Raw genomic sequence first — 89,170 nt, 5'->3', positions numbered from 1 at the left:
GGTTCGAAGGTTGCATTCAACGGATCTGTGGACCGGTTTGTGGTGACGATGGGTAACCGCATCATCGTCATCACTCAGAATGGCGGTGTGTTCGGTCACGACATCAACGGCAATACTGTTGGGCCTGCGTTCGCGTTCGGCGGTTCGAAGGTTGCATTCAACGGATCTGTGGACCGGTTTGTGGTGACGATGGGTAACCGCATCATCGTCATCACTCAGAATGGCGGTGTGTTCGGCCACGACATCAACGGCAATACTGTCGGGCTTGCGTTCGCGTTCGGCGGTTCCAAGGTCGCAGTCAACGGAACGTTCGACCGCTTCGTCGTCACCACGGGCAACCGCATCATCGTCACCACCCAGGACGGTGGTGTGTGGGCCCATGACGTCAACGGCAACACCGTGGGGCCGGCGTTCCCGATGAACTTCGTCCTCTCTCACTTCACCTTCGCGAGCGGCATCTCCGCAGGGAACCGGCACCGGACGCTCGACCGGCACAGGTTCGCGTTGACGCGCATCGCGGCGTGCGGCAATTTGTCGGCGGAGGAGAAGACGAAGCTCCACCAGGTCTACGACCGAGCCATTCACCACACGACCCTCACCACGCCCGGCGTGAACGCGAGCGCGACGGTCGGCGGCTCGCGCCTGAATGTCAATTTCGGGGTTCTCTTCCCGCAAGGCGATGAAGAGATCTCTCAAACGATCATCCATGAGATGATGCACTGTGCAGGTTTTACCCACCCCACTCGCCGTGATCCTCCCGCCGGGAGCAGCTGCGCCGCGCCCAACCCCGCCGTGTTCGACTGCCCCGGTGACAACGGCGTGTACTACGGCACCGCCCCGTTGCGGGCGGAGTTCTGCATTGCGGGTGACCAGAGTGATGTGAGCTCCCGGCTCATGGAAAAGGCGGCCGCCGAGAGCTGCGTCATCGATGAGAACGGAGTGGCCGCCCTTCACACCGAGGCCTCGCGTCAGCCGCTCAGGGCGTCTTAGCGTTCGGTGTCGCGCGGTCGCGGTGCTCGCCACAACCATGGGCCGCTGACCTGGTTCGGCATCAGAGGCCCGTACGGGCTCTGCAGGGCCTGTCAGCCGGTCTCACGTCGGAGAGCCTGACAACGGGACCGAGGTCGAGCTCGGCGTCTTCCTGTTGAACGCGAAGTCGAGGCGCCGGTGCTCGATCTCGAGGCGGATCAACGTGCTTGGTCGGCTCCTCCCGCAGGAAACTTCCTGGTCGGCTGGTGACAGACCAAAGCGAGACAATGAAATTGAGTTCACTCCGGAGCTGAGAGCTGTGTCTCTATATGTGCTGGGTTTGAACCCGTCGAGTGGCGTGTGCCGGCACGAGTTGTTCCCGGGACTCATGGCCGCGCTGCTCGATGCGGCTGCCCGGCAGGCCGCCCCTCCGGCTGACCGCGCCTTCAGTGAACCTCGGCCCGAGCGGCTTCCAGGAGCGACCGCCAGTCGGGGAGTTTCACCACGCCCCTGCCCAGTGACGCGCCCAGTGCCGCCTCCGCCCGTTCGATCGACTGCCAACCCGTCCATTCCACCGGATCGATACCTTCCCTGCGCAGAGCGGGCAGGGGGTCGTCGGGGACCGTCTTCGCTGCGAGGGCGGGGGCGTCCTCCAGCAGGGACGTCGCCGTCTCCTTCGCGCAAGGGCGGTTCGTGCCGATGACGCCCGTGGGGCCGCGTTTGATCCAGCCCGCCACGTACTCGCCGGGGATGACGACGCCCTCGCGCAGGACGCGGCCGGACAGGTTGGGCACGGTTCCGACGGCCGGGTCGAACGGCAGGCCCTCCAGGGGGACTCCGCGGTAGCCCACCGAGCGCAGGACCAGCTGTCCCTCGATGACCTCGTGCCGGCCCGTACCCGTCACACCGCCGTGGCCGTCCGGCGCTGTGCGTTCGAACCGCGCGGCGCCCACGTGGCCCTGCTCGGCGAGGAGTGCGGCCGGGCGGAGGAAGAACCGGAGGTGGATGCGGCGTGGCGCGCCCGTCGGAGGTGTCTCCGCCCAGCCGCGCAGCACCTCCACGTTGCGGCGCTGGGGCGCGGGCAGCGCGGACGGCTCGGTGTACGCCGGGTCCAGGGCCAGCTCCCCCGGGTCCACCACGACGTCGGTCTCCGGCAGCGTGCCCAGTTCGCGCAGCTCTTTGGTGGTGAAGCGGGCCTGAGAGGGGCCGCGCCGGCCCACCATGTGGATCTCGGTCACCCGGCTGTCCGCGAGGGTGGTCAGGGCCGCCTGGGGCATGTCGGTCGGGGTGAGCTCGGCCAGGCCCCGGGCCAGCATCCGCGTGACGTCCACGGCCACGTTGCCCACGCCGACGACCACGGCCGACCGGGCGTTCCGCAGAAAGCCGGCGTCCACGGCGTCCGGGTGGGCGCTGTACCAGGACACGAACTGCGTCGCCGACCAGCTCCCCGGCAGGTCCTCCCCGGGGATGCCCAGACGCCGGTCGGTCGCGGCGCCCACGCAGTACACCACCGCGTGGTAGAGCTCCCGCAACCGCGCGACGGTCACGCCGCCGGGGCCGACCTGCACGCCGCCGAGGAACCGGACCCGGTCGTGCTCGAGAACCGCGCGCAGGTTGTTCTGCAGCAACTTGATCTTCTCGTGGTCGGGTGCCACGCCGTAGCGGACGAGGCCGTACGGGCACGGCAGCCGGTCCAGGACGTCGACGCGCACGTCTGAGTCCAGCTGGACGAGGCTCTGGGCGGTGTAGCACCCGCTCGGCCCGGAGCCTACGACGGCGACTCGCAGCACGGCGGAACTCCTTACCCGGGGGAACCGACGGATCTCAGGAGAGCGCTGACACCTCCAGCATCGCACCGGCCGGGCTCCGCTGACAGGGTGCAGTGCTCCACCCGCGGCGCGTGTCCGATCTGTAGGGAATGTGATCATGCGGTTACGTTCGACGTGTGCTGAAAGCATCCTTTCTGAATCTTTCTGATCGCTCTCCGGTGGACGGTGCGGTGTCCGTGCGCCCCGCGTGGGAAGTGCGGGAGAACGAGGGCACGACGCGGTGGTTCGAGTTCCGGCTGGTGTTCGCGGACGGTGCCCGGATCGATGCGCTGGTCGTCGTGGGTGACGGATGCGTCTGCGTCGAGGAGGTGCGGGCTCAGCCCGCGCTGTCCCTCGACGACCTGACCGTGCTCGCCGACTGGATCGAGGAGTCGGTGGCCGAGGCATGTGAACCCGGGGCCGGGCCCGACGGCTGCGGGGGCCAGGGGCGCCGTGCCAGGCCGGCCTGGCCCCGCGGGCCGGAAGGGCGTCGGCTGGTGGCGCGGGAGTACCGCGCGGCCCAGCGGGACGGCGCCGACCCGATCCTCGCCGTGATGGGTGCGACCGGGCACAGCCGTCGCGCGTCCCTCCGGCTGATCGGCCAGGCCCGGGACGCGGGCCTGCTGTCGCCGCGCCGCGCCCGGCGCTGAACGGACTCGGCCACCTCGGACGTCGGCGGTACCCGCTCGCCGATCAGCGCCGATTCCGAGCCCTGTGTGCGCAATTCAGCGGTCGTGCGGTCTGCCGGCTCGAGAGCGGGGGACCCTCGGGGTACTCGGCTCGGCCACGACTCGGTCTCGGCCCGGTGAACCGTGATGCAGTGGACGGCGTCACGTACGAGCGTGTGCCCATGCGCTTCGAGCGGAGTACGCCTTCACCGCGCTTGCCGGAGATCGATTCCAGACCTGGGCAGCCTTCGAACCCCCGGGGCGACGGGTTCGCAGGGGGCTGCATCAGCCTGATCGTGCTGCTCATGGAGATCCCGGTCGCTCTCCTGCTGGGGTTCACGTCGGTGATCCGTGGGTGGGGTCGTGCGGACGAGCACACCGCGGCACCCCCGGTGGACTGGGACCGGTCCTCTGGTTCGGCGGGTTCACCTTGGGCGTACTCGTGATCGCCGTGATTTTCCTGTGGTCGGCCCATCCGTTCGCGGGTGCGGTCCAACTGCTCCTGGCCGCCGTTGCACTGTTCTTCACGATCGCCGCTTGGCACGACCAGAACGAGCAACCGGGGCAGTCACGCCCAGTCACCCCGCGAACCGTCGCAGTCGGTCACCGGCGACCATGAAGAAGCGAGCTCACAGCATGTTCCGCATCCGGGTGATCTCGCTCGTCTGCTGTGCGATCACCTCGTCGGCCATCTCCTCGACGCGGATGTTGTTGCCCTGCCCCTTCACGTCCGTCGCCATGGTGATCGCACCCTGGTGATGCGTCGTCATCAGGGTCAGGAAAAGGTGGTCGAAGGCCTGCCCGTCGGCCGCGCGGAGCTTCTTCAGCTGGGCCTCCGTCGCCATGCCCGGCATCGTGGCATGCTCGTGCCGGTCGGCCTTCAGCGGCTTGCCGTACGACTTCAGCCAGCCCTTCATCGCCTCGATCTCGGGCTTCTGGCCGGCGGCGACGCGCTCGGCGATCCGCTTCACGTCCTTCGACTCGGCGCGTGACGGGACGAGTTCGGTCATCACCAGCGCCTGGGCGTGATGCTCGATCATCATGCGGACGTAGGAGACGTCGGCCGAGTTGGGGGAGTCGTTCTCCGAGCGCCGGTCGGTGGCCTCCTCGGCGGACAAGGTGCGGTTGGCCTCGCCGGGCTCACCCGGCGCGATCACGGCGGGCCCGTCCGCGGCGGCCGGCTTCCGGTCCGGAGCGGAGTCACATCCTCCGGTCGCGAGCACGGCCAGGGCGACCAGCCCCGTCGTGACGGCGGACACCCGGGACGCGCGGCGGAACAGCACAACGGCCTCCTGTGACAGGCGGGTTGGAAAGACCCTCGAGGTGCGGACGACGTACTGGCACGCTTCCGCGCGTCATTGATCGGAAAACTTCATTGCGATTCTGTTGCCCCCTGTTGGTATGAGCATGGCGAAGACGATACTGCGTGGTGCGTGAACCGTTCCGCAGCGAACGGAACCAGGGAGGAAAACAGTGATCCTGTTGAACGACCGCAGAACACGCCGCAGACGCCTGGGAGTCGTGGCAGCCGCCGGTGGACTGCTCGCCGCGCTCCTCACCGCCTCACCGGCAGGGGCCATCCCCGACCCGGGGGACGCGCCGCCCGCGCCGAAGAAGGTCTCCAAGAGCGCCCAGGCCGAGGTCCGAGAGGCCATCGAGAGCGGCGAGATACCCGGCCAGGACGAGATCGTCCACTCCGACAACATCAAGCACCTGGCCAACGTCCCCAAGGACGTGCTGCCGGGCACGAATTCGGACCTCGCCTTCCAGGGCAGGTACGCGTTCGCGGGCAACTACGACGGCTTCCGCATCTTCGACATCAGCAACCCCAAGGCGCCGAAGACCGTCGCCCAGGTGCTGTGTCCCGGCTCGCAGAACGACATCTCCGTCTCCGGCGACCTGCTGTTCCTGTCCACCGACTCCTCGCGCAGCGACAGCAGTTGCTCCAGCACCACCCAGCCGGCGACCGAGAAGTCCTCGTGGGAGGGCATGAAGGTCTTCGACATCAGCGACAAGCGCAACCCGAGGTACGTCGCGGCCGTCGAGACCGCCTGCGGCTCGCACACCCACACGCTGGTGCCCGAGCGGCGCAACGTCTATGTGTACGTCTCCTCGTACTCGCCGAGCGCCGCCTACCCCGACTGCCAGCCGCCGCACGACGGCATCTCCGTCATCAAGGTGCCGCGCAAGGCGCCCGAGAACGCGAAGGTCGTGGGCTTCCCCGTGCTGTTCCCGGGTGAGGGGCCGGACGGCGGCGGCAACCCGGGCGGACCCACGAACCCGGGCGTGTCCAAGACCACCGGCTGCCACGACATCACCGTGCTGCCCTCGAAGGACCTGGCCGCGGGCGCCTGCATGGGCGACGGCATCCTGTTCTCCATCAGGGACCCGGAACGCCCGAAGGTCATCGACCGCGTGCAGGACAACGTGAACTTCGCGTTCTGGCACTCGGCGACCTTCAACCAGAAGGCGAACAAGGTCGTCTTCACCGACGAGTTGGGCGGCGGTGGCGCGGCCACCTGCAACGCGGAGATCGGCCCGGACCGTGGTGCCGACGGCATCTACGACATCGTCGGCAAGGGCGACAAGCGCAAACTCGTCTTCCGCAGCTACTTCAAGATCCCCCGCCACCAGGCGGACACCGAGAACTGCGTCGCCCACAACGGCTCGCTCATCCCGGTCAAGGGCAAGGACATCATGGTCCAGGCCTGGTACCAGGGAGGCGTCTCCGTCTGGGACTTCACCGACTCGGCCGAACCGAAGGAGATCGCCTACTTCGACCGCGGCCCGCTGACCACCGACGTGATCAAGTCGGGCGGCTCGTGGTCGGCGTACTACTACAACGGCTACATCTACTCGAACGAGATGGCCCGGGGCTTCGACGTCCTGAAGATCGACGACCGGCGCACCGACCCGGCCCGCCGGGTCCACCAGCGCGAGCTCAACGTGCAGACACAGCCGGACTACTTCGACTGATCCCGAGGGTCGCACTCCCATGCGGCCCCGGTCGCGAAGAACCGCGACAGATCCGTGTCGCCCCTCCCGCCGGCGGCTCCGCCCTCCGGCGGGAGGCCCAGCTCCCAGTCGAGCCGGTAGCGCTTGAACAGCTCGGCGCGCAGCACCGGCACCGGCATCGGCACCCCCGGCACCAGGGCCGCGTACACGGCGCCCATCAGCAGCGCGCGCATCATCGGGTAGTCGCTCTCGACGTCCGGCGACCCGTGCCGGGCCATGGTGTCCCGCAGCAGCTCGGCCAGCCGCCGCTGCTCCGGGCACTGCATGAAGCCCTCGGCCTGCAGGATCCCCGCCATGTGCTGGCGCATCAGCACGGGCCGGTCCCTGGCCAGGCCCAGGATCGCGTCGATGGCCCGGGCCATCCGCTCCCGGCCGTCCTCGGTGTGCGGCTCGCGCTCCAGCGCCTCCTCCAGCGTGCGGTGCATCAGCCGGTGCACCGCGGACTGCACCAACTGCCGCTTGCCGGGAAAGTAGTACGACACCAGGCCGCGGGCCGACCCCGCCCGGTCGGCGATGTCGCCGAGCGTTGTCGCGTCGTAGCCGCGCTCGCTCACCAGCTCGACCGCCGCCTGCAGGAGTCGCTCACGCGAACGCCGCCGCAACTCTTCGTTCACCGAGGCGCTACGCGGAGACATGCTGCAACTCCTGTGTTGACTGGCTGCCAGCCAACTATACTCGGAAGGGTCCGGCCACGACCTGTCAGGTCCGGCCGGTGATGCCGTCTGCCTCGGGCGACGCGGGGGATCGTCCGAGGCGGGCGAGCAGTCGGCCCCGGTAGTGGCCTTGGGCTACCTTCCGGCGGCGGGACGCCCGGACACCTTCCTGCGGGCTGCGGGCCGGTTCAGCCCACCGGATCCAGGACCAGGCGCAGCCCGCCCGGCCGGTCGGCACAGCGCGGCGGCGCCCCGACAAGTCGGTGGACTCGACGCGGAAGAGGGTTCTTCGAAAAGTCGAAGAGCCCGGCGGTCATGCGGCGACCCTACGAGGCCGCGCCGTGCGGCGGGGGAAGATCCCGGGTCGAGGGCTGCCAGCGCCGGTGCACCCACACCGCGAGGGCCACCACCGTCGTGCCCAGCAGCCAGCCGCCCACCACGTCCGACGGCCAGTGGACACCGAGCCAGATCCGCGTCAGTCCGACCCCGGCCACGGAGACCACGGCCACCGCCACGGCGGTACGCCACACGGCCCGGCCGACGCCGTGCCGGTGCAGCAGCCACAGCAACAGACCGCAGACCACCGTGGCGGTCATGGCGTGGCCCGACGGGAACGCCGAGTAATGGGCGGAGTCGACGGGGTCGGGCCAGACCGGGCGGGGACGGTCCACCGCGGCCTTGATCCCCTGTTGCAGCAGGGTGCCCAGCGCGACGGCCAGCGCCAGCCACACCGCCGTCCAGCGGGCCGCCCATCGCACCACCAGCCACACCACGACGGCCGCGCACAGCAGGCGCATCGTCCAGGGGTCCCACACCCAGTCCGTGAGGATGCGGCACGCTTGGGTGAGGACCGGTTCGTCGACCGCCCAGCGGTGGGTGGTACCGGAGATGTCCCCGTCCAGGCCGATCAACGGGCTCCATCTGGCCGCGACGAGGACCAGCAGCAGCGCCGAGCACAGGGCCAGAGCGCCGGCGAGCCCGGCGGTGGTGCGGTGCTCCGGACGGGGCGGGGAGTCGACGGTCGTGGTGTGCATACAGCGATCCTCGCCGAACCGGGGGGTCCGGATCCAGTACGGGGACGATCTTCCGTCACCGGGGCGACGCGCTTCGGCCATGCAGTGTCCTCCGCGGGGTGTTCGGGAGCCCTCCGTTACCCCAGTGCCCGCAATCCCGGCACGAACGCCAGCAGCACCGGCACCACGGGGACCAGCGCGGCGGCCGCCGTCAGCCGCAGGCGCCGGGCCGCGGTCAGCCGGTCCGGGGGAGTGAGCAACCGGTCCACCCGGGCGGGGACATGGGCCTGCGGTGTCGGGCAGGGCCCGAACACACCGCGGTGCTCGTTCAGTTCGACGAGTGCCAGAGCCGTGGTCAGCCGGCCGAAGCGACGCGATGCCGTGTCGTCGGCGGCGAGTTCGACCAGGCGGTGCATCTCGTCGCGGAACGCGGCGAACACCGGCACCTGCGGAAAGCCGCCGGCCAGCGCCGAGGAGCAGTTCAGCAGCCAGTCGTGCCGGGCCCGGGCGTGGCCCTGCTCGTGGGCGAGCACGGCGTCCAGCTGCCGGCCCTTCAGCCGGTGCAAAGCGGCCGTGGTGACGACCAGTTGCGGGGGAGTGCCGGGCTGCCACCAGGCGTCGGGCTGCTCGCTCTCCAGGACGACCAGTCGTCCCGAGACGGCCACCTCGCCCGGCAGCAGCGGAGCCCGGACCAGCAGATCGGCCCGGCGACGGCGGCGCCGGGCGCGGGCCCTGCCGATCTCGCGCAGCAGCATCGCCGCGCTCCACAGCCCGCCGCCGGCCAGTGCGACCGCCGTGGTCGCCGCCCAGGGGCCCGCGGTGCCGAGGGCGTAGGCCTCGACGACCGCGCGCGGGGCCGTGGCGAAGAGGTGCCCGCCGACGGCGTGCCAGGCCGCGGCCGCGCTGAGCGTCATCGACAGGGCGCAGCACACGAGAACGGCCGCCACCACGCACTGCCACACCCACAGCGCCACCACCGGCTCACGGTCCGGCCAGTCCGCCCGGGCGAGCAGCCGGGGGGCGGCCACGGCGGTCAGGGCGCCGAGCAGCAACAGCGCGGCGGTGAGCATCATGGGGGCAGCCTATGAGCGCCGCCCCGCTCAGAGGTACGACTTCTGACACCGAAGTGACGCAGACAACGGCTCCGTCGGGGTGCCGGGGCCTCACGGAGGTGAATGCCGGGCCGGCGCATCGCCCGGGGGTGGGGGCCGGCGCATCGCCCGGGGGGTGGGGGCCGGCGCATCGCCCTAGGGGGGCCGGCGGATCCTCCGGCGGTGGAGGCCGACGGGTCTTCGGGGGCGCTGGGCGGCGGGTCTTCCGGGGCGCTGGGCGGCGGGTCTTCCGGGGCGCCAGGCCGACGGACTCCCGCGGTGCCGTGGGGCCCCGCTCACAGCGGCAGCAGCATCGCCACCATCGCGATCGCCATGGACAGCCGGCAGGCCCGAGCCAGTTCCGGCCGGTCGCCCCACCCGGCGGGGCCGGCACCCCCGGCCACGGCGGCGACCGGCACCAGACGGACGCCGGTCAGCAGCGCGTACCCGGCGAAGTAGAGCAGCAGCGCCCCGGTCAGCAGCGGAACCCCCGAACCGCCCTGACCGTGCGCGTGCGCGGGAGAACCGGCCATGACGACGGACATGTAGACCATCGCGGCGGCCCCCACCAGGTGATGGAGATGGTGCGCGCCGGCCCGCGCCGCCCACAGCGCGTGGACGCCCGCAGCCCCGAACACCGCGGCGTAGAGGGGCCATGCCCACGCGGGTGGCGTGTACACCGCCGTCGGCACGGCCATCGCGGCCATCCCGAACCCCATGAGTGCCTCGCCGCCCGCGGCGCTGCGCTGCCCCTCGGCGCCGCTGCGCATCCGCGCCAGGCAGTAGGCGCCGGTCACCGCGCAGAGCGCCACCAGCAGCCAGCCGGACGAAGCCGGTCCGTGCACGCGCACCTCCCCGTTCGACGGTCGGTCATTCGATGCCCGGGCCATGCGGCGCGCACGCGAGCGCAAGGGTGTACACGGGGAGCATTCGACGGAGCACGCCAGGTGAGGAGATATGCTTTACAGGTAAAACACGTGTTAATGTTCGGTCATGAGCAGTGCGCCCGCCACCCCGGTCACCCCGCCCGTCCGGCGTCTCCCCCTGGCGGGGGTGCTGCGCCCCGGCAGGCCCTCGGAGATCTGGTTCAAGCCCGCGCTGAGCGTGGTCGCGGCCATCGCCCCGCCCGCCCTCACCCTGCTCGCGCTCGGTCGGCTCGACCTGGTGATGTACGCGATGGCCGGGTCCCTGTGCGCGCTGTACGCCCACAACCGCCCGTACGCCGCCCGGGCCGGGGTCCTGGTGTGGGTGGTGCTGGGCATGCTCGGCGGGCTCGCCGTGGCCCTGGTCGCGGCCTCGCTCACCGGCAGCGCCGTCGTCCTGGTCACCGTCGGTGCGCTGCTGGCCGCCGCGCAGAAGGCGCTGTGCGACGCCACCCGGGTCGGTCCGCCCGGCAACGTCGTCCTCACGTTCGTCAGCTCCGCCTCCCTGTTCGCGCCGCAGGCCCTCGGCCAGGTGCCCGGACACCTGGCCCTGGCCGCCGGAACGGGAACCTGGGCCTGGCTGGTCTGCATGGCGCCCGCACTCCTCAGGCCGCACGGACCGGAGCGCCGCGCCACCGCGGCCGCCCTGAAGGCCGCCGCCGGGTACGCCGGCACCGGCGGCACGGGTGAGGGCCACGCCCGGGCCCGCGCCGCGGGCTATGCCGCCGTGCAGGCCGCTTGGCAGTCGCTGCTGTCCACCCATGCCCCCTCCCGGATCCGGCGAGCTCTCGAACGGCTCGTCGTCCGTGCCGAGGTCGCCCTCGCGGCGCCGACGGAGACGGACGAGGCCCGGCTGCGCACGTGGGCTGATTCACTGCGCGGCACCGGGCCCGTCCCGGAGGCCGGACTGCCGGACCCGGGCGCCGACGAACTGCTCGGCGTGGCCGCGGCCCGGCCCCTCCGGGCACGGCTGGGCCCGCTGACCCCGCTCGCGGTGCGTACCGCACTCGGCTGCGCACTCGCCGGCTACGCCTCCCTCGCCCTCGGGATCGGCCGCCCCTACTGGGCACTGGTCACCGCCGCCTCGCTCTACCAGGCCAACATCGCCCTCACCTGGAGCCGGGCCGTCCAGCGGGTCGTGGGCAACGTCGTCGGAGTGCTCGTCTTCCTGGCCGTCGTGCCGCTCGCGCACCTGGGTCCCGTGGCGCTCTTGCTGTGCTGCATGGCGTTCAGCTTCGGCGCTGAGGTGCTGATCAGCCGGAACTACTGGCTCGGCAGTGTCTGTGTGACGCCCATGGCCCTGCTCATCACGGAATTCGCCGGATACCAGGAGCCCAGGACACTGATGACGGAGCGGGTCGTGGACACCGTCGTCGGTGCGCTGGTGGGGTTCGTCGCCGCCGTGGCCGTCACCAACCGGCGCGCGGGCGACCGTGTCGAACACGCGCTGACCGCCGCCGACCGGGCCCGCGAGCACGCCGCCCGCCTCCTGGCCGAGCCGGACCCCGGCACGACGGCCCTGGAATCGGCCCGCCGCGGCCTCGCCGTCGCCCTGGCCGACCTGCGTGCCACCGCCGACGCCGCCGCCGGTGAATGGTGGCAGCGGGCCCTGCCCCAGGAGCGGGTCGTGCTCGCCGAGCAGTCCGGACACCGTACGCTCGCCGCGACGGCCCGACGCCAGGGCCTGCTCCCGGACCGGGACCCGGCCACAGAAACGGAGGACGCACGGCCATGACGCCGACCGAAGGACCATCGCCCGAGCGGAGCGACACGGGGCACGGCCCGCAGCCGGCGGCGGAGGGGCAGCCGGCCGACGAAGCCGGGGCGACGGGGGCGGCGACCGAGGGGAGCGACCCGGGCGGCGGCACGTCCGCCGAAGCCGACACGGGCGGTGGCCATCGGGACGACACCGTCCGCAGCGGCCCCCTTGCCGAAGCCGACGCGGGCGGTGGCCGTCGGGGCGACACGGTCGCAGCCGTCGTGCGGCAGTGGCGGGCCGTGCACCCCGGGCTCGACACCGGGCCGATGGAGATCATCGGGCGGATCAATCGATGTGCCGCTCTGCTGCAGCAGGCGGAGGACGCTCCCCTGCGCCGGGCGGGGCTCAGCCGGCCCGAGTTCGACCTGCTGGGGGCCCTGCGTCGTACCGGGCACGAGCTGACGCCCGGGGAGCTGGCCAGGGAGACCTTCTCCTCGGGGGCCGCCGTCACCAAACGCCTGAAGCAGCTGACCGAGCGCGGGCTGGTCGAACGGCGCGGGGACACCCGTGACCGGCGGGTCGTCCACCTCCGCCTCACCGACGCCGGACGCGACCTCGTCGACGCAATCCTGCCCGTCCAGCTCGCCTACGAGACCACTGTGCTGTCCGGCCTCGGCGGTCCTGATCAGGGTGAACTGGCTTCCCTGCTCGGGGAGTTGCTCAGTCAGCTGGAAGGGCGGCTCGGCGTGCTGCGGGCTTGATGCGGCCGCCGGCCGGGGTGCGTCGGCGCACCGGTCACAGCACCTCGTGCACCGTGCGGCGATGCGTGGAGCGGCGGTCGTCGACGGCCTCCCAGCGGTCGCCGTAGACGTTCCGGGTGATGACCGGCTCACGGAGGAAGTCGTGCGGGAAACCGAGCGGCACCGCGCTCACCTCGTCGAGCCGGGCGAGGGCGTCTGCGTCGAGGCGGACGTCGACACTGCCCAGATTGTCGGCGAGCTGGCTCTCCCTGGTCGCCGCGATGATCGGCACCACGTTTCCGGGCCGGGCCAGCAGCCAGGCCAGCGCCACCTGCGCCGCACTCCAGCCACCCTGCTCGGCGACCTCCAGCACGGCGTCGATCACCGCCTCCTCGCGCGGGTCGGCGTCCTCGCCGGTGGTGTCGAGGCGCCCCGCCTCGCCCCTGCGGTACTTGCCGGTGAGCTTCCCGGCCGCGAGCGGGGCCCACGCCAGCACGGCCAGGTCGAACGCCCGGGCCTGTGGAAGCAGTTCGCGCTCCGGCGTCCGTTCCAGCAGGCTGTAGCGCAGCTGCGAACCGGCGAACGCGGTCCAGCCCCGCAGCTCCGCCAGGGTGCCCGCCTGGGCGATCTCCCAGGCCGGCCAGTCCGAGACACCGATGTACAGCACCTTGCCCGTGCGGACGAGGTCGTCCAGGGCCCGCATGACCTCCTGGACCGGGGTGAAGTTGTCCCGGGCGTGCACCCACAGCACGTCCAGCCGGTCGGTCCGCAGCCGCCGCAGGCTCGCCTCCACCGACTGGACCAGGTTCTTGCGGTGATTGCCGGCGGCGTTGATGTCACCGTCACGGATTGCGCAGGTGTACTTGCCGGCCAGCACGAACCTGTCGCGCCGACCTTCGAGCAGCTCGCCGAGGATCCGTTCCGAGCTGCCGTCGGTGTAGTTGTTGGCGGTGTCGACGAAGTTGCCGCCCGCCTCCGCATAGGCGTCGACGATCCGGGCGCTGGTCTCCTTCCCTGCGCCCCAGCCCCAGTCGTCGCCGATGGTCATCGCGCCGAGGCTCAGCTCGCTGACGCGCAGACCGGTCTTGCCGAACAGTGTGTAACGCACGGTCGTCCCCCTCCGGGCAGGTCGTGCGCAGGACGCTAGGAGCTGGAGCGCACTTCAGCGCAAGCTCCGGCCCCCCTCGCCGTCACACACCGCCCCGTCTCAGCCCTCGTGGCCCGCCCGGTACACGCCGAACATCGCACCCTGCGGGTCGCGGAGCACCGCGATGCGCGGGCCGTCGGGCACGGAGGTGGGCACCATGAGGACCGTGCCGTGCCGCTGCACGACGGCGGTCGTCTCGTCCACGTCGGCCACGGCGAAGTACGGCAGCCAATGGGCCGGCACCTCGGGCGGGAACTTGTCGTCCATCGTCACCATCCCGCCGAAGTCGGCGCCGCCGACGCCGCACTGGGTGTAACGGTCCGACGGGGCGACCGTCCAGCCGAACACCCGCGTGTAGAAGGACACGGCCCCCTCCGGGTCCCGCGTCATCAGCTCCACCCAGCCCAGCGAACCGGGCACGTTGAACAGCCCGGCGCCCGGGAAGGCGCCCGCCTGCCACAGCTGGAACACGGCACCGCCGGGATCGGCCGCCACCGCGAACCGGCCCACGTCGAACACGTCCGTCGGGCCGAACAGCACCGACCCGCCCGCCTCCGTCACCGCGCGGACGGTGGCGTCCGCGTCGGTCACCGCGAACGACACGTTCCACGCGACCGGCTGCGACGGCTGGTACAGCGGGGCGAGCGCCGCCACGGCCGCGTCCCCGAGGTGCGCGACGGTGTAGCCGCCGGCCTCCTGACGCGCGTCCGTCTCGGGCCGCCAGCCGAACAGCCGCGTGTAGAACCGCCGGGCCGCGTCCAGGTCGCTGGTCCCCAGCTCCGTCCAGCACGGACCGCCGGTCACCGGTGCGTCGAGCTTCATGGCGTTCCTTCCGCGAGCGGCGGGGACAGGCACTGGGCCCCTGGGCCCCCTCCAGCACGCTAAGCCGCCTCCCGCGGTCCCTGCCATCCGGGGAAACCCAGTGGTGTATCGCGCGGCCCCGGCGCCCTCGCCCGGTACCGCACCGCGTGGCGGCCGTCGGCTCCTTCACCCCGCCCCGCTCGTCCACGGCCCGCCCCGCGACGGGCCCCACGGCCCGGGCCGAGGGGAAGGGCCTCGGCTTCATCGAGATCGACACGGCCCTGGCGCGCCCGGAACACCACGCCCGCGCGGCGGGTATCGCCGCCATCGGCAACCTGCACCACCCGCGCCGACCGGGGCTGGGAGCACCGCCCCGGCCGAACTCAGATGCCGGGCCGGTAGCGCATCGGGTGGTCCGCCGGAACCTCCACCAGCACGATCGGCGTCCCGTCCGGATCCGCGATCCACATCTCGATCAGCCCCCAGGGTTCCTTCACCGGCGGCCGCACGATGTCCACGCCCTTCGCCCGCAGCTCCTCCTGTGCCGCGGCCACGTCGTCGACCTGCAGCCACAGCCGTACGGCGGGCGTCGGGGACGTCTCGGCCCGGCCCGAGACCTCGAGGAAACCGCCGCCCATGAAAAAGACGGTGCCGCGCTCCGCACCCGTGCCGAACTCGCGGTACACGGCGAGGCCCAACTGCTCGCCGTAGAAGGCCCGGGAGCGCTCGGGGTCGGTCGGGCGGAGCAGGATCCGGCTGCTGAGTACCTGCACCATGCAGCGGAGCTTAGTGGTGGCGTTACGCTCATCCCTGCCCGAGCCGCGCCAGCAAGACGGAGACGTACGCCATGGAGACCGCCGCCACCGCACTGACCTTCCGCGACGCCACCGACGCCGACGTGGAGGAGCTGGTCGCGCTGATCGAGTCGGCGTACCGGGGTGACGACAGCCGGGCCGGATGGACCACCGAGGCGGACATCCTCGAAGGGCAGCGGACCGATCCGGAGGGGGTGCTGGAGGTCGTCAAGTCGCCCGACAGCCGGCTCCTGACCGTGGAGCGGGACGGCAGGATCGTCGCCTGCTGTCAGCTGGAGCACCGGGGCGAGAACGCCTACTTCGGGATGTTCGCCGTCAGCCCCGTGCTGCAGGGCGCGGGCCTCGGCAAGCTGATCATCGCGGAGGCGGAGCGCCAGGCCCGCGAGGACTGGGGCGTGAAGGAGATGCAGATGACGGTGATCTCCGTGCGCGACGACCTCATCGCCTGGTACGAGCGGCGCGGCTACCGCCGTACGGGACGGACGACCCCGTTCCCGTACGGCGACGAGCGCTTCGGCATTCCGCAGCGCGACGACCTGACGTTCGAGCTGCTGGTCAAGGAGCTCGCCTGACGGCTGCCGCCGCGGCAGGCGACGCGTGCGACGGGGCGGACGTCGCCCGGTGCGGGACTAGGCCGTGAAACGGCCCGTGCGCTTGATGTCCGGGTGGTCGGTGGTCGCGCCGTCCAGGCCGAACGCCCGGACCAGCCGCAGCTGGTCCTGGGTGTTCACCACCCAGCCGATGATCCTCAGGTCGGCCTTGCGGGCCCGCTCCACGATCTCCAGGGTCAGCCGGCGGATGTTCAGGCAGACGGTCTCCGCGCCGGCCTCGACGGCGCGCTCCACGATGTCCGTGCCGTAGCGGCTGGCGATCAGCGCGGTGCGCACGCCCGGCACCAGCGGCTTGATCTCGGCGATCGCCTCGTCGTGGAACGAGGACACCTCCACCCGGCCGGCCAGCCCGTGCCGGTTCATCACCTCGGCCAGCGCCCGCGCCGCCTGTTTGTCCTTGATCTCCGCCTGGAGCGGCGTGTGGACGGCCTCCAGGACCTCCTCGAACACCGGGACCCGTTCGCCCCGGCCCGCGTCCAGGGCCCGGAGCTCGGCGAGGGTCTTCTCGGCGATCGGGCCGGTGCCGTCGGTCGTGCGGTCCACATCCGTGTCGTGCATGACGACGAGCGCGCCGTCCTTGCTGAGATGCAGATCGAGTTCGATGGCGTCGAGGCCCGCCTCCTGGGCGGCGACGAAGGACCGGAGGGTGTTCTCGGGTTCCACACCCATGACTCCGCGGTGACCGATGGTGAGGAAGTTCAAGACGCGACTCTCTTCCGTCGACAGGCGGCACTGGGGGCCTGACGGCCCCCCTGACCGTATCGCCTGGACCCGCCCTGTGCAGAGAGTGAGGGCATGGTCGCTGCGCATTCGGGCAGAAGCGTGACCGACAGGAAAAAGTGCGGTGAAGCACAGGGTCGGGCAGGATATTTTCCCGGGTTCACCCTTGCTGGGAGGAACCTCGTGTGTATACGGTCTGCATACGTGAGATTCTCCCGTGGAAGGTGGGACATGACGGAAATTCTTGTGCAGGTGGGTTCGGAGGAAGGCCTTCCTCCCGTGGCCAGGGTGGTGGACCACCCGGCATGGCCCGTGCTCAAGGATGCCGTGGAGCGGATCCGGCCATGGCAGTCCAAGGACGGGTCGATCGACTTCGACGCCGAGGGCGCCCCCGACCCGGCCGACGCCGAGCTCGCGGTCCGCCAGGTCGCCGACGCCGTCCAGGAGCTGTCCCCGCTGCTGCCGCACGACGGCGCCTACCACGAGGCCCTGGTCAAGGATCTGACCCGGTGGGCCGACGGCGGCTTCCAGGTGCCCGACTTCCTCGACTCGCTGCTGGCCTTCCAGCCCGCCGCGAACCGCGCGGACGGCCTCCAGCACCTCGTCGTCTTCCCGATGTACACGCAGAACGGCAACCCGGACCGCAACCTCGAGGCGGTCGTGCTGCGCATGGTCTGGCCGGACTGGCTGGCCGAGCTGGAGCGCACCCGCTACGACAACCCGCTGTTCTGCGGCATCACGTTCGAGGACTTCACGGCCGGCTACGACACCAACTCGGCCGTCCTGTTCCCCGAGACCATCGCCGTGCGCGAGGCGCCGGAACGATTCACCTGGGGCGGCATCTTCTGCGACCGCGAGGCCGCCCGCTTCCGCCGGGTGACCGACGCCGCCGTCGACATCCTCGGCCTGGAGCTGCCCGAGGACGTCGCCGCGATGGTCCACGACCAGAAGCGCTGCGAAGAGGCGTTCGTCCTGTGGGACATGGTCCACGACCGCACCCACAGCCACGGCGACCTGCCCTTCGACCCGTTCATGATCAAGCAGCGCCAGCCGTTCTGGATGTACGGCCTGGAGGAGCTGCGCTGCGACCTCACCGCCTTCAAGGAGGCCGTGAAGCTGGAGGCGGACGGCGTCCCGCAGGCCCGTGACGTGCAGGTCGCGGTCCTCTTCGACCGCATGTTCCGCTTCCCTGTCACCGGTGAGCGCGTGCGCAACTACGACGGTCTCGGCGGCCAGCTCCTCTTCGCCTACCTGCACAAGCACGACGTCGTCCGCTGGACCGACAACAGGCTCACCATCGACTGGGAGCGCGCCCCGAAGGTCACCAACCAGCTGTGCGCCGAGATCGAGGACCTGTACCGCGACGGCATCGACCGTCCGAAGCTCGTCCACTGGTTCGCCGGCTACGAGCTGGTCTCGACGTACCTCTCCCCGCACCCGGGCTCCAAGTGGGCCAAGGGCCCCGACGCCCTGGACACGACGCAGCCGCCGCGCAAACTCGTCGATGACGTGCTTCCGGACGAGTTTCCGCTGAGCATGTTCTATGAGGCACTGTCCAAGAAGCTGAAGAACGTGATCGCCTCCACCAAGGGCATCACGGCGGACAGCGCCGAGCGGATCGCCGCGTGAGCGATCGGCGTACCGGGAACACTGCTCAGGAGGCGAGGATCATGGGGAACGGGGCGCTCAGCGGTGCGGTGATCGCGGTGGCCGGAGCGGGCGGGCCCGCCGGCCGGGCCGCGCTGCTCAGGCTGGCCGAGGCGGGAGCCACCGTCATCGGGTCGGACAACGATCCGGAGCGGCTGGCGGAGGCGGTCGACGCGGCGAGCTTCGCGTCCGGCGGCGCCACCGTCACCGGTGACACGGTCGATCTGCTGGACCTGGGGGCCACCCGCGACTGGGCCACCCGCATCGAGAAGGACTTCGGCCGCGTCGACGGTCTGGTCCACCTCGTGGGCGGCTGGCGCGGCAGCGAGACCTTCACCAGGACGAGCCTCGACGACTGGGAGTTCCTGGAGATGCTCCTGGTCCGCACGGTGCAGCACACCTCCCTCGCCTTCCACGAGGGGCTCCAGCGCAGCGACCGCGGCCGGTACGTGCTGATCAGTGCCGCGGGCGCCAGCAAGCCCACCGCGGGCAACGCCGCCTACGCGGCCGGCAAGGCGGCGGCCGAGGCCTGGACGCTGGCCATGGCGGACTACTTCCGCAAGGCCGGGGGCGCCGAGGGGCCGACGTCGGCCGCTGCGATCCTGGTGGTGAAGGCGCTGGTCCACGATGCGATGCGCGCCGACCGACCCAACGCGAAGTTCGCGGGCTTCACCGACGTCAAGGACTTGGCCGAGGCCATCACCGAGGTCTGGGAGAAGCCCGCCGCCGAAGTGAACGGAAACCGTCTGTGGCTCACCGAGAAGCCGTGAACCCGCCGAAGACCGACGCCCGTCGTCATCACGACCCCGAGGTCCGCGGTTTCGCCAGCGACAACTACGCCGGGGCCCACCCGGAGGTGCTCGCCGCCCTGGCCCTGGCCAACGGCGGGCACCAGGTCGCCTACGGCGAGGACGCCTACACCGAGAACCTCCAGCAGGTGGTCCGCAGCCACTTCGGGCCCACGGCCGAGGCGTTTCCGGTCTTCAACGGCACCGGCGCGAACGTCGTCGCGCTCCAGGCGGTCACCGACCGCTGGGGCGCGGTGATCTGCGCGGAGAGCGCGCACATCAACGTCGACGAGTGCGGTGCACCGGAGCGGGTCGGCGGCCTGAAGCTGCTGACCGTTCCGGCGCCCGACGGCAAGCTCACGCCCGAGCTGATCGACCGGCAGGCGTACGGCTGGGACGACGAGCACCGCGCGATGCCGCAGGTCGTCTCCATCGCCCAGGCCACCGAACTGGGCACGGTCTACACGCCGGACGAGATACGGGCCATCTGCGAGCACGCCCACGCGCACGGCATGAAGGTGCACCTGGACGGCTCCCGGCTGGCCAACGCCGCCGCCGGCCTGAACGTCCCGATGCGGACGCTCACCAACGCCGCCGGCGTCGACATCCTCTCCCTGGGCGGCACCAAGAACGGCGCCCTGTTCGGTGAGGCCGTCGTGGTCCTCAACCAGGACGCCGTCAGCCACATGAAGCACCTGCGCAAGCTGTCCATGCAGCTCGCCTCCAAGATGCGCTTCGTGTCCGTGCAGCTGGAAGCCCTGCTCGCCCGGGACCTGTGGCTGCGCAACGCCGGGCACGCCAACGAGATGGCCCAGCGCCTCGCCGAGGGCGTGCGGGCCGTGCACGGGGTGGAGATCCTCTACCCGGTGCAGGCCAACGCGGTCTTCGCCCGCCTGCCCCACGATGTGAGCGAGCGCCTCCAGAAGCGGTTCCGCTTCTACTTCTGGGACGAGGCCGCGGGCGACGTCCGCTGGATGTGCGCGTTCGACACGACCGAGGACGACGTGGACGCGTTCGTGGCGGCACTCAAGGAGGAGATGGCCCGATAGGGCCGGACGGTGGCCGTGCAGCGATGCATAGGTATGCGGCAGAGCGTAAATGGATTGACTGAGGGGCAGGTCCCTCCCTACGCTCTGCCTGCATGCAGCTCATCCAGCAAACGCCCGACCTGTCCGCCTACTTGGCCGCCGACGAGGCGATCGACCATCATCACCCGCTCGTCCGCGAGACTGCGGCACGGCTCGCCGCTGGGGTGGATGACTCGTATGACTATGCGCGGGCGGCCTTCGAGTTCGTACGCGACGCCATTGCGCACTCGCAGGACTCCGGCGATCTCCACGTCACCTGGCGCGCCTCCGACGTCCTGGAACAGCGCACCGGCATCTGCTACGCCAAGGCCCATGCGCTGGCCGCGCTGCTGCGGGCCGAGGACATCCCCACCGCGCTCTGCTACCAGAAGTTCGACGAGGTGCACGGACTGGTCGCCGTGCGGTTCAACGGTGCGTGGCATCGGCAGGACCCTCGGGGCAACAAGCCCGGCGTCGACGCGCAGTTCTCCCTCGATGGGGAGCGGCTCGCCTTCACGCCCGACCATGAGTCCAATGAAATGGACTATCCGGTGTTGTATGCTGCACCGCATCCGGTCGTGCTCAACGCTCTCACAGCGGCTCGCGACCGGCCGCACCTGTGGCAGACGCTCCCCACCGCACTCTGAGGCAAGGCGACCATGACGCTCACGCTGACCGTGTCCGACGACGTACGCGCTCTCGCGCCCGGCTTCACGCACGTCGCGATCGAGGCACACGGCCTGGTCAACGGGCCCAGCAGTGAAGCCAGTTCGGAGCTCCTCGACGACGCGGCGCGGCGGCTCGTCCTACGACTGGACGGCCGCGCACCGCACGAGGACCCGCACATGGCCGCCTGGCGCGCGACCTACACGGCCTTCGGCTCGAAGCCGTCCAGGACCCGCAACTCCGCGGAGGCGCTGGCCAAGCGGGCCCTCTCGGACGCCGGGCTGCCCCGAGTCAACCTGCTCGTCGACCTCTACAACGCCGTCTCCGTCGCCCATCTGATCCCGGTCGGTGGCGAAGACCTGGACCGTATCGAAGGCGGCATGCGCCTGATCCGCGCCACGGGGGAGGAGGACTTCGTGACCGTCGCCGGCGGCGAGGAGACCGTCGAGCACCCCGACGCGGGCGAAGTGGTGTGGCGCGACGACGCGGGCGTGACCTGCCGTCGCTGGAACTGGCGTCAGGGCCCGCGCACCCGGCTCACCGAGGGGACGGCATCGGGCATCTTCCTGCTGGAGAGTCTGGCGCCGATGCCGGTCGCCGAGGTGGCGGCGGCCGCCGCGGAACTCGCCGAGCTGCTGGCGAGGTTCAGTCCGGGAGCGGACATCGCCGTACGCGCTCCGGAGTCCTCCGCCTGAGAACCGGGCGGGCGGGGCTCAGTGCGCCTCGGCCGCCCGCACCTGCTCCGGCGTCGGGGCCGTGCCGCCGAGGTGGGCCGGCATCCACCAGGTGTCGTCCGGGCCCTTGGGGCGGACGGGGTAGGCGCGCTGGGCGGCTTCGAGGAGCTCCTGGACGCGCTCGCGCAGCTGGCGTGTGATGGCGCCCGCGTACTTGTCGCGGGACGCCTCGATCGCCTCGCCCACCCGGATCGTGATGGGGATGTGGCTGCGCTTGAAGTTGCGCGGGTGTCCCTTGGTCCACAGCCGCTGCGTGCCCCACACCGCCATCGGGATCAGCGGGACGCCCGCCTCCTGCGCCAGGCGTGCCGCGCCCGACTTGAAGCTCTTCAGCGTGAACGACTGCGAGATCGTCGCCTCCGGGAACACCCCGACGATCTCGCCCGACCGCAGCGAGTCCAGGGCGTGCGCGTAGGCCGCCTCGCCCTGCTTGCGGTCCACCGGGATGTGCTTCATCCCGCGCATCAGCGGGCCCGAGATCTTGTGCCGGAAGACCGACTCCTTCGCCATGAAACGCACGAGACGCTTCTGGGGCAGGGCCGCCAGGCCGTCGAAGACGAAGTCCAGGTAGCTGATGTGATTGCTCACCAGCACGGCGCCGCCCGAGCGCGGGATGTTCTCCGAACCCTGGAGGTCGATCTTGAGGTCCCACACCTTGAACAGCGTGCGGGCGAAACCGACGACGGGACGGTAGACGAGCTCTGCCATGGGCGGTTCGGACCCTTCCTGCTCTGCCTGGGAAGGGATTCCCAGTGGAAGTTACGCAGCCGTAGGTTTACGGCTTGTCGCAGATCGTGCCCGAAGAACGGCCGGGTAGCCAGTCCTCGTGCCCGTCGGCGGCGAGATTCTCGTCACGTCGTCCGCAGGTTCCCACCTCGTGCTTTTGCGTCCCCATTACTCCGCGCGGACCGCCACCCGCCGCACGAGCAGGTACAACTCGCAACCCAGGCAGTACCCGAACGCCGCATTCAAGAAGGCGGCGGCGAGCGCGGCGCCGGTCGCCGCGAGTCCCAGCCAGTCGGGTCCCAGGGCGTAGCCGACGAGCCCGAGTCCGGCGAAAAGCAGTCCCACCGCCTGGGCGAAACGCGGCGGTTCGGGCGCCTCGAACTCCGTCGGCGGCCCGAGCCGCGGCCGGACCGCCTTGGCGAACAGCAGGCCGTAGGGGGCGCGGCCGACCCCGCCCGCCGCGCCCAGCAGGAACGCCAGCGTCTGCCAGGCCAGCAGCCAGGCGCTTCCCGTGACCAGCACGACCGCCAGGACGGCGGTCGTGACGGCCGCGCCGAAACGCGGCCCTCTCGCGTCGATGTCCATGGAACCAAGCATTCCGCAGCGCGGCCGCCTTGAGGGGACGGGAATCTTTGCGGTTTCGTGAACGCTTGCAGGATGTGATGACCGGACTGGTGGTGTGCGTGGTGGCCCTCGCGGCGGCGAGCGCCTACGGAGTGCTGCAACGGCGGCGGAGCGGGAGAGTGCGGGTGCGCGGGCGTGACGACGGCAAGCGGCTCGATGCGGCGGAACTCGGCGCGGAACTCGGCGAGCGGGCCACGCTCGTGCAGTTCTCCAGCGCGTTCTGCGCGCCCTGCCGGGCGACCCGCAGGGTCCTCGGCGAGGTGGCCGGCGTCGTGCCGGGCGTGACCCACGTCGAGATCGACGCCGAGGCCCACCTCGACCTCGTACGGCGGCTGGACATCCTCAAGACCCCGACCGTGCTCGTCCTGGACGCCGACGGCCGGGTGGTGCGGCGCGCCACGGGGCAGCCGCGCAAGGCCGACGTGATCGCGGCACTGGGGGAGGCGGTGTGACGGGCGTGACGCCGCCAGTGAGTCATCTCCCACATCACGGAACGAACTTGACTGCGCGCACCATTTATCGTCAGCCTGACCCCATGCCTGCGGACCTTCTCGCCACGCCCGACCTCCTGCGCTCGGTCTTCCGGCGGCACGCGGCGGGAGTCGCCGTCATCACCGCTCGTGGCGAGGCGGGCCCGGTGGGCTTCACCGCCACCTCCCTGGCGTCCGTGTCCGCCGAGCCGCCGCTGCTGTCCTTCGGCGTCGGCACCGGCGCCTCCAGCTGGCCCGCCATCGCGACGGCGGACCACGTCGGTGTCCACATCCTCGGTGAGCACCAGCAGGAGCTGGCCGCCACCTTCTCCCGCAGCGGCGCCGACCGCTTCGGCCCGCCCACCGACTGGCGGGAGGGGCCCGAGGGGGTCCCCGTCCTCGACGGCGTGCTCGCCTGGCTGGTGGGCCGGGTCGTCGCGCGGGTACCCGCCGGGGACCACCGGCTCGTGATCGCCGAGGTCGTGGACGGCGACCCCTCGGGCACCGGCCGTCCGCTCCTCTACCACCAGGGGCGTTTCCAGCGTCTGGGCGACTGAACCGGGCGGCTCCCCGGGCTGCGTGACCGTCGAGTTCCGGTTACGCTGCGTTGCGAAGGTCACAGTTCAAAGCGCTTGCTTAGCGGGAACGAACTGGGTGTACTGACGAGTAATATTTCGCTCGGGGCGTGGGTTCGCCCCGACCGGGATCGGACGCTAGAGGCGCCTATGCTGCCTGCAAGTAGGCAGCATGGAAATGACGATGCAGTAGGAGAGCCGGCGTGAGCTTGAGGATCGTTGTCACTGTGAAGTACGTGCCCGACGCCACTGGCGACCGGCACTTCGCCGATGACCTGACCGTCGACCGGGACGACGTGGACGGTCTGCTCTCCGAGCTCGACGAGTACGCGGTCGAGCAGGCGCTGCAGATCTCCGAGAACTCCGACGACGACGTGGAGATCACCGTCCTGACGGTGGGCCCCGAGGACGCCAAGGACGCCCTGCGCAAGGCGCTGTCCATGGGCGCGGACAAGGCGATCCACGTCGAGGACGACGACATCCACGGCACCGACGCCATCGGCACCTCCCTGATCCTGGCCAAGGCGATCGAGAAGGCCGGCTACGACCTGGTCGTCTCCGGCATGGCCTCCACCGACGGCACCATGGGCGTCGTGCCCGCGCTGCTCGCCGAGCGTCTGGGCGTCCCGCAGGTCACCCTGCTCTCCGAGGTCTCCGTCGAGGACGGCACCGTCAAGGGCCGCCGCGACGGCGACGCCGCCTCCGAGAACCTGGAGGCCTCCCTCCCGGCGGTCGTCTCGGTGACCGACCAGTCGGGCGAGGCGCGTTACCCGTCCTTCAAGGGCATCATGGCCGCCAAGAAGAAGCCGGTGGAGTCCTGGGACCTGTCCGACCTGGACCTGGAGGCCGAGGAGGTCGGTCTGGAGGGTGCCTACACCACGGTCGACGGCGCGGCCGAGCGTCCCGCCCGTACCGCGGGCACGATCGTCAAGGACGAGGGCGAGGGCGGCAAGCAGCTCGCTGAGTTCCTCGCGGGCCAGAAGTTCATCTGAGCCCCTTCGCTGACCGCCCCTCATCTTTCGCAAGCAGGAGAGAAGAAGTCCCATGGCTGAAGTTCTCGTCTACGTCGACCACGTGGACGGCGCCGTCCGCAAGCCCACCCTGGAGCTGCTGACCCTCGCCCGCCGCATCGGCGAGCCGGTCGCCGTCGCGCTGGGCAACGGCGCCGGTGACACGGCCGCCGTTCTCGCCGAGCACGGCGCGGTCAAGGTCCTCACGCACGAGGCCGCCGAGTACGCCGACTACCTGGTCGTACCGAAGGTCGACGCCCTCCAGGCCGCCCACGAGGCCGTGTCCCCGGCCGCCGTGCTGGTCCCCTCCTCCGCCGAGGGCAAGGAGATCGCCGCCCGTCTGGCGCTGCGTCTGGGCTCCGGCATCATCACCGACGCCGTCGACCTGGAGGCCGGCGACGAGGGCCCGGTGGCCACGCAGTCGGTGTTCGCCGCGTCCTTCACCACCAAGTCCCGTGTCTCCAAGGGCACCCCGGTCATCACGGTCAAGCCCAACAGCGCGGCCGTCGAGGCCGCCCCGGCCGCCGGTGCGGTCGAGGCCCTGAGCGTCTCCTTCTCCGCGCAGGCCACCGGCACCAAGGTCACCGGCCGTACGCCGCGTGAGTCGACGGGCCGTCCGGAGCTGACCGAGGCCGCGATCGTGGTGTCCGGCGGCCGTGGCGTCAACGGCGCGGAGAACTTCGCGATCATCGAGGCGCTCGCCGACTCCCTCGGTGCGGCCGTCGGCGCCTCGCGTGCCGCGGTGGACGCCGGCTGGTACCCGCACACCAACCAGGTCGGCCAGACCGGCAAGTCGGTCTCGCCGCAGCTGTACATCGCCAACGGCATCTCGGGCGCGATCCAGCACCGCGCCGGTATGCAGACCTCGAAGACCATCGTCGCGATCAACAAGGACGCCGAGGCCCCGATCTTCGACCTCGTCGACTACGGCGTCGTCGGCGACCTCTTCGACGTCGTCCCGGCCCTGACCGAGGAGATCAAGACCCGCAAGGGCTGATCGGCCGGCTGTGAAAGGCCCCCGTGACCGTCGCGCGGTCACGGGGGCCTCTTCTCATCCCAGGGTCATCGAAGCCTGCACCGGCAGGTGGTCGCTCGGGTACGTCCCGTCCACGCTGAAGGTGTTCATCCCGGCCCAGTGCGTGGTCACCCCGGGCGTGGTGAGGATCCAGTCGATGCGCCGCCCGCCGGGCCTCAGCTTCCGGTAGCCGTGGTGCGTCCCGTACGCCGGACCCCGCGAGGCCGCCGCGTCCCAGGCGTCCACCAGTCCGATGTCCAGCATGAGGTCGTACACCCGGTTGTCGTGGGCGGCCGCGTTGAAGTCGCCGGTGACGATGACGGGTGACGACCGGTCCCACCCGGCGATCGTCTCGCCGATGAGCGCCGCCGAGCGTTCCCGGGCGTACTGGCTGACGCTGTCCAGGTGGGTGTTGAGGACGTAGAACTCCCGTCCCCCGTCGGCGCGATCGGCGAAACGGACCCAGGTCACCATGCGCAGCCAGTCCGCGCCCCAGGTGTTCGAGGCGATCGTGTACGGGGTGTCGGACAGCCAGAAGTGATCGAACTCGATCGGCTCGAGTCTGCGCGTGTCGTAGAAGACCGCCATGAACTCGTCCTTGCTGCCGCCGGCGCGTCCCGTGCCGATCCAGTCGTGGTGCCCGCCGAGATCCTTCTCGATCGCGCGCACCTGCCGGTAGAGCCCTTCCTGGGTGCCGATGAGGTGCGGCAGATCGCGGCGCAGCAGTTCTCGCATCACCGGGCGGCGCACGTCCCAGCGCGGTGTCCTGTCGACGACGGTCCCGAAGCGGACGTTGAACGTCATGACGTTCAGAGCACCCGGGTGCTCGCCCGCGGAAGCGTGGTGTGTGGGGCCCGCGGTGGTGAGCAGCGGTCCTGCGACGGCGGCGGCCGCCGCTGCCTTGAGTCCGTGGCGGCGCGTCACGCCGGCCTCGTTCGGCACGTGGTCTCCCTCCCCTTGCACGTCAGGATGAAGCTTGCCTTCTCAGTACGGAAGAAGAGGGCCGATCGGCAGTGATCAAGAGGGAAGCACGGGGAATTCCACTCACGATGGTGTTGACCAGGCCGAAGGTCGGCCGATAGCTTCGTTCTACGGATTGTTGATTCCGCTGTGCGGAAAATGGAGGGTCTCGCGATGGGTCAGGGCCGGCAGGAGAAGGTGGCGACGAGCCTCGCGGGAGCCGTCAGCGAGGAGATCAGCGCCTCCCTCGCGCCGGTCGACGCCGAGCTGGAGCGCCGCTACCCCGGAGACCCCGGCACCCGCCAGCCCGTCCACACCGTCTACGTACCCGGCGACGTCTTCGCCGCCGACACCGTCCGCTCCTGGGGCGACCGGGCCCTCGCCGCACTCGACGAACACGCCCCGGACGCCGCGTCCTTCGCCGCGGTCCTCGGCCTCTCCGAGGAACTGGCCGGGCCCGTCCACGCGCGCGTGCGCGCCAAGCTGGAGCGCGAGCCGATCGAGGACCTGCGCGTCGACTTCGAGGACGGCTACGGCAACCGCCCCGACGCCGAGGAGGACGAGGCCGCCGCCCGCGCCGCCCGGATCATCGCTGAGGCCTACGCGGAGCGCACCGCCGCCCCGTACATGGGCATCCGCATGAAGTGCATGGAAGCGCCCGTACGCGCCCGGGGCATCCGCACCCTCGACATCTTCCTCACCGGCCTGATGGAGGCCGGCGGCCTGCCCGACGGCCTGGTCCTCACCCTGCCGAAGGTGACGTACGCGGAGCAGGTCACCGCCATGGCGCGGCTGCTGGACGCCTTCGAGAAGACCCACGGGCTCGAGCCCGGCCGGATCGGCTTCGAGATCCAGATCGAGACCAGCCAGTCCATCCTCGCCGCCGACGGCACCGCCACCGTCGCCCGCATGATCCAGGCCGCCGAGGGCCGCGCGACCGGACTGCACTACGGCACCTTCGACTACAGCGCCTGCCTCGGCGTCTCCGCCGCCCACCAGGCCAGTGACCACCCCGCGGCGGATCACGCCAAGGCCGTCATGCAGGTCGCGGCGGCCGGCACGGGCGTCCGCGTCTCGGACGGCTCGACGAACGTCCTCCCGGTCGGCCCGACCGCCAAGGTCCACGACGCCTGGCGTCTGCACTACGGCCTCACCCGCCGCGCCCTGGCCCGCGCCTACTACCAGGGCTGGGACATGCACCCCGGGCACATCCCCACCCGCTACGCGGCCGTCTTCGCCTTCTACCGCGAGGGCTTCGAGCAGGCCGCCGCCCGCCTGTCCCGCTACGCCAACCGCACCGGCGGCGACGTCATGGACGAGCCGGCCACCGCCAAGGCCCTCAGCGGCTACCTGCTGCGCGGCCTGGACTGCGGCGCCCTGGACAACGGCGAGGTCGCCCGCCTGGCCGGCCTGACCCGGGCGGACCTGGAGAGCTTCGCGGCGCCCCGTCGCGGAAATCTGACGGCCTCCGCCTGACCGTGTCGGTCCGGCGGACCGGTCGGCACGTACCGGCCCTGTCACAGCCGTCACCGACGCCTGTCGTCGTCAACCGCGCCCCGTAGTCTGTACGCCACGCACTGACGGTGTCGGTCGTCGGCGCATCCGGTGGGGTCACAGGAACGGGGCAGCGGTGTCGACGGGGGAGCACGGGCAGACGGACGGCGCCGGACGGCTGCTGGCAGGCCGCTATCGCGTCCTGGCGGCGCTGGGGCGCGGCGGCATGGGCGTCGTATGGAGGGCCGTCGACGAGGTCCTCGGCCGTGAGGTCGCGGTCAAGGAACTGCGCACGTACACCGACGCGGCCGGCCCCGAACTGGCAGCTCTGCAACTGCGGATGCAACGCGAGGCGCGTGCGGCGGCCCGGGTGCGCCACCCCGGTGTCATCGCCGTGCACGACATCGCCCAGGTCGACGGCCGCCCGATCATCGTCATGGAACTGGTCGACGGGCCGTCCCTGGACGACGTCCTGCGCGAGCGCGGCACGCTGGACCCGGGTGAGGCGGCCGGGATCGGCGCCGAGGTCATGGACGCGCTGGCGGCCGCCCACCGTGCGGGCGTCCTGCACCGGGACGTCAAGCCGGGCAACATCCTGCTCGACCGCACGGGCCGGGTCGTCCTCACCGACTTCGGCATCGCCACGATGGACGATCCGGGAGACGGTTCGGCCACGCACCTCACACGCAGTGGCGAGCTCGTGGGCTCCCTCGACTACCTGGCACCCGAGCGCGCCCAGGGCGCGGACCCGGGCCCCGCCTCCGACATCTGGGCGCTCGGCGCCACGCTGTACGCGGCCGTCGAGGGTTCCTCGCCCTTCCGCCGCACGTCGACGTTCTCCACGCTCACTGCGATCGTCTCCGAGCCGCTGCCGGAGCCCCGCCGCGCCGGCCCCCTCGCGCCCGTCCTGCGACGGCTGCTGGACAAACGCCCCGAGTCCCGCCCGGAGGCCGACCAGGCCCGCGCACTGCTCCGGGCCGTCGCGGACACCGGCGGCTCGGACACGCCGACGTCCACCCTGCGGGGCCCTGCGGTCGCGCCCCCGCGCGCGGAGACGGAGCGCAGTGTCCCGTCGGTGCCGCCGGGGTTCGGACCCCCGCAGCAGGGCGCGGCCGGACCTCACGAGGGCGGCGAGACACCGGGGTCATCGGTATCCGGGCACCCCGCGCGCGCAGGCACCGACACGCAGGCCTCCGGTGAAGGTCACCCCACGCCGTCGGGCCCCGGCGCCGGCCCCCAGGGTGCCGGCCCCCTCGCCCCCGGCGGCACCGCACCCACCGGCCCGATGAACCCCGGCCGCGCCGCGCCCCGCCGTAAGGCACGCGTCCTGCTGGCCGCCGCGGCCGTCACCGTCGTCCTGGCCGCCGCCGGTACCACGATCGCCCTGCTCGGCGACGACTCCGGCGGCAAGAAGACCGGCACGCGGACCGACGCCGTCGGTGCGGATGGCCGGTCCTCCGCGCCCAGCGGACCGGACGACGGCTCGAAGGCCCCGAGGTCCACGGAACAGGGCGACGCCGAGGACAGGGCACGCTCCGAGAAGACCGCCGACCAGAAGGACCCCGAGCCCACCGGCCGGGAGACCACACCGGCCCCCGGGAAATCGACCGGTGGCGCCACCGCCGGAGGCGGCACCACCCCCGGCGGCGGTCCGGGAGGCGGTGCCACGACCGGCGGCGGCCCGACCACCCCGGCCCCGGCCTGTCACGCCATCGGCGGCGGCAAGTACAACTGCCAGGTCTGGAAGACCGCCGACTCCTACACCGCCTCCGGCACCAAGGTCGGCATCCTCAAGGCGGGCACCAACTACTTCTACTGCCAGCGGAACCTGGGCCGCCGCGAGACGTCCGGGGAGTGGACCAACGTCTGGTGGGCGAAGACCGACGACGACAGCGGCAACACGGACGTCTGGGTCAGCGACGTCTACATCAAGGGCGGCGACAACGACGGGCCGGTCCCCGGGCTCCCGGTCTGCTGACCCCGCGCGGATGCGGCCACGTACCGCTCGAGACCGGAGGCCGTCACCAGCTTCTCCTCGACGAACAGCCGCGTGCCCCGCTCGCACAGCCGCCGGTCTCCACGGGCCCGCGCGCAGAACTCCTCCGGCACGACACCGAACAGCTCCCGCAGTCGCGGCAGCCCGACGAGGAGCTCGGTCAGCAGCTCCCGCTCGCCCGGGTGGGTGCGCGGCGTGCCCGTGCCGTCGTGGAGCACACCGTGCCGGTTGACGTAGGCGTACGCCCCGGGCAGCCGGGTACCGTCCGCGAGGTCGATCCGGACGTCGGGCGACGGCAGCCAGGCCCGGTCGAAGTTGCCGCCGGGGACCGGCACGCCCTCGCTCGCGTCGATCACCGCGAGCTGCTCGGCGTCGAGCCACAGGACGAACAACTCCCGCACGGTGCCCGGGGCGCCGACCGGCGAGGCGGAGACGTACCCCATCCGGCTCACATGCGCGGAGACGCCGGCGTCGAGGCCCGTCACCCGCGCCTTCACCATGGGCAGCGGTGCTCCGATCCCGAACTCCACCATCTTGTGCCGCAACTGCCCGGGGCAGCCGTTGGAGCCGATGGCGATGACCGGAGTGCGGTCCTCGTGCACCAGCCGTTCCAGCGGCAGGAAACGGTCCCCGTCGAGCAGCCCGGATTCGGCGGGCCACGCTCCCGGGTACCGCAGAGGGTGCTCGCGCGGCGCCTCCGCCAGGCCGAGTGCCCGCAGCGTGCGATCGGTGGCGTCGTCCATCGGCCGCTCAGTCCGCCGGGGGGATCTCGCCCGAGCCGCGGGTGATCAGCCGGGTCGGCAGCTCGATGCGCTCGGGGGTGACCAGGGTGCCGTCCAACTGCCGGAAGAGACGTTCCGCCGCGGTGCGGCCGATGTCCGCCGCGTCCTGGGCCACGACCGTGACGCCCGGCTGGAGCAGGTCGGCGAGCTCGATGTCGTCGAAACCGACCAGGGCGACACGGCGGGCCTGCTCGGCGAGCACCCGGATCACGGTCACCGTCACACGGTTGTTGCCCGCGAAGATCGCCGTGACCGGGTCCGGGCCGGTCAGCATGTCCTCGGCCGCCCTGCGCACCCGCTCCGGGCCGGTGACACCGAGGGACATCCAGGAGTCCGCCACCGGTATGCCCGCGTCCTCCATGGCGGCCCGGTAGCCGCGCAACCGCTCGGCGGCGGTGTGGATCCGGGGCATGTCGCCGATGAAGCCGATCCGGCGATGACCGTGCGCGATGAGGTGGGCGACGCCGCCGCGGGCGCCGCCGAAGTTGTCCGAGAGGACCACGTCGGCGTCGATGTGCCCGGCCGGCCGGTCCACGAACACGGTGGCGACCCCCGCCTTGAGCTCCGGCTCCAGATACCGGTGGTCGTCCCCGGCCGGGATCACCACCAGCCCGTCCACCCGCCGCGCGCACAGGGCCAGCACCAGCTCCTGTTCCCGCTCGGGGTCCTCCGCGCTGGAGCCGTTGATCAGCAGGGCACCGTGCGCGCGGGCCACCTCCTCGACCGACCGGCTCAGCGGCCCGTAGAACGGGTCCGCGAGGTCCTCCAGGACCAGGCCGATGCTCGCCGTGCGGCCCTTGCGCAGCACCCGCGCGCTGTCGTTGCGGCGGAAGCCGAGGGCGTCGATCGCCTCCTGGACCCGTTGCTCCGTCTCCGGAGTGACCCCCGGTTCCCCGTTCACGACGCGGGAGACCGTCTTGAGGCCGACTCCGGCGCGGGCCGCTACGTCCTTCATGGTCGGCCGGGTGCCGTAGCGCGCTGCGGATCGGAGGGGGGTCTGGGGCACGATGCGGTGTCCTGTCCTGTCGTCCACGGGGGTGCGTCGATTCTCGGTTTGTATGAGGATGTGGCGTCGAGCATAGAGCCTGGACAACGTTGTCAGGCTCGGGGGAGACTGTCCACCGCACGCGCACCGCCGCGGGACGGGCCTGCTGCTTGCCCTGCTTGACGGCCTTTACCGGCGTTTTCTCATGCCCGACGGGGAGATCCGACTCTGATGCACACCGACCTCGTGGCCGCGCTCGACATCGGCGGCACCAAGATCGCCGGCGCTCTGGTGGACGGCGGTGGCCGGATCCTGGTCCGCGCCCAGCGGCCGACGCCCGCCCGGGAGGACGGCGACACCGTGATGCGGGCGGTGGCGGAGGTGCTCGGCGAGCTCAGCGCGTCGCCGCTGTGGGAGCGTGCCTCGGCCGTGGGGATCGGCAGCGCGGGGCCCGTTGACGCCTCCGCGGGCACGGTGAGCCCGGTGAACGTGCCGGGCTGGCGCGACTACCCGCTTGTCGCCCGGGTGCGGGCCGCCGCCGGCGATCTGCCCGTCGAGCTGATCGGCGACGGTGTGGCGATCACCGCGGCGGAACACTGGCAGGGCGCCGCCCGGGGCCACGACAACGCGCTGTGCATGGTCGTCTCCACGGGCGTCGGGGGAGGCCTGGTGCTCGGCGGTCGGCTGCACCCGGGGCCCACCGGCAACGCGGGCCACATCGGCCACATCAGCGTGGACCTCGACGGCGATCTGTGCCCGTGCGGCTCGCACGGCTGTGTGGAGCGCATCGCGAGCGGCCCCAACATCGCCCGGCGCGCCCTGGAGAACGGCTGGCGGCCCGGCCCGGACGGGGACACGTCCGCCGCCGCGGTGGCCGCCGCCGCCCGCTCCGGCGACCCGGTCGCCGTCGCCTCCTTCGAGCGGGCCGCCCAGGCCCTGGCCGCCGGGATCGCCGCCACCGCGACCCTCGTGGAGATCGACATCGCCGTGATCGGCGGGGGAGTGGGCAAGGCGGGCGACGTCCTGTTCGATCCGCTGCGCACGGCCCTGAGTTCTTACGCGACGCTGTCCTTCGTCCGGCACCTGGCCGTGGCGCCGGCGCAGATGGGCACCGACGCGGGGCTGGTGGGCGCGGCGGCGGCAGCACTGGCGAAGCGGACGGACGCGGCGACGGCCGGGGTGTGAGACCGGGCCGGTCGATCGAGCAGGAACGTTCAGCCTGGGATGGCCTGATGTGGTGGCTCGATGCGGTGACCTGATGCGGTGACCTGATGTGGTGGCCCGTGCGGTGACCTGATGCGGGGCGGCGCGGGGACCGACGTGACGGCCGCCCCGGGGCGATACGGACGGTTCCGGTCCGTTTAGCCGGAAATCAGCCGCACGTGCGTGCGATGTGGCACGATCGCGCTTGTGAGCAGCAGACCCGCCTCGGCGCAGCATCTGCGCGACCTCGCCCGGCTGCGGCGCGTCAAGGACCGCATCGACAGGGAGTACGCGAAGCCCCTGGACGTCGAGGCGCTCGCGCGGGGCGTGCACATGTCGGCCGGGCACCTCAGCCGCGAGTTCCGGCAGGCGTACGGCGAATCGCCGTACAGCTACCTCATGACGCGGCGCATCGAGCGCGCGATGGCGCTGCTGCGCCGAGGCGACCTCAGTGTCACCGAGGTGTGCTTCGAGGTCGGCTGCGCGTCCCTGGGCACTTTCAGCACCCGTTTCACCGAGCTGGTGGGCATGCCGCCCAGTGCCTACCGGCGCGAGGCGGCGCGCGCGACGGCGGGGATTCCGTCGTGCGTGGCGAAGCAGGTGACCAGACCGATCAGGAATCGAGAAGCGCCCGCCCCTGGCCGAAACTAGCGTGAGGGCCATGGACCTTCGCATTCACGCCAGTTTCCTTCCGCACGACGACCCGGATGCCGCCCTGGCGTTCTACCGCGACACCCTCGGCTTCGAAGTCAGGAACGACGTCGGGTACCAGGGCATGCGCTGGATCACGGTCGGCCCCGTCGGCCAGCCCGGCACGAACATCGTGCTGCACCCGCCCGCCGCCGACCCCGGCGTCACCGAGGACGAGCGCCGCACCATCGCCGAGATGATGGCCAAGGGCACCTACGCCAGCATCGTCCTGGCCACCACCGACGTCGACGCCACCTTCGAGCGGGTGCAGGCGGGCGACGCCGAGGTGGTCCAGGAGCCGGTGGACCAGCCCTACGGCGTTCGCGACTGCGCCTTCCGCGACCCCGCGGGCAACATGGTCCGCATCCAGCAGCTGAAGGCGCCGTAACAGCCCCCGCACCGCACTCCCCGCGCCGCTCCCGGGAGCGGCGCGGGGGAACGAGATCGCCCGAGCGCGGCAGTGCCGCACGACAGATGGAGACACCATGAGCAAGGCCACGGACAGACAGTCGCCCGGGCCGCACGTTGCCGACAGCCATGACGTGATCCGCGTGCACGGCGCGCGCGAGAACAACCTCAGGGACGTCAGCATCGAGATTCCGAAGCGCCGGCTCACGGTGTTCACCGGCGTCTCCGGCTCGGGCAAGAGCTCCCTGGTCTTCGACACGATCGCCGCTGAGTCGCAGCGGCTGATCAACGAGACCTACAGCGCCTTCCTCCAGGGCTTCATGCCGAACCTGGCCCGGCCCGAGGTCGACGTCCTGGACGGGCTGACGACCGCGATCGCCGTCGACCAGCAGCGCATGGGTTCCGATCCCCGCTCCACCGTCGGCACCGCCACCGACGCCAACGCGATGCTGCGGATCCTCTTCAGCCGGCTCGGCACACCGCACATCGGCCCGCCCGGCGCGTTCTCGTTCAACACCGCCTCGGTCTCGGCGAGCGGCGGGTTCACAGTGGACCGCGGTGCCGACAAGACCAGGACCGAGAAGGTGTCCTTCAGCCGCACCGGCGGTATGTGCACGCACTGCGAGGGCCGGGGCACGGTCTCCGACATCGACCTCACCCAGCTCTACGACGACTCCAAGTCGCTGTCCGAGGACCCGTTCACCATCCCCACCTACACCGGGGGCGGCTGGGTGGTGCGGGTCATCGCCGAGTCGGGCTTCTTCGACAAGGAGAAGCCGATCCGGAAGTACACCAAGAAGGAGCGGCACGACTTCCTGTACCGCGAGCCCACCAAGGTGAAGATCAACGGGGTCAACCTCACCTACGAGGGCCTGATCCCGAAGCTCCAGAAGACCTTCCTCTCCAAGGACCGCGAGTCGATGCAGCCGCACATCCGGGCCTTCGTGGACCGGGCGGTCACCTTCACCCGGTGCCCCGAGTGCGACGGCACCCGGCTGAGCGAGCTCGCCCGCTCCTCGAAGATCGGCAAGGTCAACATCGCCGACGCCTGCGCGATGGAGATCCGCGACCTGGCGGAGTGGGTGCGGGGGCTGGAGGAGCCGTCGGTGGCCCCGTTGCTCACCAAGCTGCAGCACACCCTCGACTCGTTCGTGGAGATCGGCCTCGGCTACCTCTCGCTCGACCGGGCCTCGGGCACGCTCTCCGGCGGCGAGGCCCAGCGCACCAAGATGATCCGCCACCTCGGCTCCTCGCTCACCGACGTCACCTACGTCTTCGACGAGCCGTCCATCGGCCTGCACCCGCATGACATCCAGCGGATGAACAACCTGCTTCTGCGCCTGCGCGACAAGGGCAACACCGTGCTGGTCGTGGAGCACAAGCCGGAGACGATCGCCATCGCCGACCATGTCGTGGACCTCGGCCCCGGGGCCGGCACGGCGGGCGGCACCGTCTGCTTCGAGGGAACCCTGGAGGGGTTGCGCGGCAGCGGCACCGTCACCGGCCGCCACCTCGACGACCGGGCCAAGATCAAGGCGACGGTCCGCAAGCCCACCGGCGCGCTGGAGGTCCGGGGCGCCTCGGCGAACAACCTGCGCGACGTCGACGTCGACATCCCGCTCGGCGTCCTCACCGTCGTGACCGGCGTGGCCGGCTCCGGCAAGAGCTCGCTCGTGCACGGCTCGATGGCCCGGCAGGCCGGGGCCGAGGGCGTGGTGGCGATCGACCAGACCCCGATCCGCGGCTCCCGGCGCAGCAACCCGGCGACGTACACCGGACTGGCCGACCCGATCCGCAAGGCCTTCGCCAAGGCCAACGGTGTGAAGCCGGCCCTGTTCAGCGCCAACTCCGAGGGTGCCTGCCCCACCTGCAACGGTGCCGGTGTCATCTACACCGACCTGGCGATCATGCAGAGCGTGGCCACGCCCTGCGAGGAGTGCGAGGGCAGGCGGTTCGAGGCGTCGGTGCTGGAGTACCGCCTCGGCGGCCGGGACATCAGCGAGGTGCTGGCGATGCCCGTCACCGAGGCCGAGGAGTTCTTCGGCAGCGGTGAGGCCCGTACGCCCGCCGCGCACAGGATCCTTCAGCGGCTCGCGGACGTCGGTCTCGGCTACCTCACCCTCGGCCAGCCGCTCACCACGCTGTCCGGCGGCGAGCGGCAGCGGCTCAAGCTGGCCACGCACATGGGTGAGAAGGGCGGCGTGTACGTCCTCGACGAGCCGACCACCGGGCTCCACCTCGCGGACGTGGAGCAGCTGCTCGGCCTCCTCGACCGGCTCGTCGACTCCGGCAAGTCGGTCATCGTGATCGAGCACCACCAGGCGGTCATGGCGCACGCCGACTGGATCATCGACCTCGGCCCCGGGGCGGGCCACGACGGCGGCCGGATCGTCTTCGAGGGCACCCCGGCCGACCTCGTCGAGGCCCGCTCCACGCTGACCGGCGAGCACCTGGCGGCCTACGTGGGCGCCTGACGGGGTCTTCGGAGGCCGTGAGGCGAGCCCCGCGGCGGTCGCCTCACGGCCTCCATGTCGGACACGGCGAGTTCCGGCCGACGCGGAGGGCGGGCTGAACGGCCCTCCCGGCGCGCGGCCGAAGCCGTCCCCGCGCACTCTGGTGCCATGGCGTCCGAGAAGCCCGTCGTGGTCTACCCGCCCGCCGCCGACGGCGGCCGCCGGGTCCGTGTGGACGACCAGTTCCTCGGCATCGCCTACGGGCCGCTCGACGTAGCCGAGTTCCTGCGGCGGGCGGGGATCGAGGACGCGGACGAGGCGTACGTGGCGGCCACGGGGCTGATCGAGTGGCGCGGCGGCGGCTCCGGCACCTGGGGCACCGACCCCGTGTGAAGCCGCCGCTTCGCCCGAACGGCCCAGTGGCGTGACCCCCGGGCCCGTCCGGCAGTTGAGTGGGGCATGAAGAAGCGCAGCATGCTCGCCATCGCCTCCCTGGCCACCGGCTTCGCCGTCGCGGCGATCACCCCGTCGCACGCCATCGGAGAGAAGCTCCCCGCCATCAACGTGGACGAGACCCTCAAGACGCTCGACCAGACCGTTGCCGGCGAGGGCCTGTCCGTGGACGGGAAGAACGGCGTACAGAAGAAGAAGAGCGCCCAGAAGAAGGGCGCCCAGAAGAAGGGCTGACGAGCCGCCCCGGCCCACGGCGTCGGCGCTCCCCGCGTGTAAGGGGGGCGCCGACGCCGTCGTCATGCGCCCTCAACTGCGGCTGGTTTCCGTGGCAGGGTGGAGCGGGCAAGCCTCAGGGGGCCAACAGAAGAGGGGGACCTGTGACCGTCGTCTGGATCAACGGCGCGTTCGGTGCGGGGAAGACCACCACCGCACGGGAACTGATCGAACTGATCCCGAACAGCACGCTCTTCGACCCGGAAGTCATCGGCGGCGCGCTAGCCCACCTGCTGCCACCCAAACACCTCGCCGAGGTCGGCGACTTCCAGGACCTGCCGATCTGGCGGCGGCTCGTGATCGACACGGCGGCCGCGATGCTCGCCGAGCTCGGCGGGACCCTCGTCGTGCCCATGACCCTGCTGCGCCAGGAGTACCGTGACGAGATCTTCGGCGGCCTCGCCGCCCGCAGGATTCCGGTCAGCCACATCCTGCTCGCTCCGGCCGAAACGATACTGCGGGAACGTATAGCGGGTCGTGAGGTGCCGCGGGACCTTCCCGACGGCGACATGCGAATACGCCAGTGGTCCTTCGACCACATCGGGCCGTACCGGACCGCCCTCGCCTCCTGGCTCACCGCCGACGCCCACCCGGTCGACACCAGCGACCTCACTCCGTACGAGACGGCCGTACGCATCGCCGGGGCCGTCACCGACGGGTCGGTGCCCGTCTGCGACATCGTGCAGACGCCCGAGCCGACCGCCGAGACCGTCGCCGCCGGAGTGCTGCTCTTCGACGAGCATGACCGGGTGCTGCTCGTCGACCCCACGTACAAGGCCGGCTGGGAGTTCCCGGGCGGTGTCGTCGAACCCGGTGAGGCACCCGCGCGCGCCGGGGTCCGGGAGGTCGCCGAGGAGACCGGCATCCACCTCGACGAGGTGCCGAGCCTGCTCGTCGTCGACTGGGAGCGTCCCGCGCCCCCCGCGTTCGGTGGTCTGCGTCTCCTCTTCGACGGCGGCCTGCTGCACTCCGCCGAGGCCGGCCGGCTGCTGCTTCCCGGCCCTGAGCTACGCGCCTGGCGGTTCGTCACCGAGGCGGAGGCCGCCGACCTGCTGCCCCCCGTGCGCTACGAGCGGCTGCGCTGGGCCCTGCGCGCACGGGAACGCGGAGCCGCGCTCTATCTGGAGGCCGGAGTGCCGGTCGGCTGACGCGGGGCCCGCCGCCCGCCCTCTTTACCCGGCACGGGGGATTCCGAGGGAAAAGCAAAAGGAAACGACGGCGTGGCCACGGCCAATCGCTGCCCAAGGAATCTCCCGGGAATACTCACGCCGCGGGTAATCACATTCCCTGCTCTCGTCAACACTTTTCCATCTCAGCAAACAATCCCTTTTCTCGCCCCTGCGCGGCTTGACCGGACTCGCACACGGTTGCGAAAGTCCGCAGAGTCTCACGGCGGAAGCAACGACCGCCACCCAATTTCCTTGCCTCAGGGGCAGATCCGGGATGTCCGTACGATGACCACGCAACACCAGCCGGTCGACACCGGCGGCGGCACCGCGTTGCTGCCCGAGCCGTCGACCCAAGGCTCCAGACCCGACGGCACGGCAGTCGCCGGCCGCTCACCGGCCCGGATGGCCTGGCGACGGATCAGGCGGGACAAGGTCACCACGGCCGCCCTGGCGGCCACCCTCCTCTTCATCGCGATCGCGCTGCTCGCCCCGGTGCTCACCGCACTGACCGGCTGGGGGCCGATCACTCCCGACAACAAGGCGATCAATCCGGACACGGGCAATTTCCCCTACGGATCGCTGGGCGGCATCAGCGCCAAGCACCTGCTCGGCGTCGAACCCGGCACGGGATACGACCTGTTCGCCCGCATCGTCTACGGCCTGCGCACCTCGCTCTACGTGGGATTCGCCTCAGCCCTGCTGTCCACCGCGGTCGGTGTGGTGGCCGGACTCGCCGCCGGATACTTCGGTGGCTGGGTCGACTCCCTGCTGTCCCGGATCATGGACGTGATGCTGGCGTTCCCCCAGCTGCTGTTCATCATCGCGCTCACCCCGGTGATCCAGAACGCCCTGCAGACCAACAGCCACGGCGGCACCGACGAGAACCTCCGGCTCCTCGTCCTGGTCCTCAACATCGCGGTCTTCGCCTGGGCTTACACCGCCCGCCTGGTGCGCGGGCAGGTGCTGTCCCTGCGCGAGCGGGAGTTCGTCGACGCCGCGCGGCTGATGAGCGCCGGCCGTCGGCACATCCTCTTCCGGCAACTGCTGCCCAACCTGTGGGCACCGATCCTGATCTCCTTCGCGCTGGCCGTCCCGCAGAACATCACCACCGAGGCCGCGCTGTCGTACCTCGGCGTGGGCGTCATTCCGCCCAACCCCGACTGGGGAGCCGTGCTGTCGGACGCCTCCCAGTTCTTCCTCCAGGACCCGATGTACCTCTTCGTGCCCGGCGTCCTGCTCTTCCTCCTCGTGCTGGCACTCAACCTGCTCGGGGACGGCGTCCGGGACGCCCTGGATCCCCGCGCCCGGCGCGGCTGACAAGCCACCCCCCCCGAGTGTCGCCCCGGCGGTCCCACGAACGGCCGCCGAGCCCGTAGCAAGAAACGGAGTTTCCCCCATGACGCGCACCACGCGCACCACGCGCAGATCGCGTACGGTCGCTCTCACGGCAACCGCCGTGGTGATCGCCCTCGGAGCCACCGCATGCGGAGGGTCCTCCGGCAACAGCGCCGGCGGCTCCCCGTCGAAGGGGGGCACGCTGACGATCCTCGACGACGCCGACTTCAACCACATCGATCCTCAGCGGACGTACACCACCGAGGGTTCGAGCATGGACTACGAACTCGTGCGCACCCTCACCGGATGGGACGAGACGGGCTCCCAGCCCAAGCTGGTCGGCGACCTGGCGACCGACACCGGAACGCCCAGCAAGGGCGCCACGGTGTGGACGTTCCACCTGCGCCACGGGGTCAAGTGGCAGGACGGCAGCGAGGTCACCGCGCAGGACGTCAAGTACGGCGTCGAGCGGGCCTTCTCCCCGGACATCAACGGCGGCCCGCCGTACGCCAGTCAGTGGCTGGTCGGCGGCGATTCCTACAAGGGCCCGTACCAGGGCAAGCAGCTGGCCTCTATCCAGACGCCGGACAAGTACACCATCGTCTTCCACCTCAACCAGCCGGTCGCCGACTTCAACGAGACGACCGCGATGACCGGATGGTCGGGCGTGCCCAAGGCCCACGACACGGGCGCCACGTACGACACGCATGTCTGGTCCGACGGTCCCTACATGATCAAGTCGTACACCAAGAACAAGGAAATGGTCCTCGTCCGGAACAAGAACTGGACCCAGTCGAACGACCCGATCCGGCAGCAGAACCTCGACGAGATCGACGCGAAGTTCGGGCAGGACCAGGCCGCCATCGACCAGCAGATCAAGTCCGACGGCGGCTCCGCACAGACCGCGATCACCCAGACGCCGATCGCCGGTTCCGACCTGACGACGATGGCCGGCGACCCGTCGCTCAAGTCGCGCTACTACAAGATCCCGGCCCCGGGCATCAACTACCTGGCCATCAACATGAACCGGGTCAAGGACCTCAAGGTCCGCGAGGCGATCGAGTACGCCATCGACAAGACCACCGTGCGCGGCGCCTTCGGCGGTTCCGCCTACGGCAACTACGCCACCACGATGCTCGCCCCCGGCATCGACGGCCACAAGGACTTCAACCTCTACAGCAGCAACCCCGCCGGTGACCTCACCAAGGCCAAGGCCCTGATGAAGCAGGCCGGCAACCCCAAGCCGACGATGTCCCTCGCGGTGGAGAACATTCCCACGCACGAGCACTTCGCGGACGCCGTGAAGACCGCGCTCGCAAAGATCGGCATCACGGTGAACATCACCCCGATCGACAAGAACAACTACTTCAGCACTGTCGACAACGTGAAGAACCAGTACGACCTGACCTGGGGCGACTGGATCGCGGACTGGCCGAACGCCTCCACCGTGCTGCCCACCCTCTTCGACGGACGCCAGATCAAGAAGCTGCCGCAGTCCAACAACGACCTCGCCTACCTGAACGACCCGAAGGTCAACGCGCAGATCGACAAGATCGGCAAGATGACCGACATCAAGCAGCGCAACGTCGCCTACGGGGAACTGGACGAGCAGATCCTCAAGGACGCCGCCGTGGTCCCGCTGATGTACATGAACTTCAGCGAGGTGAGCGGCTCGAAGGTCGGCGGTGTCATCGATGACTCGATCATGGCCGAACCCAGCCTGGTGCACGCCTACATCAAGCAGTGACGCAACCCCTCTGAACCCCGCCGGCGGCCTGGGCCGCCGGCGGGCACCCCACTCACGTCAGGTTCCGGCACCCCATGTTTCGTTACCTCATCAGACGCCTGCTGGCAGCGGCCGTGATCATGTTGGTGATCACCACGATCACCTTCTTCATCTTCTTCGCGCTGCCGTCCAACCCCGCGCTCCTGGCCTGCGGAAAGACCTGCTCGCCCTCCCGCCTCGCGGAGATCAAGCACTCGCTGGGCCTGGACCAGAGCTATCTGACGCAGTACTGGGAGTTCGTCAAGGGGCTGGTCGTGGGCCGTGACTACGGCGACCAGAGCGTCCGCATCCACTGCGGCGCCCCGTGCCTCGGCATCTCCTTCCAGACCGACACCCCCGTCCTGACCACGCTGCTCCAGGACTTCCCGGCGGACCTCTCCCTCGGGCTCGGCGCAGCGGTGGCGTTCCTGATCCTGGGCGTCGGCCTCGGCACCGTGGCGGCGGTGCGCAGGGGCCGGGCAGCCGACAAGGCGGCGGTGGGACTCGCCCTGTTCGGTGTGTCGGTGCAGATCTACTTCATCGGTCTGCTCCTGCTCTACCTCTTCGTGGACAAGTTCCAGATTCTGCCGACCTCCGGCTACACGCCCTTCACCGAGGACCCGGCCGGCTGGTTCCAGGGGCTGATCCTGCCCTGGTCCACGCTCGTCATCGTCTACCTCGCGATGTACACCCGGCTCACCCGCTCCTCGATGCTGGAGGTCTTCTCCGAGGACTACATGCGCACCGCCCGCGCCAAGGGCCTGCCGGCCGCCACCGTCGTCCTCAAGCACGGGCTGCGGGCCGCGATCACCCCGATCATCACCATCTTCGGTATGGACGTCGGCTCCCTGATCGGCGGCTCCGCGGTCATCACCGAGTCGGTGTTCGGCATCAACGGCATCGGCAAGCTCGCCGTCGACTCCGTCCAGAACTCCGACCTGCCGGTCATCCTCGGCACCACGCTCTTCGCCGCGACGTTCGTCGTCCTCGCCAACGTCGTCGTCGACCTGGTGTACGGCCTCGTCGACCCACGCGTGCGCCTCGCCTGAGCCCTTCTTCGTCCTTAGGAACACCCGTGTCCGTATCGACCTCACCGCAGCCCGCGGACGTCACCCCCGCGCCCGCACCCTTCCTCGACGTACGCGACCTGAGGGTGCACTTCCCGACCGAGGACGGCCTCGTCAAGTCCGTCGACGGTGTCTCCTTCACCCTGGAGAAGGGCAGGACCCTCGGTATCGTCGGCGAGTCCGGCTCCGGCAAGTCGGTGACCTCACTGGCCCTGCTCGGGCTCCACAAGGGCACCCGCGCCCAGGTCTCCGGCGAGATCTGGCTGGAGGGCAGGGAACTCGTCGCCCTGCCCGAGGCCGGGATGCGCGCCCTGCGCGGCCGCACCGTCTCCATGATCTTCCAGGACCCGCTGTCCGCGCTGCACCCCTTCTTCACCGTCGGCTCCCAGATCGCCGAGGCCTACCGGGTGCACCACAAGGTCTCCAGGAAGGAGGCGAAGGACCGCGCGGTCGAGATGCTCAAGCGGGTCGGCATCCCGCAGCCCGAGCGCCGGGTCAGGGACTACCCGCACCAGTTCTCCGGCGGTATGCGCCAGCGCGCCATGATCGCGATGTCGCTGGTGTGCGACCCGGAGCTGCTCATCGCCGACGAGCCCACCACCGCCCTGGACGTCACCGTCCAGGCGCAGATCCTGGACCTGATCCGTGACCTCCAGGAGGAGTTCGGCTCCGCCGTCGTCATCATCACGCACGACCTCGGCGTGGTCTCCGACATCGCCGACGACATCCTGGTGATGTACGGCGGCCGCCGCATCGAGTACGGCACCACCCGCGAGGTCCTCAAGCAGCCCCAGCACCCCTACACCTGGGGCCTGTTGCAGTCGATGCCGCATCTCGGCGGCGACGTCGGCGAACGGCTCGACCCGATCCCCGGTACCCCGCCGAGCCTGATCAACCTGCCGGACGGCTGCTCCTTCCACCCCCGCTGCGCCTACAAGGGCTGGGTGACGGACGGCCGTTGCACGGCGGAACGGCCCGAACTGCGCCTCCTCTCCGGCAGCGAACGGCACCTCGCCGCCTGCCATCTGAGCGATGACGCCAAGAGGGAGATCCGCGGCGGGGCCGCTCCGGCCGACCGGGACGCCGCGGCCGCACGGGCCGCGCAATGACGGCGGCCGACGAAAGGGACCATTCCGTGAGCACCACCGAGCCCCGCACCGGGCGCAGCACCGACCGCCCCGCCGGCGAGAGCCCCGGCGAGAACCTGCTGGAGGTACGCGGTCTGCACAAGCACTTCCCGATCCGGCAGGGCATCATCTTCCAGCGGCAGATCGGAGCCGTCCGCGCCGTCGACGGCATCGACTTCTCGGTCGGCCCCGGCGAGTCGCTGGGCCTGGTCGGCGAGTCCGGCTGCGGCAAGTCGACCACCGGCCGGCTGGTCACCCGGCTGCTCGAACCCACCGGCGGTTCCGTCGTGTTCGACGGCGAGGACATCACGCACCAGCCGGCCGCGCGGATGCGGGAGGCCCGCCGCAACCTCCAGATGATCTTCCAGGACCCCTACTCGTCGCTGAACCCCCGCCACACCGTCGGCACCATCATCGAGACGCCGATGCGGCTCAACGGCATCAACCCGCCCCAGGGCCACAAGAAGCGCGCCCAGGAACTCCTGGAGACGGTCGGGCTCAACCCCGAGCACTACAACCGCTACCCGAACGAGTTCTCCGGCGGCCAGCGCCAGCGCATCGGCATCGCCCGCGCCCTCGCCCTCAGGCCGAAGCTGATCGTGGCCGACGAGCCCGTCTCCGCGCTGGACGTCTCCATCCAGGCGCAGGTCGTCAACCTGCTCCAGGACCTCCAGCGGGAGTTCGGCATCGCCTTCGTCTTCATCGCCCACGACCTGGCCGTCGTGCGGCACTTCTCCGAGCGGGTCGCCGTCATGTACCTCGGAAAGATCGTCGAGGTCGCCGATCGGGAGTCGCTCTACACGCGGCCCCGGCACCCTTACACGCACGCGCTGCTGTCCGCCGTACCCGAGGCCGACCCGGACGCCGTCGGACGGCGTGAACGCATCCGGCTGGCGGGGGACGTGCCCTCCCCGATCGACCCGCCCTCCGGCTGCCGCTTCCGCACCCGCTGCTGGAAGGCGCAGGACAAGTGCGCCCTCGAGGAGCCGGCGCTGATGCGTGTCGAGGGCAGCCCCACGGGGCACCTGACCGCCTGCCACTTCCCCGAGGAGCCGTCCGTCACCGCACGCGAGCAGGACATCGTCCTGGACCCGGCCCTCGGCTAGGGACTGTCGTTCGGGTCAGGTCGGCTGAGCGGACCGCGCCTTCGGCGGCCGCGACACCGACTCAGAACCGCAGCGGAAGGCCCCCGTCCGCGGACGGGGGCCTTCCGCTGCGGGCGGAGCGGTCAGCTCGCCGCGTAGTTGCGCAGGAACAGTGCCTCCGCCACCGACAGCCGCTCCAGTTCCTCGGGGGACACGCTCTCGTTCACCGCGTGGATCTGGGCCTCGGGCTCGCTCAGCCCGATGAGCAGGATCTCCGCACGCGGGTACAGCGCGGCCAGCGTGTTGCACAGCGGGATGGACCCGCCCTGCCCCGCGTACTGCATCTCCTGACCCGGGTAGGCCACCGCCATCGCGGCCGCCATGGCCTGGTACGCCGGGCTGGTGGTGTCGGCGCGGAACGGCTGGCCCTGGCCGATCTGCTCGGTGCTCACTCGCGCACCCCACGGCGTGTGCGCCTCCAGATGCGCCTGGAGCAGCTTGGTCGCCTCGTCCGCGTCCACGCCCGGCGGCACCCGCAGGCTGATCAGCGCGCGGGCACCGGCCTGCACGGACGGGGTGGCGCCGACCACGGGCGGGCAGTCGATGCCGAGGACGGTGACGGCGGGGCGCGCCCAGATGCGGTCCGCGACCGTCCCGGACCCGATCAGTTCGACGCCGTCCAGGACCTTGGCGTCCTGCCGGAACTGCTCCTCCTCGTACTGCAGCCCTTCCCAGCCCGCGTCGGCGTCGAGCCCCTCGACGGTCGTCGAACCGTCCTCGGCGCGCAGCGAGTCGAGCACGCGGATCAGCGCGGCCAGCGCGTCGGGTGCGGCGCCGCCGAACTGGCCCGAGTGCAGATTGCCCGCGAGGGTGTCGACCTGAACGCGCACCATCGTCATGCCGCGCAGGGTGGAGGTGACGGTCGGCAGGCCGACACGGAAGTTGCCCGCGTCGCCGATGACGATCGTGTCCGCCTCCAGCAGGCCGGGGTGCTCCTCGGCGTACCGCTCCAGACCGCCGGTGCCCATCTCCTCCGAGCCCTCGGCGATCACCTTCACATGGACGGGCACGCCGCCGTTCGCCTTCAGCGCGCGCAGCGCCAGCAGGTGCATGACCAGGCCGCCCTTGCAGTCGGCGGCGCCGCGCCCGTACCAGCGCCCGTCCCGCTCGGTCAGCTCGAACGGCGGGGTCGTCCAGGCGGCCTCGTCCAGCGGCGGCTGCACGTCGTAGTGGGCGTAGAGCAGGACGGTCTTCGCGCCCTCCGGGCCGGGCAGAAAGCCGTAGACCGACTGTGTGCCGTCGGGGGTGTCGAGCAGGGCCACGTCCTCGAAGCCCTCGGCGGCGAGCGCGTCGGCGACCCAGCGGGCGGCGCCCTCGCTCTCGCTCCTCGGGAACTGGTCGAAGTCCGCCACCGACCGGAAGGCCACCAGTTCGGTGAGCTCCTGCTTCGCCCTGGGCATCAGTGAGGCGACGGTCTCGGCGACCGGATTCGACGGCATGGGCACGCTCCTCGTGGGTGCGACGTTGTAAGGACGCGTACCTCTCGGTACGCGTGATCGTGTGGTGCGGGCGCGTCCCCGTGTAAGGGCCACCCACGCCGCCGATCCTCCCACAGCGGCCTGCGGTGACCGCCGCCGTAGGATGCGGGAGACAGCGGCAGGCGGCTTTGATCGGGAGCAACAGACCATCGTGAGCAGCGAGAACTCTTCGGCGGACGACGTGCGGCAGGTGTGGGACGTCGTCGTGGTGGGCGCGGGACCCGCGGGCGCTTCGGCCGCGTACGCGGCGGCGGTGGCCGGCAGACGCGTGCTGTTGCTGGAGAAGGCGGAGCTGCCGCGGTACAAGACGTGCGGCGGCGGCATCATCGGCCCCTCGCGCGACGCCCTGCCGCCCGGCTTCGAGCTGCCGCTCAGGGACCGGGTGCACGCGGTGACCTTCTCGAACAACGGCCGCTTCACGCGCACGCGCCGCTCCAAGCAGATGCTCTTCGGGCTGATCAACCGGCCCGAGTTCGACCAGCAGCTGGTCGAGCACGCGCAGAAGGCGGGCGCCGAGCTGCGCACGGGCGTCACCGTTCAGCGGGTCGAGCAGCACGGCTCGACGGTGCCGGACCGGCGCACGGTCGCCGTTGTCCTGCAGGGCGGCGAGGTCGTGCTCGCGCGGGCCGTGGTCGGGGCGGACGGCAGCGCCAGCCGGATAGGGGCGCATGTCGGGGTCAAGCTCGATCAGGTGGATCTCGGCCTGGAGGCGGAGATCCCGGTGCCGGACACCGTCGCGGAGGACTGGAAGGGCCGGGTGCTCATCGACTGGGGTCCCATTCCCGGCAGTTACGGCTGGGTCTTCCCCAAGGGAGACACCCTCACGGTCGGGGTCATCTCGGCCCGCGGCGAAGGCGCCGCGACCAAGCGGTACTTGGAGGAGTTCATCGGCCGGCTGGGCCTCGCGGGGTTCGAACCGGCCATCTCCTCGGGGCACTTGACGCGCTGCCGCGCCGACGACTCGCCGCTCTCGCGCGGGCGGGTGCTGGTGTGCGGTGACGCGGCGGGGCTGCTGGAGCCGTGGACCCGTGAGGGCATCTCCTTCGCGCTGCGGTCCGGACGGCTCGCGGGGGAGTGGGCGGTGCGGATCGCCGAGGCGCACGACGCCGTGGACACGCGCCGGCAGGCTCTCAACTACGCGTTCGCGATCAAGGCGGGCCTCGGGGTGGAGATGAGCGTCGGCAGGCGGCTGCTGACGGTGTTCGAGCGCCGTCCCGGCCTGTTCCACGCGGCGTTGACGGGCTTGCGCCCGGCGTGGAGGGCGTTCAAGGAGATCACCCAGGGCTCGACGTCGCTGGGCGAGATCGTCCGCACGTACCCGGTGGCACAGCGGGCCCTGACCGCGCTGGACCGCCGTCCCGCCGCGGGCGGCGAGGCCGGCTCGGCGGACTGACCGGACGCACGCCGTGATCAGTCCTTCATCGGCCTCAACCCTTCAGCGTGGTCAACCCTTCACTGTGGTCAACCCTTCACCGTGATCTCGAAGACCGGGTGGTCGGGGGCGATGCGGCGCAGCTGGTCGTCCGGGGAGTCGGGACCGACGCCGTTGAAGAAGACCCCTACCTCCGCCTTCCAGCGCTTGAGGTAGGCGCGCAGGACCGGGGCCTTGTCGTCGTCGCCCACCTCGGCCGCGGTGAAGGCGTCCACGTGCTTGCCGAGATGCAGTTCACCGCCGCCCGCGGCGCGCATGTTGTGCGTCCACTGCACATGACCGCGGGGGGCGACCAGGTACTGCCTGCCGTCCAGGGTCAGCAGATTGACCGGAGTGGTGCGCCACTGGCCGCTCTTGCGGCCCCGGACGGCGAGGACCCGGGAGCCCCAGACGCTGATGCCGCGACGGGTCAGCCAGGCCACGAAGCGGTTGAGGACGTTGACGGTGAACCAGCCGGGCTTCTGGACGTGTGTGGACATCGGGGCCCCCTCGTATGACGGCGAAGCAGTGCTCCATTCCGTGAGCGCTGCTCTCGCTCTTCTTGGTGCCAGTTTGCATGAGACCGGTACGGGAGAGCAAGAGCACTGCTCTCTTTTTGATTCACCGCTCTCGTTTGTGTGCGGTGATCTGCCTTCATGAGAGACTGCCGGCATGAGCACCGCACACGGCGCCCGCGCCCGGGCCAGGATGGAAGTGACCGCGGCCATCAAGGACGAAGCCCGCAGACAGCTCGCGGCGGAGGGCGCCGCCCGGCTCTCCCTGCGGGCCGTCGCCCGTGAACTGGGCATGGTCTCCTCCGCGCTGTACCGCTACTTCCCCAGCCGTGACGACCTGCTCACCGCCCTCATCATCGACGCCTACGACTCCCTCGGCGAGAGCGCCGAGTCGGCCCGCGACGCCGCGGCCGCCCCCTTCGAGCACTGGGTCGCAGTCTGCCAGGCGGTGCGGCGCTGGGCGCTGGACCACCCGCACGAGTACGCGTTGATCTACGGATCGCCCGTGCCCGGCTACACGGCCCCAGACGTCACCGTCCCGGCCGCCGCCCGCGTCGGCCTCCTGCTCATCGGCATCACGCGCGACGCCCACCACGGTCCGGGCCTGGCCCGGCCCTCGCTGTCGGCCGAGCTGCGCCCGGAGGCCGAACGGATGGCCGCGGACCTCGCCCCGGATCTCCCGCCGGAGGTCGTGGCCGCACTCGTCGCGGCCTGGGCCCAGTTGTACGGACTGGTCGGCTTCGAACTGTTCGGCCAGTTCAACCGAGTGGTGGAGGACCGGGAGACGTTCTTCCGGCACGCGGCGGAGCAACTCGCCAGGGGCGTGGGGCTGGCACCCGGGCCCGTCTAGGCCCCCGCCCCGGTGAGCGGGCGTACTTCCCTGGGAGTACACGTGATCACCACGTGGGGGCGACGCGGCTGCGGGAGCGGGGCGTCTAGCGTGGCCGGTATGGACGAGCAGCGTGCGCGGGGCGGTCCGCCGCAGCGGTGGCGGCACGGGCCCGCGTCGTGGGACCGGTGGGAGGGGCGGGAGCCGCGGTGGCCCTGGCGGTCCACGGTCCTCGTGACCGTGTTCGTCCTGGCCGGGTCTCACCTCGCCGCCCACGGACAGCAGGGCGAGCGGGCGGAGCTGGATCTCTTCGCGCGGGTGCTGCTGCTGGTGGCCGGGGGGCTGCTGCTGTGGCGGAAGCGGTATCCGGTGGCCGTGGTGTTCGGCACGGCGGCCGCCGTCATGGTCTATCTGGGGGCCGGATATCCCTACGGGCCGGTGCTCTTCACCGTCGCCCTGGCCTGCTTCAGCGCCGTCGTCGCCGGGCACCCCCGGGCGGCGTGGACCGCGATGGGCATGCTCTGGGCCGGGCACGTTCTGGTGACGCACTGGCTCTTCACGTGGCTGCCGCCGTCCGGGGACTCCGCCGTCTCCTGGGGTGAGGAGATCGTGGTCGCCACCTGGGTGGTGGCCATCGCGGCGGTGTCGGAGCTGTTCCGCGTCCGGCGCGAGCAGTGGGCCCGCGAACGGGCCGAGCGGGCCGAGGCCGCACGGCGGCGGGCCGACGAGGAGCGACTGCGGATCGCGCGGGAGCTGCACGACGTCCTCGCCCACAGCATCTCCGTCATCAACGTGCAGGCGGGCGTCGGCCTCGCACTGCTCGACACCGACCCCGAGCAGGCCCGCAGCGCCCTGATCACGATCAAGGACCAGAGCAAGGAGGCGCTCGGCGAGGTGCGCCAGGTGCTCGACACACTGCGTGCCTCCGATGCCGCGCCGCGCGCCCCCGCGCCCGGCCTCGACCGCCTGCCCGAACTGGTGGAGCAGGCCGCGAGCGCGGGCCTCACGGTGGACGTCGAGGGAGAGCCGCCGCGCCTCGGGCCGGGCACGGACCTCGCCGCCTTCCGGATCGTCCAGGAGGCCCTGACCAACGTCGTACGGCACTCGGGTTCACGACACGCGCGCGTGTACCTCGCGCTCGACGCGGGTGTCCTGCGGCTGCGCGTGGACGACGACGGACCCGCGACCGGCGCCGACGCGGGCGGCAGCGGCAACGGGCTCACCGGGATGCGGGAGCGGGCCGCCGCCCTGGGGGGCACCCTCGAGGCGGGCCCCCGCCCCGACGGAGGGTTCCGGGTGCTCGCCGTGCTGCCGTTGCCGGCATCCGCCGGCCCGTCCGCCGGACCGAAACAGGAGGACCGGTGATCCGTGTACTGCTCGCCGACGACCAGTCACTGGTGAGGGCGGGATTCCGGGCGCTGCTCGACGCGCAGCCCGACATCGGGGTGGCCGCGGAGGCCGCCGACGGTGAGGAGGCCGTGCGCCGGATCCGTGAACTGCGGCCCGACGTCGTGCTGATGGACATCCGCATGCCGGCGCTCGACGGCTTGGCCGCGACCCGGCAGGTCACCGCCGACCCGGACCTGGGGGACGTCAAGGTGGTCATGCTCACCACCTTCGAGCTCGACGAGTACGTCTTCGAGGCGATCCGCTCCGGAGCCTCCGGATTCCTGGTCAAGGACACCGAGCCGGAGGAACTCCTGCGCGCCGTACGGGCGGTGGTCGCGGGCGACGCACTGCTGTCGCCGAGTGTGACGCGGCGGCTGATCTCCGAGTTCGCCTCCCGCTCCAAGGAACCGGCGGCGGCCGGCGCGCTGGACCGGCTCACGGAGCGGGAGCGCGAGGTGATGGCGTTGGTGGGGATGGGCCTGTCCAACGAGGAGATCGCCCGCCGCCTGGTGGTCAGCCCGCTCACCGCGAAGACCCACGTCAGCCGCACGATGGTGAAGCTCGGCGCCCGCGACCGGGCCCAACTGGTCGTGCTGGCCTACGAGTCGGGGCTGGTGCGGCCGGGCTGGCTGGGCTGATCCGCCCTCCGGAACCGGAGCAGCACACTGACGACCCGGGCGGCGAAGAGCACCGGCGCGAGCACCAGACCGGCCCGCACCAGCAGGCGCTCCGGCGTCTCCGGCAGGTCGAAGAACAAGGCGGGCCCCGCGACCGCCCCGAAGACCACCGCCGCCGCGAAGGCCGCACTGCACAGCGCGTACCCGATCTCGACGGTGATCGCGTCCCGTTCGGCCTGCGTGCGCCGTCCCCCGTGTCTGGTCATGCGGCGAGTCAAACAGGAGGGTGCCCGGCGGGCAAGCGTCCCGCCGGGCGCCCTCGGGAGGGGGGTTTGTCGAGGACGTACGCCGTGTAGCGAGTGACGCGCCCGATGGCCTGGTGAGCCCGGACGACGGTGATGGCCTCGTCCCAGTCCTGTGCGTCGAGTGTTCTGAGGCCGGGCCACCGCACGCACAGGGCCTCGCGGCCGGCCCGGGTGGACGCGGCGCCGGCGAACAGGGAACAGAGTTGGGCCGCCCTGTGGAGTACGGGGGTGGTCCAGTCGAGGATCCGGCGCGTGGTGAAGCCGGCGGCGGAAGCCATCAGCGGGTACCGCTCGTACGGTTCGATGTCGTCGAAGCGCCAGGTCCCGCGTACGAGGCCGTTCGGGTCGAGGGATCCGATCGGCTGATCCGTACGGGACGTGACATCCACGAGGACGAGCCGGCCTCCTGGGCGGAGCAGCCGGAAGCTTTCGGTCAGGAACGACCTACGGCCCTCGTGGCCGAAGTGGAAGGCGGCCTCCAGGCAGTGCACCCGGTCGAAGGAACCCCCCGTCAGCGGGATCTCCGCTGCCCCCTGCGGCAGAGCCGTGGCATCGGCGACGGCGAAGCGCGCGCTGTCGCCGAAGCGGCGACGTGCCTGATCGATCTGCGCGGGCTGGATGTCCACCCCCAGCGCCCGGCATCCCGCGGCACCCAACCGCGCCGTGGTGTCACCGCGACCGCACCCGGCATCCAGGACGAGCTGTCCGGGCCGGGCGTCCAGCAACGCCAGCGACCGGCGAGCCAGTCGGCGCTGAAAGGGCACCGGCCCGGTCAGGACCACGAGCGGCAGGGTGGGCAGCGTGAACCAGCCGATGTCGACCAGGCTGTCCCAGCCGAGGTGGCGCAGCACCCGGAAGAGCACACTGTCGTCGTTGTACGCACTCGAGAGGTCCCCGCTGTCACCCATCCCGCGTCCTCCGTTCCGTGGGACCCACACCGGGCTCACTGTCCGTGTCACCGCCCCGACCTGCGCCTACACTGAGCCCATAAGAGACGTTCGTGACGTACCGGAACCATCGTGCGCTATCAGCGGATGCTCGTGACGAGCCTCGCCCTGGTCCTCGTGGTGGCGCCCGCGATCTTTGCGCGGGCCCAGGGTGGGGAAGTCCCGCGCGGCCCCACGTTCGCCGCGCGCGCTCTGCAGGCGTTGATCGACGGTATCCAGTTCGGGGTGATCATCGCGATCACATCGGTCGGGCTCTCGCTGATCTTCGGCACCATCCACCTGATCAACTTCGCCCACGGTGAGTTCGTCACGATCGGCGCCACCTTCGCGTTCTTCCTCAACGCCTCCGCGGCCGGGCCGGGTTGGCACCTCATCCCCGCCGCCCTCGCCGCGGTGGTCTTCGGCGCCCTGCTGGGCGGGGCGGTCGAGCGCGGCATCTGGCGCCCGCTGCGAGCTCGGGGCACCGGGCTGATCAACATGTTCATCGTCACCATCGGGCTCTCGCTGCTGCTGCGCCACGTCGTACTCGTGCTGTACGGAACACGGCCCGCCTCCTACGCCCAGTACGACATCCAGAGCACGATCGGTATCGGGCCGGCCGGCATCACCCCGCGGGACCTCACCGTCACCCTGCTCTCCGTCCTGGTGCTGCTCGGCATCGCCGCGCTGCTGCAGAGGACACGGATCGGCACCGCCGTGCGGGCCGTCTCCGCCAACCGTGACCTCGCGGAGGCATCGGGCATCGACGTGCAGCGGGTGGTGCTGTTCGTGTGGATGCTCGCCGGCGGGCTGGCCGCGCTCGGCGGGGTCTTCTTCGGCCTGGTCGAGATCGTCACCTGGGACATGGGCTTCAAGCTCCTGTTGCTCATGTTCGCGGGGATCATCCTGGGCGGCCTCGGCTCCGCCTACGGTGCGATGGTCGGCAGCCTCGTCATCGGTGTCGTCGCCCAGATGTCCACCCTGTGGTTCCCGGTCGACCTCCAGTACGCCTGGGCACTGCTCGTCCTCATCCTCGTCCTTCTCGTCCGGCCGCAGGGCATCCTCGGCCGGGCCGAACGCGTCGGGTGAGGGGGTGGCGCCATGGACTTCTCCGCCATCCTCTCCGACGCCCTGCGCTCGGGGATCGGCCCCATCGCAGCCGTCTACGCGCTCGCCGCGATGGGGCTGAACCTGCACTTCGGCTACACGGGGCTGCTGAACTTCGGACAGGTCGGATTCATGCTGGTCGGCGGCTACGGGCTCGCCATCACGGTGTCGACGTACGACGGCCCGATGTGGCTCGGCGTCCTGGGCGGAGTCGCCTGCGCGATCGTGCTGGCCCTGCTGCTCGGCCTGCCCACCCTGCGGCTGCGCGCCGACTACCTCGCCATCACCACGATCGCGGCGGGGGAGACGCTACGGCTGTTCTACCGCTCCAGCTGGGCCGAGCCGGTCACCGGCGGGGTGTTCGGGTTGCAGCGCTTCGCGAACGACTTCTACGCGCTCAGCCCCATCGAGCCCGGCACGTACGGCGTGTGGCTCGTGAGGTTCAGCGCTCGCGACCTCTGGGTGATGATCGTCGGATGGGCGCTGGTGCTCGTGGTCGGAAGCCTGCTCGCCCTGCTGATCCACAGTCCCTGGGGCCGTGTCATCCGGTCGATCCGTGATGACGAGGTCGCCGCGCGCAGCCTCGGCAAGAACGTCTACGCGTACAAGATGCAGAGCCTCGTGCTCGGCGGCGTCATCGGGGCGGTCGCGGGCATGATGCAGGCGATCCAGGTGCAGTCCGTGAACCCGGACAACTACGACCCGGCCGTCACGTTCTTCCTGTATACGCTCCTCGTGCTCGGAGGTGCCGGGCGGATCCTCGGGCCGGTCGTGGGCTCGATCCTGTTCTGGTTCGTCCTCAGCTTCCTCGACAGCGCGCTCCGCCAGGCCATCGACGCCGAGTACATCTCCCCGGACCTCATCAGCACGTCGGAGGTCGGCGCGGTGCGCTTCGCTCTGGTCGGCGTCGCTCTGATCCTGCTGGTCGCGTTCCGGCCGCAGGGCATCCTCGGCAGCCGGAAGGAGATGTTGCTCAGTGGCCGCTGACCCTGCCGCGTCCCACCCGGACCGGCTCTCCGCGATCGATCCCGAGCCGGGGGTGCGCAAGCCCGATCCCCTGCTGATCCTGGACCAGGTGACCCGCACCTTCGGTGGCCTCGTCGCCGTGCGGGTCGAGCACCTGGAGGTGCAACGTGGGGCCATCACGGCTCTCATCGGGCCCAACGGCGCCGGCAAGACCACGTTGTTCAACGTGGTGAGCGGGTTCGACCGGGCCGACGGCGGCAGGTGGTCGTTCGACGGACAGCCCCTCACCGGCGCCCCGGCGTACCGGGTGGCGCGGCGCGGAATGGTCCGTACGTTCCAGCTCTCCAGGGCGCTCGCCCGGCTCACGGTGCTGGAGAACCTGCTGCTCGCCGCACCCGGGCAACGCGGCGAGCGGGTGCTGCCCGCGCTGCTGCGGCCGCTGTGGCGCGGCCAGGAGCGGGAGTTCGAGCGCCGGGCCGACGAACTGCTGGACCGGTTCCGTCTCGGGCCCCTGCGCGACGACCATGCCGGCACGCTCTCCGGCGGCCAGCGCAAACTGCTGGAACTGGCCCGTGCGCTGATGACCCGGCCGGCCATGCTCCTGCTCGACGAGCCGATGGCCGGGGTGAACCCCGCGCTGACCCAGTCGCTGCTCGGGCACATCACGCGGTTGCGTGACGAGGGGCTGACGGTGTGCTTCGTCGAGCACGACATGGACGTGGTGATGGGCATCAGCGACTGGGTGGCCGTCATGGCCGACGGCCGCCTGGTGGCCGAGGGCCCACCGCACACGATCGGCAGGAACGCCGCCGTCGTGGACGCCTACCTGGGCAAGCGGCACGACGAGCCGGAGGCGACCGATGAGAAGGGGAAGGAGGAGTAGCGATGACCGCTGAGGAGCAGGCACCGGTGCTGGCGGCCGACGACATCGTCGCCGGTTACGTCCCCGGTGTCGACGTGCTGCGCGGATGCAGCGTCGAGGTGCGGCCGGGCGAGGTGGTCGGCGTGATCGGCCCCAACGGCGCCGGCAAGTCCACGCTGGTCAAGGCCGTTTTCGGGCTGCTGCGGGTGCGCGGCGGGACCGTGCGGCTGCGTGGCGAGGACGTGACCGGCCGGCCCGCGCACGAGCTGGTGCGGCGGGGCGTGGGCTATGTACCGCAGCTTCAGAACGTGTTTCCCACGCTGACCGTCGAGGAGAACCTGCGGATGGGCGTGTACCTGCGGCCCAAGGACCACACGCGGCGGGTCACGGCGATCGAGGAACTCTTCCCCGTGCTGGCCGACCGTCGCAGGCAGAAGGCCGGAGCCATGTCCGGCGGCGAACGCCAGATGCTCGCGATGGCCCGCGCACTGATGATGGAGCCGCAGCTGCTGCTGCTCGACGAGCCGTCGGCCGGCCTGTCACCGCTCCATCAGGACCACGTCTTCGACCGGTGCAGAATGATCAACAGCGCGGGCGTCGCCGTGCTCATGGTCGAGCAGAACGCCCGCAGGTGCCTACAGCTCTGCGACCGCGGCTACGTCCTCGACCAGGGCCGCAACGCCTACACCGGCACGGGCACGGCCCTGCTGCACGACGAGAAGGTGATCGAGCTCTACCTCGGCACGCTCGCCCGCGTCCGTTGACTCCCGCTGTCGGGTTCTCCCGTCACTCCTCGGCCCTGCTGGTCTCGGTACGCAGGGTCTGCAACTTCCCCTCGTCGTCGTAGCCGTACACCTCGATCGTCGCCTGGCCGGGTTCGCCCTTGTCGGTGAAGTCGAGCGGACCGCTCACACCGTCGTAGTCGATGTCCTTGCCGTCGGCGAGAAGCTCCTTGCAGGCGGCGAACGAGTTGCACTTCTCGCCGTCCCTGGTGATCCCGTTCATCTCCTTCACGTACTCGCCCGGGTCGTCGGACTCCGCCTTCTCGGCGGCGAGCGCGATCGTCGTCGCGCAGTCGAACACCTGCGGTGCGAACTGCAGCTCCTTCAGCTTCGGCGCGAACTCCTTCAGCTCCTTCACGTACTGCTCGTTCTCCGCCGAGGCCGGCGCGGTCCCCTTCATGCCGGAGAGCCTCTCCGGCTGGCCGGGGGCGACCAGCGAGGGCAGTTCCTCACTGCGCAGTCCGTCGGCACCGTAGACGCCGATCCGGTCGGGCCCGAGCCCGGACTCGATCATGCCCTGCAGGATCTGGGTGCCTTCCTCGAAGGCGATCACCACGGCGGCGTCCGGCCGGGAGTTCTCCACCTGCTGGACGACCTGGTCGAAGTTGGTCGCCTTCGGGTCGTAGGTCTCCGCGAGCGTCACCGTCGCACCGCGCTCCTCCAGCGTCTTGCGGGTGGCCTCCATCAGGCCGCGCCCGTAGTCGTCCGCCCGAGCGACCAGGGCCACCCGGTCGTGGCCGTCGTCGCGAACGACATCCGCCAGGATGGGCCCCTGCAACGAATCACTCGGGACGGTACGGAAGTAGAAGCCGTCGTCCTCGTAGTCGGTGAAGGTGGGAGCGGTGTTCGACCCCGAACACTGCACGACGCCCGCTCCGGTCACCCGGTCGATGAACGCCAGCGACATACCGGAAGCCGCGGCGCCGACGATCGCGTCCACACCTGCCGCGAGGACCCGGTCCGCCGACTGTGCGGCGACGGCCTCCTGGCCCGCCTCGTCACTGGAGACCACAGCCGGCACGGACTTGCCCAGGACCCCGCCCGCGTCGTTGATCTTCTGTATCGCGAACTTCAGCGACTCGATCTGGGGTGGGCCGAGATAGGCCAGCTGTCCCGTCTCCGGCAGGACGTAGCCGAACTGGAGCTCACCATCGCCCGGCTCGGCCCGGGCCGTGCCCGTCGTACCGCAGACGGCTATCACGAGGGCGGCCGCGCTTGCGAAGATCGCGGACCGCCGTATCGACGCTTTCATCTCCGCCTCCGCTCGTTACAGGCGGCGGGGTCGACAGGCCGGCCCTCCGCCCGCCATCTGTACACGAGCGTAGAACCCATTCGAAGTCCGGAAAAGATGCGAAATGCACACTCTTTCGATTGATTGTGCTTCTCGCCTCGGCCCTGCGCTCCCCCCTCGGGTCGCGCAGGGCCTTGATCATGTCTGGAGACGCTTCCTAGTCGCCTACGGCGACGCGCTCCGCCTCCTTCGGGGTGGACCTGACGACGACGACGGACGGTCCCGCGGACTTCCTCCCACGGCGCGGCCGCAGGCCGGTGAGGGTGATCAGCAAGCCGGCGACGGCGATGCCCGTGGCGACCATGAACCCGGGCCGGTAGCTGTCCAGGACGGCCTGCGGAGTGGGGTCCGCGGGGGCGCCGGCGGTCACCACGGCCGTGACGACGGCCAGGAAGATCGCTCCGCCGACCTGGACGGAGGTGTTGAGCAGGCCGGAGACCATGCCCTGCTCGTGGTCGTCGACGCCGTTGGTGGCCTGGATGTTGAGAGACGGGAAGACCAGGGCGCAGGCGGCCCCGATCAACAGCATGCTCGGAAGGATCACCGCGGCGTACACCGGGTCCAGGTCGACGCGCAGGAACAGCGCGTATCCGAGAACCATGAGCGCGAAGCCCCCCGCGATCAGCCGCTGGGTGCCGAACCGGTCGACGATCGTGCCCACCATCGTTGACGACACCGCCACCAGCGCACCCGCGGGCAGGAAGGCGAGCGCCGTGTGCAGCGCCGACCAGCCCAGTAGTGACTGCATGTAAAGCGTCGCCAGGAACTGGAAGCCGACATACGAGCCGAAGAACGCCATCGCGCCGAGCTGGGCGCGGATCTGGCTGCCGGAGCGCAGCACGCCGAGCCGGATCAACGGTCCCGCCGAGCGCCGCTCCACCAGGACGAACACCGTCAGCAGCGCGGCCACCGCCAGGAAGGACAGCAGGGTGCGGGCCGACGCCCAACCGGCCTCCGGTGCCTGGACGACAGTGAAGACCAGCAGCAGCATCGAGGCGGTGCCGAGGACGGCGCCGGGGACGTCGTAGCCGTTGTGGTCCTTCTTCCGTTCGCTGCGCGGCAGCAGTTTCCACCCGGCGACGAGCGCGATCAGGGCGATGGGTGCGGGCAGCAGCATGGTCAGGCGCCAACTGGCCTCGGTGAGCAGGCCCGAGAGCACCAGGCCCATGGAGAAGCCGGTGGCCGCGCAGGTGGTGTAGATGGAGAGCGCCCGGTTGCGCAACGGGCCCTCGGGGAACGTCGTGGTGATGATCGACAGGCCGGCGGGGGCGGTGAAGGCCGCGCTCAGGCCCTTGATGAAACGGCTGGCGATGAGCAGCGGCCCCGAGTCCACGAGACCGCCGAGCAGCGAGGCGAGTGCGAAGACGCCGAGGGCCACCAGGAAGACCTGCCGTCGCCCCAGGAGGTCGGCGGCGCGTCCACCGAGGAGCAGCAGGCCGCCGTAGCCCAGGATGTAGCCGCTGACGATCCATTGCAGTGCCGAGGTCGACAGGCCGAGGTCGGCGCCGATGGAGGGCAGGGCGACGCCGACCATGGACACGTCGAGGGCGTCCAGGAACATCGCGGCGCAGAGCACGAGCAGGGTGCCCCACAACCGTGGCGTCCAACGCCCTTCGGACGTGGGGGAGATGAGCGGAGAGGTCATGCCGGAGACACTACATGCGTATGCATGAGATGCAACTGCATTTAATTCAGGTGCAACAAACTCGGTTCTCTGTTACGGTGCGGCGCATGACGGCTCAGCAGGCCGAGCAGGCCCTCGTGGCACAGTGGCGGGACATCCTGGCGCTGCACGCGCGGACACAGTGCGAACTCGACCGGGTGCTGCACGGCCACGGCCTGTGCGCCAGCGACTTCGAGGTGCTCGACGTCCTCGCCGGGTGCCGGACGCCGAGGGGCACGCCGTCCTACCGCGTGCAGGAGATCTCCGAGCGGGTCCACCTCAGCCAGAGCGCGCTGTCGCGACTGATCGCCCGGCTGGAGAGGGAGGGGCTCGTCGAGCGCGGCATGTGCTCCGAGGACCGGCGCGGCGTGCAGGTGTGTCTCACCGCCAAGGGGCGCGCGCTGCACGGTGAGGTGCTTCCCGTGCAGCGCGCGGTGCTGGCGAGGGTGCTCGCCGACGACTGATCGCCCGCGGTGCTCTGCTCGAATTGCTGAGGACTGATCGCCCGTCGGTGCTCTGCTCGGATCGCAGACGGACGATCGCCCGTCGGTGCTCTGCTCGGATCGCAGACGGACGATCGCCCGTCGGTGGTCCGGCCCAGCTGCCGTCGTCCTCAGATCGCCGACGTCTCCCGCCACAGGGTGGCGAGCGCCCGGTCACCCGTCGCGGTCGGCAGAGGAGCCCGGTTCCACAGCGCCAGGTACAACTGCTCGGCCGGGCCGGACACTTCGCACTCGGCCTCCCCGGACGCGTCCCGTGTGGTCACGGGTGGCTCCGGCGACAGCCGTACCGTCCACACCGCGCCGGTGTCCTCCGCGCGGATCCGCAGAACGCGCGGCTGCGGGGTGCGTACCCGGCTCCTGGAGCGGGCGTGGAAGCCCAGCAGCAGTTCGTCGATGCCGTCGGTCGCGAACTCGGGGGTGACGGTGGTCGGGACGCCGCCGCGCGCGGACTCCGCGTCCACCCGGTGCACCGCCGTCTCGTGCGCCTGCCGCCGCGCCCAGAAGGCCAGCGGCGACGGCGCGGGCAGGAAGGCGAAGCACTCCACGTCCGGCGAGGCGTCGGCCAGCGTGCGGACGAGATCCCGGTGGCCGGCGCGGTACCAGGCCACGAGCTCCGCGCCGTCCAGGTCGGTGGGCTCGACCAGCGGACGGCGCTCGGTGAGCTGCTCCGCGACGAACGTGGCGGCCCAGCGGTGCACTGCGCCCGTGTGCCGCAGCAGGTCCCGCACCTGCCACCCGGGACAGGTCGGCACCTTCGCGTCGGTCCCGGCCTCCTCGGCGGCCGCGGCCAGCAGCCGGCCTTCCGTCTCCAGTGCTTGAAGGAACTCGGGGGTCTCCATGGCGCCGAGTCTGCCGCATGAAGCGCCCTCCAGGCCCTGGGATTTCCGGAGGCCGGCCGCGGCGGCTACGGAAGCGGCGTCCCGCCCGTCGCGTTGACGATCTCGGCGGTGATGTACGACGCCTCCTGCGAGGCGAGGAAGACGTACGCCGGAGCCATTTCGGCAGGCTGCGCGGGCCGTCCGATGGGGGCCTGCTTGCCGAACGTCTGCGTGTCCGGCAGGGTCGCCGGGATCAGCGGCGTCCACACCGGGCCCGGCGCGACCGCGTTGACGCGGATGCCCTTGTCGATCAGCATCTGCGCCAGCCCCTGCGTGAAGGTGACGATCGCGCCCTTCGTCGTCGCGTAGTCCAGCAGATGCGGACTGGGCTTGTACGCCTGCACCGAGGTGGAGTTGATGATGCTGCCGCCCTCCGGGATGTGCGGCAGGGCCAGCTTGCACAGCCAGAACATCCCGTACAGGTTGGTGCGCAGCACCCGGTCGAACTGCTCGGTGGTGATCGCCTCGATGCCGTCCGGCTGTGACATCTGGTAGGCCGCGTTGTTCACGAGCACGTCGATCCGGCCGAACTCGTCCACGGCACGCTCGATCAGCGCCCGGCAGTTCTCCTCCTCGCGTACGTCGCACGCTACGGGCACGGCACGCCGGCCGGCCTCCTCGACGAGCCGGGTCGTCTCGGCGGCGTCGTCCTTCTCGTCATCCAGATGGGTGAACAGCACGTCGGCACCCTCGCGGGCGAACGCCAGGGCCACCGCACGGCCGATACCGGAGTCCCCACCGGTGATCACGGTCTTGCGGCCCTCCAGCCTGCCGCTGCCCCGGTAGGACTCCTCGCCGTGGTCCGGGGGCGGGTCCATCGGCCCCGTCCAGCCGGGGTGCGGCTGGTCCTGGGAGGGAAACTCCGGGGTCGGGTGCTGCTCTCCTGGGTGCTGCTGTTCGGTCACGGGTCTGCCTCCTTGTGCATGGCGTACGGCCCGGTGATCACAACGGGCGCCGCCACGGGTACCCAGGATCACCGGCATCCCCCATGGCAGCCTCCCCTCCTCAGCCCCCGGCCGCCCGTCGGGCAGCCGCGCCCACCAGCGCACCCACGACCGCGGCCACCGCCGCCAGCACCGCCACACTCGTCAGCGCGGCAGGCAGGGTGAACCAGTCCGCCATGAAACCGATCGCGGGCGGGCCGAGGAGCATGCCCCCGTAGCCCAGGGTGGAGGCCGTGGCCACGCCGCCGGGGCCCGCCAGGGCGCCCGCGCGCTCCACGGCCACGGGGAAGAGGTTCGCGAGACCGAGGCCCGTGATCGCGTAGCCGAGGAAGGCCGCCCAGAGGGAGGGGGCGAGGGCGCCGAGCAGCATCCCGGCCGCCGCGGTGGTGCCGCCGGCGACGACGGTCCGGGTCCGCCCCAGACGTTCCAGCAGCGTCGTGCCGGTCAGCCGTCCCACCGTCATCGCCAGCGCGAAGCACGCGTAGCCCACCGCCGCGGCGCCCGCCGAGGCGTGCAGGTCCTGTTCGAGGTGCAGGGCGCCCCAGTCGGCCAGCGCCCCCTCGCCGTACGCGGTGCACCCCGCGATCAGCCCGAAGACGATGACCAGCCCCCGGGTGCGGCGGTCCGGGCGGCGCGGGGAGCCCTCGGCGGGCAGCCCCCTTTCCGGCGGCGGCTCGTGCCGCAGGAGGGTGGGGCCCGCCGCGGCGGTCACGAGCAGGCCGACGACCGTGAGAAGCAACAGGTGCCGCGTGGGGGAGAGGGCCCCCGCGACCAGCCCGCCCAGCCCCGCCCCGACCATGCCGCCCAGGCTGAACGCCGCGTGGAAGCTCGGCATGACCGGCCGCCGCAGCGCGGCCACGAGTTCCACGGCCGCGCTGTTGAAGGCCACGTTGATACCGCCGTAGGCGGCCCCGAAGAGCAGCAGGACCAGGCCCAGTGCGAGCGCCGAGTGGGTCAGCGGGGGCAGGGCGACGCTGAGCGAGAGCAGGACCGCGCAGACGACGGTGACCCGGTGGTTCCCGAAGCGGCGGCACAGGCGGCCCGTGAGCGTCATGGTGATGACGGCCCCGGCGGAGACGCCCAGGAGGGCGAGGCCCAGGGCGCTGGCCGAGGCGCCCGTCCGGGCCTTGATGGCCGGGATGCGCACGACCCAGCCCGCGAAGACGAAGCCGTCGAGGGCGAAGAAGACGGTCAGGGCGATCCGGAGCCGGGTCAGGGAGCTGCTGTTGCCCGGCACGTCCCTGTGCGATCGGGGTTTGTTTAGTTGCGGCACAAACTGAGGCTAGGTGGGTGCGGGGTCGAGGACAAGGTGCGACTCTGGGACGAGACCCGTCCGCCGAGGGGCGGACGTACCCGCCGAAGGAGCGCAGGAGGGCACATGGGACGTGACGTGCCGGCCCTGGTGTTCACCCGGGAGGACCGCCGTCGGTACCGCGAGAAGATGCACACCGACCTCGAGGTGCTGGCCCGGATGCTCAGCGAGTCCGGCTTCGAGAGCGAGCGCCCTCAGGTCGGGCTGGAGATCGAGCTCAACCTCGTGGATGACGAGGGGCTGCCCGCGATGCGCAACACCGACGTGCTCCAGGCCATCGCCGATCCCGCCTGGTCGAGCGAACTGGGCCGCTTCAACCTGGAGATCAACATCCCGCCCCGGCTGCTCACGGCCGGCGGCCCGGGCTCGTGGGAGCAGGCGATCCGGGACGCCCTCAACCACGCCGAGGACCGTGCCGCCGCGGTGGGCGCGCACCTGATCATGGTCGGCATCCTGCCGACCCTGGGCGAGTCGGACGTCAGCGAGTCCGCCCTCTCCGGCGACCCTCGCTACCGCCTCCTCAACGAGCAGATCTTCGCGGCCCGGGGCGAGGACCTGCGGATCAAGGTCGACGGAGTGGAGCGGCTGTCGACGTACGCCGACACCATCACTCCCGAGGCGGCCTGCACCAGCACCCAGTTCCATCTCCAGGTCGACCCGAGGGAGTTCCCGCACTACTGGAACGCGGCCCAGGCCATCGCGGGTGTGCAGATCGCCCTCGCGGCGAACTCACCCTTCCTGTTCGGCAAGGAGCTGTGGCGCGAGACCCGCATCCCCCTGTTCGAGCAGGCCACCGACACCCGCCCCGAGGAGATCAAGGCCCAGGGCGTACGGCCCCGGGTGTGGTTCGGGGAGCGCTGGATCACCAGCGTCTTCGACCTCTTCGAGGAGAACGTGCGCTACTTCCCCGCCCTGCTGCCGCTGTGCGAGGACGAGGACCCGCAGAAGGAACTGGACAGCGGCGGCGTTCCCCAGCTGGGCGAACTGACCCTGCACAACGGCACGATCTACCGCTGGAACCGCCCCATCTACGCCGTCACCGAGAGCGGCCCCCATCTGCGCATCGAGAACCGGGTCCTGCCCGCCGGTCCCACCGTGGCCGACATCATCGCCAACGGCGCCTTCTACTACGGCCTGACCCGCGCCCTGGTCGACGAGGACCGGCCGGTGTGGTCGCGGATGTCCTTCTCGGTCGCCGAGGAGAACCTGCACACCGCGGCCCGGGACGGCATCGACGCCCGCCTGTACTGGCCAGGCGTGGGCGAAGTGCCGGTCACGGAACTGGTGTTGCGGCGTCTGCTGCCCCTGGCCCACCGTGGCCTGGAGCTGACCGGCATGGACGCCGCATGGCGCGAGCCCCTGCTGGGCATCATCGAGCAGCGCTGCGTCACCGGCCGCAACGGCGCCCTGTGGCAGGCGGAGATGGTGCACCACCTGGAGAAGGCCGGCATCTCCGACCGGCGGGAGGCACTGCGGCAGATGACCAGGACGTACATGGACTACATGCACATGAACGCGCCCGCGCACACGTGGCCCGTGGACTGACGTCACTCCTGTCGGCCGCGCCACCGCGCCGCACTCGTCAGGGGCACGGCCTCGGGCACCTTCGCGGACGTCGTCAGCTCGATCCGGCGGCCCTCGGCCGCCGAACGCAGCAGCGCCGTCATCGTCTCCAGCACGTGCAGGGCGAGTTCGCCGTTCGCGCGCGGCGCCCGCTCGCCGTCGGTGGTGAGGAAGTCGAGCAGGCCGACCCCGCGAGCCCCGTCCGCGTAGCCCGCCGACATGGGGAGGGTGCGCCAGCGGGTGTCGCCGAGCGCGTGGAGGCGTACCTCGCCGTCGAAGCGGTTCGGATCGGGGACCGAGAGGCTGCCGCTCTCGCCGTGGACCTCGATGGGTGCGGCCGTGGTGGCCACGCCGTCGAAACTCGTCGTGAGCGTCGTCAGCGTCCCGTCCACGTGCTCCAGCACTCCGGAGACGTGGCTGTCCACCTCGACCGGTATGCGCTCACCGGCGCGCGGACCGGATCCGATGACGCGCTCGGCCCGCGGCCGCCCGGCCGCCCCGGTCACGGCGCGCACCGGCCCCAGCAGATGCACCAGGGACGACAGGTAGTACGGCCCCATGTCCAGCAGCGGGCCACCGCCCGCCGTGTAGTAGAAGTCCGGGTTCGGGTGCCAGCGTTCATGGCCCGGGGTCACCATCACCGCCGTGGCGAACTGGGGGCGCCCGATGGTGCCCGCCTCGACGGCCGCCCGCGCGGTCTGAAGTCCCGTGCCCAGCACGGTGTCCGGCGCGCAGCCCACACCGCTGCCCGCCTTCGCGGCGGCTTCCAGGACGGCCCGGGCGTCCTCCAGGCCCGCGGCCAGCGGCTTCTCCCCGTAGACGTGCTTGCCGTGCCGGATCGCCCCGAGGGCTATCCCGGCGTGCGCCGCCGGCGTGGTCAGGTTCAGCACCGTGTCCACGTCCGGGCTGCTCAGCAGCTCCTCGACCGTCAGGGCCCGGGCGCCGGGCAGTTCGGCGGCGGCCGCTGCCGACCGGGAGGCATCGAGGTCGGCGACCGCCGTGATCCGCACCGCGGGATGGCCGGCGAGCGTGTCCAGGTACGCGCGGGAGATGACGCCGAGCCCTACGACCCCGACACGGTGCGCGTCGCCCACAGCATGCCCCTCTCGACGATGGTGCGGACGTGGGGGTTCTCCAGCACGTCGACGCTGTGTCCCGGCGTCGTCACCACGATCCGCCCGGCGCCCCACCGGCGGGTCCAGACCGCCGGGGAGGTGACCGGCCGGTGCCAGGGCTGCCACGGCCGGGTGGGGTGCGTGGTGGTGGCCAGGACGTCGATGAGGTCGTCGTGGAGAACCCAGTACTGCTCGGTGTCCAGCGTGAAGTCCTCGACGCCGGCGGTGATCGGATGCGCGCGGCCGGCCTCGGTCAAGGTGATGGTGTGGGGCAGGAAGTTGTCCGCCGCCTCGCCCCGCCGCTCGCACGGCTCCTTGCCGGGGTGCGTGGCGAACTGGCCGCCGACCAGGTGCAGATAGTCCGAGGAGGAGCGGAACGAGTCGGCGATGCCACCGTGCCAGCCGGTGAAGCCGGTACCGGCCTCGACCGCGGAGCTCAGCCCCGCCAGCTGATCGCGCGTGATCTCCGACATCGTCACGCACTGCACGACCAGGTCGGTGGCGGCCATCTCGGCGCCGTCCGCGTAGATCTCGGTCGACTCCTCGACCCGGACCGCGAATCCGTTGTCCCGGAGGAAGGGCAGGAACAGTTCCGTGGCCTCGACCGGCTGATGTCCTTCCCAGCCGCCTCGGACCACCAGGGCTCTCTTCTGCGTCATCGTGATCTCACTATGCGCCGGGCGCCCGCGATCGGAAAAGAGGGCCGGACCTCACGAAAGTTTCGCGCCGGCGGCCCGCGCCGACACCATCCAGCACGCTGCGGTGTAACGGACTTCCGCGCCCCGCACGAAGGGCTCGAAGGCGGGGCGGACCACCTCGACGATCTCCGCCCGGGTCCGCTCGTCGGCATCGGGCAGGACCGTGCCGAGCGGACCGAGCCGGCTGAAGTACGTGACGAGGTCCTTCTCGGGCAGGGTGCAGACCACGTCGACCGGCTGGATGTCGATCCCGGCCCAGCCGCTCTCCGTCAGAACGCCGTGGACCCGCTCCGGGTCCGCGAACGCGAACTGGCCCGGCTCGTCGGGCCGGCGCGCGGGAAGCTCCGGCAGGAACGGGGCCGCGGCGCGTTCCGCCGTCGTCATGAACGGGTTCTCCTCGGCCCCCCGCCACACGACGCAGCGCAGCCCGGCCCCGTCCCTCACCGTGCTCCGGAGATTGGCGAAGGCCCGCACGGGGTCGCTGAAGAACATGACGCCGAAGCGCGAGACGACCGCGTCGAAGGCGGCCGGTTCGAACGCGTACTCCTGCGCGTCGGCCTGGACGAAGGACGCGGGTACGCCCTCGCGTTCGGCGAGCGCCCGGGCCGCCTCGATCATCGGGCCGGAGATGTCGACCCCGACGCAGTGACCGGCCCGGCGTGCGACGGCCCGGGTGAGGCCGCCCGTGCCGCAGCCGACGTCGAGCACGCTCGCCGCGTGTTCGGCGGCCACGGCATCGACGAGCAGCTCCTCGATGGGCCTGAACATCCCGTTCAGCACCTCCTGGAGATCCACCCAGGCGTTGCCGGCTGGCCCGTTCCAGCGGGCGGCCTGCTCGTCGTAGGACCCGTGTGCGGCATTCATCGTCGTTTCTCCCTCGGCTCGCCTTCGTCCCGCTTGTCTTCGTCGGGACGGGATGACAGCGTTCTACTTCAAGTCGACTTGAGGTCAAGACAATGACAGACCTGGACATAGCAGAAGTGGCGCACCGCGCCGGAGTTCCCGCTTCCACGCTGCGGTTCTACGAGGAGAAGGGCCTGATCGCCTCCACCGGCCGGCGCGGCCTGCGGCGCCAGTACGACAGCGGGGTGCTGGAACGGCTGGCGCTGATCGCGCTGGGGCGCACGGCCGGGTTCTCGCTCGACGAGATCGCGCGGATGTTCGCGCCGGACGGCCGGCCGCGGATCGACCGGCGGGTGCTGTCGGCCAAAGCGGAGGAACTGGACCGGAAGATCCGCGAACTGGGCGCCTTGCGTGACTCCCTGCGGCACGCCGCCGCGTGCCCCGCGCCCAGCCACCTGGAATGCCCCACCTTCCGCGGCCTGATCGACGCGGCGGCGTCCGGCGGTGTCGTGGCGCCGGGAAGACGGCCGCCCGAACGCCGTTGATGGGCCGTCGCCGCTCTTGGTCCAAAACTGGGTCGTCCTTTGCCCGATCCCCGGCGCCGCGTGCCTAGCCTCGGCTGCGAACTCCGGGAGGCCGCCGTGCTGAAGACCGTGAAGGGCCAGGCATCGGGTCTGACCAAGGACCAGCGCAACGCTTTCGTGGCCGCCTATCTCGGCTGGGCGATGGACGCGTTCGACTACTTCCTGGTCGTGCTCGTCTACAGCGAGATAGCCGACGACTTCCATGTCTCCCTCACCGACATGGCCTTCCTCACCACCGCGACCCTGGTGATGCGGCCGGTCGGCGCGCTGCTCTTCGGCATGTGGGCGGACCGCCGGGGCCGCCGCGTCCCCCTCATGGTCGACGTCGTCTTCTACTCGACCGTCGGCTTCGCCTGTGCCTTCGCGCCGAACTACACGGTGCTGCTGGTGCTGCGCCTGCTCTACGGCATCGGCATGGGCGGCGAGTGGGGCCTGGGCGCGGCCCTCGCCATGGAGAAGATCCCCACCGAGCGGCGCGGCTTCTGGTCGGGACTCCTGCAGAGCGGCTATTCGCTCGGATATCTCCTGGCCGCCGTGGCGTTCTTCGTCATCGAGCCGGTCTTCGGCTGGCGCGGCCTGTTCGCGTTCAGCCTGCTGCCCGCCCTGGTCGCGCTGTGGGTGCGCAGCGGGGTGGAGGAGAGCGAGGTGTGGGAGAAGAGCGTCGCGCTCAACCGCACCCCCGCGCACCAGGTGTTCAAGAACCCCGCGGTGCTGCGTCGCTTCGTCTACCTGGTCGCGCTGATGACCGCCTTCAACTGGATGTCGCACGGCACCCAGGACATCTACCCGACCTTCGTGAAGAAGGGCCTCGACCTGTCGGCGAACACGTCGATCGCGATCGCGGTCGTCTACAACATCGGCGCCATGATCGGCGGGGTGCTGCTCGGTGCGTACTCCGAGCGGCTGGGCCGCCGCCGGACCATCATGATCGCGGCGGCCGGGGGGCTGGTGGTGGTGCCGTTCTTCGTGCTGTCCACCACCGTCGGATGGCTGATGCTGTCGTCCTTCCTGATGCAGGTGTGCGTGCAGGGCGCGTGGGGCGTCATCCCGGCGCACCTCACCGAGATGAGCCCGGACGCCGTGCGGGGCTTCTACCCGGGCGTCACCTACCAGCTGGGCAACCTCATCGCCGCGCTCAACCTGCCGATCCAGGAGGCCCTCGCCGAGCGCCACGGGTACCCCTCGGCGATGGCGTGGACCATCGTGCCCACCCTGGCCGTGGTGATCCTGCTGAGCGCGCTCGGCAAGGAGGCCAAGGGGATCCGCTTCGGGAGCGGCTCGGCGGCGGCGCCCAGCGGTGCGGCGGCCGGCACGGCGCAGTCGTGACGCAGGAGCGGCTCAGCGGCGGCCTGTTCCGGCCAGGACGCCGATGGCGGTCTGTCCTTCGTCACCTCTGAGGGCACCGTCGTACCGGCTCCGCCGCTGGAGATCGGCAACACCACCAGCCGCGGCGACTTTCTCCGGGACCCCGGTGAACGGGTCCACGCCTGGAGCGCCACGGGCGTCGGCCACCACGCGTCCCTGGCGATCGCCCGCCGCAGGGCATCGTCCTCGCCGGGGATGGGTGTCGTCCCCGCGCGGATGTGGGTGCGGGCACCGATGGTGACGCCACCGATGCCCGTGTGAGGCTGGCAGCACCGCCCGGGCCGACGCGCCGACGGTCATGGCCGCGCCCCGGGTCGCGCCCACAGGCGCACGACGCTGCCCGTCACAGCCCCTCAGGAGGAGCTCCTATCCATCCCCGCTCGGTGAAACGATCCGCCTGCGCGTCCACGAAGGTGGTGATCCGTGGGACACGCTGACAGCCTTCTCGCCATGGGCGGAGCCTTTCTGGCCGCCGCCCTCCTCGCTCGCCTGGGCGGCAGGATCGGGCTCCCCACGATTCCGCTGTTCATGCTCGCGGGCATCCTGCTCGGCCCCCACACCCCCGGCCTGGTCATCGTCCAGGACGCCCACGACTTCGAGATGCTCTCGGCGCTCGGACTGGTGCTGCTGCTGTTCTACCTCGGCCTGGAGTTCCACCTCGACGACCTCAGGAGCGGCGGCCGGCGCCTGCTGACGGCGGGCGGGATCTACCTGCTGCTCAACGTCGGTGCGGGGCTGGGATTCGGCTTCGCCCTGGGCTGGGGCGTCCGTGAGGCACTGGTCCTCGCCGGTGTCCTCGGGATCTCCTCGTCCGCCATCGTCACCAAGATCCTCATCGACCTCGGCCGCATCGGCCGCCCGGAGACGCGCCTCATCCTGGGCGTCATCGTGGTCGAGGACATCTTCCTCGCGCTGTACCTGGCCGCGCTCCAGCCCGTCATCAGCGGTGCCCAGGGCGTCGGCGACATGGTTCTGCAGGGCGCCAAGGCCTTCGGCTTCCTGCTGCTGCTGGCCGCGGCGGCCCGCTACGGCACCAAACCGGTGGGGCGGCTCATCGCGACCCGCGACAACGAACTGCTCGTCATCAGCTTCCTCGGCGCGGCCGTCCTGGTGGCGGGAGTCGCCGAGGTCCTCGGAGTCGCCGACGCCATCGGTGCGTTCATGGTCGGCCTGATCCTGGCCGGCACCCCCTCCGGCCCGCGCATCCGGGACCTCGTGCATCCGCTGCGCGACGCCTTCGCGGCCATCTTCTTCTTCGCCTTCGGGCTCTCCATCGACCCCGGCGACATCGTCTCCGTGGTCGGACCGGTCGCCGCGGCGGCCGCGCTGACGCTCGTCATGAACGTCGCCGCGGGTCTCCTCGTCGCTCGCGTCTACCGCTACGGCCTCGACCCCGCCGCCGAGATCGCCACCACCCTCGTGGCCCGCGGGGAGTTCGCACTGATCCTGGCCGCCATGGCCGCCGGTGCCGGCCTCGACGCCCGGCTCGCCCCGTTCATCGCGGGGTACGTCCTCGTCCTCGCGGTCCTCGGCCCCATCGCCGCCGGACGCGCACATCTGCTCGCCCGCGCGCTCCGCGCGGGCCAGGGCCTCCAGCCCCGCCGCACGGCCCCGGCGTACGACGTCGAGCCCGCGGGCGACAGCACACCGTCCGCGCCCCAGCCCGCCGAGGCAGAGCGCTAGGCCGTGTCCGCAAAGTCCAGTGCCGCGGCAGGCGACGCTCGCCCCGACGAGGACAGGGCGTCGCGACGGGGCGTACGTCGCCTGCCGCGGGCTACGGTCGCGGACGCTCTCACGGTTCGATCAGGCCGACGCGGACGGCGTAGCGGGTCAGTTCCAGACGGTCCTTCAGGCCGAGCTTCTGCAGCAGGTTCGCGCGGTGCCGCTCCACCGTCTTGGGGCTGATGACCAGCAGGTCCGCGATCTGCTGCGAGGTGTGGCCCTCGGCGACGAGCTTGAGGATCTCCTCCTCACGGTCGGTGAGGGCCCGGGAGGCCCCCGCGCCGCCCTCCCGGGCCCGGTCGAGATGGTCACGGATCAGCGCGTCGACCGCACCGGGATACAGGAACGGCTCGCCCCGCATCGTGGCCCGGCACGCCTCGACCAGGTCACGGTCCGCGACGGACTTGAGGACGTAGCCCGAGGCCCCGGCACCGAGCGCCTCGAAGAGGTACTGCTCGTTGTCGTACATGGTCAGGAACAGGATCCGCGTCCGCGGGCAGGTCCGGGACAGCTCCCGGGCGGCCTGGAGCCCCGTCAGACGGGGCATGGCGATGTCGAGGACGGCCAGGTCGGGCCGGTGCTCCCGGGCCCGGGCGACCGCCTCGGCGCCGTCGTCGGCCTCCGCGACCACGGTGAGGTCGGGCTCGGCGTCCAGGATGAGCCGGACACCGCGCCGCACCAGGGCGTGGTCGTCGGCGAGCAGGATGCGGGTGGGGGAGTCGCTCATGGTCGGCCGTTCCGGTCGGGATCGGGTACGAGGGCGGGACGGGGACCGGGAGGCAGCCCCCGACGGAGCGCGGCGGGTCCGGCCGCCGGCAGGAAGATCCGCCGGAACGAGGGCACCGCGCGCCCCCTCCTCGGAACCCCATCACCCAGGGTGTGCGCCGCCCGCCCCCGCCGCCATCCGTGACAGCACCCATCCTCGAATCGAACACCCCGCTTTCGGACCGGCGTTCGTGAGGGGCGGCCACCGGGAAGGATGAGGGTGGGGCCCGATGGTGGAAGCCGCTGGAGGGGGGAGAAGCTGAAGCCCTGGTGAGACAGGCGTGGCACGCCGCACCACCGCCTCGGCGGCCTGTCTCCCTCCGCGCCGTCACAGGGCCCGACACCCCAGGACTTGTCATGGCCTCGGCCGTGCCCTGCCTCCAAGCGCTCGGGTTCCGGGAAGGAGAAGCCGTGCCCCAGTCCGAAGACCACTCTCTGGTCGCTCTCGAAGCACGACTCGAGCGGGAGGACCCCCGATTCACCCGGGCCATGAGAGCCGGCCGCCCCGCCCGGCCCCGCGAGTACCGGCGGACCGGAGCATGGTGGGGGCTGGCGTTCGGCGTAGCCGTGCTGGGCTCCGGCATCGCCCTGGCCCAGGGCCTGCTCATCGCGGGCGGGCTGGTCCTCGTCGGCATGGCGGCTCAGCTGGCAGACCCTGACCCGGCCCGGATGACCCACCGGGGGTTCGGACGCCGTTGACAGAGCGCACGTCGGAAGCCCCCGGGCGACGGGCGCACGGCCGGGGGCATGCCGCCGTCGGAGTGTTGTCGTAACCCGTGTGACCGCCCCGGATGGTGGGACGGACCGGCATGACTGACGGTGGTTCACGTCGAGACCGGGTCTCGTGAGCTGGCGAGGCGTCAGCTGCCCGGACCGCGACGGAAGGACTCACCGATGCGCTCTGCCCGCATGCTGCTCGCGACGGCCACGGCAACGGCCGCCCTCGCGATCGCCGCACCCGCCGCCTACGCCGAGGCGACGGGTGACTGGGACCACGACACCACCTCTTCCTACAGCAAGGAGCACCACAAGGACGGCAACCACGACGGGCCGCGTGGCGGCATGCACACGGGTGGCGGAGCGCTGGCCGCCGTAACCTCCGACGACTGGGACGGCTCCCGGCACGACAAGGACTCCGGCGCCGCCAAGGGCGACGAAGGGGGCAAGCACGAGGAGCACGGCAAGGAGCACGGCAAGGAGCACGGCAAGGAGCACGGGCACGGGAAGGGCGACTGGGAGGGCAAGCACGACGAGCACGGCAAGCCGCACGGCGGCGTGCACACCGGCGGCGGAGCGCTGGCCGCGGTGAACTCGGACGACTGGGACAACCCCAAGCACGACCCGGACACGTACAAGGACGAGGACGACTGGGGCGACAGGCAGGAAGAGGACGGCTACGGCGACAAGGGCGACTGGGGGGACAAGCAGGAGAAGGGCGACTGGGGCGACAAGCACGAGAAGGGCTCCTGGGAGGGCAAGCACGACAAGCCGCGCGGTGGCATGCACACCGGTGGCGGCGGGCTGGCCTCCGCGCCGGGTGTGACCGCCGGCGGGCTGGCCGCGCTCGCGGTCGCCGGCACCGGGATGTACGCGCTGCGCCGCCGGAAGGCCACGCAGGGCGCCGTATGACCGATGCCTGACGTGATGGCCGCCGTGGCCGCCGCACGTGCCTGCCACGTCGCGGCGGCCCGGCTCGTCCCCCCGCGTGTCGTGCCCGCTGCCGTGCCCGAATGAGGTGGTCCCTGATGGCAGCCCCTCCCCCCGCTCTCTCCGACCTCGGCCCCGCACCGTCGAAACGCCGCTTCCGCGCCGTCATGACCGTGGTCTGGGCTGTGGCCGCCCTCGTGCTGACCGTGAACCTGTTCGGCGGCGCCGGTCAGTCGCCCGACGACGCCGGACCGCCGCACGCGCCGCCCGCCGTGGCCGCCCCCTCGGACGTCCCGGACCTGCCCGACACGCCCGCGTCCACGGCGCCGAACCGGTCCGCCGGCCCGCACCTGCCGCGGTCCCGGCCGGTCCGTCTGCTCATCCCCAAGATCTCGGTCGACGCGCCCTTCACCGACCTCGCCCTCAACGACTTCGGCCAGCTGGAGCCCCCGCCGCCGAACGACACCAACCTCGTCGGCTGGTACGCCAAGGGTCACACGCCCGGAGAGGCCGGCACCGCGATCATCGCCGGGCACGTGGACACCGCGACCTCACCGGCCGTGTTCGCCGGGCTCAGCGCCCTGAAGAAGGGCGACCGGTTCCAGGTCGCGCGGGCCGACGGCAGCAAGGCGACCTTCGCCGTGGACGCCACGGAGTCGTTCGAGAAGGACGACTTCCCCAGCGAGCGCGTGTACGGCGACACACCGAGAGCCCAGGTCCGGCTCATCACGTGCTCGGGTTCCTACGACCGCCGGGCCCGGGACTACACCGAGAACCTGGTCGTCTTCGCCCACCTCGTCTGACTTCCGGGGCCCCGGCCTGACTTGGTGTTTTACAGTGAGTGCCACCAGTTCAGGCGACTGTGGGACCTGTGAGGGATTCGCGAACCATGACGACCGAAACGTTTGAGTTCCAGGTAGAGGCACGTCAGCTGCTCCAGCTGATGATCCACTCGGTCTACTCGAACAAGGATGTCTTCCTGCGGGAGCTCGTCTCCAACGCCTCCGACGCGCTCGACAAGCTGCGTCTGGAGAAGCTGCGGGACGACTCCCTCGACGCCGACGTGTCGGACCTGCACATCGAGCTCGACGTCGACAAGGAGGCCCGCACCCTCACCGTGCGGGACAACGGCATCGGCATGTCGTACGACGAGGTCGGGCAGCTCATCGGCACCATCGCCAACTCGGGAACGGCCACGTTCCTCAAGGAGCTGAAGGAGGCCAAGGACGCGGGCGGGGCCGAGGGGCTCATCGGCCAGTTCGGTGTCGGCTTCTACTCCGGCTTCATGGCGGCCGACGAGGTCACGCTGGTGACCCGCCGCGCCGGCGAGAGCCAGGGGACCCGCTGGACGTCGCGCGGCGAGGCCACGTACACCTTGGAGAGGGTCGACGACGCGCCGCAGGGCACATCCGTCACGCTCCACCTCAAGCCCGCCGACCCCGAGAACCAGTTGCACGACTACACCTCCGAGTGGACGATCCGGGAGATCGTCAAGCGCTACTCGGACTTCATCACCTGGCCGATCCGGATGGTCCCGGAGGCGAAGGACGGCGAGGACGCGCCCGAGCCCGAGACGCTCAACTCCATGAAGGCCCTGTGGGCGCGCTCGCGCGACGAGGTGTCCGACGACGAGTACCACGAGCTGTACAAGCACATCAGCCACGACTGGCGCGAGCCCCTGGAGACGATCCGGCTCCAGGCCGAGGGCACCTTCGAGTACCAGGCCCTGCTCTTCGTCCCCTCGCACGCCCCGCACGACCTGTTCACGCGGGACTTCAAGCGCGGCGTCCAGCTGTACGTGAAGCGCGTCTTCATCATGGACGACTGCGAGGCGCTGCTGCCGCCCTACCTCCGCTTCGTCAAGGGCGTCGTCGACGCCCAGGACCTCTCGCTCAACGTCTCCCGCGAGATCCTGCAGCAGGACCGGCACATCCGGATGATGCAGCGCCGGCTGACCAAGAAGGTGCTGTCCACGGTCAAGGAGATCAAGGCCAAGGACGGCGAGCGCTACGCGACGTTCTGGCGGGAGTTCGGCACCGCCCTGAAGGAGGGCCTGGTCACCGACTCCGAGAACCGCGACGCCATCCTCGCCGTCTCCTCGTTCGCGAGCACGCACTCCGACGACGAGCCGACCACGCTCGCGCAGTACGTGGAGCGGATGAAGGACGGCCAGGACGACATCTGGTTCATCACCGGCGAGTCCCGGCAGAGCATTGAGAACTCCCCGCACATGGAGGCGTTCCGGGACAAGGGCATCGAGGTCCTGCTGCTCACCGACGCCGTCGACGAGGTCTGGGTCGACGCCGTCGGTGAGTACGAGGGCAAGAAGCTGCGGTCCGTCGCCAAGGGCGAGATCGACCTCGACGCCGAGGACGAGGAGAAGGCCGGCGAGGAGCGGGAGAAGCAGGCCGAGGAGTACGCCGGGCTGCTCGGCTGGATGCGCGAGCAGCTGGACGAGGACATCAAGGAGGTCCGCCTCTCCACCCGGCTCACGGTCTCTCCGGCCTGCATCGTCTCCGACGCGCACGACCTGACCCCGGCCCTGGAGAACATGTACCGGGCGATGGGCCAGGAGGTGCCGCGCACCAAGCGGATCCTGGAGCTCAACCCCGGCCACCCGCTGGTGAAGGGCCTGCACCAGGCCTACCAGGGCAGCGAGGACCGTGCGGAGCTCGCCGAGTCCGCAGAGCTGCTGCACACGCTGGCGGTGCTCGCCGAGGGCGGTCAGCCCAAGGACCCGGCGCGCTTCGTCAGGCTCGTGGCGGACCGCCTGGAGCGCACGCTGTAGTCAGCGTCGGATCAGGGGTGGTCCGGGGCGCCCGCCGCCCGGGTGCCGGGCGGGGTCGCACCGGTGCCCGGCGGGACGATCTCGCCCTGGACCACCCGCGGCGCGGGGGCCGTCCCGGCCTCCTCGTCCTTCGCCGCGCGGGCCTCGGCCTTGAGGATGCGGGCCGCCTTCCCCGCCGAGCGGGTCAGCTCGGGGAGCTTCTTCATCCCGATGACGGCTATGACGACGATGAGAATGATCGCGAGCTCGCTCAGTCCGAACATGGTGTCCTGTCCTTCCTCGCCCGGGCCGGGCACGGCGTGAGCGTATCGGGCGGAGAGCACGGCGTGACCGCCGTCTCGGGATACGGCGCCAGGTGCCGGTGCAGGTGGGGCAGCATTCCGCGGTCGAGCAGCTCTTGCCGCCAGACCAGCCGGGCGTGTTCCACCTGGTCGGCGGCCGGGGGCACACCGCGCCGGCGCAGGGCCGTGTACAGCAGTGCGGCCAGGGCCACGAGGCCGGTCAGAGCCGCCACGAGCGCCAGGGTCCAGCCGGCCGCCACGAGCGATCCGGGCAGGGGGCCGAGGGCGTCGGCGATGTGGAGCAGGCCGCCGGTCAGGAGCAGCGCCGCGGCGGAGGTGCCGGCCACGAGCGGGGTGAGCACCGCGAGGGCCGGCAGCAGCTCGCCCCCGCCGAGCGGGTGTCGCGCCTCGCGCCGGGCCGCCCGGCGCACGGCGAGGTAGGAGCGGTAGGGCTGCTCGGCCGCCGCCGCGATGTCGTCGGCGTGGGCGAGCGCGTGGGCGCGCAGGTGCGCTGCCGCCCGGCCGGTCGGGTCGGCGCCCAGGGCGCCACGGATGTCCGCGGTGCCCAGCGCGTGATGCAGTACGGCTTCGAAGTCCGCGCGGTCTTCCGGGCGGATGCGGGACGGGTCGGCCACAGGGTCTCCCGGTCGGTTGCTGATGCGGCCGCCGGGCCCGGCCACACGCGGTCGGGCCCGGCGGCGCGGTCGGTCCGTGTCAGACGTTGACGCCGAAGTCGGAGGCGATACCGGCCAGGCCCGAGGCGTAGCCCTGGCCGACCGCGCGGAACTTCCACTCGCCGCCGTGCCGGTAGAGCTCGCCGAAGACCATCGCGGTCTCGGTGGAGGCGTCCTCGGACAGGTCGTAGCGGGCGATCTCCTGGCCGCCCGCCTGGTTGACGACCCGGATGAAGGCGTTGCTGACCTGTCCGAAGCTCTGGCCGCGGTTCCCGGCGTCGTGGATCGACACCGGGAACACGATCTTGTCGATGTCGGCGGGCACGGCGGCGAGGTTCACCTTGACGGACTCGTCGTCGCCCTCGCCCTCACCGGTGAGGTTGTCGCCGGTGTGCTCGACCGAGCCGTCCGGGCTCTTGAGGTTGTTGTAGAAGACGAAGTGCTGGTCCGAGGGGACCTTGCCGGAGGCGTCGAGGAGCAGGGCGGAGGCGTCGAGGTCGTAGTCGACGCCCGTCGTCGTGCGCACGTCCCAGCCCAGTCCGACCAGGACGGCGGTGAGACCCGGCGCCTCCTTGCTGAGCGAGACGTTGCCGCCCTTGGACAGGGAAACTCCCACGGGGTACTCCTTCTTGAGCGCTTGACGTGTGCGATGTGATGCCACTCCGAAATCTACAGCACTGTAGAAGTGGGGTGGGATCGGGTCGGTGGATCTATACGATGGCCGCAAGGGCAACGCAGGGCGGCGTGAGGGAGGCAGGACGGTGACGGATCCCGGGCAGCGTCCCCGGCGGGGACAGGGCGAGCTGGAGGCGCTGGTGCTTTCGGCGCTGCGGGAGGCCGACGGCCCGGCCACGGCGGGCTGGGTGCAGGAACGCCTCGGCGGCGACCTCGCTTACACGACCGTGATCACGATCCTGACCCGGCTGCTGGGCAAGGGCGCGGTCACCCGGGAGCGGGTCGGCCGGTCCTTCGCCTGGACACCGGCCTCGGACCAGGCGGGTCTGGCCGCCCGGAAGATGCGCAAGGTGCTGGACGGCGAGAGCGACCGCGGGGCCGTGCTGGCCAGTTTCGTCACCGGCCTCGGTCCGGACGAGGAGCAGCTGCTGCGTGACCTGCTCGATCAGGCCCAGGGCGAGGGGGACGACTGAAGCCTCATGGGGGTTTTCGTCTTTCTGCCACTCGTCCTGCCGCTCACGGCCTGGCCGGTGGCGCGCCTGGCCGAACAGCATCTGCATCCGCGCACCGCGACCCGGCTGCTGACGGTGCTGGCCGTGGTGCTGGCGCTGTGCAGCACGGTGTGCCTGGCGCTGGTGATGGTGGTCGGCACCGCCCAACTGCCCGGCAACCCACTGCCGGACGGCTGGTCCGACCCCGAGGTGCGGGCGGCGGTGCCCCACGACGAGATCGTGGGCAAGGCCGCGATTCCCGCGCTGTGCGCGGTGGTCGTCGCCTGTGCCCGGACGGTGCGGCGGCACGGGCGGGTTCGCCGCCGGGCGCATCTGGCCCTGGCCGGGCTGCGGGGGACGGAGGTGGCGGTGCTGCCCGACGGCGAGCCCTACGCGTACGCGCTGCCGCCCGGAGGCCGCCGTGGGGGTGCAGGGTCTCGTGCCGGCGCCGACGGCCGGGGTCCGCGCCGGGGGCGCGGCCGTGTGGTGGTGACCACGGCCCTGCTGGCCCGGCTGCGGCCGGGCGAGCGGCGGGCTCTGTTCGCCCACGAGCGGGCGCACCTCGCCGCACGCCACGACCGCTTCCTGCTCGCCGTGCAACTGGCGGCCCGCGCCAACCCGTTCCTGTGGCCGCTGCGCTCCGCCGTGGCGTACACGGCGGAGCGGTGGGCGGACGAGGAGGCGGCCCGGGTGATCGGCAGCCGCCGCACGGTGGCCCGGGCGATCGGCAAGGCCGCGCTCGTCTCGCGGGGCACCCCCCATCCCACCTTCGCGGGGCTCGCCGCCCCCGGGCCGGTGCCGCGCCGGGTGGCGGCGCTGCTCGGCCCCGCCCCCGCCGTGCGTCACTGGCCGCCGGCGTTCACGGCGGTCGGACTGGCGGCGTGGGGCGCGGCAGCGGGAACGGCCCTCTCGGCGATGTCCTCCGCGAACGCGGCCGTGACGATGGTCCTCATCCTGCACGCGGCGACACCGCTCTGACCGGCATGTCCGAGCGCTGGGCGGCCGGCTCCAGCACCGCCGGGGGGCGCGCCGTCAGGGGCGCGGGGAACTGCGCGCCACGCCACGATGGCGCCGCACCCGGCAGTTTGGGGTGGGCTCGGCCGGCTCCAGCACTGCCGGGGGGCGTGAGCTGCCCGGCGTCGCGCCGGGCCAGGCGGTGGCCGGACCTCTGATCAGCGTCTCCGACGGCACCCCTCGGACCCGGTGACACCACCCCCCAGGTCATCCGATCGACAGGGGGCAACAGTCATGCCGGGCCCGGAGGCCAGCGGCCCTCTTGCAGGACCGCGAAGAAGATAACGGGGCGCGCCGTCAGGGGCGCGGGGAACTGCGCGACACGCCACGATGGCGCCGCACCCGGCAGTATGGGGTGGGCTCGGCCGGCTCCAGCACTGCCGGGGGGCGCGCCGTCAGGGGCGCGGGGAACTGCGCGACACGCCACGATGGCGCCGCGCCCGGCAGACACGGGATGTCGCACCTCTGGAGCCGCCGAGGAGCGGCCTCAGCCCTCGTCGTCCTCGTCGCCCTCGAAGAAGTCCCCGACCTCGTCGACGACTTCGCCGGCGACCATGCCGCCGACGACTCCGACCGCGAGCCCGGCCGCGCCCGCGGCGACGGCCGTGCCCATGCCGGGGCCCGAGCGGCGGCCGTCATGGTGCTGCCCCTTGTGCCCGTGGTCGCCCGGGCCGAAGGGGCCGGGGGAGCCGTGGTTCACGGGCGAGCCATGGCCGTCGGGGGAGCCGTGGCCCGTGGGCGAGCCGTAACCGGCGGGGGCGCCGTACGACGCCCGGTGCTCGGTCAGTTGCCGCATCCAGCCGTCGACGATCGAGGGCCAGTCCTGCTGCTCCACCCCCTCGTGGGAGACCGCGAACCGGCTGAGCGCGTCATGGCCGGACGACAGGAAGCCGCCCCGCTTGTCCGCCTCCAGCACCACCTCCATGCCGCCCGGGTTCGCCAGGAACGTCAGCTCCATCTCGGTGATCCGCTGCGCGTACCGCGGAGCGGGAACGAGCTCGATCTCCTGGTAGAAGGGCAGTCGCTGGCCCGTACCGCCGATGCGCCCGTACTCGAGGTCGGCCGACCTGAAGCCGAACCCGAGCCCGCCGAGGGCTTCCAGTACGGCTTCCTGCGCGGGCAGCGGCGACACGGTCAGTCCGTCCAGGTCGCCCTTGTCCTTCGCGCCCGCCACCGACAGCTCCGTGCGCACGCCGAGGACCACGCCCAGGCTCTGCCCGTGCAGTTCGGTGACCGGCGTCTCCCACGGCAGGACCACGCTGAACGGCACGCTGCGCTGCTCGCCCTCCGCCAGCCGGAAGCCGCCCCCGACGGTGAACCGGTCGAAGGCCACGACGCCCTCGCTCTCCCCGCCCTGGTGCTCCGCCTCGACCCGGGCCACCAGCTCCAAGGCGATGTGCTCGATGTCGAAGTCGGCCTTGCCGCCCGTGAGACGCACCTGACCGGTGAGGGTGCCGCCGGGCCGGACGGGAGCGGGGTCGAGAACCGTGTCGACCGTGGGGCCGCCGACACCGAGCGCGCCGAGCAGTCGTTTGAGCACCATGGTGGCGTCCACTCCTTCATGTGCGTGTGCTGTCTTCTACAAACTTGTAGAAGTGTAAGGGTGCGGACGGAGGGAGACCGTGTTGTGGGTCCTCGCGCGACGGGAATGGCTGAAAAAGATCACCCTGGACGCGACGGTGCCGCAGCCCGCCTCCGCGGCGGACTGCGGCACCGGATCCGTCCGTCACCGCACGGCTCAGCCCACGACGCGGCCCAGCTCGATCCGGTCGATGTTCGGCGCCCAGGCGGTGGCGTTGCCGAACGTCACCTTGTTCGCCCCCTTCGCCAGATCGACCGGGATGCCGACCGTCCAGTAGTCGTCCCCGCTCCAGGTGTTCTTGAAGGTGACCTTCCGCGCCGCGGCGTCCCCGACCCGGATGTCCGCCGTACGGGACATGATGTCCGTGTTGTAGGCGTGGCCGTTGTCCCGGCGGTCGTTGTGGGAGTAGTGGACGACCAGCACGTACCGGCCGGACCTGGGGGCTTCCACCGTGAACGCGGCGGTGCTGGAGGGGCTGTTGCCCAGCCCGCCGATGTACGAGCCGGCGGAGGCGAACGGGGAGTCGACGAGTTTCGCGCCACCCGCGAGCGTGGCCGAGGCGCCCTCGTAGGACAGGGTGCCCGCGGCCGAGCCGTCGCCCGAGACGTCGAGGGAGCGGACGGCGGCGTGGCCCGACGTCATCGCGACCCGGTTGTTGCCCGCGACGAGGTACAGCCGCAGCGGCCGGCCGGGCGTCGCCGTGACGGTGGCGCCGTGCAGGGCGAGCTTCACCGCGGCCGAGGTCCGCGGGGTCACCGTGTAGTAGCCGTCGCGCGGGGCGTAGACGTCGAAGACGGCCTTGTCACCCGGGCGCAGCACCAGGGCGCCCGTGCCCACACCGGCCGAGGACGTGTAGTCGTAGGACGGCTTGCCGCTGATGTCCGCCAGGGTGGCCTCGTACGACGCGGAGGCCGCGCCCGTGCGGGCCGTCAGGTCGATCCGGTCGAGCGTGACCTCGGCGTCGCCCTTGGCCAGCACCAACCGGTGCGTTCCCGCCTTCAGCCGGACGCCGACGTCGTTCTTGGCGCGGTAGGTCCAGTTCTCGGTGGAGGCGTAGGTGACCGTCACCGGGTCGGCGCCGTCGACGATCAGCTTCTGCGTGGCGGGGCCGCCGGACTGGTTGCCGTAGAGGATCGCCAGGTCGTAGGTGCCGTCCCTCGGCACGTTCACCGTGAACGCGACCTGGCTGCCGGGCTGGTTGAGGGAGCCGACGTCCTTGGTGCCGGAGGCCGCGTAGCCGTTGGCGTTGCTCACCGTGCCCTGGGTGTAGACCTTGCCGTCGGTGATGGCCGCGTCCTCGGCCTCGTACGACGCCGACCACGGGACGGAAGCGGTGGACGGGGTGCCCGAGCCGCCGGGTGTGAGGACGATCCGGTACGCCGACATCTTGTGCAGGCCGCGCAGCGGCACGGTCGCCGAACCGTCGTCCGCGATCTTCACCTTGGTGCGCGCGAGGACCCGCGGCGCCGCGTGCTGCCCTTCGTACCCCGACCAGGCGGCCTCGGCGACGGTCGCGGTGACCGTACGGCCGAACGCGGACCTGGGGACGTTCTCCACGACCACGTCCGCGTCACCGGCCGCGCCCCCGAGCAGCACTTGGGCCTGGCGGCGGGAGGTGTCCAGGGAGGCGAGGCCCTGGAGGGTGTCGACGGTGTTCGGCTGGGGCGGCGTCACCTTCACGGTGTTCCCGGTCAGCCCCGCGTACCAGCGGAACAGCCACCAGCCGCCGTTGGGGATGTTGGTGCGCACCATCTGGCCGCTGAGATTGCCGGCGGCGTCCCAGTACGCCATGTTGGCGTACACCTTGTTGCGCTCGAACATCGACACCCACTGCACGAGCTGCCCGGGTACGGACAGGTCGCGGCGGTTGGCGTACTCGTCGATGTTGATCTTCAGCGGTGCGATGCCCGCCGCGCGCTCCAGCGAGCGGTAGTCGTCGTAGTGCGCCTGGAAGTCACGCAGCGAACCTGAGCCGAGCTCGTGCCAGGTCATCACCTGGGGCAGCACGTTCTCCCGCTTGGCGAAGGCGAGGAAGTCCCTCAGCAGGCGGGTGTGGTACCCGGCCTCGTTGGGCCCCGCGATCCGCGCGGCCGGGTCGATCGCGCGGATCCGCTGGTACACCGTCTTCCAGTCCTCGAAGAACCGGTCGCGGTTCTTCTCGTACTGCGCCTGGTCCTGGACGTCGAGCTTGTACCAGATCTGGTCGGGCTCGTTGAACGGGATGTAGACGAAGCGGTCGCTGTTCGGGTCGGCCGATATCTCCTTGACGATCTTGTCGACCTTGGGCAGGTAGTCGTCGATGCCGAGGTCCTCGTACGGCCACTTCGCGTAGATGTCCTGCATCATCACGTTGATCTCGCCGCCGCCGGTGCGGAAGAACGACTTCGAGACCGTGAGCGCGTCGCCGTTGGGGTGCTGGGCGCCGCCCTCCGGCTTCTGCGAGACGCTGGTGATCTTCAGGGGCTCCAGCACGGCGTCGCTGGGCACCCCGTCGTCGCTGAGCCCGTAGAGGGAGCCGTTGGCGCCGAGCATCACCGGGCCCTCGGACGAGTCGAGGTCGACGGTCAGGCGCTGCGGACCGGCGGCCGCGGCCGCCGGTCCTGTCGTGGGGAGTGTGGCTGCCATGGCGGCTGCTCCAAGCAGTGCTGCGAACAGGGCGGTTCCGGTACGGGATCTCGTGCGGGTGGGGGTGATCACGCTGCTGGACCTCCGGTCACTTGACGGCTCCACTGGTGATTCCGGACACGATCTTTCGCCGCACGCGGTGGGGTTCAGGAGGCGGGACGCGCGGCTAGGGTGCGCACAGGCGCTGTTCAGACCTGGGCGGGCGGTGGGCCCGAGCTCTCCCGCACCACCAGTTCCGGTGCGGACACGGGATGCGGGGCGACGGGGGCGGACTCCTCCAGGGCGCCGTGCAGCAGGGCGAAGGCGGCCCGGCCGAGGCCGGTGAAGTCCAGGCGCACGGTGGTCAGCGACGGGGTGAGGAAGGCGGAGTGCGGGGCGTCGTCGAACCCGGCCACGCTGACCTCGCCGGGCACCGAGCGGCCCGTCTCGTGCAGGGCGCGCAGCACGCCGAGCGCGAGGTCGTCGTTGCCGCACAGGATCGCGGTGACGGACGGGTCCCGCGCCAGCTTCAGGGCCGCCGCGTGACCGCCCGCCGGTCCCCAGCCGCCCTGCACCGGACGGGGTTCCGGGGCGCCCGCCTCCTTCAGCGCCTGCCGCCAGCCGTTGGTGCGGGCGCTGGTGCGGCGGGTGCTGGAAGGAATGGCGACGTAGTGCACGGTCTCGTGGCCGAGGGAGAGCAGATGGCGGGTCGCCTGGTAGGCGGCCTCGCGGTCGTCGGTCCACACCCAGGGGCTCTCGCCGCCGGGCGGGCTCGCCGGGGTCTCGACCACCCCCACGACCGGCACCCCGGCGGGCACGGTTCCCAGCGCCCGCACACCGGCCGGGTCGTAGGCGATCACGACGATCCCGCCGCCCGTGTCCGTCGCGCGCTGCACTTCGGCGGCGACGGCCGCGTCCTCGGCGGACTCCAGCACACCGATGCCGACCGCGTAGGACGCGGCGCGGGCGGACTCCTCGATGCCCTGCAGGATCGAGGCATAGCCGTAGTGGGTGGTGTTCGCGGTGAGCACGGTCACGGTCCGGGTGCGGCCGCTGGCCAGGGCGAGGGCGGTGGCGTTGCGCCGGAAGCCCAGCTCCTCGATGGCGGCCTGCACCCGCTCCCGGGTGGACGGCCGGACGCTGGGATGACCGTTGATCACCCGCGAGACCGTCTGGTAAGAGACACCGGCGGCCGTGGCGACATCCCTGATGCTCGCCGGACGCTTTGTGTGACCGGTCACATTCATGTCGAGAATTGTGATCGGTCACACCTGGATCGTCAAGAGAGGCTGACGAGCGCGTCGGGAGGCGCCGCACATGCCCCTCGGCCGGCGAGGGACGCGCCGCGCACGCCCCGCGGCCGGCCGAGGAGCGCATCGGCGGTCGGCCCTCCCGGGCCTCTCACACCCGTACGGCGTTCCGCTCCCGCCCCTGATCGCGTGCGTCCCGGCGGAACGCCCAGGCCATGTCGGGCTCCACCACCCAGCGGAACACCCGCCGTACCGGCGGGGTGCACAGCACGGTCACGAGCAGCGCGGCGACGGCCGTCACGAGGATCTCGCCCGGGGGCCGGTGCACCCACGCAGGCTCGTACCAGCCCCAGAACTTGGATCCCTGCGCGACGAAGCCGTGCAGCAGGTAGCCGTAGAGCGTGCCCGCGCCCAGCACCGTGAACCACATGCGGCGGCCGGGCACCCAGGCGAGGAAGCAGGCGACCAGGACCAGCGAGCAGCCGAACGTCGCCAGCGTCATCACGGGCCCGTACCAGGAGGGCGCGGCCAGTTCCTCGGCGCTGTCACGGTGGTAGAACCAGGCCCCGCTCATCCGCGGCACCGCCCAGTAGGCCACGACGAGCGCGCCCGCGAAGACCGGCACGGCGAGGATCCGCGCCGCACGGCGCCGCACCAGCCGGAAGTGCTCGGGCCGCAGCAGCAGACCGAGGACGAAGTACGGCAGGAACTGCAGCGTGCGCTGCAGGTCGAGGTCGTTGCCGATGGAGGGCGAGAGCGTCGCCAGCATCGCGATGACCAGGGCGACCGGCAGCGGCCACCGCACGCGCCGCCAGATCGGCGTGGTCAGCCGCCAGATGAACAGGGCGATCAGGAACCAGGTCAGGTAGAGGGGGTCCAGCAGGGTCACCGGCCGGTCCGGTTCCTGGTCGGTCCACCGGGTGAACAGCGTGTAAGCCGTCTCGAAGACGATGTACGGCACCGCGAGCCCGGTGATCAGGCGCCTGATCCTTCCCGGGCTCGCGTCGAAGGAACGCGAGAAGTAGCCGGAGATCACGATGAACGCCGGCATATGGAAGGCGTACACCACCATGTAGAGCGCGGAGGCCGCACGGCTGCCGTCCCGCAGCGGCTCCCAGGAGTGCCCCATCGCCACCAGCACGATCGCCAGGTACTTCGCGTTGTCGAAGAACGCGTCCCGGCGGCCGGCCGGCTCCGGCACGGGCTGCGCCTTCTGTTCCGCCGCTCCGCCCTGGACCGCGCGGATGCGCAGGGTGTCCTCGCTCATCACGCCTCCCGCGTGGCGTGCGGGGAACCCGGACGGGTGCGTGCGCGTCTTGCCGGAGATACGGCGATGGGGTGCCGGTGCGACATCCCCGCCGCCTGACCACTGCGGAGCGACGTAAACCGCTTTCCGTGGGGCTGTAGCGCGGATCACATCGAGGGCGGTGCCGCCGTGCCAGGGGGCCGCGGCGGCACCGCCGCAGGGGGGACGATCAGCTCACGGAGCAGTCGGCGCCGTTCAGGGTGAAGGCCGTCGGGCTGGGATTGGCTGTCGACCGGGAGGCCGTGAAGCCGAGGGTGACCGAACCCGACGCGGGGATCGTCGCGGTGTACGGGGCGGCCGCCACGCTCACCGCGGAGCCGGTCTGGGTCGCCGTACCGCCCCACAGGTTGGTGATGCGCTGGCTGTCCGGGAAGGTCCAGCGCAGCGTCCAGCCGTTGATCGCGGACGTGCCCGTGTTGCGGAGGACGATCTCGCCCTGGAAGCCGCCGGGCCAGCTGCCCGTCACCCGGTAGCCGACACCGCAGGCCGACGGTGAGCCGCCGGGCGGGGTCGTGACCGTCACCGTGCCCGAGCGGGGCGAGCGGTTGCCGGCGGCGTCGCGGGCGTAGACGGCGAAGGTGTGGGAGGTCGCGGGCGACAGGCCGGTGAGGGTGGCGGTGGTCTTCGTGGTGCTGGTGACGGCGGACTCGGAGCCGCCGCTGATCCGCACGACGTCGTAGCCGGTGACCCCCGTCGCGTCGGAGGCGGCGGCCCAGGTCAGGGTGGCGGACGAGGACGTCACACCGGAGGCGGTGGGCGTGCCGGGGGCCGTCGGGGGAGTGGTGTCGCCTCCGCCGGAGCCGTAGATCGCGGCCTCCTTGGCCGTGGCGGCGATGCCGTTCGCGCCGTTGAAGAGGCGCTGCCCCCAGGAGGTGAGCCGGTCCGGGTCGAAGTTCGTCACCATGTCCAGGTACTCGACGCCGCCGCCGTTGCCGCTCCACGACCAGCCGAGGTAGCCGAGCCGGAGCTGCTGGGCCACCGCCAGAATGGTGTCCTCGTCGGGGTTGCCGTCCGAGTGGTCGTGGCCGAACTCGCCGACGACGATGGGCAGCCGGGCGGTGACGAACCGGTTCAGGTAATCGGTGATCTCGGCGGCGGTGTCGAAGACGCCGTACATGTGGACCGAGAAGACCGTGTTGGCGTCGGGGTCGGCGGCGAAGACCGAGGCGGCGTTGTCGCGCATCGTGAACGCCCAGTCCTGGCCCCAGTTGGGTGCGTCGACCATGATCGTGTGGTCGAACCCTGCGGCGCGGAGCTTGACGATCGCGGCCTTGGTGTCGGCCGTCCACGCCGCGTAGCCGGTGTTGCCGTGCGGCTCGTTGCCGATGTTGACGATGACGTAGTCCTCCTGGCCGGCCAGAACGCTCTTCACCTCGATCCAGTAGTCGGCGGCCCGGGAGAGCGAGACGGCTCCGCTCTGCTCGCCGTAGCCCGTGGTGTCGTGCACCTCCAGGACGCAGATCAGCCGGTTCTGCTTGCACTGGGAGACCACGTTCGCCACGTCGGCGGCGTCGTTTCGGGTCCAGCGGTCGCCGCTGGAGAGGACCACGCGCACGGTGTTGGCGCCTTTGGCCTTGATGTGGGCGAGGGAGCTGATGCGGTCCGGATACCAGGTGTGGGCGTGGTTGACGCCCCGCATCACGAAGTCGTTCCCGCCGGCCTCCAGCAGCCGGCCGTTCTGCACCCGGAAGCCGGTGGGCGCGGCCTGCGCCGGCGGGGTGAGGGCGAGGAAGGACAGGAAGAGGGCGAGCAGGGCGGCGGCCACGGTGGCCGGGCGTGGAGAGGTGGGGCGGAGTCTCATGAGGGCTCCAGAAGTGGGGGTCGAGTGGCGCTCGTTGTCGGTCGCGCTGTCGTGCCGAACGGGGTCCTGCCGTCGGGGCTCGGTTCGGGTGGGAGCGGTTTCGGATGGGGCCGGTTCTGGTGGGCCAGGCTCGGGTGCGCCCGCGCCGGGACGCTTCCGGCCCGGCACGGCCGTCACCCGGCGGGTGCCTTCCCGGCGCAGGTGACGGTCGCCACCGGGGTGCCGGCCGTTGCCGGGGCGGTGGCGACGAAGCCGAACGTGGCGCTCGCGCCGGGCGCGAGGGCGCCGTTCCACGCCGCGTTGGTGACGGTGGCCGTGCCGTCGGCGCCCGAGGTGAGGGAGCCGTTCCAGAGCTGGGTCAGACGCGCCCCGCCCGCCGGTACGACCGTCGCGGTCCAGCCCTGAACGGCGGAGCCCGACGTGTTCGTCACCGTCACCTCGCCCTGGTAGCCGCCCTGCCAGGAGGAGACGGCCCGGAAGCGCGCGGTGCATGCCGTGGGGTCCCCGCCCGGGTCACCCGGGTCGCCCGGGTCCTGCGGCACTCCGGCGTCGAGGGCCGCCGCCAGGGCCGGGAACCAGCGGGCCGCGATCTTGGCGTCGCCGGAGGCGTTGGGATGCACGCCGTCGTAGGTGTCGGTGGCCGTGCTGAAGCCGGTCCACTGGTCGACCACGGTGACGGGGGAGCGCTCGGTGCCGGTCGCCCGGGCCCAGCCGGGAACGCGTGCGTTGAAGTCGACGACGCGCTGGGCACAGGCCGCGCAGGTGCTGGGGTTCATGGGGATCAACTGCGCCACCAGGATCCGCATGTCCGGATTCGAGGCCCTCATCTGCGCCACGAGCTTGGTGTAGGCGGCGAGGATGCGATCGGGGGCGATGCTGCTCCAGACGTCGTTCGTGCCGAAGTGCATGACAACGATGTCCGGACGTGTGGAGGACAACCGGCCGGGCAGCAGGTTCTGGTCCGCCACGTTGGTGACCAGCTCGCCTCCGTGGCCCTCGTTGTCCCCGTCGTGCGCCTGCCCGCAGCCCTGCGGGGGGAGGGTGCCGACGAAGTCGACGTCCTTGTATCCGCTGTCGGCCAGCCGGTTCCACAGCACCGCCCGCCAGCAGCCCGGAGAGCCGGTGATCGAGTCGCCGAGCGGCATGACGCGGACGGGGTCCGCCGCGGGTGCGGCCGACGCGCGGGGTGCGAACGTCATGCCGAGGGGGAGGAGCAGGGCGGCCAGGAGGCCGAGGACGGACATGACCCGTAAGTGTGGGGACGAGTGGGGGGTTCGGTGCATGGTGGTCCCTTCCCTGGACGAGGTGGGAGCGCTCCCACCAC

General features: G+C 71.3%; 85 protein-coding genes and 1 pseudogene. 49 read left to right on the top strand and 37 right to left on the bottom strand.

Annotated features, from left to right (window positions below; translation table 11 throughout):
- Window positions 1–990 (top strand): hypothetical protein (locus ACFY5B_RS21630; RefSeq protein WP_389971523.1); only part of this gene is annotated, 990 nt, incomplete at its 5' end.
- Window positions 991–1,415: 425 nt separating this feature from the next.
- Here ACFY5B_RS21630 and ACFY5B_RS21625 read toward each other — a convergent pair.
- On the bottom strand, window positions 1,416–2,759 hold the full coding sequence (locus ACFY5B_RS21625; protein ID WP_389971521.1) for an FAD-dependent oxidoreductase: 1,344 nt from the start codon (window positions 2,757–2,759) through the stop codon (window positions 1,416–1,418).
- Window positions 2,760–2,968: 209 nt separating this feature from the next.
- Between ACFY5B_RS21625 and ACFY5B_RS21620 the strand changes: the two genes are divergently transcribed.
- Entirely contained in the window at window positions 2,969–3,427 is a 459-nt protein-coding gene (locus tag ACFY5B_RS21620) for a DUF6214 family protein (protein ID WP_389971519.1), read from the top strand.
- A 647-nt stretch (window positions 3,428–4,074) separates the two neighbouring features.
- Here the strand turns inward: ACFY5B_RS21620 and ACFY5B_RS21615 are convergent.
- Complete coding sequence (locus ACFY5B_RS21615) at window positions 4,075–4,728, bottom strand: DUF305 domain-containing protein (protein WP_389971517.1); 654 nt, start codon at window positions 4,726–4,728, stop codon at window positions 4,075–4,077.
- Window positions 4,729–4,918: 190 nt separating this feature from the next.
- On the opposite strand from ACFY5B_RS21615, the gene ACFY5B_RS21610 reads away from it, so the two are divergent.
- A complete protein-coding gene (locus ACFY5B_RS21610; protein ID WP_389971515.1) occupies window positions 4,919–6,421 on the top strand; it encodes an LVIVD repeat-containing protein in 1,503 nt (500 codons plus the stop codon).
- On the opposite strand, the gene ACFY5B_RS21605 is transcribed toward ACFY5B_RS21610, so the two are convergent.
- The 4 genes from ACFY5B_RS21605 to ACFY5B_RS21590 form a co-directional block, all read right to left on the bottom strand.
- Window positions 6,409–7,095 (bottom strand): TetR/AcrR family transcriptional regulator, encoded by a 687-nt coding sequence (locus ACFY5B_RS21605; RefSeq protein WP_389971514.1) that lies wholly within the window; start codon window positions 7,093–7,095, stop codon window positions 6,409–6,411. The genes ACFY5B_RS21610 and ACFY5B_RS21605 overlap by 13 nt on opposite strands.
- A gap of 344 nt (window positions 7,096–7,439) precedes the next feature.
- A complete protein-coding gene (locus ACFY5B_RS21600; RefSeq protein ID WP_389971512.1) occupies window positions 7,440–8,147 on the bottom strand; it encodes a phosphatase PAP2 family protein in 708 nt (235 codons plus the stop codon).
- A gap of 116 nt (window positions 8,148–8,263) precedes the next feature.
- Window positions 8,264–9,199 (bottom strand): M56 family metallopeptidase, encoded by a 936-nt coding sequence (locus ACFY5B_RS21595; RefSeq protein ID WP_389971510.1) that lies wholly within the window; start codon window positions 9,197–9,199, stop codon window positions 8,264–8,266.
- Window positions 9,200–9,513: 314 nt separating this feature from the next.
- Entirely contained in the window at window positions 9,514–10,062 is a 549-nt protein-coding gene (locus ACFY5B_RS21590) for a DUF5134 domain-containing protein (protein ID WP_389971508.1), read from the bottom strand.
- Between the two features lie 148 nt (window positions 10,063–10,210).
- On the opposite strand from ACFY5B_RS21590, the gene ACFY5B_RS21585 reads away from it, so the two are divergent.
- Window positions 10,211–11,875, top strand: a complete 1,665-nt coding sequence (locus tag ACFY5B_RS21585; protein WP_389971506.1) for an FUSC family protein — start codon at window positions 10,211–10,213, stop codon at window positions 11,873–11,875.
- Window positions 11,876–12,120: 245 nt separating this feature from the next.
- The gene (locus tag ACFY5B_RS21580; protein WP_389971640.1) at window positions 12,121–12,600 is read left to right on the top strand and encodes a MarR family winged helix-turn-helix transcriptional regulator; all 480 of its coding nucleotides are present in this window, start codon (window positions 12,121–12,123) and stop codon (window positions 12,598–12,600) included.
- A gap of 34 nt (window positions 12,601–12,634) precedes the next feature.
- Here ACFY5B_RS21580 and ACFY5B_RS21575 read toward each other — a convergent pair whose 3' ends face one another.
- The 3 genes from ACFY5B_RS21575 to ACFY5B_RS21565 form a co-directional block, all read right to left on the bottom strand.
- On the bottom strand, window positions 12,635–13,687 hold the full coding sequence (locus ACFY5B_RS21575) for an aldo/keto reductase (protein WP_389971504.1): 1,053 nt from the start codon (window positions 13,685–13,687) through the stop codon (window positions 12,635–12,637).
- Window positions 13,688–13,786: 99 nt separating this feature from the next.
- A complete protein-coding gene (locus tag ACFY5B_RS21570) occupies window positions 13,787–14,548 on the bottom strand; it encodes a VOC family protein (protein ID WP_389971502.1) in 762 nt (253 codons plus the stop codon).
- Window positions 14,549–14,910: 362 nt separating this feature from the next.
- Window positions 14,911–15,303, bottom strand: coding sequence for a VOC family protein (locus ACFY5B_RS21565; RefSeq protein WP_389971500.1), 393 nt, complete (start codon window positions 15,301–15,303; stop codon window positions 14,911–14,913).
- Window positions 15,304–15,374: 71 nt separating this feature from the next.
- Here ACFY5B_RS21565 and ACFY5B_RS21560 point away from each other — a divergent pair, with 71 nt between their 5' ends.
- Window positions 15,375–15,914: a GNAT family N-acetyltransferase gene (locus ACFY5B_RS21560; RefSeq protein WP_389971498.1), complete on the top strand. Its 540-nt coding sequence runs from the start codon at window positions 15,375–15,377 to the stop codon at window positions 15,912–15,914.
- Window positions 15,915–15,971: 57 nt separating this feature from the next.
- Here the strand turns inward: ACFY5B_RS21560 and ACFY5B_RS21555 are convergent, their stop codons facing one another.
- Window positions 15,972–16,655 carry a glycerophosphodiester phosphodiesterase gene (locus ACFY5B_RS21555; protein ID WP_389971496.1) on the bottom strand — a complete coding sequence of 228 codons (684 nt, stop codon included), beginning with the start codon at window positions 16,653–16,655 and terminating at the stop codon, window positions 15,972–15,974.
- A 249-nt stretch (window positions 16,656–16,904) separates the two neighbouring features.
- Between ACFY5B_RS21555 and ACFY5B_RS21550 the strand changes: the two genes are divergently transcribed.
- The 5 genes from ACFY5B_RS21550 to ACFY5B_RS21530 all read left to right on the top strand — a co-directional run bounded on the left by ACFY5B_RS21550 (window position 16,905) and on the right by ACFY5B_RS21530 (window position 21,536).
- On the top strand, window positions 16,905–18,302 hold the full coding sequence (locus ACFY5B_RS21550) for a DUF6421 family protein (protein ID WP_389971494.1): 1,398 nt from the start codon (window positions 16,905–16,907) through the stop codon (window positions 18,300–18,302).
- A 41-nt stretch (window positions 18,303–18,343) separates the two neighbouring features.
- Window positions 18,344–19,090, top strand: a complete 747-nt coding sequence (locus ACFY5B_RS21545) for an SDR family NAD(P)-dependent oxidoreductase (RefSeq protein ID WP_389971492.1) — start codon at window positions 18,344–18,346, stop codon at window positions 19,088–19,090.
- The gene (locus ACFY5B_RS21540; RefSeq protein WP_389971490.1) at window positions 19,087–20,157 is read left to right on the top strand and encodes a threonine aldolase family protein; all 1,071 of its coding nucleotides are present in this window, start codon (window positions 19,087–19,089) and stop codon (window positions 20,155–20,157) included. Before ACFY5B_RS21545 ends, ACFY5B_RS21540 begins: the two co-directional genes overlap by 4 nt.
- Before the next feature lie 92 nt (window positions 20,158–20,249).
- Window positions 20,250–20,822 (top strand): transglutaminase domain-containing protein, encoded by a 573-nt coding sequence (locus tag ACFY5B_RS21535; protein ID WP_389971488.1) that lies wholly within the window; start codon window positions 20,250–20,252, stop codon window positions 20,820–20,822.
- A gap of 12 nt (window positions 20,823–20,834) precedes the next feature.
- Complete coding sequence (locus ACFY5B_RS21530; protein WP_389971486.1) at window positions 20,835–21,536, top strand: B3/4 domain-containing protein; 702 nt, start codon at window positions 20,835–20,837, stop codon at window positions 21,534–21,536.
- A gap of 18 nt (window positions 21,537–21,554) precedes the next feature.
- On the opposite strand, the gene ACFY5B_RS21525 is transcribed toward ACFY5B_RS21530, so the two are convergent.
- Window positions 21,555–22,283, bottom strand: a complete 729-nt coding sequence (locus ACFY5B_RS21525) for a 1-acyl-sn-glycerol-3-phosphate acyltransferase (protein WP_104789099.1) — start codon at window positions 22,281–22,283, stop codon at window positions 21,555–21,557.
- A gap of 186 nt (window positions 22,284–22,469) precedes the next feature.
- Window positions 22,470–22,886 carry a DUF4395 domain-containing protein gene (locus ACFY5B_RS21520; RefSeq protein ID WP_389971484.1) on the bottom strand — a complete coding sequence of 139 codons (417 nt, stop codon included), beginning with the start codon at window positions 22,884–22,886 and terminating at the stop codon, window positions 22,470–22,472.
- A 77-nt stretch (window positions 22,887–22,963) separates the two neighbouring features.
- Here ACFY5B_RS21520 and ACFY5B_RS21515 point away from each other — a divergent pair, with 77 nt between their 5' ends.
- The 4 genes from ACFY5B_RS21515 (at window position 22,964) to ACFY5B_RS21500 (ending at window position 25,977) form a co-directional block, all read left to right on the top strand.
- Window positions 22,964–23,377, top strand: coding sequence for a thioredoxin family protein (locus tag ACFY5B_RS21515; RefSeq protein WP_389971482.1), 414 nt, complete (start codon window positions 22,964–22,966; stop codon window positions 23,375–23,377).
- 83 nt (window positions 23,378–23,460) lie between these two features.
- Window positions 23,461–23,952 carry a flavin reductase family protein gene (locus ACFY5B_RS21510; protein WP_389971480.1) on the top strand — a complete coding sequence of 164 codons (492 nt, stop codon included), beginning with the start codon at window positions 23,461–23,463 and terminating at the stop codon, window positions 23,950–23,952.
- A 221-nt stretch (window positions 23,953–24,173) separates the two neighbouring features.
- Window positions 24,174–24,962: an electron transfer flavoprotein subunit beta/FixA family protein gene (locus tag ACFY5B_RS21505; RefSeq protein ID WP_053668510.1), complete on the top strand. Its 789-nt coding sequence runs from the start codon at window positions 24,174–24,176 to the stop codon at window positions 24,960–24,962.
- 52 nt (window positions 24,963–25,014) lie between these two features.
- Window positions 25,015–25,977, top strand: a complete 963-nt coding sequence (locus ACFY5B_RS21500; RefSeq protein ID WP_389971478.1) for an electron transfer flavoprotein subunit alpha/FixB family protein — start codon at window positions 25,015–25,017, stop codon at window positions 25,975–25,977.
- Window positions 25,978–26,031: 54 nt separating this feature from the next.
- On the opposite strand, the gene ACFY5B_RS21495 is transcribed toward ACFY5B_RS21500, so the two are convergent.
- Window positions 26,032–26,937, bottom strand: a complete 906-nt coding sequence (locus ACFY5B_RS21495) for an endonuclease/exonuclease/phosphatase family protein (protein ID WP_389971477.1) — start codon at window positions 26,935–26,937, stop codon at window positions 26,032–26,034.
- Between the two features lie 192 nt (window positions 26,938–27,129).
- On the opposite strand from ACFY5B_RS21495, the gene ACFY5B_RS21490 reads away from it, so the two are divergent.
- Both ACFY5B_RS21490 and ACFY5B_RS21485 read left to right on the top strand, forming a co-directional pair.
- Window positions 27,130–28,431 carry a DUF6986 family protein gene (locus ACFY5B_RS21490; protein ID WP_389971475.1) on the top strand — a complete coding sequence of 434 codons (1,302 nt, stop codon included), beginning with the start codon at window positions 27,130–27,132 and terminating at the stop codon, window positions 28,429–28,431.
- Between the two features lie 154 nt (window positions 28,432–28,585).
- Window positions 28,586–30,427, top strand: a complete 1,842-nt coding sequence (locus ACFY5B_RS21485) for a protein kinase (protein WP_389971473.1) — start codon at window positions 28,586–28,588, stop codon at window positions 30,425–30,427.
- Here the strand turns inward: ACFY5B_RS21485 and ACFY5B_RS21480 are convergent.
- Window positions 30,373–31,188, bottom strand: coding sequence for a hypothetical protein (locus tag ACFY5B_RS21480; protein ID WP_389971471.1), 816 nt, complete (start codon window positions 31,186–31,188; stop codon window positions 30,373–30,375). The genes ACFY5B_RS21485 and ACFY5B_RS21480 overlap by 55 nt on opposite strands.
- 7 nt (window positions 31,189–31,195) lie before the next feature.
- The gene (locus ACFY5B_RS21475; protein ID WP_389971469.1) at window positions 31,196–32,260 is read right to left on the bottom strand and encodes a LacI family DNA-binding transcriptional regulator; all 1,065 of its coding nucleotides are present in this window, start codon (window positions 32,258–32,260) and stop codon (window positions 31,196–31,198) included.
- A gap of 183 nt (window positions 32,261–32,443) precedes the next feature.
- Here ACFY5B_RS21475 and ACFY5B_RS21470 point away from each other — a divergent pair, with 183 nt between their 5' ends.
- From ACFY5B_RS21470 to ACFY5B_RS21415, 12 genes are all read left to right on the top strand, one after another.
- Window positions 32,444–33,397 carry an ROK family protein gene (locus tag ACFY5B_RS21470; RefSeq protein WP_389971467.1) on the top strand — a complete coding sequence of 318 codons (954 nt, stop codon included), beginning with the start codon at window positions 32,444–32,446 and terminating at the stop codon, window positions 33,395–33,397.
- Window positions 33,398–33,622: 225 nt separating this feature from the next.
- Window positions 33,623–34,066: a helix-turn-helix transcriptional regulator gene (locus tag ACFY5B_RS21465; RefSeq protein ID WP_104785109.1), complete on the top strand. Its 444-nt coding sequence runs from the start codon at window positions 33,623–33,625 to the stop codon at window positions 34,064–34,066.
- Window positions 34,067–34,076: 10 nt separating this feature from the next.
- Complete coding sequence (locus tag ACFY5B_RS21460) at window positions 34,077–34,493, top strand: VOC family protein (protein ID WP_361870359.1); 417 nt, start codon at window positions 34,077–34,079, stop codon at window positions 34,491–34,493.
- Between the two features lie 97 nt (window positions 34,494–34,590).
- Window positions 34,591–36,987 carry an ATP-binding cassette domain-containing protein gene (locus tag ACFY5B_RS21455; RefSeq protein ID WP_389971464.1) on the top strand — a complete coding sequence of 799 codons (2,397 nt, stop codon included), beginning with the start codon at window positions 34,591–34,593 and terminating at the stop codon, window positions 36,985–36,987.
- 147 nt (window positions 36,988–37,134) lie between these two features.
- A complete protein-coding gene (locus tag ACFY5B_RS21450; protein ID WP_389971462.1) occupies window positions 37,135–37,359 on the top strand; it encodes a hypothetical protein in 225 nt (74 codons plus the stop codon).
- A 66-nt stretch (window positions 37,360–37,425) separates the two neighbouring features.
- Complete coding sequence (locus ACFY5B_RS21445) at window positions 37,426–37,653, top strand: hypothetical protein (protein ID WP_389971460.1); 228 nt, start codon at window positions 37,426–37,428, stop codon at window positions 37,651–37,653.
- Window positions 37,654–37,796: 143 nt separating this feature from the next.
- The gene (locus tag ACFY5B_RS21440; protein WP_389971458.1) at window positions 37,797–38,840 is read left to right on the top strand and encodes an NUDIX domain-containing protein; all 1,044 of its coding nucleotides are present in this window, start codon (window positions 37,797–37,799) and stop codon (window positions 38,838–38,840) included.
- A gap of 306 nt (window positions 38,841–39,146) precedes the next feature.
- A complete protein-coding gene (locus ACFY5B_RS21435) occupies window positions 39,147–40,178 on the top strand; it encodes an ABC transporter permease (protein WP_389971456.1) in 1,032 nt (343 codons plus the stop codon).
- A gap of 79 nt (window positions 40,179–40,257) precedes the next feature.
- Complete coding sequence (locus ACFY5B_RS21430; protein ID WP_389971454.1) at window positions 40,258–41,943, top strand: ABC transporter substrate-binding protein; 1,686 nt, start codon at window positions 40,258–40,260, stop codon at window positions 41,941–41,943.
- Between the two features lie 74 nt (window positions 41,944–42,017).
- Window positions 42,018–43,010, top strand: a complete 993-nt coding sequence (locus ACFY5B_RS21425) for an ABC transporter permease (protein ID WP_389971452.1) — start codon at window positions 42,018–42,020, stop codon at window positions 43,008–43,010.
- A 26-nt stretch (window positions 43,011–43,036) separates the two neighbouring features.
- A complete protein-coding gene (locus ACFY5B_RS21420) occupies window positions 43,037–44,137 on the top strand; it encodes an ABC transporter ATP-binding protein (RefSeq protein WP_389971450.1) in 1,101 nt (366 codons plus the stop codon).
- The gene (locus tag ACFY5B_RS21415) at window positions 44,134–45,261 is read left to right on the top strand and encodes an ABC transporter ATP-binding protein (RefSeq protein ID WP_389971448.1); all 1,128 of its coding nucleotides are present in this window, start codon (window positions 44,134–44,136) and stop codon (window positions 45,259–45,261) included. The genes ACFY5B_RS21420 and ACFY5B_RS21415 overlap by 4 nt, the downstream gene beginning before the upstream one ends.
- Before the next feature lie 122 nt (window positions 45,262–45,383).
- On the opposite strand, the gene ACFY5B_RS21410 is transcribed toward ACFY5B_RS21415, so the two are convergent.
- A complete protein-coding gene (locus tag ACFY5B_RS21410) occupies window positions 45,384–46,739 on the bottom strand; it encodes a dipeptidase (RefSeq protein WP_389971446.1) in 1,356 nt (451 codons plus the stop codon).
- Window positions 46,740–46,929: 190 nt separating this feature from the next.
- On the opposite strand from ACFY5B_RS21410, the gene ACFY5B_RS21405 reads away from it, so the two are divergent.
- Window positions 46,930–48,171 (top strand): geranylgeranyl reductase family protein, encoded by a 1,242-nt coding sequence (locus ACFY5B_RS21405; protein WP_389971444.1) that lies wholly within the window; start codon window positions 46,930–46,932, stop codon window positions 48,169–48,171.
- 68 nt (window positions 48,172–48,239) lie between these two features.
- On the opposite strand, the gene ACFY5B_RS21400 is transcribed toward ACFY5B_RS21405, so the two are convergent.
- Window positions 48,240–48,689 carry a nitroreductase family deazaflavin-dependent oxidoreductase gene (locus tag ACFY5B_RS21400; protein WP_389971443.1) on the bottom strand — a complete coding sequence of 150 codons (450 nt, stop codon included), beginning with the start codon at window positions 48,687–48,689 and terminating at the stop codon, window positions 48,240–48,242.
- A gap of 172 nt (window positions 48,690–48,861) precedes the next feature.
- On the opposite strand from ACFY5B_RS21400, the gene ACFY5B_RS21395 reads away from it, so the two are divergent.
- From ACFY5B_RS21395 to ACFY5B_RS21385, 3 genes are all read left to right on the top strand, one after another.
- The gene (locus ACFY5B_RS21395) at window positions 48,862–49,554 is read left to right on the top strand and encodes a TetR/AcrR family transcriptional regulator (RefSeq protein ID WP_389971441.1); all 693 of its coding nucleotides are present in this window, start codon (window positions 48,862–48,864) and stop codon (window positions 49,552–49,554) included.
- 99 nt (window positions 49,555–49,653) lie between these two features.
- The gene (locus ACFY5B_RS21390) at window positions 49,654–50,898 is read left to right on the top strand and encodes a sensor histidine kinase (protein WP_389971439.1); all 1,245 of its coding nucleotides are present in this window, start codon (window positions 49,654–49,656) and stop codon (window positions 50,896–50,898) included.
- Window positions 50,895–51,560: a response regulator transcription factor gene (locus ACFY5B_RS21385; protein ID WP_344462323.1), complete on the top strand. Its 666-nt coding sequence runs from the start codon at window positions 50,895–50,897 to the stop codon at window positions 51,558–51,560. The genes ACFY5B_RS21390 and ACFY5B_RS21385 overlap by 4 nt, the downstream gene beginning before the upstream one ends.
- Here the strand turns inward: ACFY5B_RS21385 and ACFY5B_RS21380 are convergent.
- Both ACFY5B_RS21380 and ACFY5B_RS21375 read right to left on the bottom strand, forming a co-directional pair.
- Window positions 51,521–51,805 carry a DUF6332 family protein gene (locus ACFY5B_RS21380; RefSeq protein WP_389971437.1) on the bottom strand — a complete coding sequence of 95 codons (285 nt, stop codon included), beginning with the start codon at window positions 51,803–51,805 and terminating at the stop codon, window positions 51,521–51,523. The two genes, ACFY5B_RS21385 and ACFY5B_RS21380, sit on opposite strands and share 40 nt — an antisense overlap.
- Window positions 51,806–51,813: 8 nt before the next feature.
- Window positions 51,814–52,752 carry an SAM-dependent methyltransferase gene (locus tag ACFY5B_RS21375; RefSeq protein WP_389971435.1) on the bottom strand — a complete coding sequence of 313 codons (939 nt, stop codon included), beginning with the start codon at window positions 52,750–52,752 and terminating at the stop codon, window positions 51,814–51,816.
- Window positions 52,753–52,863: 111 nt separating this feature from the next.
- Here ACFY5B_RS21375 and ACFY5B_RS21370 point away from each other — a divergent pair, with 111 nt between their 5' ends.
- The 4 genes from ACFY5B_RS21370 to ACFY5B_RS21355 are packed head-to-tail and all read left to right on the top strand — an operon-like array spanning window position 52,864 to window position 56,469.
- The gene (locus ACFY5B_RS21370) at window positions 52,864–53,859 is read left to right on the top strand and encodes a branched-chain amino acid ABC transporter permease (RefSeq protein ID WP_389971433.1); all 996 of its coding nucleotides are present in this window, start codon (window positions 52,864–52,866) and stop codon (window positions 53,857–53,859) included.
- A gap of 12 nt (window positions 53,860–53,871) precedes the next feature.
- Complete coding sequence (locus ACFY5B_RS21365) at window positions 53,872–54,864, top strand: branched-chain amino acid ABC transporter permease (RefSeq protein WP_350701357.1); 993 nt, start codon at window positions 53,872–53,874, stop codon at window positions 54,862–54,864.
- Window positions 54,854–55,726: an ABC transporter ATP-binding protein gene (locus ACFY5B_RS21360; protein WP_389971431.1), complete on the top strand. Its 873-nt coding sequence runs from the start codon at window positions 54,854–54,856 to the stop codon at window positions 55,724–55,726. The genes ACFY5B_RS21365 and ACFY5B_RS21360 overlap by 11 nt, the downstream gene beginning before the upstream one ends.
- A gap of 2 nt (window positions 55,727–55,728) precedes the next feature.
- Window positions 55,729–56,469 (top strand): ABC transporter ATP-binding protein, encoded by a 741-nt coding sequence (locus ACFY5B_RS21355; RefSeq protein WP_389971429.1) that lies wholly within the window; start codon window positions 55,729–55,731, stop codon window positions 56,467–56,469.
- A gap of 22 nt (window positions 56,470–56,491) precedes the next feature.
- Here ACFY5B_RS21355 and ACFY5B_RS21350 read toward each other — a convergent pair whose 3' ends face one another.
- Both ACFY5B_RS21350 and ACFY5B_RS21345 read right to left on the bottom strand, forming a co-directional pair.
- A complete protein-coding gene (locus tag ACFY5B_RS21350; protein WP_389971427.1) occupies window positions 56,492–57,739 on the bottom strand; it encodes an ABC transporter substrate-binding protein in 1,248 nt (415 codons plus the stop codon).
- Window positions 57,740–57,935: 196 nt separating this feature from the next.
- Window positions 57,936–59,423: an MFS transporter gene (locus ACFY5B_RS21345; RefSeq protein WP_389971425.1), complete on the bottom strand. Its 1,488-nt coding sequence runs from the start codon at window positions 59,421–59,423 to the stop codon at window positions 57,936–57,938.
- A gap of 86 nt (window positions 59,424–59,509) precedes the next feature.
- On the opposite strand from ACFY5B_RS21345, the gene ACFY5B_RS21340 reads away from it, so the two are divergent.
- Window positions 59,510–59,905: a MarR family winged helix-turn-helix transcriptional regulator gene (locus ACFY5B_RS21340; protein WP_389971423.1), complete on the top strand. Its 396-nt coding sequence runs from the start codon at window positions 59,510–59,512 to the stop codon at window positions 59,903–59,905.
- Between the two features lie 149 nt (window positions 59,906–60,054).
- Here ACFY5B_RS21340 and ACFY5B_RS21335 read toward each other — a convergent pair whose 3' ends face one another.
- The 3 genes from ACFY5B_RS21335 to ACFY5B_RS21325 form a co-directional block, all read right to left on the bottom strand.
- Window positions 60,055–60,783: a maleylpyruvate isomerase family mycothiol-dependent enzyme gene (locus ACFY5B_RS21335; protein WP_389971421.1), complete on the bottom strand. Its 729-nt coding sequence runs from the start codon at window positions 60,781–60,783 to the stop codon at window positions 60,055–60,057.
- A gap of 65 nt (window positions 60,784–60,848) precedes the next feature.
- Window positions 60,849–61,727 carry an SDR family oxidoreductase gene (locus ACFY5B_RS21330; protein ID WP_389971419.1) on the bottom strand — a complete coding sequence of 293 codons (879 nt, stop codon included), beginning with the start codon at window positions 61,725–61,727 and terminating at the stop codon, window positions 60,849–60,851.
- Between the two features lie 100 nt (window positions 61,728–61,827).
- Window positions 61,828–63,003, bottom strand: a complete 1,176-nt coding sequence (locus ACFY5B_RS21325; protein ID WP_389971417.1) for an MFS transporter — start codon at window positions 63,001–63,003, stop codon at window positions 61,828–61,830.
- A gap of 141 nt (window positions 63,004–63,144) precedes the next feature.
- Here ACFY5B_RS21325 and ACFY5B_RS21320 point away from each other — a divergent pair, with 141 nt between their 5' ends.
- A complete protein-coding gene (locus tag ACFY5B_RS21320; RefSeq protein WP_389971415.1) occupies window positions 63,145–64,623 on the top strand; it encodes a glutamate--cysteine ligase in 1,479 nt (492 codons plus the stop codon).
- Between the two features lie 2 nt (window positions 64,624–64,625).
- On the opposite strand, the gene ACFY5B_RS21315 is transcribed toward ACFY5B_RS21320, so the two are convergent.
- From ACFY5B_RS21315 to ACFY5B_RS21305, 3 genes are read right to left on the bottom strand one after another with little or no spacing between them, the layout of a single operon-like run.
- Window positions 64,626–65,735, bottom strand: a complete 1,110-nt coding sequence (locus ACFY5B_RS21315; RefSeq protein ID WP_389971414.1) for a Gfo/Idh/MocA family protein — start codon at window positions 65,733–65,735, stop codon at window positions 64,626–64,628.
- The gene (locus ACFY5B_RS21310) at window positions 65,705–66,415 is read right to left on the bottom strand and encodes a ThuA domain-containing protein (RefSeq protein WP_389971412.1); all 711 of its coding nucleotides are present in this window, start codon (window positions 66,413–66,415) and stop codon (window positions 65,705–65,707) included. The genes ACFY5B_RS21315 and ACFY5B_RS21310 overlap by 31 nt, the downstream gene beginning before the upstream one ends.
- Before the next feature lie 51 nt (window positions 66,416–66,466).
- Window positions 66,467–67,318, bottom strand: a complete 852-nt coding sequence (locus ACFY5B_RS21305; protein ID WP_389971410.1) for a class I SAM-dependent methyltransferase — start codon at window positions 67,316–67,318, stop codon at window positions 66,467–66,469.
- A gap of 92 nt (window positions 67,319–67,410) precedes the next feature.
- Between ACFY5B_RS21305 and ACFY5B_RS21300 the strand changes: the two genes are divergently transcribed.
- From ACFY5B_RS21300 to ACFY5B_RS21285, 4 genes and pseudogenes are all read left to right on the top strand, one after another.
- Entirely contained in the window at window positions 67,411–67,842 is a 432-nt protein-coding gene (locus tag ACFY5B_RS21300) for a helix-turn-helix domain-containing protein (RefSeq protein WP_389971408.1), read from the top strand.
- Window positions 67,843–67,938: 96 nt separating this feature from the next.
- A complete protein-coding gene (locus tag ACFY5B_RS21295; RefSeq protein WP_389971406.1) occupies window positions 67,939–69,207 on the top strand; it encodes an MFS transporter in 1,269 nt (422 codons plus the stop codon).
- Between the two features lie 30 nt (window positions 69,208–69,237).
- Window positions 69,238–69,507: pseudogene (locus tag ACFY5B_RS21290) on the top strand (hypothetical protein); the annotation flags it as partial.
- Between the two features lie 162 nt (window positions 69,508–69,669).
- Entirely contained in the window at window positions 69,670–70,929 is a 1,260-nt protein-coding gene (locus tag ACFY5B_RS21285; protein WP_389971404.1) for a cation:proton antiporter, read from the top strand.
- 109 nt (window positions 70,930–71,038) lie between these two features.
- On the opposite strand, the gene ACFY5B_RS21280 is transcribed toward ACFY5B_RS21285, so the two are convergent.
- Window positions 71,039–71,695, bottom strand: coding sequence for a response regulator (locus tag ACFY5B_RS21280; RefSeq protein ID WP_389971403.1), 657 nt, complete (start codon window positions 71,693–71,695; stop codon window positions 71,039–71,041).
- Between the two features lie 449 nt (window positions 71,696–72,144).
- Here ACFY5B_RS21280 and ACFY5B_RS21275 point away from each other — a divergent pair, with 449 nt between their 5' ends.
- From ACFY5B_RS21275 to htpG, 4 genes are all read left to right on the top strand, one after another.
- Complete coding sequence (locus ACFY5B_RS21275) at window positions 72,145–72,432, top strand: DUF3040 domain-containing protein (protein WP_389971401.1); 288 nt, start codon at window positions 72,145–72,147, stop codon at window positions 72,430–72,432.
- 195 nt (window positions 72,433–72,627) lie between these two features.
- Window positions 72,628–73,362 (top strand): hypothetical protein, encoded by a 735-nt coding sequence (locus tag ACFY5B_RS21270; RefSeq protein WP_389971399.1) that lies wholly within the window; start codon window positions 72,628–72,630, stop codon window positions 73,360–73,362.
- A 116-nt stretch (window positions 73,363–73,478) separates the two neighbouring features.
- The gene (locus ACFY5B_RS21265) at window positions 73,479–74,183 is read left to right on the top strand and encodes a class F sortase (protein WP_389971397.1); all 705 of its coding nucleotides are present in this window, start codon (window positions 73,479–73,481) and stop codon (window positions 74,181–74,183) included.
- An 86-nt stretch (window positions 74,184–74,269) separates the two neighbouring features.
- Window positions 74,270–76,168, top strand: a complete 1,899-nt coding sequence (htpG, locus tag ACFY5B_RS21260) for a molecular chaperone HtpG (protein WP_389971396.1) — start codon at window positions 74,270–74,272, stop codon at window positions 76,166–76,168.
- Between the two features lie 11 nt (window positions 76,169–76,179).
- Here the strand turns inward: htpG and ACFY5B_RS21255 are convergent, their stop codons facing one another.
- From ACFY5B_RS21255 to ACFY5B_RS21245, 3 genes are all read right to left on the bottom strand, one after another.
- Entirely contained in the window at window positions 76,180–76,431 is a 252-nt protein-coding gene (locus ACFY5B_RS21255) for a twin-arginine translocase TatA/TatE family subunit (RefSeq protein ID WP_389971394.1), read from the bottom strand.
- Window positions 76,419–77,084, bottom strand: a complete 666-nt coding sequence (locus tag ACFY5B_RS21250) for a hypothetical protein (RefSeq protein ID WP_389971392.1) — start codon at window positions 77,082–77,084, stop codon at window positions 76,419–76,421. Before ACFY5B_RS21250 ends, ACFY5B_RS21255 begins: the two co-directional genes overlap by 13 nt.
- Before the next feature lie 79 nt (window positions 77,085–77,163).
- Window positions 77,164–77,739 carry a TerD family protein gene (locus ACFY5B_RS21245; protein WP_389971390.1) on the bottom strand — a complete coding sequence of 192 codons (576 nt, stop codon included), beginning with the start codon at window positions 77,737–77,739 and terminating at the stop codon, window positions 77,164–77,166.
- A gap of 145 nt (window positions 77,740–77,884) precedes the next feature.
- On the opposite strand from ACFY5B_RS21245, the gene ACFY5B_RS21240 reads away from it, so the two are divergent.
- Together ACFY5B_RS21240 and ACFY5B_RS21235 are read left to right on the top strand one after the other, a co-directional pair.
- On the top strand, window positions 77,885–78,271 hold the full coding sequence (locus tag ACFY5B_RS21240) for a BlaI/MecI/CopY family transcriptional regulator (RefSeq protein WP_389971388.1): 387 nt from the start codon (window positions 77,885–77,887) through the stop codon (window positions 78,269–78,271).
- A gap of 6 nt (window positions 78,272–78,277) precedes the next feature.
- Window positions 78,278–79,267, top strand: a complete 990-nt coding sequence (locus tag ACFY5B_RS21235) for a M56 family metallopeptidase (RefSeq protein ID WP_389971386.1) — start codon at window positions 78,278–78,280, stop codon at window positions 79,265–79,267.
- A gap of 523 nt (window positions 79,268–79,790) precedes the next feature.
- On the opposite strand, the gene ACFY5B_RS21230 is transcribed toward ACFY5B_RS21235, so the two are convergent.
- From ACFY5B_RS21230 to ACFY5B_RS21205, 6 genes are all read right to left on the bottom strand, one after another.
- Window positions 79,791–80,846, bottom strand: coding sequence for a sporulation protein (locus tag ACFY5B_RS21230; RefSeq protein ID WP_389971384.1), 1,056 nt, complete (start codon window positions 80,844–80,846; stop codon window positions 79,791–79,793).
- Between the two features lie 195 nt (window positions 80,847–81,041).
- Window positions 81,042–83,510: a CBM35 domain-containing protein gene (locus ACFY5B_RS21225; RefSeq protein WP_389971382.1), complete on the bottom strand. Its 2,469-nt coding sequence runs from the start codon at window positions 83,508–83,510 to the stop codon at window positions 81,042–81,044.
- A 188-nt stretch (window positions 83,511–83,698) separates the two neighbouring features.
- Window positions 83,699–84,736, bottom strand: a complete 1,038-nt coding sequence (locus tag ACFY5B_RS21220; protein WP_389971380.1) for a LacI family DNA-binding transcriptional regulator — start codon at window positions 84,734–84,736, stop codon at window positions 83,699–83,701.
- 154 nt (window positions 84,737–84,890) lie between these two features.
- The gene (locus ACFY5B_RS21215) at window positions 84,891–86,006 is read right to left on the bottom strand and encodes an acyltransferase family protein (RefSeq protein ID WP_389971379.1); all 1,116 of its coding nucleotides are present in this window, start codon (window positions 86,004–86,006) and stop codon (window positions 84,891–84,893) included.
- 208 nt (window positions 86,007–86,214) lie between these two features.
- On the bottom strand, window positions 86,215–87,846 hold the full coding sequence (locus ACFY5B_RS21210; protein WP_389971377.1) for a cellulase family glycosylhydrolase: 1,632 nt from the start codon (window positions 87,844–87,846) through the stop codon (window positions 86,215–86,217).
- 173 nt (window positions 87,847–88,019) lie between these two features.
- On the bottom strand, window positions 88,020–89,129 hold the full coding sequence (locus ACFY5B_RS21205; RefSeq protein ID WP_389971375.1) for a GDSL-type esterase/lipase family protein: 1,110 nt from the start codon (window positions 89,127–89,129) through the stop codon (window positions 88,020–88,022).
- Between the last annotated feature and the right edge of the window lie 41 nt (window positions 89,130–89,170).

This window comes from Streptomyces sp. NPDC013187, from assembly GCF_042899705.1.
Classification (GTDB): Bacteria; Actinomycetota; Actinomycetes; order Streptomycetales; family Streptomycetaceae; genus Streptomyces; species Streptomyces hawaiiensis_A.
The sequence above is the reverse complement of the archived record's forward strand: the minus strand, read 5'-3'. Positions and strand labels throughout refer to the sequence as shown.

What these genes read in the sequence shown, in the direction of transcription:
- ACFY5B_RS21585 (WP_389971506.1), top strand. Translation starts at nt 10,211, where the DNA reads ATGAGCAGTGCGCCCGCCACCCCGGTCACCCCGCCCGTCCGGCGTCTC.
- ACFY5B_RS21470 (WP_389971467.1), top strand. Translation starts at nt 32,444, where the DNA reads ATGCACACCGACCTCGTGGCCGCGCTCGACATCGGCGGCACCAAGATC.
- ACFY5B_RS21605 (WP_389971514.1), bottom strand. Translation starts at nt 7,095, where the DNA reads ATGTCTCCGCGTAGCGCCTCGGTGAACGAAGAGTTGCGGCGGCGTTCG.
- htpG (WP_389971396.1), top strand. Translation starts at nt 74,270, where the DNA reads ATGACGACCGAAACGTTTGAGTTCCAGGTAGAGGCACGTCAGCTGCTC.
- ACFY5B_RS21310 (WP_389971412.1), bottom strand. Translation starts at nt 66,415, where the DNA reads ATGACGCAGAAGAGAGCCCTGGTGGTCCGAGGCGGCTGGGAAGGACAT.
- ACFY5B_RS21265 (WP_389971397.1), top strand. Translation starts at nt 73,479, where the DNA reads ATGGCAGCCCCTCCCCCCGCTCTCTCCGACCTCGGCCCCGCACCGTCG.
- ACFY5B_RS21355 (WP_389971429.1), top strand. Translation starts at nt 55,729, where the DNA reads ATGACCGCTGAGGAGCAGGCACCGGTGCTGGCGGCCGACGACATCGTC.
- ACFY5B_RS21340 (WP_389971423.1), top strand. Translation starts at nt 59,510, where the DNA reads ATGACGGCTCAGCAGGCCGAGCAGGCCCTCGTGGCACAGTGGCGGGAC.
- ACFY5B_RS21410 (WP_389971446.1), bottom strand. Translation starts at nt 46,739, where the DNA reads ATGCCGTCGAATCCGGTCGCCGAGACCGTCGCCTCACTGATGCCCAGG.
- ACFY5B_RS21230 (WP_389971384.1), bottom strand. Translation starts at nt 80,846, where the DNA reads ATGGTGCTCAAACGACTGCTCGGCGCGCTCGGTGTCGGCGGCCCCACG.
- ACFY5B_RS21300 (WP_389971408.1), top strand. Translation starts at nt 67,411, where the DNA reads ATGACAGACCTGGACATAGCAGAAGTGGCGCACCGCGCCGGAGTTCCC.
- ACFY5B_RS21205 (WP_389971375.1), bottom strand. Translation starts at nt 89,129, where the DNA reads ATGCACCGAACCCCCCACTCGTCCCCACACTTACGGGTCATGTCCGTC.
- ACFY5B_RS21445 (WP_389971460.1), top strand. Translation starts at nt 37,426, where the DNA reads ATGAAGAAGCGCAGCATGCTCGCCATCGCCTCCCTGGCCACCGGCTTC.
- ACFY5B_RS21460 (WP_361870359.1), top strand. Translation starts at nt 34,077, where the DNA reads ATGGACCTTCGCATTCACGCCAGTTTCCTTCCGCACGACGACCCGGAT.
- ACFY5B_RS21270 (WP_389971399.1), top strand. Translation starts at nt 72,628, where the DNA reads ATGCGCTCTGCCCGCATGCTGCTCGCGACGGCCACGGCAACGGCCGCC.
- ACFY5B_RS21545 (WP_389971492.1), top strand. Translation starts at nt 18,344, where the DNA reads ATGGGGAACGGGGCGCTCAGCGGTGCGGTGATCGCGGTGGCCGGAGCG.
- ACFY5B_RS21455 (WP_389971464.1), top strand. Translation starts at nt 34,591, where the DNA reads ATGAGCAAGGCCACGGACAGACAGTCGCCCGGGCCGCACGTTGCCGAC.
- ACFY5B_RS21225 (WP_389971382.1), bottom strand. Translation starts at nt 83,510, where the DNA reads ATGGCAGCCACACTCCCCACGACAGGACCGGCGGCCGCGGCCGCCGGT.
- ACFY5B_RS21305 (WP_389971410.1), bottom strand. Translation starts at nt 67,318, where the DNA reads ATGAATGCCGCACACGGGTCCTACGACGAGCAGGCCGCCCGCTGGAAC.
- ACFY5B_RS21595 (WP_389971510.1), bottom strand. Translation starts at nt 9,199, where the DNA reads ATGATGCTCACCGCCGCGCTGTTGCTGCTCGGCGCCCTGACCGCCGTG.
- ACFY5B_RS21600 (WP_389971512.1), bottom strand. Translation starts at nt 8,147, where the DNA reads ATGCACACCACGACCGTCGACTCCCCGCCCCGTCCGGAGCACCGCACC.
- ACFY5B_RS21450 (WP_389971462.1), top strand. Translation starts at nt 37,135, where the DNA reads ATGGCGTCCGAGAAGCCCGTCGTGGTCTACCCGCCCGCCGCCGACGGC.
- ACFY5B_RS21565 (WP_389971500.1), bottom strand. Translation starts at nt 15,303, where the DNA reads ATGGTGCAGGTACTCAGCAGCCGGATCCTGCTCCGCCCGACCGACCCC.
- ACFY5B_RS21500 (WP_389971478.1), top strand. Translation starts at nt 25,015, where the DNA reads ATGGCTGAAGTTCTCGTCTACGTCGACCACGTGGACGGCGCCGTCCGC.
- ACFY5B_RS21515 (WP_389971482.1), top strand. Translation starts at nt 22,964, where the DNA reads ATGACCGGACTGGTGGTGTGCGTGGTGGCCCTCGCGGCGGCGAGCGCC.
- ACFY5B_RS21560 (WP_389971498.1), top strand. Translation starts at nt 15,375, where the DNA reads ATGGAGACCGCCGCCACCGCACTGACCTTCCGCGACGCCACCGACGCC.
- ACFY5B_RS21335 (WP_389971421.1), bottom strand. Translation starts at nt 60,783, where the DNA reads ATGGAGACCCCCGAGTTCCTTCAAGCACTGGAGACGGAAGGCCGGCTG.
- ACFY5B_RS21210 (WP_389971377.1), bottom strand. Translation starts at nt 87,846, where the DNA reads ATGAGACTCCGCCCCACCTCTCCACGCCCGGCCACCGTGGCCGCCGCC.
- ACFY5B_RS21320 (WP_389971415.1), top strand. Translation starts at nt 63,145, where the DNA reads ATGGGACGTGACGTGCCGGCCCTGGTGTTCACCCGGGAGGACCGCCGT.
- ACFY5B_RS21215 (WP_389971379.1), bottom strand. Translation starts at nt 86,006, where the DNA reads ATGAGCGAGGACACCCTGCGCATCCGCGCGGTCCAGGGCGGAGCGGCG.
- ACFY5B_RS21550 (WP_389971494.1), top strand. Translation starts at nt 16,905, where the DNA reads ATGACGGAAATTCTTGTGCAGGTGGGTTCGGAGGAAGGCCTTCCTCCC.
- ACFY5B_RS21280 (WP_389971403.1), bottom strand. Translation starts at nt 71,695, where the DNA reads ATGAGCGACTCCCCCACCCGCATCCTGCTCGCCGACGACCACGCCCTG.
- ACFY5B_RS21345 (WP_389971425.1), bottom strand. Translation starts at nt 59,423, where the DNA reads ATGACCTCTCCGCTCATCTCCCCCACGTCCGAAGGGCGTTGGACGCCA.
- ACFY5B_RS21570 (WP_389971502.1), bottom strand. Translation starts at nt 14,548, where the DNA reads ATGAAGCTCGACGCACCGGTGACCGGCGGTCCGTGCTGGACGGAGCTG.
- ACFY5B_RS21365 (WP_350701357.1), top strand. Translation starts at nt 53,872, where the DNA reads ATGGACTTCTCCGCCATCCTCTCCGACGCCCTGCGCTCGGGGATCGGC.
- ACFY5B_RS21530 (WP_389971486.1), top strand. Translation starts at nt 20,835, where the DNA reads ATGACGCTCACGCTGACCGTGTCCGACGACGTACGCGCTCTCGCGCCC.
- ACFY5B_RS21375 (WP_389971435.1), bottom strand. Translation starts at nt 52,752, where the DNA reads ATGGGTGACAGCGGGGACCTCTCGAGTGCGTACAACGACGACAGTGTG.
- ACFY5B_RS21525 (WP_104789099.1), bottom strand. Translation starts at nt 22,283, where the DNA reads ATGGCAGAGCTCGTCTACCGTCCCGTCGTCGGTTTCGCCCGCACGCTG.
- ACFY5B_RS21425 (WP_389971452.1), top strand. Translation starts at nt 42,018, where the DNA reads ATGTTTCGTTACCTCATCAGACGCCTGCTGGCAGCGGCCGTGATCATG.
- ACFY5B_RS21415 (WP_389971448.1), top strand. Translation starts at nt 44,134, where the DNA reads ATGACGGCGGCCGACGAAAGGGACCATTCCGTGAGCACCACCGAGCCC.
- ACFY5B_RS21535 (WP_389971488.1), top strand. Translation starts at nt 20,250, where the DNA reads ATGCAGCTCATCCAGCAAACGCCCGACCTGTCCGCCTACTTGGCCGCC.
- ACFY5B_RS21220 (WP_389971380.1), bottom strand. Translation starts at nt 84,736, where the DNA reads ATGAATGTGACCGGTCACACAAAGCGTCCGGCGAGCATCAGGGATGTC.
- ACFY5B_RS21490 (WP_389971475.1), top strand. Translation starts at nt 27,130, where the DNA reads ATGGGTCAGGGCCGGCAGGAGAAGGTGGCGACGAGCCTCGCGGGAGCC.
- ACFY5B_RS21235 (WP_389971386.1), top strand. Translation starts at nt 78,278, where the DNA reads ATGGGGGTTTTCGTCTTTCTGCCACTCGTCCTGCCGCTCACGGCCTGG.
- ACFY5B_RS21380 (WP_389971437.1), bottom strand. Translation starts at nt 51,805, where the DNA reads ATGACCAGACACGGGGGACGGCGCACGCAGGCCGAACGGGACGCGATC.
- ACFY5B_RS21520 (WP_389971484.1), bottom strand. Translation starts at nt 22,886, where the DNA reads ATGGACATCGACGCGAGAGGGCCGCGTTTCGGCGCGGCCGTCACGACC.
- ACFY5B_RS21255 (WP_389971394.1), bottom strand. Translation starts at nt 76,431, where the DNA reads ATGTTCGGACTGAGCGAGCTCGCGATCATTCTCATCGTCGTCATAGCC.
- ACFY5B_RS21350 (WP_389971427.1), bottom strand. Translation starts at nt 57,739, where the DNA reads ATGAAAGCGTCGATACGGCGGTCCGCGATCTTCGCAAGCGCGGCCGCC.
- ACFY5B_RS21430 (WP_389971454.1), top strand. Translation starts at nt 40,258, where the DNA reads ATGACGCGCACCACGCGCACCACGCGCAGATCGCGTACGGTCGCTCTC.
- ACFY5B_RS21435 (WP_389971456.1), top strand. Translation starts at nt 39,147, where the DNA reads ATGACCACGCAACACCAGCCGGTCGACACCGGCGGCGGCACCGCGTTG.
- ACFY5B_RS21395 (WP_389971441.1), top strand. Translation starts at nt 48,862, where the DNA reads ATGAGCACCGCACACGGCGCCCGCGCCCGGGCCAGGATGGAAGTGACC.
- ACFY5B_RS21480 (WP_389971471.1), bottom strand. Translation starts at nt 31,188, where the DNA reads ATGGACGACGCCACCGATCGCACGCTGCGGGCACTCGGCCTGGCGGAG.
- ACFY5B_RS21390 (WP_389971439.1), top strand. Translation starts at nt 49,654, where the DNA reads ATGGACGAGCAGCGTGCGCGGGGCGGTCCGCCGCAGCGGTGGCGGCAC.
- ACFY5B_RS21510 (WP_389971480.1), top strand. Translation starts at nt 23,461, where the DNA reads ATGCCTGCGGACCTTCTCGCCACGCCCGACCTCCTGCGCTCGGTCTTC.
- ACFY5B_RS21400 (WP_389971443.1), bottom strand. Translation starts at nt 48,689, where the DNA reads ATGTCCACACACGTCCAGAAGCCCGGCTGGTTCACCGTCAACGTCCTC.